The sequence below is a fragment of the Bradyrhizobium arachidis genome, assembly GCF_015291705.1.
GTDB classification, from domain to species: domain Bacteria; phylum Pseudomonadota; class Alphaproteobacteria; order Rhizobiales; family Xanthobacteraceae; genus Bradyrhizobium; species Bradyrhizobium arachidis.
This window is the reverse complement of the sequence record NZ_CP030050.1, coordinates 5,390,195-5,504,259: the sequence shown is the minus strand read 5'-3', so window position 1 is coordinate 5,504,259 and position 114,065 is coordinate 5,390,195. Positions and strand designations below refer to the sequence as shown.

General features: G+C 64.4%; 105 protein-coding genes, 2 tRNA genes and 1 pseudogene (1 of these 108 cut by a window edge). 59 read left to right on the top strand and 49 right to left on the bottom strand.

Features of this window, described 5'->3' with window-relative positions; genetic code table 11:
• Both WN72_RS25700 and WN72_RS25695 read left to right on the top strand, forming a co-directional pair.
• A protein-coding gene (locus tag WN72_RS25700; RefSeq protein WP_027559252.1) for an AI-2E family transporter crosses the window boundary here: on the top strand, positions 1-202 show its end. Its footprint begins 884 nt before the window's first position; the window shows 202 of its 1,086 coding nt (coding positions 885-1,086); the start codon falls outside the window, past its left edge; it ends in the stop codon at positions 200-202.
• A 109-nt stretch (positions 203-311) separates the two neighbouring features.
• A complete protein-coding gene (locus tag WN72_RS25695; protein WP_027559251.1) occupies positions 312-704 on the top strand; it encodes an NUDIX hydrolase in 393 nt (130 codons plus the stop codon).
• A gap of 52 nt (positions 705-756) precedes the next feature.
• Here the strand turns inward: WN72_RS25695 and WN72_RS25690 are convergent, their stop codons facing one another.
• Both WN72_RS25690 and WN72_RS25685 read right to left on the bottom strand, forming a co-directional pair.
• Complete coding sequence (locus tag WN72_RS25690) at positions 757-1,041, bottom strand: hypothetical protein (RefSeq protein WP_027559250.1); 285 nt, start codon at positions 1,039-1,041, stop codon at positions 757-759.
• Between the two features lie 166 nt (positions 1,042-1,207).
• Positions 1,208-1,447, bottom strand: a complete 240-nt coding sequence (locus tag WN72_RS25685; protein ID WP_092214213.1) for a hypothetical protein — start codon at positions 1,445-1,447, stop codon at positions 1,208-1,210.
• A 693-nt stretch (positions 1,448-2,140) separates the two neighbouring features.
• On the opposite strand from WN72_RS25685, the gene WN72_RS25680 reads away from it, so the two are divergent.
• The 3 genes from WN72_RS25680 (at position 2,141) to WN72_RS25670 (ending at position 7,172) form a co-directional block, all read left to right on the top strand.
• The gene (locus WN72_RS25680) at positions 2,141-5,248 is read left to right on the top strand and encodes a DEAD/DEAH box helicase (RefSeq protein WP_092214363.1); all 3,108 of its coding nucleotides are present in this window, start codon (positions 2,141-2,143) and stop codon (positions 5,246-5,248) included.
• A gap of 366 nt (positions 5,249-5,614) precedes the next feature.
• Entirely contained in the window at positions 5,615-6,325 is a 711-nt protein-coding gene (locus tag WN72_RS25675) for a hypothetical protein (protein WP_167380708.1), read from the top strand.
• 661 nt (positions 6,326-6,986) lie between these two features.
• Entirely contained in the window at positions 6,987-7,172 is a 186-nt protein-coding gene (locus WN72_RS25670; RefSeq protein ID WP_027559246.1) for a hypothetical protein, read from the top strand.
• 62 nt (positions 7,173-7,234) lie between these two features.
• Here the strand turns inward: WN72_RS25670 and WN72_RS25665 are convergent, their stop codons facing one another.
• Both WN72_RS25665 and WN72_RS25660 read right to left on the bottom strand, forming a co-directional pair.
• Positions 7,235-7,393 carry a hypothetical protein gene (locus WN72_RS25665; protein WP_156950857.1) on the bottom strand — a complete coding sequence of 53 codons (159 nt, stop codon included), beginning with the start codon at positions 7,391-7,393 and terminating at the stop codon, positions 7,235-7,237.
• A 98-nt stretch (positions 7,394-7,491) separates the two neighbouring features.
• Entirely contained in the window at positions 7,492-7,650 is a 159-nt protein-coding gene (locus WN72_RS25660) for a hypothetical protein (RefSeq protein WP_167336500.1), read from the bottom strand.
• Positions 7,651-7,885: 235 nt separating this feature from the next.
• Between WN72_RS25660 and WN72_RS25655 the strand changes: the two genes are divergently transcribed.
• Positions 7,886-8,119, top strand: coding sequence for a hypothetical protein (locus WN72_RS25655; protein ID WP_027559245.1), 234 nt, complete (start codon positions 7,886-7,888; stop codon positions 8,117-8,119).
• A gap of 174 nt (positions 8,120-8,293) precedes the next feature.
• Here the strand turns inward: WN72_RS25655 and WN72_RS25650 are convergent, their stop codons facing one another.
• On the bottom strand, positions 8,294-8,464 hold the full coding sequence (locus WN72_RS25650) for a hypothetical protein (protein ID WP_167336501.1): 171 nt from the start codon (positions 8,462-8,464) through the stop codon (positions 8,294-8,296).
• Between the two features lie 60 nt (positions 8,465-8,524).
• On the opposite strand from WN72_RS25650, the gene WN72_RS25645 reads away from it, so the two are divergent.
• Positions 8,525-8,728, top strand: a complete 204-nt coding sequence (locus WN72_RS25645) for a hypothetical protein (protein ID WP_143130562.1) — start codon at positions 8,525-8,527, stop codon at positions 8,726-8,728.
• A 344-nt stretch (positions 8,729-9,072) separates the two neighbouring features.
• A complete protein-coding gene (locus tag WN72_RS47025; RefSeq protein ID WP_035729724.1) occupies positions 9,073-9,270 on the top strand; it encodes a hypothetical protein in 198 nt (65 codons plus the stop codon).
• A gap of 295 nt (positions 9,271-9,565) precedes the next feature.
• Here WN72_RS47025 and WN72_RS25640 read toward each other — a convergent pair.
• From WN72_RS25640 to WN72_RS25630, 3 genes are all read right to left on the bottom strand, one after another.
• Positions 9,566-9,641, bottom strand: a tRNA-Lys gene (locus tag WN72_RS25640).
• Positions 9,642-9,966: 325 nt separating this feature from the next.
• Positions 9,967-12,636, bottom strand: coding sequence for a glycosyltransferase (locus WN72_RS25635; RefSeq protein ID WP_092214221.1), 2,670 nt, complete (start codon positions 12,634-12,636; stop codon positions 9,967-9,969).
• Positions 12,637-12,853: 217 nt separating this feature from the next.
• The gene (locus WN72_RS25630) at positions 12,854-13,450 is read right to left on the bottom strand and encodes a hypothetical protein (RefSeq protein WP_027559242.1); all 597 of its coding nucleotides are present in this window, start codon (positions 13,448-13,450) and stop codon (positions 12,854-12,856) included.
• Between the two features lie 231 nt (positions 13,451-13,681).
• On the opposite strand from WN72_RS25630, the gene WN72_RS25625 reads away from it, so the two are divergent.
• Positions 13,682-15,337 (top strand): glycoside hydrolase family 17 protein, encoded by a 1,656-nt coding sequence (locus WN72_RS25625; protein WP_092214223.1) that lies wholly within the window; start codon positions 13,682-13,684, stop codon positions 15,335-15,337.
• Here WN72_RS25625 and WN72_RS25620 read toward each other — a convergent pair.
• Positions 15,297-15,677, bottom strand: coding sequence for a hypothetical protein (locus WN72_RS25620; protein WP_027559240.1), 381 nt, complete (start codon positions 15,675-15,677; stop codon positions 15,297-15,299). The genes WN72_RS25625 and WN72_RS25620 overlap by 41 nt on opposite strands.
• Positions 15,678-15,780: 103 nt before the next feature.
• Positions 15,781-17,172 (bottom strand): hypothetical protein, encoded by a 1,392-nt coding sequence (locus tag WN72_RS25615; RefSeq protein WP_092214225.1) that lies wholly within the window; start codon positions 17,170-17,172, stop codon positions 15,781-15,783.
• Positions 17,173-17,340: 168 nt separating this feature from the next.
• Here WN72_RS25615 and glmU point away from each other — a divergent pair, with 168 nt between their 5' ends.
• Together glmU and WN72_RS25605 are read left to right on the top strand one after the other, a co-directional pair.
• Positions 17,341-18,696: a bifunctional UDP-N-acetylglucosamine diphosphorylase/glucosamine-1-phosphate N-acetyltransferase GlmU gene (gene glmU / locus WN72_RS25610; protein ID WP_092214227.1), complete on the top strand. Its 1,356-nt coding sequence runs from the start codon at positions 17,341-17,343 to the stop codon at positions 18,694-18,696.
• A 47-nt stretch (positions 18,697-18,743) separates the two neighbouring features.
• Entirely contained in the window at positions 18,744-18,926 is a 183-nt protein-coding gene (locus WN72_RS25605) for a hypothetical protein (protein ID WP_027559237.1), read from the top strand.
• A gap of 9 nt (positions 18,927-18,935) precedes the next feature.
• On the opposite strand, the gene WN72_RS25600 is transcribed toward WN72_RS25605, so the two are convergent.
• Complete coding sequence (locus WN72_RS25600; protein WP_027559236.1) at positions 18,936-19,154, bottom strand: hypothetical protein; 219 nt, start codon at positions 19,152-19,154, stop codon at positions 18,936-18,938.
• Positions 19,155-19,375: 221 nt separating this feature from the next.
• On the opposite strand from WN72_RS25600, the gene glmS reads away from it, so the two are divergent.
• The 3 genes from glmS to WN72_RS25585 all read left to right on the top strand — a co-directional run bounded on the left by glmS (position 19,376) and on the right by WN72_RS25585 (position 23,012).
• The gene (gene glmS, locus WN72_RS25595) at positions 19,376-21,202 is read left to right on the top strand and encodes a glutamine--fructose-6-phosphate transaminase (isomerizing) (protein WP_092214230.1); all 1,827 of its coding nucleotides are present in this window, start codon (positions 19,376-19,378) and stop codon (positions 21,200-21,202) included.
• A gap of 79 nt (positions 21,203-21,281) precedes the next feature.
• Positions 21,282-22,049 (top strand): DUF502 domain-containing protein, encoded by a 768-nt coding sequence (locus WN72_RS25590; RefSeq protein ID WP_027559234.1) that lies wholly within the window; start codon positions 21,282-21,284, stop codon positions 22,047-22,049.
• A gap of 105 nt (positions 22,050-22,154) precedes the next feature.
• On the top strand, positions 22,155-23,012 hold the full coding sequence (locus WN72_RS25585) for an NAD(P)-dependent oxidoreductase (RefSeq protein ID WP_092214232.1): 858 nt from the start codon (positions 22,155-22,157) through the stop codon (positions 23,010-23,012).
• A 10-nt stretch (positions 23,013-23,022) separates the two neighbouring features.
• On the opposite strand, the gene WN72_RS25580 is transcribed toward WN72_RS25585, so the two are convergent.
• A complete protein-coding gene (locus WN72_RS25580) occupies positions 23,023-23,460 on the bottom strand; it encodes a P-loop NTPase family protein (RefSeq protein WP_244553697.1) in 438 nt (145 codons plus the stop codon).
• Positions 23,461-23,680: 220 nt separating this feature from the next.
• On the opposite strand from WN72_RS25580, the gene WN72_RS25575 reads away from it, so the two are divergent.
• From WN72_RS25575 to panE, 3 genes are all read left to right on the top strand, one after another.
• On the top strand, positions 23,681-24,070 hold the full coding sequence (locus WN72_RS25575; protein ID WP_092214235.1) for a hypothetical protein: 390 nt from the start codon (positions 23,681-23,683) through the stop codon (positions 24,068-24,070).
• A gap of 100 nt (positions 24,071-24,170) precedes the next feature.
• On the top strand, positions 24,171-25,001 hold the full coding sequence (locus tag WN72_RS25570; RefSeq protein ID WP_027559230.1) for a helix-turn-helix domain-containing protein: 831 nt from the start codon (positions 24,171-24,173) through the stop codon (positions 24,999-25,001).
• Positions 25,002-25,089: 88 nt separating this feature from the next.
• A complete protein-coding gene (panE, locus tag WN72_RS25565) occupies positions 25,090-26,019 on the top strand; it encodes a 2-dehydropantoate 2-reductase (RefSeq protein ID WP_092214237.1) in 930 nt (309 codons plus the stop codon).
• Positions 26,020-26,064: 45 nt separating this feature from the next.
• On the opposite strand, the gene WN72_RS25560 is transcribed toward panE, so the two are convergent.
• Positions 26,065-27,768, bottom strand: a complete 1,704-nt coding sequence (locus WN72_RS25560) for a sensor histidine kinase (protein WP_244553698.1) — start codon at positions 27,766-27,768, stop codon at positions 26,065-26,067.
• A gap of 129 nt (positions 27,769-27,897) precedes the next feature.
• Complete coding sequence (recG, locus tag WN72_RS25555; RefSeq protein ID WP_092214242.1) at positions 27,898-30,006, bottom strand: ATP-dependent DNA helicase RecG; 2,109 nt, start codon at positions 30,004-30,006, stop codon at positions 27,898-27,900.
• Between the two features lie 257 nt (positions 30,007-30,263).
• Between recG and WN72_RS25550 the strand changes: the two genes are divergently transcribed.
• The 3 genes from WN72_RS25550 to WN72_RS25540 all read left to right on the top strand — a co-directional run bounded on the left by WN72_RS25550 (position 30,264) and on the right by WN72_RS25540 (position 35,521).
• Entirely contained in the window at positions 30,264-30,554 is a 291-nt protein-coding gene (locus tag WN72_RS25550) for an FAD assembly factor SdhE (protein ID WP_092214244.1), read from the top strand.
• A complete protein-coding gene (gene mfd / locus WN72_RS25545) occupies positions 30,551-34,069 on the top strand; it encodes a transcription-repair coupling factor (RefSeq protein WP_092214246.1) in 3,519 nt (1,172 codons plus the stop codon). The genes WN72_RS25550 and mfd overlap by 4 nt, the downstream gene beginning before the upstream one ends.
• Before the next feature lie 327 nt (positions 34,070-34,396).
• Entirely contained in the window at positions 34,397-35,521 is a 1,125-nt protein-coding gene (locus WN72_RS25540; protein ID WP_167380723.1) for an acyl-CoA desaturase, read from the top strand.
• A gap of 109 nt (positions 35,522-35,630) precedes the next feature.
• Here WN72_RS25540 and WN72_RS25535 read toward each other — a convergent pair whose 3' ends face one another.
• The 3 genes from WN72_RS25535 to WN72_RS25525 form a co-directional block, all read right to left on the bottom strand.
• The gene (locus WN72_RS25535; protein WP_092214248.1) at positions 35,631-36,854 is read right to left on the bottom strand and encodes a hypothetical protein; all 1,224 of its coding nucleotides are present in this window, start codon (positions 36,852-36,854) and stop codon (positions 35,631-35,633) included.
• A gap of 85 nt (positions 36,855-36,939) precedes the next feature.
• The gene (locus tag WN72_RS25530) at positions 36,940-38,442 is read right to left on the bottom strand and encodes a class I adenylate-forming enzyme family protein (protein ID WP_092214367.1); all 1,503 of its coding nucleotides are present in this window, start codon (positions 38,440-38,442) and stop codon (positions 36,940-36,942) included.
• 23 nt (positions 38,443-38,465) lie between these two features.
• On the bottom strand, positions 38,466-40,292 hold the full coding sequence (locus WN72_RS25525) for an extracellular solute-binding protein (protein ID WP_092214250.1): 1,827 nt from the start codon (positions 40,290-40,292) through the stop codon (positions 38,466-38,468).
• 272 nt (positions 40,293-40,564) lie between these two features.
• Here WN72_RS25525 and WN72_RS25520 point away from each other — a divergent pair, with 272 nt between their 5' ends.
• Positions 40,565-41,383: an invasion associated locus B family protein gene (locus WN72_RS25520; RefSeq protein ID WP_027559221.1), complete on the top strand. Its 819-nt coding sequence runs from the start codon at positions 40,565-40,567 to the stop codon at positions 41,381-41,383.
• Between the two features lie 76 nt (positions 41,384-41,459).
• On the opposite strand, the gene hspQ is transcribed toward WN72_RS25520, so the two are convergent.
• Positions 41,460-41,792, bottom strand: a complete 333-nt coding sequence (gene hspQ, locus WN72_RS25515) for a heat shock protein HspQ (protein ID WP_027559220.1) — start codon at positions 41,790-41,792, stop codon at positions 41,460-41,462.
• A 106-nt stretch (positions 41,793-41,898) separates the two neighbouring features.
• On the opposite strand from hspQ, the gene WN72_RS25510 reads away from it, so the two are divergent.
• Positions 41,899-42,852: an AEC family transporter gene (locus tag WN72_RS25510; protein ID WP_027559219.1), complete on the top strand. Its 954-nt coding sequence runs from the start codon at positions 41,899-41,901 to the stop codon at positions 42,850-42,852.
• Between the two features lie 21 nt (positions 42,853-42,873).
• Here the strand turns inward: WN72_RS25510 and WN72_RS25505 are convergent, their stop codons facing one another.
• On the bottom strand, positions 42,874-44,058 hold the full coding sequence (locus tag WN72_RS25505) for a UbiH/UbiF family hydroxylase (protein ID WP_092214252.1): 1,185 nt from the start codon (positions 44,056-44,058) through the stop codon (positions 42,874-42,876).
• Between the two features lie 87 nt (positions 44,059-44,145).
• Here WN72_RS25505 and pcsA point away from each other — a divergent pair, with 87 nt between their 5' ends.
• The 4 genes from pcsA to metG all read left to right on the top strand — a co-directional run bounded on the left by pcsA (position 44,146) and on the right by metG (position 48,634).
• Positions 44,146-44,913, top strand: coding sequence for a phosphatidylcholine synthase (gene pcsA, locus WN72_RS25500; protein ID WP_027559217.1), 768 nt, complete (start codon positions 44,146-44,148; stop codon positions 44,911-44,913).
• Positions 44,910-45,644 (top strand): TerC family protein, encoded by a 735-nt coding sequence (locus WN72_RS25495; protein ID WP_092214255.1) that lies wholly within the window; start codon positions 44,910-44,912, stop codon positions 45,642-45,644. The genes pcsA and WN72_RS25495 overlap by 4 nt, the downstream gene beginning before the upstream one ends.
• A gap of 75 nt (positions 45,645-45,719) precedes the next feature.
• On the top strand, positions 45,720-46,694 hold the full coding sequence (locus tag WN72_RS25490) for a quinone oxidoreductase family protein (RefSeq protein ID WP_027559215.1): 975 nt from the start codon (positions 45,720-45,722) through the stop codon (positions 46,692-46,694).
• Positions 46,695-46,951: 257 nt separating this feature from the next.
• A complete protein-coding gene (metG, locus tag WN72_RS25485; protein ID WP_092214258.1) occupies positions 46,952-48,634 on the top strand; it encodes a methionine--tRNA ligase in 1,683 nt (560 codons plus the stop codon).
• Between the two features lie 48 nt (positions 48,635-48,682).
• On the opposite strand, the gene WN72_RS25480 is transcribed toward metG, so the two are convergent.
• The 3 genes from WN72_RS25480 to WN72_RS25470 all read right to left on the bottom strand — a co-directional run bounded on the left by WN72_RS25480 (position 48,683) and on the right by WN72_RS25470 (position 52,042).
• Positions 48,683-49,873 (bottom strand): acetylornithine transaminase, encoded by a 1,191-nt coding sequence (locus WN72_RS25480; protein ID WP_092214260.1) that lies wholly within the window; start codon positions 49,871-49,873, stop codon positions 48,683-48,685.
• Between the two features lie 268 nt (positions 49,874-50,141).
• A complete protein-coding gene (locus WN72_RS25475; RefSeq protein WP_092214261.1) occupies positions 50,142-50,783 on the bottom strand; it encodes a DUF962 domain-containing protein in 642 nt (213 codons plus the stop codon).
• Between the two features lie 110 nt (positions 50,784-50,893).
• Positions 50,894-52,042: a tetratricopeptide repeat protein gene (locus WN72_RS25470; RefSeq protein ID WP_035731220.1), complete on the bottom strand. Its 1,149-nt coding sequence runs from the start codon at positions 52,040-52,042 to the stop codon at positions 50,894-50,896.
• Between the two features lie 125 nt (positions 52,043-52,167).
• On the opposite strand from WN72_RS25470, the gene WN72_RS25465 reads away from it, so the two are divergent.
• From WN72_RS25465 to WN72_RS25455, 3 genes are all read left to right on the top strand, one after another.
• The gene (locus WN72_RS25465; RefSeq protein WP_092214263.1) at positions 52,168-53,115 is read left to right on the top strand and encodes a hypothetical protein; all 948 of its coding nucleotides are present in this window, start codon (positions 52,168-52,170) and stop codon (positions 53,113-53,115) included.
• A gap of 157 nt (positions 53,116-53,272) precedes the next feature.
• Positions 53,273-53,704: a MerR family transcriptional regulator gene (locus tag WN72_RS25460; RefSeq protein WP_027559209.1), complete on the top strand. Its 432-nt coding sequence runs from the start codon at positions 53,273-53,275 to the stop codon at positions 53,702-53,704.
• Positions 53,637-54,056, top strand: a complete 420-nt coding sequence (locus tag WN72_RS25455; protein ID WP_092214265.1) for a carboxymuconolactone decarboxylase family protein — start codon at positions 53,637-53,639, stop codon at positions 54,054-54,056. Before WN72_RS25460 ends, WN72_RS25455 begins: the two co-directional genes overlap by 68 nt.
• Positions 54,057-54,177: 121 nt before the next feature.
• Here the strand turns inward: WN72_RS25455 and rimO are convergent, their stop codons facing one another.
• Positions 54,178-55,497 (bottom strand): 30S ribosomal protein S12 methylthiotransferase RimO, encoded by a 1,320-nt coding sequence (gene rimO, locus WN72_RS25450; RefSeq protein WP_027559207.1) that lies wholly within the window; start codon positions 55,495-55,497, stop codon positions 54,178-54,180.
• A gap of 209 nt (positions 55,498-55,706) precedes the next feature.
• Here rimO and WN72_RS25445 point away from each other — a divergent pair, with 209 nt between their 5' ends.
• From WN72_RS25445 to WN72_RS25415, 7 genes are all read left to right on the top strand, one after another.
• Positions 55,707-56,270, top strand: a complete 564-nt coding sequence (locus WN72_RS25445) for a hypothetical protein (RefSeq protein ID WP_027559206.1) — start codon at positions 55,707-55,709, stop codon at positions 56,268-56,270.
• 325 nt (positions 56,271-56,595) lie between these two features.
• Positions 56,596-56,853: a hypothetical protein gene (locus tag WN72_RS25440; RefSeq protein ID WP_028146280.1), complete on the top strand. Its 258-nt coding sequence runs from the start codon at positions 56,596-56,598 to the stop codon at positions 56,851-56,853.
• A gap of 378 nt (positions 56,854-57,231) precedes the next feature.
• Positions 57,232-57,822 carry an ANTAR domain-containing response regulator gene (locus tag WN72_RS25435; RefSeq protein ID WP_092214266.1) on the top strand — a complete coding sequence of 197 codons (591 nt, stop codon included), beginning with the start codon at positions 57,232-57,234 and terminating at the stop codon, positions 57,820-57,822.
• Positions 57,819-58,982, top strand: coding sequence for a CmpA/NrtA family ABC transporter substrate-binding protein (locus tag WN72_RS25430; RefSeq protein WP_092214269.1), 1,164 nt, complete (start codon positions 57,819-57,821; stop codon positions 58,980-58,982). The genes WN72_RS25435 and WN72_RS25430 overlap by 4 nt, the downstream gene beginning before the upstream one ends.
• A gap of 336 nt (positions 58,983-59,318) precedes the next feature.
• Positions 59,319-61,103 (top strand): NirA family protein, encoded by a 1,785-nt coding sequence (locus WN72_RS25425; RefSeq protein WP_167380709.1) that lies wholly within the window; start codon positions 59,319-59,321, stop codon positions 61,101-61,103.
• Positions 61,100-62,707 (top strand): sulfite reductase subunit alpha, encoded by a 1,608-nt coding sequence (locus WN72_RS25420; protein WP_092214273.1) that lies wholly within the window; start codon positions 61,100-61,102, stop codon positions 62,705-62,707. The genes WN72_RS25425 and WN72_RS25420 overlap by 4 nt, the downstream gene beginning before the upstream one ends.
• A 336-nt stretch (positions 62,708-63,043) precedes the next feature.
• Entirely contained in the window at positions 63,044-63,196 is a 153-nt protein-coding gene (locus tag WN72_RS25415) for a hypothetical protein (RefSeq protein WP_035729731.1), read from the top strand.
• 108 nt (positions 63,197-63,304) lie between these two features.
• On the opposite strand, the gene WN72_RS25410 is transcribed toward WN72_RS25415, so the two are convergent.
• Genes WN72_RS25410 through pxpB form a run of 3 tightly spaced genes read right to left on the bottom strand, consistent with a single transcriptional unit; the run spans position 63,305 to position 65,868 of the window.
• Complete coding sequence (locus tag WN72_RS25410) at positions 63,305-64,075, bottom strand: LamB/YcsF family protein (RefSeq protein WP_027559201.1); 771 nt, start codon at positions 64,073-64,075, stop codon at positions 63,305-63,307.
• 27 nt (positions 64,076-64,102) lie between these two features.
• Positions 64,103-65,140: a 5-oxoprolinase subunit C family protein gene (locus WN72_RS25405; RefSeq protein ID WP_092214279.1), complete on the bottom strand. Its 1,038-nt coding sequence runs from the start codon at positions 65,138-65,140 to the stop codon at positions 64,103-64,105.
• Entirely contained in the window at positions 65,137-65,868 is a 732-nt protein-coding gene (pxpB, locus tag WN72_RS25400) for a 5-oxoprolinase subunit PxpB (protein ID WP_092214281.1), read from the bottom strand. The genes WN72_RS25405 and pxpB overlap by 4 nt, the downstream gene beginning before the upstream one ends.
• Before the next feature lie 257 nt (positions 65,869-66,125).
• On the opposite strand from pxpB, the gene WN72_RS25395 reads away from it, so the two are divergent.
• A complete protein-coding gene (locus WN72_RS25395) occupies positions 66,126-66,824 on the top strand; it encodes a ribonuclease activity regulator RraA (RefSeq protein WP_027536148.1) in 699 nt (232 codons plus the stop codon).
• 23 nt (positions 66,825-66,847) lie between these two features.
• The gene (locus tag WN72_RS25390) at positions 66,848-67,252 is read left to right on the top strand and encodes a (R)-mandelonitrile lyase (RefSeq protein WP_027559198.1); all 405 of its coding nucleotides are present in this window, start codon (positions 66,848-66,850) and stop codon (positions 67,250-67,252) included.
• A 75-nt stretch (positions 67,253-67,327) separates the two neighbouring features.
• Here the strand turns inward: WN72_RS25390 and WN72_RS25385 are convergent, their stop codons facing one another.
• The 3 genes from WN72_RS25385 to WN72_RS25375 form a co-directional block, all read right to left on the bottom strand.
• Positions 67,328-67,684, bottom strand: coding sequence for a hypothetical protein (locus tag WN72_RS25385; protein WP_167380710.1), 357 nt, complete (start codon positions 67,682-67,684; stop codon positions 67,328-67,330).
• 176 nt (positions 67,685-67,860) lie between these two features.
• Positions 67,861-68,739, bottom strand: coding sequence for a DUF2147 domain-containing protein (locus tag WN72_RS25380; protein ID WP_167380711.1), 879 nt, complete (start codon positions 68,737-68,739; stop codon positions 67,861-67,863).
• 218 nt (positions 68,740-68,957) lie between these two features.
• On the bottom strand, positions 68,958-69,740 hold the full coding sequence (locus WN72_RS25375) for a transporter substrate-binding domain-containing protein (protein ID WP_027559195.1): 783 nt from the start codon (positions 69,738-69,740) through the stop codon (positions 68,958-68,960).
• Between the two features lie 114 nt (positions 69,741-69,854).
• Here WN72_RS25375 and WN72_RS25370 point away from each other — a divergent pair, with 114 nt between their 5' ends.
• A complete protein-coding gene (locus WN72_RS25370; protein WP_167380724.1) occupies positions 69,855-70,352 on the top strand; it encodes a DUF1993 domain-containing protein in 498 nt (165 codons plus the stop codon).
• A 69-nt stretch (positions 70,353-70,421) separates the two neighbouring features.
• Here WN72_RS25370 and WN72_RS25365 read toward each other — a convergent pair whose 3' ends face one another.
• From WN72_RS25365 to WN72_RS25340, 6 genes are all read right to left on the bottom strand, one after another.
• Entirely contained in the window at positions 70,422-70,919 is a 498-nt protein-coding gene (locus tag WN72_RS25365; RefSeq protein ID WP_027559193.1) for a hypothetical protein, read from the bottom strand.
• Between the two features lie 257 nt (positions 70,920-71,176).
• On the bottom strand, positions 71,177-72,166 hold the full coding sequence (locus WN72_RS25360) for a hydroxyacid dehydrogenase (protein ID WP_092214287.1): 990 nt from the start codon (positions 72,164-72,166) through the stop codon (positions 71,177-71,179).
• A gap of 34 nt (positions 72,167-72,200) precedes the next feature.
• Positions 72,201-73,301, bottom strand: a complete 1,101-nt coding sequence (locus WN72_RS25355) for an ABC transporter ATP-binding protein (protein WP_027559191.1) — start codon at positions 73,299-73,301, stop codon at positions 72,201-72,203.
• A 6-nt stretch (positions 73,302-73,307) separates the two neighbouring features.
• Entirely contained in the window at positions 73,308-74,219 is a 912-nt protein-coding gene (locus WN72_RS25350; protein ID WP_027559190.1) for a carbohydrate ABC transporter permease, read from the bottom strand.
• A complete protein-coding gene (locus tag WN72_RS25345) occupies positions 74,219-75,157 on the bottom strand; it encodes a carbohydrate ABC transporter permease (protein ID WP_027559189.1) in 939 nt (312 codons plus the stop codon). The genes WN72_RS25350 and WN72_RS25345 overlap by 1 nt, the downstream gene beginning before the upstream one ends.
• A gap of 137 nt (positions 75,158-75,294) precedes the next feature.
• Positions 75,295-76,635: an ABC transporter substrate-binding protein gene (locus WN72_RS25340; protein WP_027559188.1), complete on the bottom strand. Its 1,341-nt coding sequence runs from the start codon at positions 76,633-76,635 to the stop codon at positions 75,295-75,297.
• 505 nt (positions 76,636-77,140) lie between these two features.
• Between WN72_RS25340 and WN72_RS25335 the strand changes: the two genes are divergently transcribed.
• Positions 77,141-77,938, top strand: a complete 798-nt coding sequence (locus WN72_RS25335) for a Spy/CpxP family protein refolding chaperone (RefSeq protein WP_167380712.1) — start codon at positions 77,141-77,143, stop codon at positions 77,936-77,938.
• Positions 77,939-78,049: 111 nt separating this feature from the next.
• On the top strand, positions 78,050-78,427 hold the full coding sequence (locus WN72_RS25330) for a response regulator (protein WP_027559186.1): 378 nt from the start codon (positions 78,050-78,052) through the stop codon (positions 78,425-78,427).
• 120 nt (positions 78,428-78,547) lie between these two features.
• Here WN72_RS25330 and WN72_RS25325 read toward each other — a convergent pair whose 3' ends face one another.
• The 3 genes from WN72_RS25325 to glk all read right to left on the bottom strand — a co-directional run bounded on the left by WN72_RS25325 (position 78,548) and on the right by glk (position 80,167).
• Positions 78,548-78,703, bottom strand: a complete 156-nt coding sequence (locus WN72_RS25325) for a hypothetical protein (RefSeq protein ID WP_167380713.1) — start codon at positions 78,701-78,703, stop codon at positions 78,548-78,550.
• 145 nt (positions 78,704-78,848) lie between these two features.
• On the bottom strand, positions 78,849-79,052 hold the full coding sequence (locus WN72_RS25320) for a hypothetical protein (RefSeq protein ID WP_027559185.1): 204 nt from the start codon (positions 79,050-79,052) through the stop codon (positions 78,849-78,851).
• A gap of 134 nt (positions 79,053-79,186) precedes the next feature.
• Positions 79,187-80,167: a glucokinase gene (gene glk / locus WN72_RS25315; RefSeq protein ID WP_092214373.1), complete on the bottom strand. Its 981-nt coding sequence runs from the start codon at positions 80,165-80,167 to the stop codon at positions 79,187-79,189.
• A 254-nt stretch (positions 80,168-80,421) separates the two neighbouring features.
• Between glk and pncA the strand changes: the two genes are divergently transcribed.
• The 9 genes from pncA to WN72_RS25270 all read left to right on the top strand — a co-directional run bounded on the left by pncA (position 80,422) and on the right by WN72_RS25270 (position 91,095).
• Positions 80,422-81,066, top strand: a complete 645-nt coding sequence (gene pncA, locus WN72_RS25310) for a bifunctional nicotinamidase/pyrazinamidase (protein ID WP_027559183.1) — start codon at positions 80,422-80,424, stop codon at positions 81,064-81,066.
• Positions 81,067-81,082: 16 nt separating this feature from the next.
• Entirely contained in the window at positions 81,083-82,198 is a 1,116-nt protein-coding gene (locus WN72_RS25305) for an alpha/beta fold hydrolase (protein WP_092214290.1), read from the top strand.
• A gap of 139 nt (positions 82,199-82,337) precedes the next feature.
• Complete coding sequence (locus WN72_RS25300) at positions 82,338-84,371, top strand: NAD(+) synthase (RefSeq protein ID WP_092214292.1); 2,034 nt, start codon at positions 82,338-82,340, stop codon at positions 84,369-84,371.
• A 478-nt stretch (positions 84,372-84,849) separates the two neighbouring features.
• Entirely contained in the window at positions 84,850-85,665 is an 816-nt protein-coding gene (locus tag WN72_RS25295) for a sugar phosphate isomerase/epimerase family protein (RefSeq protein ID WP_092214294.1), read from the top strand.
• A 30-nt stretch (positions 85,666-85,695) separates the two neighbouring features.
• Entirely contained in the window at positions 85,696-87,333 is a 1,638-nt protein-coding gene (locus WN72_RS25290) for an ABC transporter substrate-binding protein (protein WP_092214296.1), read from the top strand.
• 3 nt (positions 87,334-87,336) lie between these two features.
• Positions 87,337-88,320 carry an ABC transporter ATP-binding protein gene (locus WN72_RS25285; RefSeq protein WP_092214298.1) on the top strand — a complete coding sequence of 328 codons (984 nt, stop codon included), beginning with the start codon at positions 87,337-87,339 and terminating at the stop codon, positions 88,318-88,320.
• On the top strand, positions 88,317-89,309 hold the full coding sequence (locus WN72_RS25280) for an ABC transporter ATP-binding protein (protein WP_092214300.1): 993 nt from the start codon (positions 88,317-88,319) through the stop codon (positions 89,307-89,309). The genes WN72_RS25285 and WN72_RS25280 overlap by 4 nt, the downstream gene beginning before the upstream one ends.
• Complete coding sequence (locus WN72_RS25275) at positions 89,309-90,238, top strand: ABC transporter permease (RefSeq protein ID WP_167380714.1); 930 nt, start codon at positions 89,309-89,311, stop codon at positions 90,236-90,238. The genes WN72_RS25280 and WN72_RS25275 overlap by 1 nt, the downstream gene beginning before the upstream one ends.
• Complete coding sequence (locus WN72_RS25270; protein ID WP_092214304.1) at positions 90,235-91,095, top strand: ABC transporter permease; 861 nt, start codon at positions 90,235-90,237, stop codon at positions 91,093-91,095. Before WN72_RS25275 ends, WN72_RS25270 begins: the two co-directional genes overlap by 4 nt.
• 31 nt (positions 91,096-91,126) lie before the next feature.
• Here the strand turns inward: WN72_RS25270 and WN72_RS25265 are convergent, their stop codons facing one another.
• On the bottom strand, positions 91,127-92,503 hold the full coding sequence (locus WN72_RS25265; protein ID WP_167380725.1) for a SagB/ThcOx family dehydrogenase: 1,377 nt from the start codon (positions 92,501-92,503) through the stop codon (positions 91,127-91,129).
• A gap of 94 nt (positions 92,504-92,597) precedes the next feature.
• Complete coding sequence (locus WN72_RS25260) at positions 92,598-94,844, bottom strand: TOMM precursor leader peptide-binding protein (RefSeq protein ID WP_092214308.1); 2,247 nt, start codon at positions 94,842-94,844, stop codon at positions 92,598-92,600.
• A 904-nt stretch (positions 94,845-95,748) separates the two neighbouring features.
• On the opposite strand from WN72_RS25260, the gene WN72_RS25255 reads away from it, so the two are divergent.
• From WN72_RS25255 to WN72_RS25235, 5 genes are all read left to right on the top strand, one after another.
• Complete coding sequence (locus WN72_RS25255; protein WP_231164030.1) at positions 95,749-96,618, top strand: VOC family protein; 870 nt, start codon at positions 95,749-95,751, stop codon at positions 96,616-96,618.
• 200 nt (positions 96,619-96,818) lie between these two features.
• Positions 96,819-98,669, top strand: a complete 1,851-nt coding sequence (ilvD, locus tag WN72_RS25250; RefSeq protein ID WP_092214312.1) for a dihydroxy-acid dehydratase — start codon at positions 96,819-96,821, stop codon at positions 98,667-98,669.
• A 222-nt stretch (positions 98,670-98,891) separates the two neighbouring features.
• Complete coding sequence (locus WN72_RS25245) at positions 98,892-99,215, top strand: hypothetical protein (RefSeq protein ID WP_167380715.1); 324 nt, start codon at positions 98,892-98,894, stop codon at positions 99,213-99,215.
• Between the two features lie 318 nt (positions 99,216-99,533).
• Positions 99,534-99,623, top strand: a tRNA-Ser gene (locus WN72_RS25240).
• 161 nt (positions 99,624-99,784) lie between these two features.
• Complete coding sequence (locus WN72_RS25235) at positions 99,785-101,014, top strand: tyrosine-type recombinase/integrase (RefSeq protein WP_092214316.1); 1,230 nt, start codon at positions 99,785-99,787, stop codon at positions 101,012-101,014.
• A 193-nt stretch (positions 101,015-101,207) separates the two neighbouring features.
• Here WN72_RS25235 and copD read toward each other — a convergent pair whose 3' ends face one another.
• The 4 genes from copD to WN72_RS25215 are packed head-to-tail and all read right to left on the bottom strand — an operon-like array spanning position 101,208 to position 103,961.
• Positions 101,208-102,164, bottom strand: coding sequence for a copper homeostasis membrane protein CopD (gene copD, locus WN72_RS25230; RefSeq protein ID WP_092214318.1), 957 nt, complete (start codon positions 102,162-102,164; stop codon positions 101,208-101,210).
• 16 nt (positions 102,165-102,180) lie between these two features.
• Entirely contained in the window at positions 102,181-102,537 is a 357-nt protein-coding gene (locus WN72_RS25225; RefSeq protein WP_092214320.1) for a copper resistance CopC family protein, read from the bottom strand.
• 6 nt (positions 102,538-102,543) lie between these two features.
• On the bottom strand, positions 102,544-103,542 hold the full coding sequence (locus tag WN72_RS25220) for a hypothetical protein (protein WP_092214322.1): 999 nt from the start codon (positions 103,540-103,542) through the stop codon (positions 102,544-102,546).
• Between the two features lie 53 nt (positions 103,543-103,595).
• Positions 103,596-103,961 (bottom strand): DUF2946 family protein, encoded by a 366-nt coding sequence (locus WN72_RS25215; RefSeq protein WP_143130564.1) that lies wholly within the window; start codon positions 103,959-103,961, stop codon positions 103,596-103,598.
• A 295-nt stretch (positions 103,962-104,256) separates the two neighbouring features.
• Here WN72_RS25215 and WN72_RS25210 point away from each other — a divergent pair, with 295 nt between their 5' ends.
• Complete coding sequence (locus WN72_RS25210) at positions 104,257-104,844, top strand: hypothetical protein (RefSeq protein WP_092214326.1); 588 nt, start codon at positions 104,257-104,259, stop codon at positions 104,842-104,844.
• A gap of 579 nt (positions 104,845-105,423) precedes the next feature.
• Here WN72_RS25210 and WN72_RS25205 read toward each other — a convergent pair.
• The 5 genes from WN72_RS25205 to WN72_RS25185 form a co-directional block, all read right to left on the bottom strand.
• Positions 105,424-106,455 (bottom strand): IS110 family RNA-guided transposase, encoded by a 1,032-nt coding sequence (locus tag WN72_RS25205; protein WP_092221157.1) that lies wholly within the window; start codon positions 106,453-106,455, stop codon positions 105,424-105,426.
• Positions 106,456-106,600: 145 nt separating this feature from the next.
• Positions 106,601-106,909, bottom strand: a complete 309-nt coding sequence (locus tag WN72_RS25200; RefSeq protein ID WP_092221024.1) for a DUF1330 domain-containing protein — start codon at positions 106,907-106,909, stop codon at positions 106,601-106,603.
• A gap of 415 nt (positions 106,910-107,324) precedes the next feature.
• Positions 107,325-107,861, bottom strand: coding sequence for a c-type cytochrome (locus tag WN72_RS25195; protein ID WP_092221027.1), 537 nt, complete (start codon positions 107,859-107,861; stop codon positions 107,325-107,327).
• Positions 107,848-109,134: a sulfite dehydrogenase gene (gene soxC / locus WN72_RS25190; RefSeq protein WP_092221030.1), complete on the bottom strand. Its 1,287-nt coding sequence runs from the start codon at positions 109,132-109,134 to the stop codon at positions 107,848-107,850. Before soxC ends, WN72_RS25195 begins: the two co-directional genes overlap by 14 nt.
• 330 nt (positions 109,135-109,464) lie before the next feature.
• Entirely contained in the window at positions 109,465-110,370 is a 906-nt protein-coding gene (locus WN72_RS25185; RefSeq protein ID WP_167381214.1) for a LysR family transcriptional regulator, read from the bottom strand.
• Between the two features lie 156 nt (positions 110,371-110,526).
• On the opposite strand from WN72_RS25185, the gene WN72_RS25180 reads away from it, so the two are divergent.
• The 3 genes and pseudogenes from WN72_RS25180 (at position 110,527) to WN72_RS25170 (ending at position 113,313) form a co-directional block, all read left to right on the top strand.
• Complete coding sequence (locus tag WN72_RS25180; protein ID WP_092221034.1) at positions 110,527-111,501, top strand: tripartite tricarboxylate transporter substrate-binding protein; 975 nt, start codon at positions 110,527-110,529, stop codon at positions 111,499-111,501.
• A 4-nt stretch (positions 111,502-111,505) separates the two neighbouring features.
• On the top strand, positions 111,506-112,075 hold the full coding sequence (locus WN72_RS25175; protein WP_092221035.1) for a dioxygenase family protein: 570 nt from the start codon (positions 111,506-111,508) through the stop codon (positions 112,073-112,075).
• Between the two features lie 175 nt (positions 112,076-112,250).
• Positions 112,251-113,313: pseudogene (locus tag WN72_RS25170) on the top strand (IS110 family RNA-guided transposase).
• Positions 113,314-114,065 lie beyond the last annotated feature (752 nt).

Genomic DNA, 114,065 nt, shown 5'->3' with positions numbered 1-114,065 from the left:
CATCGACACCATGCTGAAGCCGCTCGTCATGGGGCGCGGGCTGACCACGCCGACCATCGTGATCTTCGTCGGCGTGATCGGCGGCACGCTTGCCCACGGCATCGTCGGCCTGTTCATCGGTCCGATCATCCTGTCGGTCGCCTGGGAGATGATGATGGCCTGGATCAGGACCGAGGACCGGGCGGAGGCGGGCGAGGGCTGAGCGTCCCGCCAAGGCTGTGATCAATGTCCCCGCCGAACTTGTCTATCGAGCTAGACAAGTTACGATAGGCGAGATTCTGGTTGTGAGCCTGCAATAGTCTACGAAAGTAATGGCGAAGTCTTCCAAGCTGGTCGCCGCCAAGCGCGGCAAGGTTTTGTTGGTCAGACGGCGATCGGACGGCCTGTGGATGTTCCCGGGCGGCCGCAAGCGTGCGCGCGAGTCCGACAAGGACTGCCTCCGGCGGGAGATCAAGGAGGAGCTGCCCAAGCTCAAGCTCGGCAGGATCAGCCTCTGGAAGGAAGTGACGGCCAGGAACAAGCGGTCCGGCCGCAAGATGAGCGACGCGATCTTCATCGCCAAGAACGCCAAGGGCCGGCTTGCGATCGGCGACAAGAACGAGATCGATCGCGCCGCCTGGCAGAAGCCGCGCGGCATCCGCCTGACCGCGACCTCCCGCTACATCCGCGATCGCCTGTTTCCGAGGAAGCGGTCACGCCAGTAGCGTCGTTGCTGCGCTGTGCGGCTGCGACAAATCGCCTGCGCCAAGGCGGCTTCTAATCCGATCTGCCGGCCGACCGTTTGCGGCCTTCGAACGAGCGTGGCGGCGCCGCTTGCGTCTCTGGCGCGAGGAGCCTCGCCGCTTCGGCCTCGCGCAGCTCCTTGCGGACCTGGCGCGCGCTCCGCATCGCACGCTTGATGAACGGGTGCTGGGAGTCCTCGGCAAAGAACAGCACCACCTCGCAGCTCGGACATTGCCTGGAATAGCCGTCCTGCAACCGCCCGGCGCGATCGCGGAACACGCTCTTGCACCGCGTGCACTGAATCTGGACCGAACTCATGCGCGGACAACAATGACTGATGGAAATGGATCATCAGCTCATCCCAAATGTCTGAAGAAAGTTTGAACGCGCTCCAGGACTCATCGCGCGCGTCGCCTTCGCGGCGCGGCATGTGCTTGCGCCGCGAAAGCCCGCCACCTGCGGGCGCGCACGACATCATCGGCCGCTATTGCTTGGCCGCCATCATGTCCAGGCAATGATTGAGATAGGCGGTGCGATCCCTCGGCAGCACCTTCTCGAGATCCGCCTTGATGGCGCATTCGCGCTGTCGCAACTGTTCGGCGCGGCGCTTCTCGGCGGCTTCGCGGTATTCGGGAGCAACCTTGTTGGGATCGACCAGCGGCTGCGTCCGCGCAGGCGCCGCAAAAGACAGTGCAATGGCCGCAATGACAATGAGCTGTTTCAAATGAGCCTCCTTGAAAAGCGCGATCCTAGCGCGCGGCGCGCGAACGCTCAAACCGGCACGGTGCGGTACCCCGTTCCGCCAACATGGGCCGGCCCAAGCCCGGCGAACTTCCCGCACACCGGCATTGGAACGACTGTGCGCGCAAAACGTAGACTCCGGGCTCCCGGCCCATCCCCAAGCCCCCCAAGCCCCCGGGCCGTGAGAAAACCTTCCCACAAGGTTGGCGACCTCAGTAGCCCCCTGCACTGGGGTCGTTTGCTTTGCCGCGCCAAATGTGAACCAGTTCACAAGCGCGGGGCGAAATCGCTGCTATGAGTGCTTCATTACTTGACCAATTCATTTTGAACGAAACGCCCCAGCGTGGCTCCAAGCGCTGGGGTTTTTCGTGCTTGCCATGCGCGCCTTCGATCGCACTCTGAGCAAGAGGCAAGTTCCCGGCTGGGCTTGGTCAACAGCTAAATATTTAGCAGCGCGACGGCGGCCCGAACGTTGCCAGGAGGCGTGCGTTCGCAGGACAAATCCCATATGCAGGGCGGCGCGCCGCCGAATCGACATGCGGACCGCGCGCGTTCAGTTGACGACCAGAGACGGGTTCAAGTGAGGCTTGCCAAAAAAGCGCGGGTGACCAAGACATCGCCCAAGAAGAGCAAAGGATCGCAGCGCGCCACGATCTCGTCCTCGTCGCCTCTCGGTTTGCTGGCGCTGCATCTGCTTGCACAATGGAAGCAGTCCGGGCAGAGCGGCATCGTCTTTCTCGCCGAGAGCGAGACCAGGGCGGAGCGGCTCGGCAGCATCATTCACGCGCTCGACCCGGCCTGCGAGGTCCTGGTGTTTCCGCGTCTGAACACCTTGCCGTTCGATCAGCTGGAGCCGTCCCACGAGCTCGCAGGGCGCAGAGCCTCCGTGCTGAGGCGCCTCACCAAATCCAGGAATCCGGTATTTCTCATTGCGACGGCGGAAGCCGTGATGGAGCGCCTGCCGCCGCCTGCGAGCCTGTCGCGCCTCAGCGTGAGCCTGAAGGTGGGCGGCGCGTTTTCCGAGCCCGAGCTCGAGGCGCGCCTTCAGTCGCTCGGATATGATCTCGACGACGAACCGGACTATCCGGGCGGGGCGCTGTTTCACGGCCAGACGTTCGAGATATTCCCTGCGGGCGCGCTCGGCCCGTTCCGGATCGAGCATTCGGATCGCACCATCGACCGCATCGTGGCGTTCGACCCGAAGGAGCACGAGATCATCTTCGAGACCAAAGAGCTGCTCGTCGATCCCATGTCGGAGCGGCTCGCCTTTGCCGGCAAACGCGGCAAGCGCGCGAGCCTGTTCGACTATTGCGGACGGGCCAAATGGATCGCCGATGCAGGCGTGCCCACGCATGCCGACGGCTGGCTGAGCACGATCGAGGAGGCCGCGCCGCGCGCGGAGCGGGAGCGCGAATATCTCGGACAGCGCGACTGGAAGCAGCTTTCGAAGGGCATGAAGGTGCTGCCGCGGACGGCCGCCCTTCAGACCGTGCCGGACTTCTCCAAAGTCACGTCCGCGCGGAAGGTGCTGCGCGCCTTCGTCGAGGACGTGCAGCGGGCTGGCTCGCGGCTGATCTTCGTCGCGGCGCAGGAGGACGATCTGCGCGTGATGGAGCGGATGAGCGGCGTCAAGACGGAGCGCTGCGACGACTGGGACGAGGCCGCAAGCGGGCGGGGCGGCGAGGCCTCGCTTCTGGCCGATCTCGATGCGGGCTTCATCGTGCCCGGGAAAAAGCCGCTCGTGGTCGTGACCGCTTCCGACGTGCTCGGCAGCCGGGCGCATCATGCCCAGCCGATGGCGCGCGCCTGGAGCACGGCGTTCGATCATGCCGACGCTCCGGAGCAGGGCACCGTGGTCGTGCATCTCCAGCGCGGTCTTGCCGTGCTCGACGGCCTGCAGACCGTGAACACCGGCGGCGGCGCGCTGCGGGAGATGGTCAGGCTGTCCTTTGCCGGCGACAATGCGGTGCTGGTGCCGCCGCCGGATCTGGCATTGATGTGGCCTTATTCCACCGAACTCGGCAAGCTGGCGCTCGACAAGGCGGACGGCAGCACCTGGTGGGCCCGCCGCACCGAAGCCGAGCGCGAAATCCAGATCGCCGGCAAGGCCCTTGCCAAGCACATCAGCCAGCGCCGCCGGCGGCGCGGCGAGAAGCTGGTTCCGCCGGGATCGGCTTACGAGAAGTTCGTCGCGCGCTTCCCTTACTTCACGACCGTCGATCAGGCCAACGCGATCCGCGACGTGCTGGACGATCTCGCCTCAGGTCACCCGATGGACCGCGTGGTCTGCGGCGACGTCGGGTTCGGCAAGACCGAGGTGGCGCTGCGCGCGGCCGCCGCTGTGGTGCTCTCGGGCAAGCAGGTGGCGATCGCGGTGCCGACGACGGTGCTGGCACGGCAGCACACCGCAACGTTCCAGAAGCGCTTTGCTCCGTTCGACATCGAGGTCGGCAACCTGTCGCGCGCAACCTCGGGCGCGGAGCTGCGCGAGACCCGGGAGGGCCTGCGCAGCGGCCGCATCAAGGTCGTGATCGGCACGCAGGCGCTGACCGGCAAGGACGTGAGGTTCGACGATCTCGGCCTCGTCATCATCGACGAGGAGCAGCATTTCGGCGCGGCCGAGAAGGCGAAGCTCGCCGCGCTCGCCAAGAACGTCCATGTGCTGATGATGAGTGCGACGCCGATCCCGCGCACGCTCGCCGCGGGCCTTGCCGGCTTCCGCGACCTCAGCGTGATCGCCTCGCCCCCGGTGCACCGGCTTCCGGTCGCAACACGGATCGCGCCGCTGTCGGATGCGGCCATTGCCTCCGCGCTGCTGCGCGAGCAGCGCCGCCATGGACAGAGCTTCCTGATCTGCCCGCGCATCCAGGATCTCGAGCCCATGCTGGCGCGGGTGCAGGCGGTGGCGCCGGACCTGCGCATCGTCTGTCTGCACGGCAGATTGCCGGCCGAGGAGATCGACGACCGCATGATGAGCTTCGTCGAGGGCGAAGCCGACGTCCTGCTCGCCACCAACATCGTCGAGAGCGGCCTCGACATTCCCCGCGCCAATACCATCGTGGTGTGCTGGCCCGAAAAATTCGGTCTGGCCCAGCTGCACCAACTCCGCGGGCGTGTCGGCCGCAGCGGCATCCGCGCCTTCGCCCATCTCCTGACCGAGACGGCGTCCGGGCAGTCCGAGAAGCGGCTCGCCGTGCTCGAGGAGTTCAGCCGGCCCGGCGCGGGCTTTGCCATCAGCGAGCGGGATCTCGACCTGCGCGGCGCCGGCGACCTGTTCTCCGAGCAGCAGTCCGGCCATGTCCAGGTGTTCGGGCCTGTGCTCTACAGCCACCTCCTGAAAATGGCCTCGGAGAAGGTCGACGAGGAGCGCGCCGCGGTCTGGGTGCCCGACCTGAACCTTCCGGTCGGAGACATGCTGCCCGAGACCTATGTGCAGTCCGAGCCGGTGCGGCTCGAGCTCTATGCGCGCGCCGCACGATGCGGCAGCGAGGACGAGCTCGACGACCTCGAGGAGGAAACCTCCCGCCGCTTCGGTTCGCTGCCGAAGGCCGCGCGCGATTTCTTCGCCGCGGCCAAGCTCAGGATCGAGTGCAAGCGCAGGGGCATCGTTCGCCTCGACGTCGGCCCTGGAGCGGTCGCCGCAACGTTCCTGCCGGGGCGGCTGCGCAAGTCGCGCGGGAAGTCACTGCAACGCGACGGCGATCGCGTCGTGTATCACGCCAAGATGCAGGACGCGCCGTTCGAGCGGGTCGAGGAGTTGTTCGAGGTGCTGGACGAGGGGTAGGCGTCTCAAAACGCGAAAACAACCCCATGCACAGTAGCAAGTGCTGCCGGCACAATGACTTGTGCAATCCGGCGGAAAGATCGGTTTGACACGTCGGGCAAAACAGTGGCATTCTGGCAAAATTCGGAAAATCCGTTATAGCTGCCGCCGGGCCGCAGGCAGCGCATCGTCGGCGCAGCTTCATTCCATCGCATGGACCCCGTAATCGGCCGGGGTGGCGAGGCCCGTCAGACGGCTACGCCGCTAACGTGGAATTAATCAAAAAAGTCCACAATTTTAGGCAGTTGTGTAAGTGGGTGCTGCGTAAAGGACTCGTCGCGAGGACGTTCCAGCGTCGGCTTCCTTTTGCTCGCTCATTTGAGGTCAATGCCCGTGACCACGACATCTGAAGCGCAAGGCCTTGTCGAACAACTCGATCCCGTAGCGCTCGCGCTCGCCGCAGCGCCTGAACCCCTAGCCCCGGAAGCCGAACTGCCGATCAGGCCTTCCAGCCGGAAATCGGTGCTGGTCCTGGCCGTGTGTGCCCTGGCCATCAATGGCGCAGCGGCGATCTACACGCTGCCGTCTGATCTGCCGTCGCTGGATGTCGGTCGTCTGGCCGAACTGCTGCCGCGCCCGAAGGCTCCCGCACCGAAACCGGATCCGGTCGTCGCTGCGTTGAAGGACATTCAGTCGGCCCAGCAGCAACACACGGCTTCGCTGCAGGCGAACAACGATCTTGTGCAGCAGAATGCGGCTCTGCTCCAGCAGGACTCGATGGTGCTGCTGTCCCTGCGCCAGAGCATCACGGACGAGCGGGTCGATGTGAGGAAGATATCTTCGCAGCTGTCCACGCTGATCGCGAAAGTCGACTCGCTGCAAAACACGATGATGTCGGACGTCACGTCGTCCATTCGACGCGCGAATGCCCGCTATGGAATGTCCGCGGCGATGCGCAAGCGGCTGGTGCGGCAGTCGAAGCCAGTCGGACCTTCCGGACCTTCCGGACCAGTCGGGCCTGTTGGGCCTGTTGGGCCTGTTTCGGTCGGCGGGGCTCCGCTGAGCGTGCCGGCTGCGGCGTCGGCTCCGGAGAGCTGAAGGCAGATCGTTTGGCGCGATGTCCCGATCAAGCTGGCCATCGCCCCTGACCAGGGGCGGCCGGTTCGTGCTGTCGCGTTGCTTCTGAGATCAACCTTTCAGCTCTCCTCCGCTTCAGAGAGTATCCGGTAGGCTTCGTCTGCTTGTTCCCTGGTCAAGTTGGCTGCCCAGTCCGTTCCGATCAGTGCCGGCCCCTTGCGCTCTCGATCGTAGACCATCCAGCCGATGCCTCCCGTCCGAACCAAAAATCTGCCCTGCGCCAGCGCTCTGTCACTCACGGATAGCCTCCCACTTACTTGCCGCGACGGGCCAAGTAGGCCGCACCATTTTCTCGAATGCATTCGTGCATGTGAATCGATTCGGGAAAAACTGGCAATTTGCTGTCGTGCCGTGTTCCTGCCCGGAACACGTCTCGAATGTGCTGAAACGAACAGAGCGCCGCTTCGATCTCAGGGTAAGCTCGCAGCTGCTTGGGCCTTCCCCTAAGGCCGAGCACCTCCAGCGGCCCCGGCCTTACCCCCCCAAAAGCCCCACGGCCGGGGCCGTCTTGCGGCTCTGTCGAGATGCGTCAGGGCTTCCCAAGTCTTCCTCCGTGAGTCGGATTGACTCTGCTGTCTCCCTGTCGAAATATTCGGGAAAAGATGGCAGATGGGCGCGCGCCATGAAGGACTATCAGGCTCAGCTGGAGAAATTGCGCACGGACGCGGCCGAGTGCGCACTGATCCGTGATCTTGCGACCGACAAGGCCAAGCGCGAGCTATTCGATCGGCTGGCCAATCATCTGACCGTGCTCGCGCAACAGGTCGAGATGGCGATGCTGGAGCGGCGCAAAGACGCTGGACCGTAAGGCCGCCTCAGCTGCTGACGGCTCTACGATGCCCGGTGGCGGCGGAGCTCGAGCGCGAGGGGTTACCGGGTCGGAGGCGCCTTCCATCCATAGGTCTGACGCGCGATTTGGCCGGTGACCTCGAGCTCCTTCTCGTCAGAGAGGCGCCAGGCCGCCACTCCGAAGCAGACGGTCAGAACCACGGCGGCAACTAGCAGCAGCATCGATAGAAACTGGCTCACGCTTACATCCCTGAACGCGACCCATCAGTGGAGCGACCACAGAACGTCGATTCGGAAAATGCAGACGCGCTGACCCATCCCCGATTGTCCCCATCAAGTCACGTCGGGCCAAAAGCGCTCACGAGTCCGATCGTGATTGGGACCAGCGCCACGACGGTCCACAGGGCGGGCGAGCTGGAGGAAAGGCCAACAACCAGTATCCAGGCACCGAAGCCCACGAGGAGCGCTGAGATGGCATAGGCCAGGGCTTTTTCCATCGTTCGATCTACGCGCAACACAGGATCGATTTGCGCCTGTAAGATTCCCCACGCGTGGAAACGTTCCTATCTGCGAACGTCGGCTCCAGAGAGCTGAGGGCGTATCAAGGCGAACGCTAGACCGCTCCGCATCAAGTGCAATGTCCATCGCCAAGCCGTGATGCCGCCTCATGTTGCGGTGGGATCGGCGGCACATCACATCAGCCCCGGCGGTAGCCCGATAGGAGCTGATACGATGCGCTCTGTCCTCGCCAACGGGCTGTTGATGGGCCTGTTGATTGTCCTGTGCACCGCTGCGAACGCTGCGCCCGCGCATCGCTCCCGCGCACATCACCCGCGCGATCCCGCGGTCGATCGTTTTGGTCCGGACGTGAATCCTCGGGCGCGCTTCGCAGTTCCCGGCTGGAGCGACGAAGCAACGCAGCGCTGGCTGAACAATGCCTCGTCCAATGTCGGCCGAGGGGGATAACGATCGATTGCATCGCCAGCCCGCGCCGGCGATCCGATGGGGGACTAATCTCTGGATGGCGAAGGCGGAGCGGCTAAAGCATGACCCGGAAAAGTGCGAAGCGGTTTTCCGAAAAGATCATGCTCAAACAACAACCTAAAGCGCGATGACGATTCATCCCAATCTCATCGCGCTTTAGGCGGCTTGCTCTTCAAACGAGGTGTAGATGCGGCCGGTTGGATCAACGATCTGAACGTCCCAGCACCCGTCCTGGACGAGCTCTCTGGCCTTCTTGAGGGCCGCCGCGAGTGACAGCCGCTTGAGGCTAACGACGCCTGCCGTGTCGAAGCCCTTGATTTCAAACATGCCGCTCCCTCCTGATTTTCTTGAATCCTACACCTTTCCGGCGCGGTGTCTCGCGGCTTTTTGGATCAGGCTGTTGGAACGGACGAGGTTGAGGGCGCGGTCAACTTAATCCCGACCGACCCAAAGGCGTTGGTCGACCTGCGGCTCTACATCGAGAAGAACTCCCTTACGCTGCCTCAGGAGGTGGTCGGGCTCGCGCTCGAGCCGATACACACCGTGCGGCTATCGCTCCGCAAGATCGCGAGCTACGGCGAGGGTAAGTAAAGCGCCACCGCCAATGCGTCGGGGCCACGATGACGAAGGCCGCAGCGAACTGATCGCTGCGGCCCGCGACACGGTCAAATGAACCGGGTGAAACGATTTAGGTGAACTATTCGCCAGCCCCGGTTTGCCGAATCTTCCCGGCGCATTCGGTTCCCGCCACAACAATTGTGAATCTGCCGTTCTCGCTCTTGGGGGGCTCTGTCACAAAACCTTGACGGACGTGTGCCAGCGTCTGCCGGCTGGGATTTCAGAGCCCAGACTGGAATGCATTTTGCCAACGCTGCCAAGCGAACATACTCCGCGCGAGCAGTGTGCAACTCGGTCTCTTATTTTGAGGTTGGTGCATGTTCAGTGCGGAAACGACTGCGCTCCTTAGAGCCGTCCTTGAAGAAGTCTGCGAAAACATCCCCGTCAGCGAAGTCGGCGCCCGAACGCATGTTGCGTCGAAGATCCTTGAGGCCGCGGCACAGGGACATCTTTCGACCGACGCATTGAGAACGGTGGGCCGCAAGGCCCTGAATCCACCTACGATATGGCGTTGATCTAGGGGCTGCAGGTTCACGCTGCTGCCCCCCAAATCGCCGAGCGAGAGGAGGCCACAGTGAGCGAAAGGGCACCGCCAGCGAGCAGGTTCCTCATTCGGATGGGAGGTGTTGGTTGGATGGTTTATGATCGAGTACGCCGGGGTCCAGCGTTAATTGAGACCGATTGGGCAGCCAACTTGACGAAAGAGCAGGCGGACCAGGCATACCGCACCCTCTCGGGCTCTTCAGAAGAAGCTGAGAGCCCGGCGAGCTGATATGGACCCGAGCACACATGCTGGCGGCTTGATTCAATTGGTGAGCGCGCTGGGGCTCGAACCCAGGACCCCGTGATTAAAAGTCACGTGCTCTACCGGCTGAGCTACGCGCTCCCATGGCCGCGGATGGCTTGCAAGAAATCGCCATCGCCTTCGGACATTTGAGAAGCATGTCTTGCCGCGACGTCTGACTTTGGCGTTGCGGGGAAAACCGGCTGTTTCCGGATCATGCTTTCGGCCCGCGCTGTGTAGGGGCAGTGGCTGCGGAGGTCAATAGTGCGGGTGGTTGCCGAAACTAGCGCCAGGGGCGGGGATTTGCTCGCGGCGTCCGTGGCTTAAGGCGGATTTTTCAACCCGATTGGCGGCCCGTCATCCACGCCGAACTGCCACTTGCGGCTTCGGCGCGGAGCTTTTGTTCGCGCCGCAAGGCACGCGCCCCTCAGTTCGCCTCCCGCCGGACCTCGCTCGGCACCGGCTGCGGCGTGCCGGCGGGGGTCGGCAGGGCGACGGGGCGGAGGCCAATCAGCTCGGCGGTGCGGATCGCGCTGTCGCGCCAGAACTGGAACGAGTTGATGCGGCTGAGCTCGAGGATGGCGATTGCGACCGCCGCCAGGAACGGCAGGCTCTGCAGCACCAGCACGCCGGCGAAGATGTAGATCTCGGTGATCTGGCGGAAGCTGTTGGAGGCGACCAGCACGCCGGCGCCGACCAGCAACAGGATGCCGATCACGGCCTCCCAGAACGCCTGGAACTCGATCGACATGCGCGACAAGCCGCCCTTGGAGGTGCGCGCGAAGGCAATGTGCTCGGTGATGAGGCCCTGCGCCACCGCGCGCGACACCGTCCATTGCACGCTCATCGCGGCGATCATGGCGCCCAGCATCTGGCCGGGTTTGATCGCGACGCGGGCGCGGTACATCGACAGGAAGTGCACCAGCGAGACGATGAAGGCGCCGATGATCGGCAGCGTCAGGATCTTGTCGGGGATGGCGATGTCGGCAAAGGCGACGATCGGCACCCAGACGAGGTTGAGCAGCGCCACGACCACGCCGAGGCTTTCGGCACCGAGCCAGTTCAGCCACCCGAGGCCGTATTCGCGCTTCTGGTCGGGCGTCAGCCGGCTCTTGCCCGGCAGGAAGTGGCGCCAGTGCTTCTTGACGATCTGGAGGCCGCCATAGGCCCAGCGGTGACGCTGCTTCTTGAAGGCCTCGTAGGTGTCGGGAAGCAGGCCGCGGCCATAGCGATGGCTGGTGTAATGCGAGACCCAGCCGAGCTCCTGGATCGCAAGGCCGAGATCCGAGTCTTCGCAGATCGTGTCGGACGACCAGCCGCCGGCCATATCCATCGCGGCGCGGCGGATCAGGCACATCGTGCCGTGCACGATGACGGCGTTGACCTCGTTGCGCTGGACCATGCCGATGTCGAAGAAGCCGGCATATTCGCCGTTCATGATGTAGTGCATGATCGACAGGTCGCCGTCGCGATGCTCCTGCGGCGCCTGCACGAGGCCGACGCGCGGGTCGGCGAAAGCCGGCACGAGATCCGTCAGCCAGTCGGGGTCGACCACATAGTCGGCATCGATGATGCCGATGATCTCGGCATCGACGGCGGTGCGGTCCATCGCGATGCGCAGCGCACCGGCCTTGAAGCCCTGCACCTTCTCGGCGTTGATGAACTTGAAGCGTTCACCGAGCGCGCGGCAATGGTCCTGGATCGGCTGCCAGAAGGCGGGATCAGGCGTGTTGTTGATGATGACCACGCATTCGTAGTTCGGATAGTTCAGCCGCGACAGCGCATCGAGCGTCTGCTTCATCATCTCGACCGGCTCGTAATAGGCCGGGATGTGGATCGAGACCTTCGGGTAGTAATTCTCCGGCACGTTCTCGACCGGCTTGCCCTTGGTGAGCAACCGTTGCGGCGGCCGGCCGAAGGCGACGGCCGCGATCTCGTCGATGCGCGCCATCGCAATGAGGACGAGCGGAACAAGGAGGATCATGCCGAGCGTCAGCGCGAAGGCCGAGCCGAAGATGAAATAGTGGCTGTTCCAGAACGCGAACACGGTCGCGGTCCAGGCACCGACGCCGTTGGCCGTGGCCGACAGCAGGAAGGCCTGCTTCGCGGTCGGCTTTTCAAGCCGCAGGATCGGCAGCGAGAGCAGGATGCCGACCAGCAGCGCGATTCCCATCAGCTTCCAGTAATCGGGATTCTCGACCGGGCCGGTCCAGGCGAATTTCGGCTCGCGGCTGGCGTTGAGGATGCCCCAGTATGGACCGACGCCGCCTTCGAAGTATTTCCAGGGCTGATCGATCGCTTCGACGATGTTGTATTCCATGCCGATGGCTTCGGCGCGGCTGACGAAGTTGCGCAAGGTCAGCGCCTGCTGGAACGGACCGGGGTCTGCGGTACGCAAATTGTAGCCCTGGCTCGGCCAGCCGAACTCGGCGATCACGATGCGCTTGCCCGGGAACAGGTTGCGCAAGAGGTTGTAGCGATCGACGGCCTGGTCGACCGCCTGGTCCGATCGGAAGTTTTCCCAATAGGGCAGCACGTGGGCGGCGATGAAGTCGACGTTGGAGGCAAGGTCGGGATTGTCGCGCCAGATGTTCCAGATCTCGCCCGTGGTGACGGGCACGCGGACCGCGCCCTTCACCTTCTTTATCATGTCGATGAGGTCTTCGACTTTCTGCTCGCCGCGGTAAATCACCTCGTTGCCGACCACGACGCCGACGACGTTGCTGTTCTTGCGGGCGAGCTCGATGGCGGCCTTGATCTCGCGCTCGTTGCGGTCCTTGTCCTTGTCGATCCAGGCGCCGACGGTGACCTTGAGGCCGAACTCGGCCGCGATCGGCGGCACCAGTTCGACGCCACCGGTGGACGAATAGAGACGGATCGCGCGCGTCATGGTCGACAGCGTCTTAAGGTCGGCGCGGATTTTCTCGATGGTCGGGATGTTGTCGATATCGGGGTGGGCCGAACCCTCGAACGGCGCGTAGGACACGCTCGGCAACAGGCCCTTGAAGTCAGGCGCGGGCTCCCTGTCGCGCAAGACTCCCCACAGACCCGCGTGAAGCACGGACACAAGCAACAGAACGGCGGCGACAACGCGCATCGCGGCTAAACCAAAAGGGGCTGAGGTGGCAGGGAAGCGGATCCGACCCCGAGATCCGACCGAGTCCGCGGCAAATGGAGCATACCTCCGCCGCGCGGTTTCACAACTGTCATGGCCTCATGTCCTTATGAGGGCATGGCCTTTTCAGGAAATGCGCGGCAGTGCCAACCGTCTCTTTGGAGGATCGTTCCTGAACGGCGGGTGAAAGTGCCTGCGACTATTTCGACGGCGCCGGCGTCGGGCTTGCCGCAGGCGAGGGGCTCGCGGCCGGCTGCGGAGCCGGCGAATTGCCTGGCGCCGCCGCCGCGGGCTGGGAGGCCGCGGCCGCCGCCTGCTGCGGCTGGGACGCCGGATTGATCCAGCAGGCGTGCACGCGGCTGTCCAGGGTCTCGGCGACCTTGGGATCGATCTGGCCGCCGAACCGGGTCAGGCAGCGGAAGGCGGCCTGGATGTGGCCGCCGGGGCAGCCGAAGCGGTCGTAGAGGTCGAGATGACGGAACGCGGTATCGAGGTCATCCCGCCACATCAATCGGACAACGCGCCGGCCGAGCCAGACGCATTCGGGGTTACCGGCCGGACCGTTGATGACCTGGGCGGCTTCGGCGAACTCGTCGGTGCGGCGCTGGTTCTGGGCGGCGTCCTTGGCGGCGGCATCGGCGGGCTGGGCGGCGGCCTTGCCCTGGTCCGGGGCCGGCGTGCCGCTCTGGGCGAACGCGCCACCGAAACCGACCATGACCACCAGGGAGGAAACGGCCAAGGTGGCGGCGAACTGCCGCAGGACCGCATTTCGTAACTGACGCACCCGTTGCCGCATGAATTCCCCAACTTCTCCGCTGACCGCCCGCGTCAGGATCCCGCGGACGCGACGGTGATGGCGTCCAAATGGGTCTCCAATGCGGCGGAAAATTCCCGCCGAGTCCCATGACCTGTATTTGGAATTTTGTCCAGCAAAGTCACGATCCTAGGCCCCTGTCGAACGGCCGCAGGTAAATTCCTCGGGGGAGCGATGGATCCACGCCGGGTGCCCCCTTGGCAGACGGCGTGGATGCGGGTAATCGACGGCCCTTCGCGGAGGACGGAACCGATTTCTCTTCGTACGCCACTGGCGCTTCTGCTCGTCTCACTTGGGGTGATCGCTGCCGTGTGGTGGTGGCTTGCCACGCCGATCACGCTCGCGCGCGCCCCGATCGATCCCACCGAGAAGGTTCAATGCGTCTCCTACGCGCCGTTCCGCGGCGAGCAGTCGCCGCTGAACGCCTGGACTCACATTGAGGCCGATCAGATCGAGCAGGACCTGCGCCAGCTCAAGGAAATCACCGACTGCGTCCGCACCTATTCGATGGAGAACGGGCTCGACCAGGTGCCGGCGATCGCCGCCAAGGTCGGCGGCATCAAGGTGCTCCAGGGCATCTGGCTGTCCAGCAACCGCACCAAGAATTTCGAGCAGGCATCGCTCGCCGTCCGCCTCACCAAGCAATTCCCTGAGGTCATCACCGCGGTCATCGTCGGCAACGAGGTGCTGCTGCGCGGCGAGATGACGACGGCGGACCTCGTCTCGATCATCCGCTCGGTGAAGTCGCAGGTCAGCGTGCCCGTGACCTATGCCGACGTCTGGGAGTTCTGGCTGAAGAACCGCGAGATCTATGACGCGGTCGATTTCGTCACGATCCACATCCTGCCCTATTGGGAGGATTTCCCGGTGAAGGCGAAGTTCGCAGCCGCCCACGTCGAGACGATCCGCGAGCGCATGGCGGTGGCGTTTCCGGGCAAGGAAATCCTGATCGGCGAGACCGGCTGGCCGAGCGCAGGCCGCATGCGCGACGGCGCGCTGCCCTCGCGCACCAACCAGGCGCGCGTCGTCTCGGAAATCCTCAGCCTCGCAAAAGCGCAGAAATTCCGCGTCAATCTGATCGAGTCCTACGACCAGCCCTGGAAGCGCAAGCTGGAAGGCACCGTCGGCGGCTATTGGGGTCTCTATGACTCGGTGCGCAGGAACTTGAAATATCCGCCGGGCCAGCCGATCAGCAATTTCCCGTACTGGAAATGGTACATGGGCGCCGGCATGGGCCTTTGCGTGCTGGTGTTCGCGGTCGCGGGCCTCACGCTGCGGCGGCGGCCCTGGACGCCGCGCTTCCCGGCCTGGCTCGGCGTCGCCATCTCGGCGACCTCAGCGGGCATCCTGCTCGGGATCGGCGCCGACAAGATGTACTATGAGAGCTACGGCATCGGCGGCTGGGTGCATTGGGGCGCACTGCTGCTCGCCGGCATCCTGTCGCCGATCTTCTGCGCGCAGGCGATGGTGATCGGCCGGAGCCTGCCGACCTTCCTCGATCTGCTCGGCCCGCGCGAGGGACGCAAATGGTCGAAGCTGACGGCGGTGCTGGGTCTCACGCTGGCGCTGACTGCCGTGATCGCGGCGCAGACCGCGCTCGCCTTCGTGTTCGACCCCCGCTACCACGACTTCCCCTACGCTTCGCTGACGATGGCGGTGGTGCCGTTCGCGCTGTTGATGCTGAACCGGCCGCAGATCGGCCAGCGCCCGATCGCGGAAGCGGTGTTCGCAGGCGTGCTCGCGCTGTCGGCGGTCTATGTGCTGTTCAACGAGGGCCGCGAGAACTGGCAGTCGCTGTGGACCTGCGCGATCTATTTCTTGTTCGCGCTCACGCTGTGGCGGGCGCGGGCCGAGCAAATCCAAGAATGAGCAGGCCGATCGCAAGGCCCGACAGCACGACATTGTAGAGCACGATGCCGAGCCCGGCGGCGATGATGCCGACGGTGAGCAGCACGATCGAGGGCCGCATCAGGTTCAGCGTCGCCGCCACCAGCGCGACGATCCCGAACACCGAATTCTTGAACAGCACGGTCGAAACCGAGCGCGCCTTGCAGATCAGCGTCTGCAGGCCGGCGTCGCAGGCAAGCCCGACCGTCGACAGCTCGATCCCGAGATAGCGCAAGTAAAGCGCATAGCCGACCGATGCGAAGCCGACGACGATCAGGAACTGGACCTGGTAGGGCGTGAGGCGGAAGGGCTTTTTTGTCATGGCCGCAATATGGTCGGGATGGCGCAAGGGAGCAACAGGGGAGAGCCGGGTTTCCTGCGAATTGACGCAAGGGATGTCCGGCCAAATCAAGTGATCGGGATGACTACCGCCTGAAGAACGACGACAGCGTCGATCCAGCCGATGCCGTTTCCGGCTTCGGCGCCTGTGCGGCCGGCTGCTGGGGCGCCGCGGGGGCAGGCGCGGGCTCTTCGCGCTTCGATGAACGCTTTGAGGAGTAGCTGCGGCGGTGCTTCTCCGGCTTGGCGGCCGGTGCGGGAGCAGGGGCGGTCTCGGCTTGAGGAACGCTGTCCTGGTTCTTCTCGGAGTTCTTCTCCTGAACCCGGTCCTGCGACTTTTCTTGAGCTTTTTCCTGGCTCTTTTCCTGGCCCTTGTCCGAGCCGCCGCGCATCGACAGCCGCTGGCCGTCGAACACGGTGGTCTCGCAATGGCGGTCGTTTTCGGTGAGGCCCGCGCAGATCTTTGCGGCGGCGGCGGCGTTGATCAGCGGGCCGGCTCCGAGGCGAAGCTGCATGCCGAGGCCGCTGCCGCCTTCCTTGATCATGATGATTGGCCGCAGGCCCGCAACCTCCGGGTTGGTCTTGGTCACGCCGCGCCAGAGCGCACGCAGGCCGTCGATCGAATTGGCGCCGCCGAGGTCGATCGCAAAGCGCGTCTGCTGGACCGCGATCGCCGGCGCCTCGCTCTCGGTGGCTTCCGGCGGCTTGGCTGACGCGGCCGCGACCTCGGTCGGGGCAGGCACCGGCTCGGTCTTCTTCTCGGCGGCCTTCTCGGTCGCCTCAGCCTGCATCAATTTCGATGCGGCCGGATCGGGCGGGGCCATGATCGACTTGGACGGCACCAGCGCAATGACGGGCAGCGCCGAGGTCGTTGCCGGCGCCTGCGGCACCAGCGAGGCGGCGGCCGCGGTCTGCAGCGGCGGGCTTGCCGGCTCCTTTGCAGTGTCCTTCTGCGCGTCCTTCGCGGTGTCTCTGGACGCCTCGCTGCGCGGCTTGTCGCCGCCGGGGGCCGGCGTCGAGGCGACCGGCGCGACGCTGGGGGCCGCGGGCGCGGCGTCCTGGGGCTTTGCCGCCTGCGGCGTCGCAGCGGTCTGTTTTGCGATGGCGCCGGTGACGGAATCGAGCCCTTGCTCCAGCACGGTAACGCGCGAATAGAGCCGGTCGCGATCGGTGTTCAGCGTCTCGATGGCGGCAGCGAGCCGGCGCGCCTCGTTCTGGCTCTCCTTGGTCAGCAGCTGGAGCCGGTCGGCCTGGCGCACGAGATCGGCAGAGGCGACCTGGTCGCGCCGCCAGCCGAGTTGGGCCTGATTGGCCATCACCGCCACCACGACGGCGCCGACGGCCGCCACGCCCCACGTGCCCAGCCGCCACATCATGCGGCGGTCGAACGCACTTTCCTCGGCCAAAAGTCCGGAGAACAGCCCGCCGGTCTCCTTGGTGCCGAAGGCGTCCGCCAGTGGGTCGGAATCCTTTGCCATGAACGTTAAGTGCCCAGCCCCATCGGGCGTCCCCGAATCAATAGGGAACATTAACAGGAAAACCCACTCGCACTTGAATTCCGGGCGTTTGCGGAGGTAGCAAGGCGTCCATGAGGGCGGCTCGCCACCCGTCACGCAATTGATTCGGCCATATCTGACAGGATTCCGATGACCGCCCGCTCAAGCCTCACGATCGTGCTCGCCGCCGGCGAGGGCACGCGCATGCGATCAAGCCTGCCGAAGGTGCTGCATCCGGTCGCGCATCAGACGTTGCTCGCCCATGTGCTCGCCGCCGCGCCCAAGGGAACCGGCACCTCGCTCGCCGTGGTGATCGGCCCCGACCATCAGGCGGTCGCGGACGAGGCGAGGCGCATCAGGCCCGACGCGCTCACCTTCGTGCAGGCCGAGCGGCTCGGCACCGCGCATGCGGTGCTGGCGGCGCGCGAGGCGATCGCGCCGGGCGTCGACGATCTCCTGATCGCGTTCGGCGACACGCCGCTGATCTCGGCCGAGACCTTTGCGCGGCTGCGCGCGCCGCTGGCCAAGGGCGCTGCAATCGCCGCCCTCGGTTTCCGCGCCACCGATCCCACTGGCTATGGCCGCTTCATCGTCGAGGGCGACCGCCTGGTCGCGATCCGCGAGCAGGCCGATGCCAGCGAGGAAGAGCGCAAGATCGACCTGTGCAACGCCGGCGTGATGGCGATCGATGGACGCCGCGCGCTCGACATCCTCGGGCAGATCGGCAATGCCAATTCGAAGGGCGAATATTATCTCACCGACGCGGTCGGCATCGTCCGCAAGCAGGGATGGGAGTCCGTGGTGATCGAGACCAGCGAAGACGAAGTGCGCGGCATCAACACCAAGGCGCAGCTCGCCGAGGCCGAAGCCGTCATGCAGACACGCCTGCGCAAGGCCGCGATGGAGGCCGGCGTGACACTGATCGCGCCCGAGACCGTTTATCTCTCGGCCGACACGGTGTTCGGCAAGGACGTGACCATCGAGCCGTTCGTGGTGATCGGGCCGGGCGTGTCGATCGCCGACGGCACGGTGATCCACTCGTTCTCGCACATCGTCGAGACCACGCTCGGCAAGAAGGTCTCGATCGGCCCCTATGCGCGGCTTCGTCCCGGCACCTCGCTCGGCGACGGCGCGCGGATCGGCAATTTCGTGGAGACCAAGGCGGCAACGCTGGAGGCCGGCGTCAAGGTCAATCACCTCTCCTACATTGGCGATGCCACCGTCGGTGCCAACTCCAACATCGGGGCCGGCACCATCACCTGCAACTATGACGGCTTCAAGAAGCACAAGACGGTCATCGGGCAGGGCGCCTTCGTCGGCACCAATTCCTCGCTGGTCGCCCCCGTCAAGATCGGCAATGGCGCCTATATCGGCTCGGGCTCGGTGATCACGCGCGATGTGCCTGATGACGCCATGGCGCTGGAGCGCAACCAGCAGACCGTCCGGGAAGGCGGCGCGACGCGCTATCGCGAGATGAAGACGGGCGGCAAGAAGCCGGAGAAGTGACTGGCGGAGTGCTAGGCTCTTCTGAGCGTCGCTAGGACTGCACGCTTATGGTCGAGTTCATCGGCAGCCTGATCGCTTTTCTCGTGGAGATATTCATTACGGCGACGGGACGAGGTGTGCTGAAGCTGTTCGGCGTGCGGCGCCCGCAGGAGATCGCCTCGCTGTTCGCAGGAATGGTGTTCTGGGGGCTCCTCGCCATCCTCGTGTTTGCCGCGGTCCTGAGGTGGTGAGGCGCGCCGCTATTCGTCGTCCGCGAATTCGGAGAAGATCGCGCGGGTCAGGCGCCAGCCACGCGGCTTGGCGCGCTTGGCCGGCTCGCCTTGCACATGCTTGACGAAGACCGGCTTGCTTTCCTTACCGCGCATCGGGGGCGGCCAATGCGCAAGGTGCGTGCCCGAGGTCTCGCTGGCACGCAGATACATCGACGACAGACCCTTGCGGTCGGATGAGCCTTTCATGGCCTTGTTCTCCTGACCGGAATCGTTGGCCAAACTTGTTGACAAGGCGTTAACGCGCGCGGTTAAAGGCCGGCCACATCGACGCAGACGGACGACGCGCCGTCATCGGCTGCTGTCGTAATCCGTCATAATTATTGAGTATCTGGTTCCTTAGGAACTTCGCTAAAAACCGAGCGCGTCGTTTAGGCGATTTTTCGACGATTTGGGGGATAGTGATCCGCATGTGCGGGATTGTCGGCATTCTCGGGCGCGAGCCGGTTGCAGAGCAATTGGTGGATTCGCTCAAACGTCTCGAATATCGCGGTTATGACTCCGCGGGGGTCGCCACGCTCGAAGGCAAGCATCTCGAGCGTCGCCGCGCCGAGGGCAAGCTGAAAAATCTGGAGAAGCGGCTGGAAGCCGAGCCGCTGAAGGGCACGACCGGCATCGGCCACACCCGCTGGGCCACCCACGGCAAGCCGACCGTCAACAACGCCCACCCGCATGCGACCGAGCGCGTCGCCGTGGTCCACAACGGCATCATCGAGAATTTCCGCGAGCTGCGCGAGGAGCTCGAGGCCAAGGGCACGGTGTTCCACACCGAAACCGACACCGAGATCGTGCTGCATCTCGTCGACGATTTGCTGACCCGCGGCAACAAGCCGGTCGAGGCGGTGAAGCTGACGCTGGCGCGCCTGCGCGGCGCCTTCGCGCTCGGCTTCATCTTCGCCGGCGATGACGATCTCATGATCGGCGCCCGCAACGGCCCGCCGCTCGCGATCGGCTATGGCGACGGCGAGATGTATCTCGGCTCCGACGCCATCGCGCTCGGCCCGTTCACCGACACGATCAGCTATCTCGAGGACGGCGACTGGGTCGTGCTGACCCGCAAGAGCGCCACCATCTTCGACAAGGACGGAAACGCCGTCCAGCGCGAGAAGATCAAGCACGCCGCCTCGACCTCGCTGGTCGACAAGGCCAATTACCGCCACTTCATGGCGAAGGAGATCCACGAGCAGCCGGAAGTGGTCGGCCATACGCTCGCGCGCTATGTCGACATGGCGACCGAGCGCGTCTCGCTGCCGGTCAAGCTGCCGTTCGATTTCAAGACCATCGAGCGCATCAATATCACGGCGTGCGGCACGGCGAGCTATGCCGGCTTCGTCGCAAAATACTGGTTCGAGCGGTTTGCGCGCGTGCCGGTCGAGGTCGATGTCGCCTCCGAATTCCGCTACCGCGAGGCGCCGCTGCGCAAGGGCGATCTCGCCATCTTCATCTCGCAATCGGGCGAGACCGCCGACACGCTGGCGGCGCTGCGCTACGCCAAGGCCGCGGGCGTGCACACGGTGGCTGTCGTCAACGTGCCGACCTCGACCATCGCGCGCGAGAGCGAAACCGTGCTGCAAACGCTCGCGGGACCTGAGATCGGCGTCGCCTCGACCAAAGCATTCACCTGCCAGCTCATGGTGCTGGCAAACCTTGCGATTGCCGCCGGCAAGGCTAGAGGCGAGCTGTCTGAGGAGGATGAGGTCAAGCTCGTCCATGGCCTCGTCGAGATCCCGCGCCTGATGGCGGACGCGCTCACCACCGAGCTTCAGATCGAGAAGCTGGCGCACAGGATCGCAAAATCCCGCGACGTGCTCTATCTCGGCCGCGGCACCAGCTTCCCGCTCGCGCTGGAAGGCGCGCTGAAGCTGAAGGAGATCTCCTACATCCACGCCGAGGGCTACGCTGCCGGCGAGCTCAAGCACGGGCCGATCGCGCTGATCGACGAGACCATGCCCGTTGTCGTCATCGCACCCTATGACCGCGTGTTCGAGAAGACCGTCTCCAACATGCAGGAGGTCGCCGCCCGCGGCGGCAACATCATCCTGATGACGGACGCCAAGGGCGCGGAGGAGGCGACGGTGGATTCGCTCGTCACCATCGTCATGCCGGATATGGCCGCGGCGTTCACGCCGATGGTCTATTCCGTTCCCGTGCAGCTGCTCGCCTACCATACGGCGGTGGTGATGGGGACCGATGTCGACCAGCCGCGCAACCTCGCGAAATCGGTGACGGTGGAATAGGCAGAAGGGATCAGGCCGCACTCTTCCAAAACCTGCTAGAAGCCCCTAGCTTGTGTGCTGCGACCGACCTGGAACCCGAATGACCACCCGCGACGACGCGCCTGCGCCACTTGATCCCCTGCCGGAACCGCATACCGGCCTGATGGGCCGCTTCCGCAACTATTTCCTGACCGGCCTCGTGGTGACGGGGCCGATCGCGATCACGCTCTACCTGGTCTGGTGGTTCGTCACCTGGGTTGACGGCGTGGTGCGGCCGTTCGTCCCGCTGGCCTATCGCCCTGAAACCTATCTGCCCTACGGTGTGCCCGGCTGGGGACTGATTGTCGCATTCTTCACGCTGACGCTGGTCGGCTTCCTCGCGGCCAACCTGATCGGCCGGACGCTGGTCGATGTCGGCGAGACCTTCCTCGGCCGGATCCCGGCGGTGCGCGCCATCTATCGCGGCCTGAAGCAGGTGTTCGAGACGCTGTTCTCAGGCAAGGGGTCGAGCTTCCGGAAAGTGGGCCTGGTCGAGTTTCCCTCGCCGGGCATGTGGTCGATCGTGCTGATCTCGCAATCGCCGAACGAGGACATTTCGCGCAGCCTGCCGGGGCAGGAGGAGCATGTCTCGGTGTTTCTGCCGTGCTCGCCGAACCCGACCACCGGGTTCTTCTTCTATGTGCCCAAGAGCAAGATCATCGAGGTCGATCTCACCGCCGAAGACGCCGCGACGCTGATCATGTCGGCCGGCGTGGTGCAGCCGGGCTCGGCGCCCGACCCGAAGAAGGCTGCCGCGCTCGCGGGCATGGCGAATGCGGCGCGCATTGCCAACGCCTCGCTCCAGCCGGAGCCTGCGAAGGCGGAGTAGGGCCATTCCCGCGCGGGATGGCCGCCTTCACGCGGGCATTCGCATCCTCTGTTATGCTCCGATTGAACTGAGCGCCTTGCTCGGGAATTCGATTTGGAGTGCACGATGTCCAAAACCATTGCGATCCTCGCGCCCGGTGCCATGGGCAGCGCCGTGGCCCGCCGCCTCAGCGAGAACGGCGCGCGTGTGCTGACGTCGCTGAAGGGGCGCAGCGATGCGACGCTGAAGCGCGCGGCGGACGCCGGCATGATCGGTGCCGAGGACGATGCGATCGCGGACGCCGACATCATCCTGTCGATCGTGCCGCCGGGCGAAGCGGTGGCGCTGGCAGAACGGCTGGCCGCGCTGATCGTGCGGCGTGAGAAGAAGCCGGTCGTGGTCGACTGCAACGCCGTCAACGTCGATACCGTGCAACGGATCGAGGAGATCATCGGCTCGGCGCAGGCGCCGTTCGTGGACGGCGGCATCATCGGCTTCCCGCCGCAGCCCGGCGGCAAGAGCCCGGCCTTCTACATGTCCGGCGAGTACGCCGGCGAATTGGCTGTGCTGAAGGACCTCGGCCTCGACGTGCGGATCGTCGAAGGCCCGGTCGGCGCGGCTTCGGCGCTGAAGATGTCCTATGCCGGCATCGTCAAGGGCCTTGCCGGCATCGGTTCGGCCATGGTGGTTGCGGCAACGAAAGCGGGCGCTGCCGATGCGCTGCGCGACGAGCTTGCGCTGAGCCAGCCCGCGGTCCTGGCCCGGCTCGAAGTCGCATTGCCGGACATGATCCCGAAGGCCTATCGCTGGGTCGCGGAGATGCGGGAGATTTCCGGCTTCCTAGGAGCCGATCATCCGGCGAGCCAGATCTACGAGGGCTTTGCGCGCTGGTTCGAGCATCTTGCCGCAGACGCGAATGGCGAGGCGGTGGATGCGGAGTTGCTGAAGGCGTTTGCCGCGCGGGCCACGCAGAAGAAATCCTGATCGGCCGGCCTCACTCGCCGTGCACTGAGACGGACTCCAGAAAGCCCTGGATGTCCCGGTCGCGCCTCAGCCGCACGACCGGGACATCAGGGCCATATTGCATGCGCTCAGCCTCGATGACCGGCACGCGCTCGACGTCGTAGCGCCACGCTTCCTTCATCAATTTCCAGTCGAACTGCTCCGGGCACCCTTCCGGCAAGTCGGGCCGCGTTGTGTCGCGATGGAAAGCGGAGCGCCAGAGAATGCGCCACTGGCAGACCAAGCGCGGGCGGTCGATGACGACGAGAACGTCCGCGCGAGCGATCGTGAGATCGAACGCCAGCCCCGAGAAGCTTCCATCAATCACCCATGCCTCGCCCGCGATCGCATTCGCGACGCGCGTGCGAAAGCTGGTTTTGTCTGATGGCTTCCAGCCCGGCCGCCAGTAGAGCACGTCGAGATGCACCACCGGCAGCTCAAGCTTTCGCCCGAGCTTCACCGCGAGGCGCGTCTTTCCACTTCCCTGGGAGCCAACCACGATGATCCGGCGCATGAAGCGAAGGTTTCACGAAATCGGCTTCGGGGAAAGACCACGCGGTCCAAGGACCGCTTTATTACCTCGGATGTAATTGAGCCAATTCGTGCCCCGACTAGTCTTTCGGCCATCGTCACCGCGAGAGGAGAGAGACATGCAAGTCGTGTTCACGAAGAAGGAGCCGCCGCAATGGCTGCTCGACATGTGGAAGGAGATCGATGACAAGACGTTTGGACGAGGTTTCGACTGCTTCGCCGAGGATGCCGTCTGCAATCTCGGCGTCGCCGACTGGAAGGGTCGGGAAGCGATCCGCGCCAATTTGAAGGCCTTCATCGACACCGGCTTCACGGCGCTGCATCACGTCACCGAATATTGGGACGCCGGCTCGTTGAAGGTGTTTCGCGGTGTCGTGGACATGACCCCTGACGACCGCTCGATCAAGTCGGTGCATCCGACGATGACGCACTTCTTCTACATGGACGAGCGGGACGAGACCAAGGTTCGGCACTGGGTGGGTGCCGTGGGGCCCGTCGCGTTCGGTTGATTGTCCGCCATCGGCGACCCACATGGTGCCTCGGGTGATCGGGGGCGCCATGATTCGCGCGTTGGCGGCTCGGCATCATCGACAGGAGGATCGTTCGACAATGAAAGCGACTGCCGCCGCCCTCAGGGCCCGCGCGACATCCGCAGGCGCGCTGCTGCGCCAATGGCGGGACATTCGCGGCAAGACGCAGCTCGACCTGTCCTTCGATGCCGGTGTCTCGCAGAAGCATATCAGCTTCGTCGAGAGCGGTCGCAGCGTCCCGAGCCGGCAGATGCTGCTCGATCTCGCCCAGGCCCTCGACGTGCCCTTGCGCGAGAGAAACGAGCTGCTGCTGGCCGCAGGCTACGCGCCGTCCTATTCCGATCCCGCGCTCGAGGCGCCCGCCATGACCAGCATCAACCGCGCGCTTGGCCGCATGCTGCGTCAGCACGAGCCGTTTCCGGCCATGGTCATGGACCGGTATTGGAACGTGCTGATGACCAACGAGGCTGCGCCGCGTCTGTTCAACTGCTTCATTGACCTGTCGGCACGCCCCGTCCCAAGGAACCTGCTGCATCTGATGTTCGATCCCGACGGCATGCGCCCCTTCATCGCGAACTGGCCGCAGACCGCCAGCGGCCTGCTGGCCCGCGTCCATCGCGAGGCGGTCGGGCATGTCGTCGACGTCAGGACCAGGGCGCTGCTGGAGGAGCTGTCGCGCTATCCGGGCGTGAAGCCGGAATGGCGCGCGCCCTCGGCCTCCGATGCGATGCCGATGATACCGCTCAGCTTCGTCAAGGACGGCGTGAGGCTCGACTATTTCTCCCTGATCACGACCGTCGGAACGCCGCAGACCGTGACGGCCGAAGAGCTGCGGCTCGAATGCATGTTCCCCGCCAATGATGCGACCGAAGCCGAGCACGGCAGGTTCTTGCGCGCATATGCCGGGTGAGGGGCACTGCCCTCGCAATGACGATGAGGAGACGTCGCAAGCTCCATCTGCTACTCTCTTGCTGAAGCAGATGCATGCGGGAGTTCGAATGAGAGTGCTGGTGATCGGCGCGGGCGCGCTTAGCGGCTATTACGGAGCTTGCCTGGTCCGAGCGGGCGGCGACGTGACCTTTCTGGTTCGCGAGAAGCGGGCCGAGCAATTACGACGGAATGGATTGCAGGTCGTGAGCCCACACGGCGACTTCGCCGTGCAGCCGAAGCTTCTTGCGGCCAGCGATCTCAAGCACCCGTTCGACGTCGTGCTCGTCGGCGTGAAAGCCTACTCGCTCGATGATGCGATGAGCCAGTTTGCGCCCGCCGTCGGCCCCAACACGATGATTCTGCCGATCCTCAACGGGTTGAAACATATCGATGCCCTGAGCGCCAGGTTCGGCGGTGCTTGCGTTCTCGGCGGGCTCGCGAACGTCAGCGCCGGGCTCGATGCGGATGGTCGCGTCGTCCAGTTCATGGCCAATCAGACGATTGTCTTCGGTGAGATCGAGGGCGCGCTCAGTGAGCGTGTGTCCGCGCTGGAGACACTGCTGCAGGTCCCCGGTATCGACGTGCGCGCCAGCGAAGCGATCATGCAGGACATGTGGGAGAAATTCGTCCAGCTGAGCACGCTCGCCGGCATTACCTGCCTGATGCGCGCGAGTATCGGAGACATCCTGGCCGTGCCGAACGGAGAGCAATCGATCTTCCGCCTGTTCGCGGAATGCTGCGCTGTTGCGACGGCTTCGGGTTTCGAGCCGCGCGCGCCGTTCATTGAGTTTGACCGAAAGCTGTTCACGACGCTGGATTCGCCGCTGAAGGCCTCGATGCTGCGCGACATCGAGCGCGGCTCGATCACCGAGGCGGAGCATATCCTCGGCGATATGGCCAATCGCGCCCGTGCGCTCGGCATCGACACCCCGCTGCTCGACCTGGCCAGAGCGCATGTGGCGGCCTACGAGGTCGGTCGACGGCGGGCAGGGGGGTGAGCGCGCCCGATCAGCGGGACAAGCCGATGCCTGGCAAAGCGAGGCCTAGCTCGCTTCCATCAGCGTGACATCGTCCTCAGTCCTGTCGCGGGACGCGAACTGCATCACGCAGCGAAGCCCTGCTGGATTGAAGTCCAGGTTCACGGACCAGCCCGCCTCGCCCGTGAACATGCCGGTGATCATCTTCGTCCCGAAACCGCGGCGCGTGGGCTTGTGAACCAGCGGGCCTTCTCGTTCGGTCCAGGACAAGCGAACGAGGCCGGTCTCGTCCACCGTCCAGGATATCTGTAGCTTGCCCGATGCGACCGAGAACGCGCCATATTTGGCCGCGTTCGTGCTGAGTTCCTGGAGTGCGGCCGAAATTGCCAGGGTGAGCTTGGGCGGCAGCAGGATATCGGGGCCGTCAATTTCGAGACGTGCAGGCCCCGCGTAGGGGGCCAGCGTCTGCTTGACGATGGATACCAGGCTGACGCCGACCCAGTTGTTCTCGGTGAGGAGATTGTAGGCCTGCGACAGCGCCAGCAGCCGGCCCTCGAAGGCGGCGGCGTATTCGTTGAGGTCGCTTGAGCTCGCGCGCGACAGGCGCGCGATCGACTGGACCGTGCCGAGCGTGTTCTTCACCCGGTGATTGATCTCGTCCAGAAGCGCCTTCTGCTGCTTCAGCGCGCCAGCGAGCTCGCTTCCGACCTGATGCAGCACCTTCTTCATCCGGTTGACTTCGCTGATCGTGCCGAGCTTTGGCGCCGTTGCGCCCGACCGCAAACCCGCGACGTATCGCTCGAGGTCGGCGAATTCCGCCAGGAAGCGGCGGGACAGCATTCGCGCGAGGCCCAATCCCAGCAGGAGCGTGAAAACCGTCAGCGCGGCGATCGATTCAGCCGTCCGGTGCAGCGGACCGTCGATGACGTCGCGCGGAACGGCAAGGTTGATCGACCAGCTGCTCTGATTGGATCGCAGCAGCGACGTGTAGGTGGGAACGCCCGTCCGCGAGACGGCCTCGATCCACCAGGCCGACGGCTGACCGAGATGGGCCATGACCGCGGGGATGGTCGTCTGTCCCACCAGATCGTCGCCATCGAGCAATGGCCGCCTTGCCAGCAGCAGTCCCTTCGCATCGACGATGCTGCCCACCATTCCGGCGGAGACGTATTCGTCCATCATCGATGCAAGATACTTTGTCGACAGTCCGATATTGAGCGCGTAGCGGATCTCGCCGCGGATGCGGACCGGCACGGCGATCGTGACGATCGTCTGCCCGTCGACCACGGCGCGCTGCAGCCCAGAGACCTGAGGCCGGCCGGTCTCAATCGCCCGGCGCTCGACGTCGAATTCGGTGCGCTTGGGCAAGGGGGCGTCGAGCGGGAGGCGCGTATTCGCGATCTGCTGGCCGTCGGGAGCATAAAGCACGATCGCCACGCCGCCGATCAGCTTGACCGCCTGGACGGCATGCTCCCTGAACTCCGCAAACCGCTCCTGCGACAGCGAGGGCGAGAGCGCGAGGACTTGCAGATCGTCGATGATGTTGGCGATCCGCAGATCGGCCGCGTTGCGCATGAGGCGCAGCCTGTCCTCGTACTCCGCCCGAGTGAGCTGGGAGGATTCGGCGACGAAATGGTAGGCGATGAAGGCCGCACACGCCGTGACCGGAACGGCGGTGGTGAGGGCCAGCAGCAGCAGATACGCGGAAACAGGCCAGGTCTGAAGCGACCGCCTGAACCAGACTCCCCATCGACGCCCCAAAGCACGCACCTGTCACCCACCCCTCGGCGAGGCTTATTCTCGCAAGCTGATTCCTCTCAAGGTACCGGCTTGGCTCCGGTGAGCAACATGCGATGTGTTGGAACCAACCGGCGGAACTTTTGTTCCGGCCGCGCCCTCTCAACCAGCTCCAATGAGCGGGATCGCCTCGTCGCGCTCGTAGAGATACAGCAGGCAGCGTAGCGCTTCGCCGCGCTCGCCCTTCAGCTTGGGATCGTCCTTGAGGATGCGCAGCGCCTCGTCTCTCGCCTGGGTGATGAGCTGGCCGTGCACCTCCGAGCGCGCGATGCGGTAGCCGGGCAGGCCGCTCTGGCGCACGCCCAGCACGTCGCCTTCGCCGCGCAGCTTCAGATCCTCCTCGGCGATGCGAAAGCCGTCCGTGGTCTCGCGGATCACCTTGAGCCGTGCCTTGGACATCTCGCCGAGCGGCTCGCCATAGAGCAGGATACAGGTCGAGGCTTCCGAGCCGCGCCCGATGCGGCCGCGCAGCTGGTGCAGCTGGGCAAGGCCGAAGCGCTCGGCGTTCTCGATCACCATGATGGTCGCCGCGGGCACGTCGACGCCGACCTCGACCACGGTGGTCGCGACCAGAAGGCCGATCTCGTGGGCGGCGAACTGGGCCATCACGCGGTCCTTCTCGATGCCTTTCATCTGGCCGTGGACGAGGCCGACACGGTCGCCGAAGCGCTTTTGCAGGCTCTCGAAGCGCTTGGTCGCATTCGTCAGGTGCTCGGTGCCCTCGGCCTCGGATTCCTCGACCAGGGGACAGATCCAGTAGACCAGCTTGCCGGATTCGAGCGCGCGGCCGACACCTTCCATGACTTCGCTGATCCGGTTCATCGGCACCGCGCGGGTGTCGATCGGCTGGCGGCCGGCGGGCTTTTCGCGCAGCTCGGAGATGTCCATGTCGCCGAAATAGGTCAGCACCAGTGTGCGCGGGATCGGGGTGGCGCTCAGCACCAGCACGTCGACGGCTTCGCCCTTGGATGTCAGCGCGAGCCGCTCGCGCACGCCAAAGCGGTGCTGCTCGTCGACGATGGCAAGAGCGAGGTCTTTGAAGATGACGTCGTCCTGGATCAGCGCGTGGGTGCCGACGAGCAGGTCGATCTCGCCCTCGGCAAGCTGGGCGATGATCTCGCGCCGCTCCTTGCCCTTTTCCCGGCCGCTGAGGATGGCGACCCGCATCCCGGCGCGCTCGGCGAGCGGCGCGATGGTCTTGATGTGCTGGCGTGCCAGGATTTCCGTCGGGGCCATCAGCGCGGCCTGCTTGCCGACCTCGGCCACGGCCGCGGCCGCCAGCAGGGCGACCACGGTCTTGCCCGAGCCGACGTCGCCCTGGAGCAGGCGCAGCATGCGCACCGGCTGCTTCAGGTCCTCGGCAATCGCCGCCGCGGCGCTGCGCTGGGAGGGCGTCAGCGCGTAAGGAAGGGCGTCGATGATCTTGTTGCGCAGATGGCCATCGCCGGCGTTGCGCACGCCGGCGGGCCGTCGCAGTTGCGCCCGGATCAGCGCAAGCGCGAGCTGGCCGGCAAGCAGCTCGTCGAAGGCGAGGCGGGACCAGAAGCGCTGATCCGGCAAGATGTCCGTCAGCTCGACCGGCTGATGCACGCGATTGAGCGCTTCTGTAACAGGCGGAAAATTGCAGCGGCGCATCACCTCCGGGCTGATCCATTCCGGCAGGGCCGGCAGCTTCTGCAGCGCCTGCGCGATCGCGCGGCGGAGCGAGCCGAGCGCGAGACCCTCGGTCAGCGGATAGACCGGATCGATCCCTGAGAGCTTCGAGATCGCCTCCTCGTCGAGCACGCGATCGGGATGCACGATCTGCGGGATGCCGTCATACATCTGCAGCGTGCCGGAGACGTAGCGCTTCTCGCCCATCGGCAGCAGCTTCTCGACATAGCCGGGCTTGGCGCGGAAGAAGGTCAGCACGACGTCGCCGGTGTCGTCGCTGGCATAGACCAGATACGGCGCGCGCGAATTGCGGGGCGGGGGCGGGCGGTGGCGGTCGACGGTGACCTCCAGCGTCACCATGGTTCCGACGGCCGCATCGCGGATCTTTGGCCGTGCCCGGCGATCGATCACCTGGCTCGGCAGATGCAGCAGCAGATCGACCAGCCGCGGCGTCTCGCTCCGGCTGAGCAGATATTGCAGCAGCTTGTCCTGCTTCGGACCGACGCCGGGCAGGCTGGTCACAGGAGCAAACAGCGGATTGAGCAGGCTGGGGCGCATTCGTGGAATCTAAGATTGTTCCTCGCCGTCATGCCCGGCTTTATGCCGGGCATCCACGTCTTTTTTGCAGCCCGACGTGGATGGCCGGGCCTTCGCCGTCGCCGAAGCGGCTTCGGCCGCGCAGGCGGGACGAGCCCCGCCATGACGGACCGGATGGGCGGCCCCGTCGCAACAAAGGGCTGACATGGGCACCTCGAGTGGCTATATCACCCCCGCCCGGCACGTCCGGGCTTTCTGCGTTTCACTGGATTTGAGACATGACGGGAACGACACGATCGAGCAACGGGCTGGACGACCGCCGCAAGCGGCTTCTGTTCCGCTGCTGGCACCGCGGCACGCGCGAGATGGACCTGATCCTCGGCCGCTTCGCGGACGCCGAGATCGGCAACCTGTCCGAGGCCGAGCTCACCGAGCTCGAGACCCTGCTCGAGGTCAACGATCCCGATCTCTATGCCGCCATCACGGGTGACAAGGTGCTGCCAGCTGATGTCACCGGCGCGCTGTTTGCCCGCATCAAGGCATTTCCGATTACGGACGGCGATCTATGAAAACGGGCATGAAATCTCCGGCCGAGCTGCTCACGCCCGGCCGCGCGGTGACGCTTGCCAATGTCGCCGAGGGCGCCGAAGGCCTGATCGTCTCCGACCTGGCGCGGGCCATCGCGGCGCGGCCGAAGAAGCCGGCCGTCAGCCTTGCCGTGGTCTGCCGCGACGGCGGACGCATGCAGCAGCTCGAACGCGCGCTGAGATTCTTCGCGCCCGATCTGCCGGTGCTGATCTTTCCCGCCTGGGACTGCCAGCCCTATGACCGCGTCTCGCCGCATGGCGGCATCCTGGCGCAGCGTCTGACCACGCTGGCGCGGCTCGCCTCGCTCACCGGCAGCGACAAGCCGCTGATCGTGCTGACCACCGTGAACGCGGTGGTGCAGCGCGTACCGGCGCGCGAGCTGGTCGCAGCGCAGGCGCTGTCGGTTGCGCCCGGCAACGTCGTGCCGATGGACACCATCGTCGCCTGGCTCGAGCATAACGGTTACAATCGCTCCTCGACCGTGCGCGAGCCCGGCGAATATGCGGTGCGCGGCGGCATCCTCGATCTCTTTCCGGCCGGCCTCGAGCAGCCGGTGCGGTTCGACTTCTTCGGCGACAGTCTGGAATCGATCCGCAGCTTCGATGCCGAGACCCAGCGCACGCTGCTCGACATGCGTTCGCTCGACCTCGTGCCGATCTCGGAATTCCAGCTCGTCACTGACACGATCCGCCGCTTCCGCATGGGCTATGTCGCCGAATTCGGCGCGCCCGAGCGCGACGATGCACTGTACGAGGCGGTCAGCGAAGGCCGCCGCCATCCCGGCATGGAGCACTGGCTGCCGCTGTTCCAGGACCGGATGGACACGCTGTTCGATTATCTGCAAGGGGCAGCCGTCGCGATCGAGCCGCAGGCCGAGGACGCGGTGCGCGAGCGCTTCAAGCAGATCCTCGACTATTACGAGGCCCGCCGCGAGGCGATGGAGCATCCCGGCGGCGGCGCGATCTACAAGCCGCTGCCGCCCGACCGGCTCTACCTGACCGAGGAGGAGTGGGGCAAACGCCTCGGCGACATCCCGCTGGCGCGGCTGACGGCGTTCTCGGTGCCGACCGACGGCACCTCGGTCGTCGACGCCGGCGCGCGCAAGGGCCGCGATTTCGCGCCGGAGCGCAACGACACCACGGTCAACGTGTTCGAGTCCGTCGTCAGCCACGTGATGGCGCTGCAGGCGCAACGCAAGAAGGTGGTGATCGCGCTGTGGACCGAAGGCTCGCGTGACCGCATGACGTCGATGCTGCGCGACCACAAGCTCGCCCACACCACCAGCGTCAACTCCTGGCGCACGGTGCAGGCGACCCCGCGCAACGAGACCATGCTGGCCGTGCTCGGCCTGGAAAGCGGTTTCGAGACCGACGAGATCGCTGTCATCAGCGAGCAGGACATTCTGGGCGACCGCCTGGTGCGGCCGCGCAAGGCAAGCCGCAAGCTCGACAATTTCATCTCGGAGGTGACGAGTCTCACCGCGGGCGACATCGTCGTGCACGTCGACCACGGCATCGGTCGCTTCATCGGCCTGCAGACCCTCGACGTCGCCGGCGCGCCGCATGACTGTCTCGAGCTGCATTATGCCGCCGAGACCAAGCTGTTCTTGCCGGTCGAGAACATCGAGCTGTTGTCGCGCTACGGCTCCGACCAGACCACGGTCGAGCTGGATCGACTGGGTGGCTCCGGCTGGCAGACCCGCAAGGCCAAGCTGAAGAACCGCATCCGCGAGATCGCGGGCGAGCTGATCAAGATCGCGGCCGCGCGCCATTTGCACGAGGCGCCAAAGCTGCCGGTGCAGCAGGGCCTCTATGACGAGTTCTGCGCGCGATTCCCCTATGACGAGACCGAGGACCAGTTAGGGGCCATCGAATCCACTCTGAAAGACCTCGAGCTCGGTCGTCCCATGGACCGGCTGATTTGCGGGGACGTCGGCTTCGGCAAGACTGAGGTTGCGCTTCGTGCGGCGTTTGCCGTTGCGCTCGAAGGCAAGCAGGTCGCGGTCGTGGTACCGACCACGCTGCTCGCGCGCCAGCACGCCAAGACCTTCACCGAGCGCTTCAAGGGCTTTCCGGTGAACGTGGCGCAGGCCTCGCGCCTGATCGCGACCAAGGAGCTGAACCAGATCAAGAAGGGCATTGCTGACGGTTCAGTCGACATCGTCGTCGGCACCCACGCGCTGCTCGGCAAGGCCATCAAGTTCCGCGATCTCGGCCTCGTCATCGTCGACGAGGAACAGCATTTCGGCGTCACCCACAAGGAGCGGCTGAAGGCGCTGCGTTCCGAGGTGCACGTGCTGACGCTGTCGGCAACGCCGATCCCGCGCACGCTTCAGCTCGCGCTCACGGGTGTCCGCGAGCTCTCGATCATCGCCTCGCCCCCGGTCGATCGCCTCGCGGTGCGCACCTTCGTGGCCCCGCACGATCCCCTGATGATCCGCGAGGCGCTCTTGCGCGAGCGCTATCGCGGCGGCCAGGCGTTCTATGTCGTGCCGCGCATCGACGACCTCGCCGAGGTCAAGGACTTCCTCGACAAGAACGTGCCGGAGATGAAGGTCGCGGTCGCGCACGGCCAGATGCCGCCCGCCGTGATCGAGGACATCATGACCGCGTTCTACGACGGCAAGTTCGACATCCTGTTGTCGACCACGATCGTGGAATCCGGCCTCGACATTCCCAACGCCAACACGCTGATCGTGCACCGCGCCGACATGTTCGGCCTTGCCCAGCTCTACCAGCTCCGCGGCCGCGTCGGCCGCTCCAAGCTGCGGGCGTACGCGCTGTTCACGCTGCCGGCACAGCAGAAGATCACCGCGCAGGCCGAGCGCCGGCTCACGGTGCTGCAATCGCTGGAGACGCTGGGCGCGGGCTTCCAGCTCGCCTCGCACGACCTCGACATCCGCGGCGCCGGCAATCTCTTGGGCGAGGAGCAGTCCGGCCACATCAAGGAGGTCGGCTTCGAGCTCTATCAATCGATGCTGGAGGAGGCGATCGTCAATCTCAAGGCCGGCGTCGCCGAGCCCGCGGCCGACCGCTGGTCGCCGCAGATCACCATCGGCATGCCCGTGCTCATTCCCGAGGATTACGTCGGCGATCTCTCGGTGCGGCTGTCGCTGTACCGGCGCCTCGCCGATCTCGACACCGAGGAGGAGATCGAGAACTTCGGCGCCGAGATGCGCGACCGCTTCGGCGTGCTGCCGGACGAGGTGCGGTATCTGTTCAAGGTCGCCGCGATCAAGGCGTTCTGCCGCAGGGCCAATGTCGAGAAGATCGACGCCGGCCCGAAGGGCGCCGTCATCGTCTTCCGCGACAATTCCTTCGCCTATCCTGATCGCCTCGTGACCTTCATCCGCAGCTACGGCCAGGCCGCCAAGGTGCGGCCCGACATGAAGGTGGTGTTCCTGCAGGACTGGGAGACGCCGGAAGAACGCCTCGCCGGCACCACGGAGATCATGCGGCAGCTGGCGCAGCTCGCGGAGGCTAAGAAGGCGGCGTGAGGGCCGTAGTATTCCGGGGGCGGCGCAACGCGACACAGTGCGGCGCCCCCTGGTCCGAAAACAGCGACATCTGGACACTTGCGGAACGACGGAACAACGGCCATGTACGGTTTGTCGAGTTTCGGCTGAACGGCCTCGCCGCTAAAGTGGCGCCTGACGGACCCTCGTTCCAGATATCAAAGGCGCTGATTGATCCCCTGAGTGCAGTATCCACACCCCGCGACCGGTTTTCCGGCCGCGGTTTTTTATATCGAAACAGCTGAGGTCGCACGCGTGTCTTTCAATACCGATTCAGGCCCGGACTCCGAGCCGGATCACGACGATGTCATGTATCCGCAGGTCCTGCCGTTCGTATTGATCCACGCCGGATGCTTCGCGGCGATCTGGTCCGGCGTCTCGTGGCAGGCCGTTACAATTTGCGTCGCTCTCTATTGGCTGCGCATGTTCGGGATCACTGCCGGATATCATCGCTACTTCTCGCATCGGTCTTACGCGACAAGCCGGGTGTTTCAATTCGTCCTGGCTTTCCTTGCCCAGAGCAGTGCGCAGAAAAGCGTGCTTTGGTGGGCGGCCAAACACCGCCATCATCACCTTCACTCGGATACCGTGCACGACGTGCATTCACCGCGGCACAAGGGCTTCGTCTACAGCCATGTCGGCTGGATATTCTATCGGCAGCACGATGCGACTGATCTGGTGAAAGTATCGGATCTGGCCGCGTATCCCGAGCTGATGTGGCTCCACAGGCTGGAGCTTTTGCCGGCGGTCGTGCTCGCGGGCCTGTGCTTCCTTCTTGCCGGGTGGTCAGGCCTCGTGGTCGGATTCCTCTGGAGCACCGTGCTCCTGTATCACGCAACGTTCTGCATCAACTCTCTCGCACATGTTCACGGACGCAAGCGGTACGTGACCGGTGATGACTCCCGCAACAACTGGCTGCTTGCTTTGCTGACTATGGGCGAGGGGTGGCACAACAACCATCATGCCTACCAGGCCAGCGCGCGGCAGGGCTTCCGCTGGTATGAGATCGATTTGAGCTACTATGCCCTGGTGGCCTTGTCATGGTTCGGCATTGTCCGGGATCTGAAGATGCCGCCCAAGCAGGTTCTACGCAACGAGCATCGGCTGGGATCGCGCGTGGTCAAGCAAGCGGCTGAGCAGCTGGCCGCCCGCTTTAATCCCGAGCACATCGCGCTTGCGATCAGGGCGTCGATCCATGAAACCGAATTGACGATGCGGGACACGATCAGTCACTTGCAGCACCGCGCCGATTTACGCCTGTCCAGCATGCCGACGCGAGAGCAGTTGCTGGCTGAAGCGCAGCGGATGTTCGCCAAGACCATATCGCTGGACGACATCGTCGATCGCGCCTACGAGCTTCTGAATGACTCTGTGGGCTTTCTGCTTGCCGCTCCCGCTCTGCAAACCAACGCGAAGACGAATCATCGCGTCTAAAGCGCGATGAGATTTGGATGAATCGTCATCGCGCTCTAGGTTGTTGTTTACGCATGATCTTTCCGGAAAACCGCTTCGCACTTTTCCGGATCATGCTTTAGCGCGAGAATTACGACGCCGCCCTTGATGCGTCGGCCGACAGCCGGGCCAGCAGCGACCTTGCCGTATCCGACGGCGACAGCGAGTCCACGCTGACGACGGGATCGCTGCGCATCTCGTGCTTGCCGTTCGACGTATGCCGCATCACCGCCGACAGGCGGCGGGCGATCATGTGCGCGGTGCGGAAGTCGGTCTCCGCGAACACCACGATCACCGAGCCGTCCTTCTGTGCGGCGCCAAAATCCATCTGCCGCATCAGGCGGCTGAGAATGCGCGCAGCGTCGAGCTGCGCGCGGGAATTGCCGGGATCGAAGGCGAAGCGCGCCACGGAAAGGCCGCCGCCGCGGGCCAGCGTCTGCTCGACCGCCTTGGCAAAATCGCGGGCAAAGGCTTCCACCGTGAGCAGGCCGCTGCGCGGATCGAGCCAGCCGCCGGCGTCGATCGAGCGCAGCGTGCGGCTCGCTTGCGCCTCCATCGCGTGCTGGCGGATCAGGGGCAACGCGTTGGCGGCGATCTTGGCCGGCTCGCCCGGGATCAGCTCGAGATTGGGCAGGTCGTAACTCTGCGTCAGCTGGTGCGCGGTGACGATCACGGGCAGGCTGCGGAAGCGGGTGTCCTCGGCGAGCACCGTGAGGAAGGCATCCGTCACGCGCGCCGTAAAGCCTTCGGCCAGCACGACGCCGTCGAGGTCGCGGGTGTTGAGATGCTTGGCGGCAGCCTCGATCGAGAGCGCGCCGACGACGCCGACGCGTTCGCCGAGCGCAACGGAGAGCGCCGGGTAAGCCGCGCCGCGGCCGATCAGCAGCACGGTGGCATCGCGTGTGGGATCGCCGTCCGGCAGCGACACCTTGGCTTCTGGCAGCCGGCGCAGCATCGTGGCGTGAAGGGTGCGCACGCGCAGCGCCGCGCGCAGCCGCGCGATCAGGCGATCGGAATTGCCGCCGCGCGAGCCGAAGGGCAGGGCATTGTGCGGCAATGTGCCCGCCGCATCGAGCGCCACGAAGGGCAGGTAGGGCAATTGCTCGGAGATCTTCCTAGCGAGCGGCGCCAGATACGGCTCGTGTCCGGCATGCATCGCCGCGAGCACCGCGGCCGGCTGCACCTGCTCGACCGCGCGCGCCGCGCTGGCCCAGTCGGTGTCGATCACGGGAAACAGCCGGGCCTCGTCCAGCGCCGCAATGAAGGGCGGCCGCTCGGCATTGGACACAAACAGGATCGGGCCCGCCTGGGACATCAAAAGACTCTGATCACGCGACAGATGCCGCGCAATCTAGTCCGGCCGCCTTAATGCAGCGTCAATGGTTCGGTCGAAACTGTGCTCAAGTCGGCCCGGAGCGGTCGCGAAAAGCCTCGACCATCAGGGGGTTAAGCCCGAGCTGGCTCAGCGCCTCGCGGGCCCTCGCATTGTCCTGGGCTCTCCCTGCCAGCCGGTGGCCGGAGAGGCGGTCGGGCAGCGCGGTGAGCAGGGCGCCCTGGCCGAGCCGGCGCGCCCATTCCTGGAGGTCGTTGGAGAGGAAGCGGTAGCCGCCGACCGCCATGATGCCCGAGGGCGGGGCGGTGATGCAGATCGCGCCGCTCGGACGGTCGAGCCGCGCCGCAAAGCCGGTGTCGACATAGTCGCGCGGCGGCTGCGCGGTCAGCGTCTCGCCGACCGGCTGCGGCGGGGCGTAGGCCGCGATCGGCACCATCGGCCCGCGCAGGCCAAGCGTGCCCTTCGGCGTGAGCAGGATCTCGCCGGCGATGGAGGAGCCGGACTGCTCGCGCGGCGCGCCGTGCGGCCCGGGCATGACCGGCACCGGCATGCCGTCCTCGCCGCGGCGGGCGCCGAACAGCCCGGCCTCGCCGAACAGATAGACGTCCGTGAGCGGCGCATGCGGCGCGATCCAGGCGTCGCTCGCCGCCACCTGCTCGGGCGCGCGCCACAGGCCGATGACGTTGCGCAAGGATGGCATCCGCGCCGCCAGATCGGAATCGCCGAGCCGCAACGCGAGCTGCGCCGGTGCGATCAGCACCTCGCATTCGTGCTCGTTGATCTGCTGCTCCAGCACGTCGTTCTCGAACGGATGATGCAGCGCCAGCGTGCCGCCCGAGAGCAGCCACACCGCGAGCGAGGAGGCGAGGCCCGCGAACGACATCGGCGCGAACGCCGCCATCACGGTTGCGCCCTGCTTGACGTCCGCCTCCAGCGACATCGCAAGGCCGCCGGCGATCAGGCTGAAATGCGGCCGCGGCACGGGGCGGAAACCTTCCGCGGTGACGTCGAACGAGATCATCGCCGCCTTGCGGCCGTCCTGGATCACGGCGCGCGTCATGCCGGGCGGGCGGGCCAGCACGTCGTCGAGCGAGGCCATGCCTTCGGGCAGGTCGGTACCGAAGCCGCAGACGTGACGGATCGAAAACGCTTCAGCCGCGGCATGCATCGCGAAGTCGGCATAGCTGACGCCGTCGACCTTGCTCATGGTGACGATGGCGCGCGCAGCGGTGCGGTTCAGCGCGGCGGTCAGTTCCGCATGCCGCCACAGCAGCGGCAGCACGGCGACGACCAGCCCGGCGCGATGAGCCGCGAGCACGGTGAGCACGAACTCGACCGTATTGGGCAGCTGGACCGCGATGACGGAATTGGCCGGCAGGCCCGATTCGACGAAATGCGCCGACAGCGCCTCGATCGCGGTGTCGGCCTCGGCATAGGTCATCCGCCGCGGCTGGTGGCCGGTGACGCGGGCCTTGTTGAGGGGGTCGAGCAGAGCGAGCATGTGCGGCTGCCGCATCAGCGTGCGCTGAAACAGCGTATCGAGCGTCGGCGATGCGGCTGGCTGGTTCACGGCGTCACTTTGCTTGACTGGCTCTAAGGCGGCCCCTTCGACCACCAGGTCTCCGGCAGATAGCCGGACAACGCGGTGGCCTTGGGCCGTTCTATCCGATTCCAGCGCGCGATCCATTGCTCGGATACGTTAAACAGGGGGATTGTGTAGAAGCCCGCGATCAGGGCGCGGTCGAGCGCCCGCACCGCCGCGACGAATTCCGTATGATCGCGGGCCTCCAGCAGCGCGGCGATCATGGCGTCGACGGCGGGATCCCTGGCGCCCATGTAGTTGCGGGTCCCCGGATTGTCGGCTGCAGTGCTGCCCCAATAGAAATACTGCTCGTTGCCGGGCGAGAGCGACTGGTCCCAGCGGTTCTGGATCATGTCGAACTCGTAAGCGAGCCGGCGCTGGTCGAACTGCACCGGATCGACCGTGCGCACGCTTCCCGCGATGCCGGCGCGCTTGAGGTCGCGCTGGAAGGCGAGCGCGATGCGCTCCTGATCGCGGGTCGTCACCAGCATCTCGAAGGTGAAGGGCGCCTTTGTTCCGCGGTTGCGCAGCACGGTGCCGTCGAGATCCCAGCCGGCCTCCGACAACAGTCTTAGCGCGGCGCGCAGCGTGTTCCGGTCGCGGCCCGAACCGTCGGTGACAGGCAGGCGGTAGCTGCCGTCCATGATGTCAGGCGGGATCTGCGCGGCAAACGGTTTGAGCAGCTCGCGCTCGCGCGCATCCGCAGGCCGGCCATAGGCGGAGAGGTCGGAGCCCGCGAAATAGCCGGCGACGCGCGAATAGAGGTTGAAGAAATAGTTGCGGTTGACGAGCTCGAAATCGAACAAAAGCGCCAGCGCCTGGCGCACGCGGATGTCGGCGAAGATCGGCCGCCGCGTGTTGAACACCAGAAATTCGGACGGCTGCGGCACGCCCGGCTTGATGGTGTCGCGGATCACCTCGCCGCTTCTGGCGGCCGGAAAGTCGTAGCCGTCATGCCAGCGCAGTGGCTCGTGCTCGATGCGGAAATCGTAGAGGCCGCGCTTGAAGGCTTCGAACTGGCCGTTGGCCTCGCGAAAATAGTCGAGCCTGATCTCGTCGAAATTGTAGAGCCCGCGATTGATGGGGAGATCGCGGCCCCAATAGTCGGGATTGCGCGTCAGCGTGACGCTGGCGCCGGGCTTCACGGCCGTGACGCGGTATGGGCCCGAGGCGATCGGCCCCGATAGTGTCGTCTCCTCGAAGGTCGCGACGTCCACTGCATGCTTCGGCAGGATCGGCATCAGGCCGAGGATCAGCGGCAGCTCGCGGTCATTGGCCCCTGTGAGGTCGAAGCGGACGGTGAGGGGATCGGATGCCTCGGCCCTGGCGACCTTGGCGTAATACTGCCGGAGGTTCGGACGGCCATGGTCGCGCAGCAGCTGCCAGGAGAACAGCACGTCCTCGGCCTGCACCGGCTTGCCGTCGGAGAAGCGGGCGCGGGGATCGAGACGGAACGTGACGTAGCTGCGCTCGTCGTCGGTCTCGACCGTTTTGGCGAGCAGGCCGTACAGCGTGAACGGCTCGTTTTGGCCGCGCGCCAGCAGGCTCTCGACCACGTAGGCGCGGATCGGCTGCACGGCCAATCCCTTCACGATGAACGGATTGAGGCTGTCGAAGGTGCCGAGAATGCCCCAGGTCAGACGGCCGCCTTTGGGGGCATCCGGGTTGACGTAGGGCATGTGGGTGAAATCAGCCGCCATCGCCGGCTTGCCGTGCATGGCGATGGCATGGGCTTCCTCGGCGCGCCCGCCGCTTGCCGACAGGCTGACGATGAGCGCGAAGGCGAGGCTGCAAAGGCGGACACCGGGGCCCTCGAGCAGGCGCTGGAACATGAACATTCGGACACGTTGATTCGAGGACCGGTAGCCTCGAATCCTATCACAGGGATTTTCCCCCGGCGCAGGCCAAGGCGGGGTTCTCAATGCGGTCAAAGACGCTTGTCGGCATTGATCTTTTCGTCGGCCACGTTAAGAAGGCACGCAATCGCGCAAGAGCGTCGAGCCCGTCACTTATCCGCCTCAATTGACGGGGAGAGAGCCGCGCCCAAGGCGGCTAGGTTCGGCGCTTCGGAGCGGTTCGGGCACTTCCCGTTCAGAAAGGGTTTTCCGCAATGAATTTCCGTTACTTGGCCGCGTGCATCCGGCCGCGCGGGCGGCTCCTCGCCCTGTTGACGGCGACGGCATTGGTCGTTCCGTTTGCCGCCGAGGCCCAGGCTCCTGCGCCGGCCCCGGGCGCGCCTGCGCCCAAGGCGGCGCCGAAAGCCGCTCCGAAAGCTGCCCCCAAGGCTCCGGCGCCGGCGGCCCAGGCCCCCGCGCAGCAGGCGCCCGCCCAGGGCGCTCCGGCGCAGCAGGGCGCTGCCCAGCCTGCGGACCAGCAGATCCAGCTGATCTACGCCCCCTGGACCAAGTTCTGCCTCAAGGGCCAGGACGCCAACGCCAAGCAGGTCTGCTTCACCGGCAAGGACGGCCGCATCGAATCGGGCCAGCCGGTGATCGCGGCCGTGATCATCGAGCCGGAAGGCGAGCCCAAGAAGATCCTGCGCGTGACGCTGCCGCTCGGCATGCAGCTCGTCCACGGCACCCGCATCATCGTCGACAGCAACGCGCCGTTGCAGCAGCCGTATGTGATCTGCTTCCAGAACGGCTGCATGTCCGACTACGAGGCCACGCCCGAGCTCATCAACAGCATGAAGAAGGGCCAGAATCTCGTTGTCCAGGCGATCAATGCCAACGGCGCGCCGCTGACCCTGCCGCTGCCGCTCGCCGGCGAATTCCAGAAGGCCTATGACGGTCCGCCGACCGATCCGAAGGTGTTCGAGGAAAACCAGAAGAAACTCCAGGAAGAGCTTCAGAAGAAGGCTGACGAGCAGCGCAAGAAGCTCGAGCAGAACGGTGGTGTCCCCGGCGCCGCGCCGAACGCTCAGAAGTAATCGGGAGCAAATCCCGGATACGAAAAAGGCGCTCAATCGAGCGCCTTTTTTGTTGGCCGGTTACTGGCGGCGAAACTCAGTTCAGCGACGGATTGCGCGGGCGATAGCCGCCGTCCTTGCTCTTGATGAAGATCTCGGCGACCTGGGAATGCCGGATCGGCTCGCCGGAATCGTCCGGCAACAGGTTCTGCTCGGAGACATAGGCGACGTACTCGGACTCCGCGTTCTCCGCGAGCAGGTGATAGAACGGCTGGTCCTTGTGGGGCCGCACCTCCTCGGGGATCGACAGCCACCATTCCTCGGTGTTGTTGAATTCCGGATCGATGTCGAAGATCACGCCCCGGAACGAGAAGATCCGGTGGCGCACGACCTGTCCGATCTGGAATTTGGCGGTCCTCGCTTTAATCATCCCCCGTCGATAGACCAGGATTGTGGCCGATGCTAGTGCCCTGATCCGGAATTAACCTCCGCTTGCTGGGCGGATAGCCCCCAGGTCTTCAGAAAACACTTCATCAATGGTCGATATCCTCAATCTGGCACTTCCTTATTTCGGCTTGATCTTCGTTGGATTTGCCTGCGGCAAGGTCAAATCCCTGCCGGAATCAGGCCTCGCCTGGATGAACTTCTTCCTGCTCTACGTGTCGCTGCCGGCGCTGCTGTTCGCGATCATGTCGAAGACGCCATTCGCGGAGCTGAACAACCCGCCGTTCCTGGTGGCGACGACGCTGTCGACAGTGGTGGCCTTCACGCTGGCGCTCATCGTCGGCAAGGTCTTGGGTCGCCTGACGCTGCGCGAGGCGACGCTCGCAGGGCTCTCGGGCGGCTACGGCAATATCGGTTACATGGGACCGGGACTCGCGCTCGCGGTGCTCGGGACCAAGGCGGCGGCGCCGACTGCGCTGATCTTCTGCTGCGACAGCATCTTCCTGTTCACGATCGTGCCGCTGTTGATCGAGCTCTCCGATCGTGACCATCCCTCGATCGTGCATGCCTTCGGCGTCGTGCTGAAGCAGATCGTGCTCAACCCGCTGATCATGTCGGCCTGCTTCGGCGCGGCGGTGGCGGCGCTGCATATCGAGCTGCCGGTCGCGCTCGACCGCACCATCACCTTCCTCCAGAACGCAGCCGCGCCGACCGCGCTGTTCGTGCTCGGCGTGACGGTGGCGCTGCGCCCGTTCGACCGGGTCCCGTGGGAGGTGCCCGGCGTGATCGCGGTCAAACTCCTGATCCATCCGCTTGCAGCGTTCGGGCTGATGCTGGCGTTCGGCCCGTTCGCGCAGCCCTGGGCCGCGACCGCCGTGCTGATGGCTTCGCTGCCGCCGGCGCTGAACGTGTTCGTGATCGCCCGCCAGAACGACGCCTGGATCGAATCCGCATCCGTCGCGGTGCTGCTCGGGACGTTTGCGTCGGTGGTCACGCTGACCAGCGTGATGTGGTTGCTCCAGACGGGACGGCTGGCGTTTCCTTAAGCCGCAGCTACCGCCGCCAATCTACCTGCGCCACGTCGGCGTCAGCCCCTCGCGCATCGCAAAGCGCCGGAGCGGGCCGATGGCACCTAACAGGTGCATGCCGACGGCGCGGACCGGCTGGAGCGGCAGGAAGTCGTTGAGCAAAGACCGGTTGGCGATGTCGATCGCGAACGTCCGGCTCAAAATGTCCGGGCGCCGGGCCCGGTCGTAGCGCTTGAGCACCTCGTCCGCGCCGGGATCCTCGCCCGACGCGATGGCTTCACCCGCGAGCCGCGCAATGTCGGCAGCATCGCGCAGGCCAAGGTTGAGACCCTGGGCGCCGATCGGTGGAACCACATGGGCGGCTTCGCCGACCAGCGCGATGCGGTCGCGCCCGAACGATTTAGGACGCTCGATCGCCAGCGGGAATACGTTGCGGCCGGGCTCCACCGTCATGCGCCCCAGAATGGAATGCGACTGCTTCTCGATCGCGGCGGACAGCTCGTCATCGCTGAGGCCGCGCAGCCGCTCGGCGTCCGCAGGTGCCGAGACCCAGACGATGCTGGAGCGGTTGCCGGGCAGGGGCACGAACACGCAGGGCCCGTGCGGCGTGTGGAACTCGGTCGAGACGTTGTGGTGAGGGCGGGCATGGCCGACGTTGAAGGTCAGCGCGGTCTGGTTCAGCTCGCGCCTTGTCACCTCGATGCCGGCGGCTTCGCGGCACAGCGAATGCCGGCCATCCGCGCCGACCACGAGCCGGGTGGAGAGGAATTGCGCGGAGGCGGTGCGGATCGCGACGTCATCGGCTTCGATGACGACGCTCTCGGCCTCGTCGTCGAAGCGGACGAGATTGGGCAATTCGGCCGCACGCGCTTCCAGCGCCAGCATCAGCGAGCGGTTGTCGATGTTGTAGCCGAAGGCATCCAGTCCGATCTCATGACAGGAGAAACGCACCTCCGGCGCGCGGAACAGCCGGCCGGTGTCGTCGACGAGACGCATCACTTCGAGGCCAGCCGCCTTGTCCTTGCAGCGCGGCCAGACGTCGAGCGTCTCCAGAAGCTCGATGGAGGCACCCAGCAGCGCCGTGGTGCGGTTGTCGGCATAGGGCACGCGCCGCGCCACCAGCGCGGTCCGCGCGCCCGCCTGCGCCAATGCGATTGCCGCCGCGAGCCCGGCCGGTCCGCCGCCGATCACGGCTGCGTCAAACAGTGTCGATACGTCTGTCATGGACTGACAATTGACACGCCCGGCGGCAAATTCAAGCCCACCTATTTTTCCCTCATTTTATGGCGAATTGCGCGGCCGAACGCCGCAATGGCTTATGTGCAAATCGGTCCCATTCTGATAGCAGAAGCCATGGATACCCAGCAGGATTCCCTGAAGCCGAGACCGGCGATGCGCGCCGCGGCCTTCTCGGTGCACATCTTCACCGCCTTCGGCGCGGCGATCGCGCTGCTGGCGATGCTCGAGGCCGTGCGCGAGCACTGGGCGGCGATGTTTCAATGGCTGGGCGTCGCCCTCGTCATCGACGCGATCGACGGTCCGATCGCGCGCCGGCTCGACGTCAAGAACGTGCAGCCGAACTGGTCGGGCGACGTGCTCGATCTCGTGGTCGACTTCGTCACCTATGTCTTCGTGCCGGCCTATGCGATCGTCGCCAGCGGGCTGCTGCTGCCGGTCGCGGCGCCCTTGCTCGGCGTCGCCATCATCGTCACCAGCGCCTTATATTTCGCCGATCTGCGCATGAAGGCCGATGACAATCATTTCCGCGGCTTTCCGGCGCTGTGGAATGCCGCGGCGTTCTACCTGTTCCTGCTGCACTGGTCGCCGCTGTGGTCGACGCTGCTGGTCGCGGCCCTGGTGGTACTGACCTTCGTGCCGTTCCACGTGCTGCATCCGGTCCGCGTCGTGCGGCTGCGCTGGCTGACGATGTCGCTGATCGCGATCTGGGCCGTGCTCGGCCTCTACGTGCTGGAGATGGACTTTCGCGTCGGCACCGGCGTGACGGTCGCGATGTGCGCGATCGCGCTCTGGATCAGCTTCAGCGACGCCATGATCCGCCTGGTCAGATCCTTCGCATGATGCACCTCATCACCAGCCCCGAAGCCTGGGCCGCGCTGCTGACCCTGACAGCGCTCGAGATTGTGCTCGGCATCGACAACGTCATCTTCCTGTCGGTGATCGTCTCGCGCATTCCCGAGCCGCAGGCGCTCCGCGCCCGCCAGATCGGCCTCGCGCTGGCGCTGATCTTCCGCATCATCCTGCTCAGCGTGCTGGTCTGGCTGATCGGCCTGACTGCACCAGTGTTCTCGGCTGCAGGTTACGACTTCTCCTGGCGCGACCTCATCCTGATCGGCGGCGGCCTGTTCCTGATCGCCAAGGCGACGCACGAGATCCACGCCGAGGTCGAAGCCGATGACGGCGAGGGCGATCAGAAATCCGCCGGCAGCGCCTTCTTCTGGGTGATCGTCCAGATCATCGTCATCGACATCGTGTTCTCGCTGGACTCGATCATCACCGCGATCGGCATGGCGCAGGACATCGAGATCATGATCGCGGCCGTCGTGATCGCCTGCCTGATCATGTACATTTCGTCGGGGCCGGTGTCGCGATTCGTCGCGGAGCATCCGACCACCAAGATGCTGGCGCTGGCGTTCCTGGTGCTGATCGGCGTCGCGCTGGTCGCGGATGGATTCCATTTCCACATTCCGCGCGGCTACATCTATTTCGCAATTGCGTTCTCGGCGGCGGTGGAATTCTTCAACGTGCTGGCGAAGCGCAATCGCAGGAAATTCGGCAAGCCATCCGCCTAGCCGGCTGGGCGAGCGTCGAGTTGACAACGCGGGCGCGATGTCTTTCGCTGAGCCGAAAGTAGAGGAGGTCAGGTGATGACCAAAGCCGTCCGTGTGCACAAGGTCGGAGGCCCCGAAGCCCTGGTCTATGAGAGCATCGACGTGCCGGCGCCCGGACCCGGCGAGGTGCGCATCCGCCAGCACGCGGTCGGCCTCAACTTCATCGACGTCTATTACCGCACCGGCCTCTACAAGGCGCCGGGACTGCCCTTCATCGCCGGCAACGAGGCCTCGGGCGAGGTCGTCGCGGTCGGGCCAGGCGTGACGCATTTCCATCCCGGCGACCGCGTCGCCTATTACCACAATCTCGGTGCCTATACCGGCGAGCGCAACATCCCCTGGGAGAAGCTGGTCAAGCTGCCCGATCACATCACCCACGAGCAGGGCGCCGTGCTGATGCTGAAGGGGCTGACGGTCTGGTACCTGCTGCACAAGACTTTTCGGGTCGAGCCGCATCATCGCGTGCTGATCCACGCCGCCGCAGGCGGCATCGGCCTGCTCGCGTGCCAATGGGCGAGGGCGCTCGGCGCCCACGTCATCGGCACCGTCGGCTCGCGCGAGAAGGCCGAGCTTGCGGAGGCCAATGGCTGCGATCACGTCATCCTCTACAACGAGGAAGATTTCGTCGCGCGCGTGAAGCAGATCAGCCGCAACGAGGGCTGCGACGTCGTCTATGACGGCGTCGGCAAGGCGACCTTCCCCGGCTCGCTGTCCTGCCTGAAACCGCGCGGCATGTTTGTCTCGTTCGGCAATGCCTCGGGTCCGGTGCCGCCGTTCTCGATCGCCGAGCTCAACAATCACGGCTCGCTGTTTGCGACCCGGCCGAAGCTCAACGACTACATCGGCACGCGCAAGGAGTTGCTGGAGGGCGCCGACACGCTGTTTGCCGCCGTCATCAACGGCAAGCTGCACGTGCCGATCAACCACGCCTACGCACTCAAGGACGCCGCGAAGGCGCATATCGATCTCGAAAGCCGCAAGACCACCGGCGCGTCGATCTTGAAACCGTAGCAAGCTACCTCTGGGCGCCGCTTGATTGTCGCGCTCAAACGATGCTACTTTCAGCGGCAGAGGTATCCGCAGTGAAGTTTGCCAACGCACGAGTTTTGAATCGAATGCCCCGGCCCGACCGCAAGGAGGTTTGCCGGAGGGGATAGCGCGCGCTTGGCGCGTCGAATGTGAGCTGAATCCAGCCCTTCCGGTCCATGCGGGAGGGCTTTTTCGTTTCATCGGATTCAGCGCCACCTCAACGCGAAAGAGCGCTTCCCATGACCAAGATTCTCATCACCAGTGCGTTGCCTTACGTTAACGGCGTCAAACATCTCGGTAATCTCATCGGCTCACTGCTTCCTGCCGACGTGCATGCGCGGTTCAGACGGCAAATCGGCGACGAGGTTCTCTTCATCTGTGCGACCGACGAGCACGGGACGCCGGCCGAGCTGGCCGCGCTCAAAGCAGGTGAGGAGGTCGGCGAATTCTGCGCCCGGCAGCACGCCACCCAGGCCGATATCTATCGCCGCTTCGGCCTGTCGTTCGATCATTTCGGTCGGACCTCATCGCCAGAAAATGCGGCGCTGACCCAGCACTTCTATCGCCGGCTCGACGCGGCCGGGCTGATCGACGAACGCGAATTGCGCCAGGTCTGGTCGCCGGTCGATCAGCGATTTCTTGCCGACCGCTATGTGGTGGGGACCTGTCCGCATTGCGCGTACCGCGAGGCGAGGGGCGACCAGTGCGACGGCTGCGGCGCGCTGCTCGATCCCGACGAATTGGTCGCGCCGCGCTCGGCGCTGTCTGGCGATACGGCGCTCGAGATCCGTCCGACGCGACATCTGTTCCTGCGTCAGTCTCGTCTGGTCGAAACGCTGCGGACCTGGATCGACCAACGCTCCGGCTGGCCGCCCTTCGTGGTATCGACGGCCAGAAGCTGGCTGACGGCGGAGCTCAGGGATCGCTGCATCACCCGCGATCTGACCTGGGGCATTCCGGTTCCGCGCGCGGGCTTCGAGACCAAGGTGTTTTACGTCTGGTTCGATGCGCCGATCGGCTACATCGCCGCCACGCAGGAATGGGCGGCCGCCGCGCCCGGCCGTGATTGGCAGCGTTGGTGGTGGCAGGCCGATGATGTCCGATACATCCAGTTTCTCGGCAAGGACAACGTGCCATTCCATGCCGTCAGCTTTCCCGCGACGCTGCTCGGTTCAGGCGAGCCCTGGAAGACCGTCGATGTCATCAAGGGCTTTCACTGGCTCACCTACGAAGGCGGGAAATTCTCGACCAGCGCACAGCGTGGCGTTTTCACCGACGCAGCTTTGGAAGAGCTGCCGGCCGACCTCTGGAGATGGTGGCTGATCGCCAACGCGCCGGAGAGCGCAGACACCGATTTTTCCGTGCGGCGCTTCGTTGCCGACGTCAATAAGGACCTCGCCGACGTCTTCGGCAATCTCGCCAACCGGATCATCAGCTTTGCGCATGCGGCCTTCGAGGGCCGTATTCCCGAGGGCGGCGAGCCCTCGGATCTGGAGCTTGAGCTGGCGGCCGAGCTCGACAAGCGCATCGTCTCGCTGCGTCGCCATCACGAAGACCTGGAATTTCGTGCTGCCGCTGCAGAAACGCGCGCAATATGGAGCGCGGCAAATGCCTATCTCCAGCAGGCAGCGCCGTGGACTGCAATCAAGTCCGACCGTGTCAGGGCCGCGGTTGCAACACGCACCGGCCTGAACCTCGTGCGTCTGTCGGCGGTGCTTGCATGGAGCATTATTCCAGAGCTGTCGGAGCGGGTCCTGAGCGCCTTCGGCGGCGATGACGTCGTCCCGGATTGGCCGCTACAGCCGTGCCGTGAGTTGTTCGATCGTGATGCCGGCAGTCCGGTCAAGAAGCTTGCCCCGATCGTCGCAAAGATTGACCCCGACAAGGCCGCGCATCTCGCGAAGCGTTTTGGCACCGCGTGAACCGTGGCGGCATGGCGGAGGGAAGTTCCGCCATGCCGATCGCGAAGCCTACGCCACGCGCCGTGCCGCGCCGGCCTTGGTCAAAATCCCGTCGAGACAATCGATCATCTCGGCGATCTCACCTCGCGTGACGTTCAGCGCCGGCATGAAGCGCAAGCTGTCGACCTGCGGCGCGTTCAGGAGCACGCCTTGTTCGAACGCCTGCGCGACGATCCCGGGCGCGATCGGTAGCTTGAGGTCGAGCGCGAGCAGCAGCCCGCGTCCCCGCACGCCGCCGAGGCCATGCCGGGCGGAGATCTTTTGCAACTCGCTTTCGAGCAGCAGGCCGGTCTCGGTGACCGTCTTGAGGAAGTCCGGCTTGGAGACCTCCTCGAGCACGGCGAGCCCGGCCGCGCACATGATCGGGTTGCCGTTGAACGTGCCGCCCTGATCGCCGTGCTCGAAGCAGGAGGCGCGTTCGGTCGCCAGCAGCGCTGCGAGCGGCACGCCGCCGCCGATGCCCTTGCCGAGCGTCATGATGTCGGGCGCAATGCCGGTGTGCTCATAGTGGAAGAGCTTTCCGGTCCGGCCCATGCCGGTCTGGATCTCGTCGAAAATGAGCAGCAGCCCATGCGCCTCGGTCAGCGCGCGCAGCTCCTGCAGGAACTGATCGCTCGCCGGCCACACACCGGATTCACCCTGGATCGGCTCGAGCATGACCGCGACAGTGTTGGCGCAGATCAGCTTCTCAACCGAGGCGATGTCGTTCAGCTTCGCCTTCTTGAAGCCTGATACCTTCGGCTCGAACAGCGGCTCGAACGCTTTCTTGCCCGAGGCCGACATCGTCGCCAGCGTGCGGCCGTGAAAGCCGCCCCCGAAGCTGATGATCTCGAACGCGCCGCCTCTGTGGAGGCTGCCATATTTGCGCGCGAGCTTGATCGCGCCCTCATTGGCTTCCGCCCCCGAATTGGCAAAGAACACCTGGTCGAACGCGCTGTTTTCGACCAGCGCGTCGGCGAGCTTCAGGCTCGGCTCGTTGTAGAAAGCCGGGCTCGGCGTGAGCAGCCGTTTCGCCTGCGACGCGAGCGCGTCGGCGACCCCGGGCGGGGAGTGGCCGAGGCAGTTCACGGCCCAGCCCTGCACGAAATCGAGATAGCGCTTGCGGCTGTCGTCCCAGAGGTAGGAGCCCGCGCCGCGGACGAACACTGCCTTCGGCCGTGCGGTGATGTCCATCAGCGCGTCGTAGGGATGCGTCGTCATATCGAACTCCTCTGGAGGCGGGTGAAAAAGGGGCGCAAAAAGCAGAAAGGCCGCACCTTGCGGGTGCGGCCTTCGAAAACTCGGCTGAATTTTAGTGGTTCAGCGGCGTCGTCGGACAAGGCGCACCCTCTCATCGTCGCGGAAGCGACGACGGAGCATTTCGGTGCGCTGATGGGTCCGAGCGTTGATCATGGGGCGCGTCCGTACAGCCGAATGGCAGGGCTTGTCAAGCGGCTCGTTTGCGCGATGCTCACCGAGCGTGCATCGATCAGGCCGAATGCGCAGCTTCCTCGGTGTCCTCGTCGTCCCAGTCCGCATCCGCAATCGAGGTGTCGATCAGCTCGCCGCGCATCAGCTTGAGCGGCGATGACCAGTACAGCGCGATGTTGTGGAAGGGATCGGTCAGCACCTTGAACACCCAGACCAGCCCGGTCGCGACGTTGCGCGTCGCGAACAGCTGGAGCATGCGGGCAAGTCCGCCACTGATGCCGATCGCAAGCCAGAGCGCGCCGACATGGCGGATGAAGTCGAGCCGGCCGGCGGGAAGATCGAACAGCCCGAACAGCGTCGGATAGAAATGCAGCACAACCGGCGCGCTGCCCCAGACGAGGAGCAAGATGATCTTGCGGGTCTGGTTGTAGCCGACCTTGACCGCTTCCTTGTATTCGTTGCTGACGTCGTTGACGGCGTCATAGCCGTTCGGCTCGAAGAAGAAATGCCCGATCTGCCGCGTCAGCATCGCGAGCCAGCCGACCAGTCCTGCGAGCGCGGGATCCCTGAACAGCAGCGCATAGCAGCCGAGAAAGATGATTGCACTGACGAGATGCAGCGTCTGGTTGACGGTGCTCTGGTGGTAGAAGCGATAATCGTCGAAGCGCTGCGTGCGCAGCATGTGTGAGAGACGGCTCATCAAAGATCCTCGCTCGCGTTGAAGGCGCGGGCAGAGTTAGGACGAGTCCGTGACCCCTGCGTGAATGCATTATAGTATCACATTGCTCCCGCGCGTACGACACGAGAGAATTACTCGACACCGTAATGCGCGAACGCATCGGCGATGCCGGCATTGATCGCTTTCGCTGCCGCGATGTCGCGCTCGCCGCCTTCGTTGTCGCCCTTCTTACGCTTCGCAAGCCCGCGGCCATAGAGTGAACTGTCGAACTGCGGCTTTGCGTTCAGCGCTGCGTCATAGTCGGCAATCGCCGCGTCGAGATTGCCGAGCTTGAGATGGGTGAGGGCGCGGCTGTCGAGCGTGTCAGGGTCGTTGGGCTCCATCCGCAGCGACTGCTCGCAATCGGCAAGCGCCTCCTGCAAACGTCCGACGATCGCGCGCGTCATGCAGCGCGAATTGAACACGCCGGAATAGCTCGGATTGGCCTTGATCGCGCGGTCGTAGTCCTCCAGCGCCAGCGCGTAATCATGCGTATCGAAATACATGCTCGCGCGCGCATAGTAGTCGAGGTCGTTGTTCGGAGAGAGCCGCAGCGACCTGTCGAAATCGGCCAGCGCGCGGGCGCGGTCGCCCTTGTCGCGGAAGACGCGCGCACGGTTGCCATAGGCCGGGCCATAAGTCGGATCGAGCTTGATCGACCTGTCGAAATCGGCGAGGGCACGATCGGCCTCGCCGTGGTCACGCAGAGCGGTACCGCGGTTGAAATAGGCGAGGGCGAATTTCGGATCGAGCTTGATCGCCTGATTGTAGTCGGCGAGTGCATGCTCGTAGTCGTCCTTGCCGCTGTAGGAATTGCCGCGGTTGTTGTAATAGAGGGCGTCACTGGGATCGAGCCGGATCGCGCTGGTATAGTCGGCGATGGCATGGTCGCGATCGCCGAGATCGTCATAGGCGATGCCGCGATTGTACCAGGCGATGGCGTCCTTTGGATCGAGATCGATGGCGCGATTGAGGTCGGCCAATGCCCGCTCGGCCTCGCCCTTGCGGCGGAACGTCTCGCCGCGGTTGGCCAGCGCCCGTGCATGGGAAGGGTTGGTCTTGAGCACGGCCGAGCAGCCGGCGAGGCGCTGGTCGTCGCTGACCTCGTCGGTGCCGAAGCACCATTGCCGGGCCTGCGCCGGCGATGGGGATTGTGCGGCGGCCGGAAGCGCAAGCAGGATCAATGCGGTGCCGATCGTCCACAGCGCGGTCAGGGTAGCGGTCTTGCGATTGCATGTCATTTGATTGCCGAGCAGAAACAAACGGGCCTCTAGCGCGTTTGTGATCGAGGGACGCGAATTGGTTCGAACCGGACGTGCGACGGAACCGACCAAGAGGGGCGGGACCAACCAGACAGTTTTCAGCCTTGTCCGACACGCCTTACCCGATCGACCTCGAGAGCATTCGCGGCGCGTTCCCGCCGGGCATCGACGCGTTGCCGCTGCTGGTCGAATTCGCGGGCTGGCTGCAGGGGCGTCCCTGGGGCAGCGTCGGCTGCTTCTCCCTGCAAGGCCAGTTCTCCGATCATGCGCCGATCATCGACGGCAGTCCCTTGCGCGACAGGTTCTCGCTGTTCATGCGGCTGCCGGACGGCTCGGCCGTCGGCGGCTGGTATGGCGCGGGCCTCGATCGGGACAACCCGCCGATCGTGGGGCTGGGATCGGAGGGCGATTACGAGCTGCTGGCGCCGAGCCTCGATGCGCTGCTGGCAAAGCTGACGTCGCAGCAGTTCGACAAGGCCTGGAGCGACCTGTTGCCGCGCAACGAGGTCGAGCCCCAGACGGTCGAGCTTGCGCGCTGGCTCGCCGAGCGGCCGGCTGGCGAGCCTGTAGCGGCTGATGATGGGCCTTCCGAATTGCCTGATTTCCGCGGCTTTGTCGAAAAATGGAGCCGCGACCGCGAGGACTATTGGGCCAATCACCGTCTGATGGCCGAGCTCGGCTGGCGGCTCGCCGCGCATCTGCCCAAGGGCAAGAACCCCTGGGACAAGACCCATTTCGAGGTCGCGATCGTCGGCAAGCAATACGAGGCGCGCGTCCTGTCGCGCGGGCCGCAGCCGTTCGAGGAGGCCGCCTCGATCGAATCCCTGCTGCGGGATCTGCGCGAAGAGATGCGTCGCGCCCAGCCCGAGCTCGGGCTGTGGTACGCGATGAAATTCGGCCTCTATGCCGACGGCCGTGTCATGCCGAATTTCGAATACGACGTGCGGCCGACAATAGACGGCGAGCCCGCGAAGCTGTCCGAAGCCCAGGCCGATCTCGTCCGCGCACCGCGCCCGGAGCGCTGGGTGCCGAAATGGCTGGCGGCATCCTGAAGCTCGGCATCCCGCGATGCTGCCGCTCGGCCAGCCCGCCGAAATCTTCTGCTGTCGTGCCATCTTGACCTCGCGGGAACGGCACCTTCGATCCCCCTTGACTTAGAGCGCGCTCGAAGGGGTATCTGTACGTGCGTCAGTACGAGAACGGGCACACATGAAGATCGGCGACCTCGCAAAACGAACCGGCTTGTCGACCCACACGCTGCGTTATTATGAGCGCATCGGGCTGCTGCCATACGCAGACCGGGATCGTTCCGGCCAGCGTGACTTTGACGCATCGATCCTGACATGGATCACATTCATCGGTCGGCTCAAGACCACGGGAATGCCGATCCGGGACATGTTGCGTTATGCGGCGCTTCGTGATGAAGGCGAAGCTACCGGGCAAGCCCGGCGGCAGATGCTGGAAATCCACCGGGAACAGGTTCGCACGCAGATTGCCGAACTCCAGGAATGCCTGCTCGTCCTTGATACCAAGATCGCCGGCTATGCCGGCGACGAACAGAGGACGAAGGAAAATGACGCACGCCCAATCACCAGCCGAAAGCCGCTTCGATCGCGGCCAGCGGGCCCTGTCACGCATTGACGGCAGAGCCGGCGAAAAAGTCGTCGCCTCACTCGCCGACATCGCTCCGGATTTCGCACGATACGTGATCGAGTTTCCCTTCGGCGACATTTACAGCCGCCCGGACCTCGGCCTGCGCGATCGGGAGATCGCGACGATCGCCGCGCTGACGGCGCTCGGAAATGCCGCGCCTCAGCTCAAAGTGCATATCGAGGCGGGTCTGAACGTCGGGCTCTCTCGCGACGAGATCGTGGAGATCATCATGCAGATGGCCGTCTATGCGGGCTTCCCGGCGGCGGTGAACGGGCTGTTCGCAGCGAAGGAGGCGTTTTCGGCTCACGACGGACGGCAGGTGTCGGGAGAAGCGACATGACCCGATTCCAGGTCGTCATGCCCGGGCTTGTCCCGGGCATCCACGTTCTCCGTACCGTGCGTCAAGGCGTGGATGGCCGGGACAAGCCCCGCCATGACGCTGTGGGAGCGTCAGTGCGCCGTCAGAACCCCGCGACGCTGCCGTGCAGATCGTATTGGTCGGCGCGCTCGATCTTCGCCGTGACGATCTCGCCGACGCGCAACGGGCGGCGGCTCGACAGGTACACCGCGCCGTCGATCTCCGGCGCATCGGCTTTCGAGCGGCCCTTCGCAACCGTCGGGCCGACCTCGTCGATGATGATCTGCTGGCGCGTGCCGACCTTGCGCTTGAGCCTGCGCGCCGAGATCTTCTGCTGGCGGGCCATCAGCGCGTTGTAGCGCTCCTGCTTGACCTCTTCCGGCACCGGGTTTTCGATCGCGTTCGACGTCGCGCCCGCGACCGGCTCGTATTTGAAGCAGCCGACGCGGTCGATCTCGGCTTCATCGAGCCAGTCGAGCAGGTAGGCGAAGTCGGCATCGGTCTCGCCGGGGAAGCCGACGATGAAGGTCGAACGCAACGCGAGATCGGGGCATTCCTCGCGCCAGCGCTTGATGCGCGCCAGCGTCTTGTCCTGCGCCGCCGGGCGCTTCATCGCCTTCAGCACCTCGGGGCTCGCATGCTGGAACGGGATGTCGAGATAGGGCAGCACCTTGCCCTCGTTCATCAGCGCGATGACCTCGTCGACATGCGGGTAGGGGTAGACATATTGCAGCCGGACCCAGGCGCCGAGCTCGCCGAGCTCGCGCGCGAGGTCGAGGAATTTGGCGCGGACCTGGCGATCCTTCCACGGGCTCTCGGCATATTTGAGATCGACACCATAGGCCGAGGTGTCCTGCGAGATCACCAGGAGCTCCTTGACGCCGGCGCCGACCAGGCGCTCGGCCTCGCGCAGCACGTCATTGGCCGGGCGCGAGACGAGGTCGCCGCGCAGCTTCGGGATGATGCAGAAGGTGCAGCGGTTGTTGCAGCCCTCGGAGATCTTCAAATAGGCGTAGTGCCGCGGTGTCAGCTTGATGCCCTGCGGCGGCACCAGGTCGAGATGCGGATTGTGAGCCGGCGGCAGCGCGCGGTGCACGGCATCGAGCACGCTCTCATATTGCTGCGGGCCGGTGATGGAGAGCACGCCGGGATAGGCCTGCTCGATCGCTTCCGGCTCGGCGCCCATGCAACCTGTTACGATCACTTTGCCGTTCTCGGCCATGGCCTCGCCGATCGCCGAGAGCGATTCCTGCTTGGCGCTATCGAGGAAGCCACAAGTGTTGACGATGACGATGTCGGCCCCGTCATGCTTGCGGGCGAGCTCGTATCCCTCCGCGCGCAGACGCGTGATGATGCGCTCGGAATCCACCAGTGCCTTGGGACACCCGAGTGACGTGAATGAAATGCGGGGCGCTCTGTCCATGGTATCGCCTGGAGCCTAGATCTGAATTGTCCGGATTTAGCGATCCAACTAATTGAACCGATGGCGAAATTCAATAACTAACCTATGCGGCGCGATGCTAAAGCAGCCGGTTCCGATCGCGTGAGTGGAGGAGCCGAGATGAATTGCTCCAACGTGCACGTTTTAGTTGTTATTTTCTTTCTTGCTTGATTCCACGGAGCTAAACTGCGATGCGCCGTTTCATCTTCGGCATGGCTTTCGTTACCGCTGCCTGCGGCGCGATGTTTCCGGTACGGGCTGAAGTCGACAAGATCATCCATGTCTGCGATCGGCAAGAACGAGTGTGTCCGGAATTCAGGCCACGCGTGAAGGCACCCGACGGGTGGACGAGGGACGAGGCCGCGAGTCTCAAGTACGGCGCCTCGATGTTCGTGCCCAACGGGAAGACGTTCGGCAAAGCCGAAGTGATCATCTATGCCGAAGGCCGCTACAACAAGGATCGGACCGAATTGGTTCAATGGGTCGCAACAAGCGACAGGGATTGGGCGACGACATCCGGCGAGAATGCCAAGATCACCACGCTTCCCTCGGTGAGCCCCAAGATCGTTATCAACCGGTATGACAATCCGTCCCTGAAGGACCAGCCGATCGAAGTGATCGCGCATTACGCCGATCTCGACAAGGACGGCAATTCCTACATCGTGCGGCTAGCGGTCTCCGGCCTCAACGAGACGGCGGTGATGGCTGCCGTGCCACTTCTCGACAAGATGATCGTTGGCGCCAAGATTCCGTGATACGCGGCGCTCCGTCCATGTGGTCGCCCGGAGCCTGCATCTGAATTGTTCGGATATGCGAACTAACTAATTGCTCCGATGCCGAAATTCAATGACTAACGCGCGCATTGCGATACTCAAGTCATGCTCGCGCATAGAGAAATGCGGCAATCAGTGGACGGACTGAAGGTTCCCGATTGGGAGAAGCTTCGATCACTTCGTTGGCGCGCCGATCGCCGAAGCGTGATTGCGCCACCCCTGCGCGAGGGGAGTGCCAACGCATAGCTGTCGGTCATGTCAATGGACAGCGCGCGCATGGGTTGCGCACCAATAACAAGAGGAAAGCATGACCAGCTTCAAAGTTTTGGGCGCCACGCTCGTTCTTTCCGCGCTCCTTGCGACGCCCGCCTCGGCATGGCAGTCGGCCTCGGAGCCCGCCGCGGCCGCAGCCGCGGACCCGACCTTCTCCATCTATTCGAACGATAACCGCGGATATTCTGCGTACGGGATGGTCTCGCCGGCGCCGCTCGGCGACGCGACGGGACTGCATAGGTTGGTACGGCCGCATCCCCGAAATCACACGGCCCGCGTCAGGCGCTACTGAACACCGACTTCGAATCGCCAGCCTTCCTGATTGAGGGCCAAGGCACGACGTGCATCGGCCGATGCCTCGTCGTGATCTCCGACGAATACGAGCGATCGACTGCGTAGAGACTTTGACTGGGATTGATCGCCAGGACCGAGAGACGTCGACAGCCGTCTTCGCGCGGAATTTTTCTTTTCGTGGCGAGCCGCTCGAAAAGCTTACATTTGTTGTCTCAGGGGCACCAGAGCGACACGAAGCTGGCCTTGGGCGCAGCCGTCTAATCCATATCTGATCTGCCTGATTGACAGGCCTCGGCTAGTCCCAATTGCCCATAATTACAACCCTTTGCATGGGCGTCCGGCATGCTATGGATGAATCGCCTGCCGTGAGTGAGCCATGAGCGCCGAACAGTCGCCTAAAATCGTGATTGTCGACGAAAGCCCGATCCGGGCTGCGATCCTCGAGGAAGGGTTGCGGGAGGCCGGATTCACGCAAGTGGTCCATATCCGCGAGATGCAGAGCCTGCTGGCCCGTATTTATGCGGTGGACCCCGAAATCATCCTGATCGATCTGGAAAACCCCAGCCGCGACGTGCTGGAGGCGATGTTCCAGGTCAGCCGCGCCGTGAAGCGGCCGATCGCGATGTTCGTGGACCAGAGCGATTCAGCCTCGATCCAGGCCTCGGTCGAGGCGGGGGTTTCCGCCTACATCGTCGACGGGCTCAAGAAGGAGCGCATCAAGCCGATCCTCGACCTCTGCGTGTCCCGCTTCAACGCCTTCGCAAAACTCCAGGAGGAGCTGGAGCGCACCAAGTCGCAGCTCGAGGACCGCAAGATCATCGAGAAGGCCAAGGGCATCCTGATGAAGGTGAAGGGGCTCACCGAGGACGAGGCCTATGTGCTGCTGCGCTCCACCGCGATGCGTGAGAAGAAGAAAATCGGCGAGATCGCCCAGTCGATCATCACCGCGTCGGAGATGCTGAAATGACCGCTCCCCTCCGCATCGGGTTCATCCCGCTGGTCGATGCCGCAGCCCTGATCGTCGCCGTCGATAAGGGCTTTGCCGCCGCCGAGGGCCTCGAGGTCGAGCTCGTGCGCGAGGTGTCCTGGTCCAACGTCCGCGACAAGCTCAATATCGGCTTGTTCGACGCCGCGCATCTGCTCGCGCCGGTGGCGATCGCGTCCTCGCTCGGGCTCGGCCACGTCAAGGTGCCGATCGCCGCGCCCTTCAATCTCGGCGTCAACGGCAATGCGATCACGGTCTCGCCGACGCTCCACGCCGCGCTGATGGAGGAGATCGACGGCGACCGCTTCGATCCGCTCGCAACCGCCAAGGCGCTGGCGAAGGTCGTCACCAAGCGGCGCAAGGCAGGGGCCGATCCGCTGACCTTCGGCATGACCTTCCCGTTCTCGACCCACAATTACCAGCTGCGGTTCTGGATGGCCGCTGCCGGCGTCGATCCCGATGAGGACGTGCGCCTGGTCGTGCTGCCGCCGCCCTTCATGGTCGACAGCCTCAGGAATGGCCATGTCGATGCGTTCTGCGTCGGCGCGCCCTGGAATTCGATCGCGGTCGATCTCGGCATCGGCCACATCCTGCATTTCTCCTCCGACATCCTCGCGCGCGCTGCGGAGAAGGTGCTGGCGCTTCGGCAGGTCTGGGCCGACAAGCATCCGGACGTGGTGGCAGCACTTGTCCGCGCGGCGGTGAAGGCGGCCGCGTTCATCGAGGAGCCGGCGAACCTGACTGAGGCGGCGCAGATCCTGGCACAGCCCGAACGGATCGGCGTCGATGTCGAGGTGATCCGGCGAACCCTGGTGGGACGCCTGAAGATTTCACCCGACGGCACCTTCCGCGAGAGCGGCCGCTACCTGCTGGTCGGACGTGAAGGGGCAGGGCGCCCGGATCCGGTCCAGGCCGCCTGGCTCTATGCGCAGATGGTGCGCTGGGGGCAGACGGCGCTGACACCGGATGGCGTCAAGACGGCGATGGCGGTGTTCAGGCCCGACCTGTACGATGCCGCCGTCGGGCGCCGGCCGCCCGATGAAGCCCCCGCAGGGCTCGGTGCCTTCGCCGGCCCGGTGTTCGATCCCGGCAACATTCTGGGGCACCTGAAGGCCTTCGACGTGGGTCGTTGGAAGGCCTGATTCGACGCTGCCTATCTTTTGGGCAATTGTTCTCATCGACCAAATTTTAGGCCGACTGCTCGAATTTCGTGAGAGGTTCGAGGCCGGTACCTTTGCGGACGCTTCCGTAATTCTTTGAAATCGCGCGAGTTTCCAATTCATTGAAGCTGGCACGCAACTTGTATGTTGCAGTGCGGCCAGCTTGTCACAGGTGCCTGCTGAGCCGAGTCCCGCAGCAACGAAGCTGATCGGACCGTTGGGCAGCAAAGCCGGCTCCAGGGCCAGCCGCGTGCCTCGCGGGTCGCGCCAATGTCCGTCGATGCCACCGAGGTGGCCGCAGGAGCTTCGTACCCGATCATGAAACTCGATACCGTCTCAGTCGACTTCACCGACGAGCAGAAGCGCTATCTCGAAGGTTTTACGACCGGCCTCCAGATCAGCCGCGTCGGTCGCGGTCTAGGTGGTGGCGGCGCCGGCAAGGCGAACGCCGAGCCTGTCGGCCCCGATGCCGTGCACATCAAGGCGCAGGACAAGGTGATCGCGTCGGGCAAGAAGCTCGCCGATCAGGAGAAGTTCAAGCGCGACGAGCATCCCTTCGATGCCTATCCGCGGCTGCGCCAACAGGCGCTCGACAATACCCCGCCGAGCCCGGCGGATAATTTCCGCTGGCGCTATTACGGCATCTTCTATGTCGCGCCGACGCAGGACTCCTACATGAGCCGCCTGCGCATCCCGAACGGCATCATGAAGCATTGGCAGCTGTCAGGCCTTGCCGATCTCGCCGATGAGCTCTGCGGGCCCTACAGCCACGTCACGACGCGCGCCAATCTCCAGCTTCGCGAGATTCCGCCGAAGCACGCGATCAAGCTGATCGAGGGCGTCCAGGACCTCGGCCTGTGCTCGCGCGGCTCCGGCGCCGACAACATCCGCAACGTGACGGGAACGCCGACCGCCGGCATCGATCCGCATGAAATCATCGACACGCGGCCCTATGCGCGCGAGTGGCACTATCACATCCTGAACGATCGCTCGCTCTATGGCCTGCCGCGCAAGTTCAACGTCGCCTTCGACGGCGCCGGCAGGATCGCGGTGCTGGAAGAGACCAACGACATCGCCTTCACCGCCTATGAGGTGAAGGACGGTTTTGGCGTCGAGCCCGGCGTCTGGTTTCGTCTGGGCCTCGGCGGCATCACCGGCCACAAGGATTTTGCGAAGTACTCAGGCATCATCGTCAAGCCGGAGCAGGCGACCGCGGTCGCGGATGCCATCGTGCGCGTCTTCATCGACCATGGTGATCGCACCAACCGCAACAAGGCGCGGCTGAAATACGTGCTCGACGCCATGGGCCATGACGGCTTCCTCAAGCTGGTCGAGGAGCGGCTGAAGACGCCTTTCGCGCGGGTGCCGGAGGAGGCATTTGCGCCGCGACCTGCCGCGGACCGCATGGCCCATGTCGGCGTGCACAAGCAGAAGCAGGATGGCCTCAACTGGATCGGCGTGTCGCTGACGCTGGGCAAGCTCAGCTGCGACCAGATGCGGGGCCTCGCAAAAGTTTCGCGGGATCTCGGCGACGGCGAGATCCGCCTGACGGTCTGGCAGAACCTCTTGATCTCGGGCGTGCGCGACGAGAATGTCGATCTCGCCATCGCCGCGATCAAGCAGATCGGGCTCGCGGTCGAGGCCTCGCATATCAAGGCCGGCCTGATCGCCTGCACTGGCAATGCCGGCTGCCGCTTCGCGGCGTCCAACACCAAGCGCAATGCCGCCGAGATCGGCGACTGGTGCGAACCTCGCGTCGCGATGGACAAGCCGGTCAACATCCACGTCACCGGTTGCCACCATTCCTGCGCGCAGCATTATATCAGCGACATTGGCCTGATCGGGGCGCGCGTGCCTGTGAATGAGGAGGACACGGTCGAGGGCTATCACCTCTTCACCGGCGGCGGGTTCGGTCCCGATGCCGATGTCGGGCAGGAGGTCTATCACGACCTCAAGGCCGAGGACGCGCCGAAGACGGTCGAGGGGCTACTCAAGGCCTATCTTGCCCATCGCTCTTCCCCTGATGAAACCTTCCTCTCCTTCGCGCGCCGCCATGACGGCGAGACGCTGCGCAAGCTTGCCGATGCACAGGTGTCCGCATGAACCAGATCACGCCTCCGCCGAAACTCGACATCATCCCGGCCAGCGCGCCGTTCTCCGACGCGCAGCGCTCCTGGCTGAACGGCTTCTTTGCCGGGCTGCTGTCGCCTGACGTCGCAACCCCGCTGTCGGCGGAGCAGGGTGCGGCCGTCATGCAAAGCGGTGACGGCGACGACGGCGAAGCGCCATGGCATGACCAGACCATGCCGATCGGCGATCGCATGAAGCTCGCCGAGGGCCGTCCCGTGCGTCGCAAGATGATGGCGGCGATGGCGCAGCAGGATTGCGGCCAGTGCGGCTACAATTGCCACGACTATTCGGAAGCGATCGCGAGCCGCAGCGAAGCGCGGCTCAATCTCTGCGTCCCCGGCGGCAAGGAAACCGCACGGATGCTGAAGTCGCTGTACGAGGAGCTGGACAAGGTCCCCGCGGCGAAAGCGCCCGAGAAGGCGGACACGGTGGCCGCGCCCGCCGTGACCGTGACCATCGCCGAGCCCGGCCGCTCGCGCGACAATCCGACCGAAGCGACCTTCCTGTCGCGCCGCCTCCTCAACAAGGGGAAGTCGGAGAAGGAGACCTATCACGTCGAGTTCGATCTCTCCGCGAGCAAGCTCGACTACGTGGTCGGTGACAGCTTCGGCGTGTTCGCGCGCAACGATGTCGGCCTCGTCGACCAGATCATCGCGCTGCTCGGCGCCTCCCACACCACCAAGGTCAACGGCAAGACGCTGCGTGAAGTGCTGATCGACGACGTCTCGCTGTCGCCGGCGCCGGACTCGCTGTTCGAGCTGATCTCCTTCATCACCGGCGGCGCCCAGCGCGAGAAGGCGCGGGCGCTGGCGCAGGGCGAGGACCCCGATGGCGATGCCGCGACGCTCGACGTCATGGCGGCGCTGCAAAAATTCTCCGGCACGAGGCCGCATCCGGAGGCCTTCATCGAGGCGCTGGAGCCGCTCCAGCCGCGGCTCTATTCGATCTCGTCCTCGCACAATGCGACGCCGGGAAAACTGTCGCTAACGGTCGATTCCGTGCGCTACGTCATCGGCAAGCGCAAGCGCGTCGGCGTGGCCTCGACCTTCCTCGGCGAGCGCATCACCGACGGCGAGAAGCTCAAGGTCTATGTGCAGAAGGCGCATGCCTTCGGCCTGCCGCAGGATCCGAAGACACCCGTGATCATGATCGGCCCGGGTACCGGCATCGCGCCGTTCCGCGCCTTCCTGCTCGATCGCAAGGCGACCGGCGCTCCCGGCAAGAACTGGTTGTTCTTCGGCCATCAGCGCAGCGATTGCGATTTCTTCTACCAGGAAGAGCTCAACGCGATGAAGACCTCGGGGCTGCTGACGCGCATGTCGCTGGCCTGGTCGCGCGACGGCGAGAAGAAGTTCTACGTGCAGGATCGCATGCGCGAGGTCGGCCGCGAGCTGTGGACCTGGCTTGCCGAAGGCGCGCACCTCTACATCTGCGGCGATGCCAAGCGCATGGCCAAGGACGTCGAGCGCGCGCTGGTCGATATCGTCGCCCAGTTCGGCGCACGTTCGACCGATGAGGCCGTCAGTTTCGTCGCCGAGCTCAAGAAGACCGGCCGCTTCCAGGCTGACGTGTACTAGATACAGCTCGGTCAAGACGAGGAAACTCGTTTCGATTTTGCTCGGTGCTGTAGGGGTGGGCAAAGGCGCGCCCTTCGCGCGTCGTGCCCACCATCCCTAAGTGGTGGGCACGCTTCGCTTTGCCCACCCTACGAGAGCTGTCATCCCAGCGTCATCCAGCGGGTTCCAACTGGCTTGGATCTTAACGAATAAGATTCTCGGAACCCGCAGCTCAAAAGAATTTGCGCCTGCGATAGGGCGCTTTCAGAGAAGGCGCATCGCTATTTCCGCCGCCGTCTTGCCTCCCGCCAGGGTTGATCCTTCATACTCTCACAAATGGGGCGTTGGAGATCGACCATGCGCGAACTATCGGCGGAAGCCAGGCTGCACTTCTACGCGCGCTCGCTCTCGCGTCGGAGCGGTGCGAGCATGCATCATGTTGCGCTCTACAGCGCGTTTGCCGTCATCGCCGCGATCGTGTTCGGCACGCTGTCGGTGCATCCGTTCTAGATTGTCATTCCGGGGCGGCGAAGCCGAACCCGGAATCTCGAGATTCTCGGGTGCGCAATTGCGCACCGTCGTCTGATGCTTCGCATCATCCCGGAATGACGACGACCCTCACGCCCCGCGTTTGAACGGCGCGACCTCGATCCCCGCTTCCTTCAACGCCTGACGAAGCCCGCGCGCGATGTCGACGGCGCCATGCGTATCGCCGTGGATGCAGACCGTGTCCGTCCGCATCTTGATGACCTTGCCCGTCACCGACACCACCGCGCCGTCCTGCACCATGCGCACCACGCGGTCGGCGATCAGTTTCGCATCGTGCAGCACGGCGCCGGGCTTCTTGCGCGAGACGAGGTTGCCGTCGTCCTCATAGGCGCGGTCGGCGAACACCTCGTGCACCAGCGGCAAATTGGCGTCCTCGCCGGCCTTCACCAGTTTCGAATTGGCGAGCACGACGAAGATCAGACTGGGGTCGACCGCCCTGATGCCGGCGGCAATCGCCTTGGCTGTCATGTCGTCCTCGCAGGCGACGTTGGAGAGCGCGCCGTGCGCCTTCACATGCGTGACCTTGTGGCCGGCCGCGGTCGCGATCGCCTGCAGCGCACCGATCTGATAGGCGACGAGGTTCTCGATCTCGGAGGCCTTCAGGCCCGCGATCGGATGCCGGCCAAAGCCGTGCAGATCGCGATATCCAGGATGCGCACCGACCGAAACACCGCGCGCCTTCGCCAGCTCAACCGTTCGCCGCATGATGTCGGGGTCGCCGGCATGGAAACCGCAGGCGACGTTGACCGAGCTCGCGAGGTCGATCATGGCGGCGTCGTTGCCCATCTCCCACGCGCCAAAACCTTCGCCGAGGTCGCAATTGAGATCGATCGTCTTCATGGGGTGCTCCTCTGGTCTTCTTGTCGTTTACGGCTCGGCCGTGACCTGCCAAGTCCCGGCATCCACGGCGCTTACCGCGTAGCCCGCGACATTAGCATCGCTGAGCGCCTCGATGTTGAGCGCGATGGTGTCGGAGGAGCGCAGCCGATCCGGAAGGTTGCGGATCAATTGCGCAAACTTGCGCGCCTCGTCCTGCGCCTCGGCCATGGTGACCTCACGGAAGCGGAACGCGGTTCCAGCGGAGGTCTGCGCGAGGCGGCCGACATCGGCCGTGATCACGGTTGCGATCTTCGGATAGCCGCCCGACGTGCCCCGATCCATCATCAGCGCGATCGGCGCGCCGTTGCCGGGCACCTGGATGCTGCCGTTGACGGTGCCGTCGGAGACGATGTTGTGACCGTGCAGATGTTTGATGGCGGGACCTTCGAGCCGGTAGCCCATGCGGTCCGAGGTCGCCGAGATCTTCCACTCGCTATCCAGAAACAACGCCTTGTTGGCGTCGTCGAACTCGTCGTCCTGCGGGCCCAGCAGGACGCGGATCGGACCTCTCGCAGGCTTCGGCAACTCGATGCGCAATTCGGGCGCGCCACTCGCGGCATCGACCGTGAACTCGTCGCCGGCCTGGAGCGGGCGCGGGTAGGGGCTGCCGAGCCCGGCGCGGGCATTCACCGCAAGGCTGCCGAACACCTGCTCGCCTTTGATCGCGCCTTCGATCGCGAGGTAGGTGAACGCGCCGCCGCGGGCAAAGCCGAGCGTCAGCGTCTCGCCGTCCTTCAGCGTCACCGACGTATCCATCGCGACCGGCTTCCCGCCGATGTCGGCATTGCGCGGCGCGCCTGATATGGCGACGCGCACGGCGCCGTCCTTGGCGGTGAACGTGGCGCCGAACGGGCCGATCTCGACGGCGGCTGCAAACGGATCATTGCCGACCAGGGTGTTCGCCGCTGCCAGCGACAGACGGTCCATGGCGCCGCTGACCGTCAGGCCATAGCGCTGCGCGCCGTGGCGGCCGCCGTCCTGGACGGAGCTTGCGGGACCGATACTGGCGACGACGAGCCGGCTCATGCGTCCACCCGCTCGGCGACGATCTCGCCGGCCTCGGCGGCGCGGTCCAGCTCCTCGAACGTCTTGTGGTCGATGGCGAAAAACGTCACGCGATCACCGGGTTCGGTCAGGAAGGTCGGATTCCGGTGGAGCTGATAGGTTCGCACAGGCGTGCGGCCGAGCAGGTGCCAGCCGCTGGGCGCGGCCAGGCACTGGATGCCGGCCTGGATGCCGCCGATCGAGATCGTGCCGGCCGGCGTCAGCACCCGCGGCGACTGCCGTCGCGACATGTGCAGGGATTTGTCGAGGCCGCTGAGATAGGACCAGCCTGGCGTGAAGCCGATCATCGCAACCTTGTAGTCGCCGCCGGCGTGCCGGGCGACGATGTCGTCGGGCGTGGTGTTCAGCGCTTTCGCGACATCCTCGAGGTCGATGCCATGCTCGCCGCCATAGGCGACCGGAATGCGCCAGCGCCGCGCCTTGGTGGCGGGCGGCAGCGGCTGGGTGGCGATCGGCAGGATCTTTTCGCCGAGTGCGTCGAAGCCGATCTTGCCGGGATCGTAATGCACCAGCAGCGAGCGATAGGTCGGCACGGTCTCGGTGATGCCGTCGATGGGGCTTGCTGCGAGCGCCTTGTCGAGCGCCAGCACGCGCTGGTTGGCGTCGTCGTCGATGGTGCGGCTGAACTCGACCGTGACGGCGCTGTCGCCACTGGGCAGAAGGCGGGGCGGGGGAAGCGTCGCGGCCATGAGCTGTCGAAGAGCTGTCGAAATCGGGCTTCTGAGAGAACGCGGGCTCGCCCTTGAGTTCCGCGTCTCCCTGCTTCGCGTAAATGCGCCCGCAAGTCCAATAAATTAATGCAAGGGGAGGCGATAAAGCCTTGTTATCGCATCGCATAACGGCCCTGCCGCCCTGCATTCTTGTGGGTCTTTTGGCCCTTGACGGAAACCGCGCACCTCGCAAGATGCGCGCGTTCTTTCCCGCACCTCGGAGCTCGTTCTCGTCCATGTCGCTGTCCCCCGAAGCCCGCAAGACCCTCGCCGGCATCACCACTGCCACCATCACCACGGTCCTGCTGAAGAAGGGCCTGCGCAATGTGTGGATGCGCGGCGCGCGTCCGCTGCGCCCGGGCCTGCCGCGCCTGGTCGGACCGGCCTTCACGCTGCGCTTCGTGCCGGCGCGCGAGGATCTGGCGACGCCGGAATCCTGGTCCTCGCCGATCTCGACCCGCACCGCGATCGAGGCGATGCCCGAGGGCTGCATCGCCGTGGTCGACGCCATGGGCATCACCGATGCCGGCATCTTCGGCGACATCCTCTGCGCCCGCATGATGAAGCGTGGCGTCACCGCGCTCGTCACCGACGGCGTCGTACGTGACGTCGAGGGCGTGCTCGGCACCAATTTGCCGGTGTGGTGCGACGGCTATGCCGCGCCGCCGTCGGTTGCGGGCCTGACCTTCGTCGGCTGGGGCGAGCCGATCGGCTGCGGCGGCGTCGCCGTGTTCCCGAACGACATCGTGGTCGCCGACCAGGACGGCTGCGTGCTGATCCCGCAGGCGATGCTCGAGCATGTGCTCAACGAGGGCGTCGAGCAGGAACGGATGGAAGCCTGGATCGTCAACGAGGTGAACAACGGCGCCGTGCTGCCAGGCCTCTACCCCATGAACGCCGAAACCAAGGCGCGCTACGCCGCCAGCAAAAAGTAACGGATTAGGAAACGAGGTACCCCATGGAGATTCACGTCGCAGGCACGCGGCCAACCCGCCGCGCGCCCAAGGAAAACTTCACCGGCACCGTGTGGCAGGACCCTGTGATCATGACGCCGGAGCCGGCGCACCTGAACTGCTCGCGCGTCTCGTTCGAGCCCGGCGCGCGCACCAACTGGCATCACCATCCGCTCGGGCAGACGCTCTACGTGATCTCCGGCGTTGGCCGCATCCAAGCCAAGGGCGGCCCGATCCGCGAGATCCGCCCCGGTGACACCATCTGGATCCCGCCCGGTGAGCTGCACTGGCACGGCGCGTCGCCGACCAACGGCATGTGCCACATCGCCATGCAGGAAGCGCTCGACGGCAAGTTCTCGACCTGGCTTCATCCGGTGACGGACGAGGAATACGGCGCGCCGCTCGGCTAGCTCTCCGCTTTCTGCAAAATTCTGTGTCCCGGATCAGCGGTGCAGCGTTGCCGCATCGCGTCCGGGACACACGACCTACATCCGCTCGGCAGTCCATGTTCCGGTGCACATGGCGCCGCGCCAGGTGCCGGAGCCGGACGTGCCGTTGAGGCGGCCGAAGCCGACCGCGCGCTTGATGCCGGTGCTCAAGGTGACATTGATGCTGCCGGCTTCCGCCACGCGGCCCGAGGCCGTCACCGCCGCGCTGCTCGAGGCGATCTGGCCGTTGCTGATGCCGATCGCGACCGTCGCGCCGTTGCCGCAGGTCTCGCTCGAGGACGAGATACGGACATTCCACGTGCCGTCGAAGGTGGAGCCGGCCGCATCGGCCTGCGCGAGCGGGAACGCGATGGCGACAATGCTGACGAAGAGACCTCTGCGAAATCCGTTCATGACACGCCCCTTGGGGTTGACCATGCGCCGACCGTCGCATGGCGGCGCAACCGGCGATGTGAGGGCTGTCACGTGTGCGAGATGCTGTGTGAGCTGCCGCACTTCGCAGTGATGCGGCGGAAAAAGCAAAGGGCCCTTGCGGGCCCTTTGTCTCCGTCAGAACGTCTGGCTCGAATTCAGTTCACCCGCGTCCAGGTCTGGCCGCCGCAGAACATGCCGCCGAAGGCGCAGCCCTGCACGCGCAGGCGGTCGGTGCCCTTCATTGCGATCGTTGAATCGTAGGTCGAGCCGGAGTTGGGATCGAGGATTCGCCCGGACCATTTCTGGTCCTTGCCGGGCTTCATGTTGATCAGGACCTGCTCGCCGTTCTGGTTCGATTTTGAATCGACCGAGTAGCCGCAGAGATTGTTGCCGCATTGCTCGATGCGGACCTTACCTTCCTTCTCCTCGGTGAGCCAGACGCCGAGCGGCGAATTGAGATCGCGCGCGGGCGCTGCTGCGGGAGCCGGCGGGGCGACGGCGGCCGACTGAGTGGGGGCGGGCGCTGGAGCTGGCGGCGGAGGCGGCGCCGGAGGTGCAGCAGCCACGGTCGGGGCCGGCGGCGATGCCGCGGCCGGAGCGGCCTGCTGCTCGACCGGTGCGCGTGCCGGAGGCGGGGCGGGCGGCGGCAGCACAGCCGTCTCGGCCGGGGCATTGCTGGCGGTCGCTGCCGGAGGGGGAGCAGGTGGGGGCGGCGCGGGCGGCGGTGCTGCGGCCGCCGGCGCAGGTGCTTGCTCTGCGGCGGGCGGCGCTGCGACTGGAGCGGCGGGAGCCGGCGCGGCTGGCGGTTGCGGATCGACCTTGGCCTGCTGCGGCGGCTGCTTGTCTGCGGGCGTCTCGTTCTTCTTGGCCTTCTTGGCCTTGCCCTGGCCGGTATTGTCGTACACGCCGGGGATCTGCACCGTGCCGCGGTCCGGATCGATGCGGATGGTGCGCCCGCCATATTCGAAGGTGTACTGCGCTTGCGCAGTGGTGCTCGCCAAAAGGAATGCGGCCGTGGCCAACAGCTTCCTCATTTCCATCTCCCGAACAGGTGGTCCCGCACCAACGCTTACGCGCCGGCTTCATTCCAAAACGTGATCTAGATCACTGTCTCGGTATGAGTCGTCGTCCCGCTGTTCCGGGTTCAATAGGCCTGGGGCCGGTCCAAAGTTTGGCAGAGGCAGGCGACAGGAGGACGCGGCCTGGAGCGCCGTTCCGCTGGAATCGGAACGGGACTCGAGATCGAAACGCTCTAGTCGAACCAGGCGGCGTAGATCTTCTTGTAGCTGCCGTCTTCCATGGAAATGTGCAGCCACTGGTCGACGAACGCCTTCAGCGCCATGTCGCGCTGGAGCCAGTAGGCCTTCTCGGAGAAGTCGAACGGCTTGTCCGGATGCACCGCGCAAAGCACGCCCGAATGCTGCTTCTGCTGGTAGCGCGTCTCGGATGCGTCCGTCATCATCAGGTCGGCATTGCCCTTGGCGATCTCGTCGAAGATCACGGTGTTGTCGGGGAAGACCGTGATCTCGGCATCCCGAACGTTGGCACGCGCGAAACGCTCATTGGTGCCGCCGGGATTGACGATGACGCGGGTGCCCTTCTTGTCGATGTCGGCAAGCGTCTGGTACTTGCCGACGTCGGCGCAGCGGGTGATCGGCGTCTTGCCCTCGCGCATGATCGGCGTCGAGAAGAAGCCCTTCCTCTGCCGGTCGAGCGTCACCGACACGCCGCCCATGGCGATGTCGAACTGGTCGGCCTCGAAATCCTTCATCAGCTTCGGCCAGGCGGTCGGCACGAACTCGACCTTGACGCCGAGCGCCTTGCCGAGCGCCTCCGCCATGTCGACGTCGAAGCCGGAGAACTGCTGCGTAGCCTTGTCGAGGTAGGTGAACGGCTTGTAGTCGCCGGTCATGCCGACGCGCAACGTGCCGCGCTTGACGATCTCGTCGAGGCGCGAGGGGGCCGCCTGCTGTGCGTGCGCCGAAAGACTTGCCAGCAGGACCACGGCCAGAGCCGTCACTATACGAACGATCATCTCTTTTCCACCCATGCCCGAGCTGTCATTGTGCAGCCCTCGACGTGTGGATTTAGACCAGATGCCAGTTGCTGGCGAGACGGAATTGAAGGGAATCTTGTCGTGACGATCTCGATGTACGAGGCCTCGGTCGGCCTCTTCGTGCCGTATTTGCGCAACCTGTCGGTCCTGCTCGACAAGGGCGTTGCCTATGCCGAGGCGCGCAAGTTCAATCCGGCGGTGCTGCTCGGCATGCGCATGGCGCCGAACATGTACGACCTGGCCCAGCAGGTCGGCGAGGCCTGCCGTCACGCGGTGGTTGCGCCAGCGCTGCTGGCACAGTGCGAGCCGGTGGCGCTGCCGCCGCTCGAGCACGACATGGCCGGCCTTCAGGCCCGCATCGCCACCTCAATCGAATTCATTGAAAGCCTGCCGCGCGCCGAGATCGACGCGGCGGCGGAGCTGAAGGTCTTCTTCCGGCTGAAGAACGGGACCGAGCTGCCCTTCACGGGGCGGACGCTGCTGCTCACCAACAGCGTCCCGCAATTCTTCTTTCACGTCACGACGGCCTACGACCTGCTGCGGCACGCCGGCGTCGAACTCGTGAAGAAGGATTTTTTGGGAAGGAAGTAGCGCCAGGCTCGATGTACACCTCTCCCCGGTCGGGAGAGGTGTGCGGAGGCGTGCGGCCAGAGATGGGCCTTAGGCGTCGCCCTTGCGCTCGAGCTCGGCGAGCGAGCTGCGGCCGGCGATCTCGCTGCGCAGCAGCTCGAAGCGACGGTGCGCCTCGTCCTCGTGCTCGTCGACGAAGCGCACGGCGGCCTCGCTGGTCATCGGGCCGCTGACCACGGGCGCGGACTGTTCGCCGATGGTCTCGTGGACATAGTACTGGCCGTCGTCGCCGCGATGGACCGTCCATTTCAGGCGGATCGCCACCATCGGTCCGGGACCGACCTTGCTGTAGCCGTCGGCATCGGTGTGATCAGGCACCAAGGGCTGCTCGTCGACCACCGGATGCTCGTCGACCGCATGATGTTCGTCAGCATGTTCTTCATGTTCTTCGGCGGCCGGCTGCTCACCGACGACGACCTCGGTCTCGCGGATGATCTCGATTTCGCGGACGATGACGCCCGGTTCGGGGTCCTCCAAGATGCTCGCGATGGTCGCCAGCGCGTGGTCGGTCGGGTCGATCTCTGACAAGGGTCCATCCTCCAGCTCGACGCGGCTGGCAAGTCTGTCCCACTGCCGCCGCGGCCGGATATATTACGCGGGTTCGATTAAGGCTGAGTTGGGGCCCGATCTGCACCAAAATGGGACGCATTCTGGCCTTCCGAAGGCGGGCGGACCATGCATGATCCGGAAAGTGTGCAGCGGTTTCCGAAAAGATCATGCTCAAACAATGAACTAAAGCGCGATGATGATTTATCACGCTTTAGCTGCCCGCCTTCGGATTTGGCTCAGCCCAGCACGTCCTGATTGATGACGTTCTGCCTGATGGGGTCGCCGTCCAGTACGCTCAGGATGTTGCGCGCGGTCTGCTCGCTCATGCGCTGGACCGCCTCGACCGTGACGCCGGCGACATGCGGGGCCATGATGACGTTGGGCAGCGCGAACAGCGCATTGCTGACCGGCGGCGGCTCCACCTCGAACACGTCGATGCCGGCACCGGCGATCTTGCCCGAGACGAGCGCATCATACAGCGCCGCCTCCTTCACGATGCCGCCGCGCGCGGTGTTGATGAGGTAGGATTTCGGCTTCATCCGGCGGATACGCGCCGCATCGAACAGGCCGACGGTCTCGGGCGTCTTCGGGCAGTGGATGCTGACGAAATCGGCGCTCGGCAGCGCGGCGTCGAGGTCGGTGACCGGCTCGCAGCCGGCGGCCTTGATGTCGGCTGCAGGCTTGTAGGGATCGTAGACCTGAACCTTCATTTCCATCGCCAGGCAGCGCTTGGCGGTGCGGCTGCCGATGCGGCCGAAGCCGATGATCAGCACGGTCTTGCCGTAAAGGTCGAACGGCAGCATGCCGAGTCGATCGGCCCATTTGCCGTCCTTGACGCAGGCGTGCATCTCATTGGCGCGCTTGGCCAGCGTCAGCATCATGAACAGCGCCTGTTCGGCGACCGAGGGCGAGTTCGCGCTACCCGCGACCATCAACGGCACCTTGCGGCGGGAGAGGGCGGGCACGTCGACGGCGTCGTAGCCGACGCCGATGCGGGTCACCACCTTCATGTCCCTGGACGCCTCGAGCTCGGTCTCGCCGAAGGCGGTCGCCCCCAGCGCCACGCCATGGACCGGCGCATGGCTCTTCAGCAGGGCCTCGAAATCCTTGGCCGAGATCAGGTTCGAAAACTCGACGAGCTCGATATCGTCCCGCTGGGTGAGAAGGGCACGTGCTCCTTGCGACAAAGTTTGTGTAACGAAAATCTTCTTCTTGTTGGTCGCCATTGCTCCCCGCCTGCTCGCGTTTCTTGAGCCGGCCTCACAACACGACGCCGGTCTCCTCGTTTAGCAGGTGCATATTGTTGAGGTCCATCGCCAAACGCATGGGAGCCCCGTCCGTAGCGCCGGCATTGGGATCGACGCGGCCGCACACGGGCGTGCCGTCGAGGCCGAAATAGACCAGGGTCTCCATGCCCATCGGCTCGGTGACGTCGAGCACGGTGTCGAAGGTCTCGACGCCCGGCCCGAGATGCGCATGCGACTCGGTGAGATGCTCGGGCCGGATGCCGAGCAGCAGCTTGTCGGTGCGCGGCAGCGCGTTGTAGCGCGCGGCGCGGGCCGGCGGCAGCGCGAAGGCAATGCGGTCGGTCAGGCGGAGCTGGAGCGTCCCGCCGGAATCCTCGAGTCGGCACGGGATGAAGTTCATCGCGGGCGAGCCGATGAAGCCGGCGACGAAGCGCGTTGCCGGCTTGTGATAGAGTTCGTTCGGCGTTCCGATCTGCTCGATGCGGCCCTTGTTCATGACCACGACGCGGTCGGCCAAGGTCATCGCCTCGACCTGGTCGTGGGTGACGTAGACCGTCGTCGTGCGCACCTTCTGGTGCACCTTCTTGATCTCGATCCGCATCTGCACGCGCAGCTTCGCATCGAGATTGGACAGCGGCTCGTCGAACAGGAACACCTTCGGATTGCGCACGATGGCGCGGCCCATTGCGACGCGCTGGCGCTGGCCGCCGGAGAGCTGCTTCGGCTTGCGGTCGATCAGATCGGTGATGTCGAGCAGGCGGGCGGCCTCCGTCACCCGAGCCTTGATCTCGGCCTTGGGATAGTGCTTCAGGCGCAGTCCGAACGACATGTTTTCTGCGACCGTCATGTGCGGGTAGAGCGCGTAGTTCTGGAACACCATCGCGATGTCGCGGTCCTTGGGCGGCACGTCGTTGACGACGTCGCCGCCGATCATGATGTCGCCGTCGCTGATGTCCTCGAGCCCTGCGATCATGCGCAGCGTGGTCGACTTGCCGCAGCCGGAGGGGCCGACCAGCACGATGAACTCGTGGTCGGCGATATCAAGGTCGATGCCGCGCACGGCTTCGACGTCGTCGTAACGCTTAACTACTTTCCGCAAAGCAACGTCAGCCATGAGTCATCAACCCTTTGTCGCACCGGCGGTCAGGCCGGCAATGTAGTAGTCCATCAGGAAGGCGTAGATGATCAGCGGCGGCGCGGCGCCCAGCAGCGCACCGGTCATGATCTGTCCCCAGTTGAACACGTCGCCCTTGATCAGCGTCGTGGTGATGCCGACCGGCAGCACGAGCTGATCCACTGAGGTCGTGAACACCAGCGGATAGAGGAACTGCGCCCAGGACACCGTGAAGGCGAAGATGGTCGCCGCGATCAGCCCGGGCAGCGCGACCGGGATGAAGATCCGCGTCAGGGTCTGAAGCCAGGAGGCGCCGTCGATGAGGGCGGCCTCATCGAGCTCCTTCGGGATCGAGGCGAAATAGCCGATCATGATCCAGGTGCAGAACGGCACCGTCAGGGTCGGATAGATGAACAGCAGCACGTACCATCGGTTGAGCAGCGTGATGCCGGTCAGGTCCTGGATCACCCCGAGCATCTTGAACAGCGGAATGAACAGAAGGCTGTCCGGGATCAGGTAGGTGAGGAAGACGCCGGTGGCCAGAGTCGCCGAGCCCCAGAACTTCATCCGCGCCAACGCGAAGGCCGCGGGGATGCTGATCAGCATCGTGATGATCACGACCGTGATCGAGATGATCGACGAGTTCCAGAAGAACCGCAAAAACTGGTTCGAGGTCAGGAGCTCGACATAGTTCGACAGCGTCGGGTGGAACACCCACCACGGGTTGGTTGCCGCCGATATTTCCGCGCTGCTCTTGAGCGAAGTGATCAGCATGTAGATCGGCGGCGTCAGGAAGAAGATCGCGAACAGCACCAGGAAGAAATAGGACCAGCGCAGCGCCCAGGCGCGGTCGCGGCTCATGCTGCCATACTTGACCTTTCGGGAAGGCCCGGCCTTGTCGATTGTGAGCGTGCTCATCAGGCTTCGTTCCCCCGCTTGGTGACATCACGCAGGATGAAGACCGCTGCGACGGCGAGGATCGGCACCATGAACAACGACACGCAGGCGCCGAGCGGAATGTCGCTGCTCTGGATGCCGACCTGGAACGCCCAGGTGGCGAACAGATGCGTCGTATCGAGCGGGCCGCCGGAGGTCAGGATGCGCACGATGTCGAAATTGGCGAAGGTGACGATCAGCGAGAACAGGGTGGTGATGGCGATGATGTTGCGCATCATCGGCAGCGTGACGTACCAGATCCGCTGCCACCAATTGGCGCCGTCGATCGCCGCCGCTTCGTAGAGCTGGTCGGGCACGGATTTCAGCGCCGCCAGATACATGATCAGGAAGAACGGCGCGCCGTACCAGACGTTGACAAGGATGACCGAGAAGCGCGCCCAGAAAGTGTCGCCGAGCCATGGGATCGGCCCGACACCGAAGAATGAGAGCGTGTAGTTGAAGGCGCTGTAGGAGGGGTCGAACAGCCACAGCCAGGCGAGCGTGCTCATCGCCGGCGGGATCACCCAGGGCACCAGCAGCATGCCGCGCCATTTGCGCTGCTTCTTGCCGGGAATGTTGTGGACGAAATGCGCGACGATGAAGCCGATCAGCGCCTTGAAGATCACGGCGGTGATCGCGAAGATGCAGGACTGCTTCACCACCATCCAGAACGTCTCGCGCTTGAACAGGAAGGTGAAGTTGCTAAGGCCGACGAATTTCGTCATCGCCTTGTTCAGCGTCGCCAGATAGAGCGAATAGAAGGCGGGATAGAGCACGAGCAGCGCGATCAGGAGGATCAGCGGCAGCGTCAGGAAGAACGCGACCGTGGATTTTCGGCCCAGCGCGTTGCGCAGGCCCGATCCCTTGCGCGCGCCCGCCGCACGGGCGAGGCGACCTTGCTCAACGACGACATCGGCCATGGCAGAGTCCTTGGGTCAGCTTTTCGTAAACTGTCGAGCCACGAGGCCGGCCATACCGGTCGGCTCCACGGTCATGCGGATGAGGATGCCGAGGCGATACACGCGCGCGGCGTCAATCGCCTCGGCGGAGTCCCGGCCTAGCTCCGCATGAAGCCTTCGCACTCGCCTTCGGCCCAGGCGAGCGCCTGATCCAGCGTTTCGCCCCGCGCATATCGCAGCGCCATCTTGGTCAGCGTCGCCTGGAAGTAGATCTGCTGCGCGATCTTGGGCGGCGCGGGCGACGCTGCGATCGACAGCGTCTGATGCTTGTAGGGGTCCGGATAGTGGAAGAGCGTGCCCTTCGGCGGGCCTTCCTCCTCCCATGTCTTGAACTTGGTCATGTTGGCGTAGGCCGGCAGGTCGTAGCCGCCGCTCACCGCAACGAATTTCTCGATCGACGTTGGCGAGGACAGGTGAACGAGCAGGCTCTTGGCCGCCTCCTTGTTCTTGCCGAAGCTCCAGACGCCCCAGAAATAGGGCAGGTACGGCGCAAACCGTCCCTTCGGACCGGACGGGAAGCCGTGCGTCCAGCACTGCTCGGCGACCTGCGGCGCGTCGCGCTTGGCGACGGCCCAGGCGCTCGGCGGATTGAGGATCATCGCGCCGCGGCCGGAAATCAGCCATTTGTTGTTCGAGGCGTCGTCCCAGGACGGCGCGTCGGGCGGCAGGAACGCGATGAGCTTCTTGTAGAACTCCATGGCCTGGCGAACCTGATCGGTCTTCACCGTGATGTCGCCCTTGGCATTGACGAGCTCGGCACCGAAGGACTGGAAGATCGCGCCGGCGGTGTCCACGCTGTCGGTGGTCTCGCCAAGACCGATGCCGAATGCAAAGCCTGCCTTGTGGCAAGCCTCGGCCGCCTTCAGGAAGGTCTCCATAGTCCAGTTCTCGACCTTGGGCGGGCCGCCGGCCGGATACATCTCCTGCACGTCGATGCCGGCATGCTTTTTCATCAGATCGATACGGGAGCAGGGGCCCTTGATCTGGCTGCCGGGTGTCGCGGGTGTCGCGAGCCACTTGCCGCCCGACTGTCCGAGATATTTGACGGTGCCGTTCACCTCGCCGTTCTGCTTGATGAGCGGCTCCATGATGTCGTTGAGCGGCTCGAGATTCTCGGCATAGGCCTGCGGCCACCAGCTCGGCATCTGAAGGATGTCGTGGCCGGACTTGGCTTGTGCCTCGGCGGCGGCGGTCAGCTCGATCTTCTTGTTGTTGCTGGTGATGTAGTCGATGGAGACTTCGACCTTCTCCTTCGCGGCCCATTCATTGACGAGATCGGTCGAGGCCTTGTTGGCGCCCGGCACCCAATGGTCCCAGAAGCCGATCGAGAGTTTGCCGGCGGCGTAGGCGCCCCGGACATAGGGCGCGGTGATCAGCGCCGCGGAGGACATTGCAGTGGCAGCCACAAATTGACGTCGCGTCAGTTTCTTGCGTGACATCTCGTTTCCTCGCTTGGGTGTTTTATTGTTCTGGTGTTTCCTCTGGCATTCCCGAGTTTTGTTTTTGATTTTCTTCTTGGCGTTTCTTCTTGGAATTCTCGTTGACCGTTTCTTGTTGCTGCCGCCAGCGTCCATGGCAAATCAGGCGGGAGGCGGCAAATTGGTAGCGCGATCAGATCATGATTGATCGCGTCTGTCGAGAAAACCGAATGGCGACCGTCTAGAACTAACGTTGTGCCTGAAGCCGCGACGGTATCGCGCGGCCAACGTCAACCGTGCGCGCTCCTTTTGCGACGCACACTTCGCACAAGCCCGCCCGGAACACGCCGTGCGCAATTACGCCGCAGTTTCGAATAAGCCTGCATAACCGCTTCGCGCGAAAGACTTTTCGGGCGTGGACAGCGATCGGCTGCGTCTGGACCTCGAAGCGGTGAAAACGATAGAGTTGCAACCGGCGGGTGGCTCCCACCCCGACAGGCCAATCAGATCGACGATGGAGACGAGAATGATCAACCCGGCGCCGCCCGCGCGGCTTCACTTGCGGCGATGGTTCGCGCTGGGGTCCGTGCTCGCGCTGCTGCTCGGCGCCGCCGCGGTGGCGAATGCTCAAGGCTTGGTCAAGGGTGTTCAGGACGGCGCGGCGGCCGGGAACAAGGCAGCGGGTCCCGTCGGTGGCGTGCTCGGCGGCGCGATCGGCGGCGTGGTCGGCGTCTTCACCGGCGTGCTCGGCGTCGGCAACAACGGCAATCAGGCGCCGGCCGCCAATAAGGATGCCAGCAAGGACGCCAAGCAGCAGGGCGCGGGCAGGGACAAGGATGCCAAGAGCGACGCCAAGAACGCCAAGGCAGGCAAGGGCGCCAAGGCGACCAAGGAAGCCAGGAATGCGCCGCAGGACGGCAAGGACAACAAGGATGTCACGGTTCTCACGCAGACCGGGGCGCCGCAGCTGACCGCCGATCAGATCGTCGCCAACAGCGATTCCTATATCGAGCGGATCAAGACCGAGCTGAATCTCACGCCCGACCAGGAGAAGCACTGGTACGGCTTCTCCAGCGCCATGCACTACCTCGGGCATAATGGTGCGGAGCGGCTCAACCTGCGGGTTGCGCGGGCCAAGCGGGATCCGCCTGACGACATCATCGAGCAGATGCGCAACGAGGCCCAATTCCTGATCGACCGCGCCGCCGACCAGCGCAATGTCGCCGACGCCGCCGAGCCGCTCTATTCGAGCCTCGACGACAAGCAGAAGCAGGTCTTCATCCAGGAGATGGTGCGCCTCAGCCACGAGCGCGGACTGGATTGATCAAGTTGAATCGGATCGGGCGCGCCTGAATTAACGGCACCCGCCACGAATTCGTGTATCCTCTCCGCAATTCGGTTATGATTAGCTTCGCAAGCTGACTGCGGGGTTGATATGGCGGACGGACTCTCCGTTTTCCTGGTCGAAGACGAGGCGTTGATCCGGATGATGATCGCCGACATGGTGGAGGAGCTCGGCCACCACGTCGTCGCGGAAGCGGACAATGTCCGCGACGCCAGCGCCTTTGCCATGACCGCGCAGTACGATCTGGCCATCCTCGACATCAACCTCATGGGCGTCTACGTCGATCCCGTCGCCGATCTGATCGAGCGCCGCGGAAAGCCGTTCCTGTTCGCCACCGGTTACGGGCCGGAGTTGCTGCCGTCCTTGCTCCGGCGCAGGCCGATCCTGCGCAAGCCGATTTCGATCGATCAGCTCAAGGCGATGATCGATTCGATGTTTCCGGAAGCAACGGCGAAGGCGCCGCACTGAGCGAAGACGCCGCGTTGGCGACGGCGAAGACGCCGCGCCGAGAGTGTCAACGAAAATGGCCGCCCGTTAGGGGCGGCCATTCGCGGCGCAATAATCTAATTCCAACAGTCTAATTCAATGTCACATCAGGCCGGCGCTGAGGTCGATGCCGCGCGCCATCAGGCAGAACGAGGCCACGAGGCCCATGCAGCAGAACAGCACGACGGTCTTGAAGGCAGAATCGGCAATACGCGTTTCGACAGCAGCCGGCATCGCGGCGAGCGAAATCATGCTCATGTTCATTCCCCCCTTTGTGTTGACCCTGAATTGCATCAGGTGAGGGCACTCTTAGAGCAAAAAGTTTGACGCGAGCTTTCGAGGGATCGTTAACGGAATCGCAATCCGATCGCGGATTCGCGCGCCGCCACGGGACCGCCGATTCTCAGCCGCGGCCGTTCTTCAGCACGGTGGCAATGGTGTGAGCCGTCATGGCGGCCCGGTCCGAGGCACGCTGCGCCGCCAGCCGGTCGCGGGCCTTTTCCTCGATCAGGAGCTCGATCAGGGCGAGCCGCTTGTCCTCGTCGTCCGCCTCGGTCAGCAGGCGGTGATAGCGGTGATAGTCGAAGCCTAGGTCCTGCTTGCGCATGTCACGCCCCCGCAACTACGCTACACACTGCGCGAATTGTTTCTCATCGGAAACGAAGGGGCAAGCACGATCCTGCGTGGAACCGTGTGTGGACTGCAATCAGCTGTGAATTACCGGAGCCGAACGCGCGTATCTCAATCCGGATTGTGATCGGCGAACATCTTGAGGCCCAGGAAGCTTGCATCGGGCTTGGTGACCAGCCGCGTCGGGATGTTGCGCAAGTAATCCTGGAAGCGGCCCTTGGCCTCGAAGCGCGCCCGGAAGGCGGAGGCTGCGAGGAACTCCGGAAAGCGCGGTGCGATTCCGCCGGCGATATAGACGCCGCCGCGGGCGCCGAAGGTCACCGCGAGATTGCCCGCGACCGAGCCGAGAATGGCGCAGAACATTTCCAAGGTCGCGCGGCTGACGGGACAGCTGCCCTCGAGCGCCGCCTTGGTGATGGCTGCGGCATCGCGATGCGGCACCTGGGCGCCGTCGACCTCGGCCAGCGCCTGGTAGAGGCTTTGCAGGCCGGAGCCGGACAGCGCGCCGCGCTCGATGGAGACGTGGCCGAGGCGTCGGCGCAGGCACGCGATCACGCGCTCCTCGCGCTCGTTCTCAGCCGGCAGGGTGGCGTGTCCGGCCTCGGTCACGACGGCCAGCCGTGCGCCATGGCGCTCGACCAGGCAGGATACGCCGAAGCCGGTTCCAGGCCCGACCACCAGCAACGGCTCTCCGGGCAGGCCGTCCTGTCCGCCGAGCGGGATCAGGTCGGCCGGCTCCAGGGCGGGCAGGGACCAGGCCACCACCTCGAAATCATTGAGCACGTGCACAGTGTCAAAGCCGAGGGCGGGCTGGAGCTCGTTGCCGTCGATGACCCAGGGGCTGTTGGTCATGACGCAGCGATTGTTGGTGACGGGACCCGCCACGGCCAGCACGGCGCGCTGGGGCGGTGCGCCGCCGGTCCTGCGCGCGAGAACATCGACAATGGCTTCCCGGACGGTCGGGAAATCGGCGACCTTCACATAGTCGATCGGTCCGGCCTCCTGGCTTCCGCCATCCTGGCTCAGCGCGAAGCGCGCATTGGTACCGCCGATATCGGCGAGAAGAATCTGTCCTGTCCTGCCGATCGTCATGACCATATGGCTTCCGCAGCTTGGTGGCTGCGGGAAACCTTTTCCTCCGCTCTATCGACGCAAATCCGCCTGCTGCGGATATCAGAGAATCCGCCCTTGGGTGCGGCTAGTCAACACGGACGCGGGCAAACCGTTTCATTTCGGGCACGATCCGCGACCAATTTGAACAGATCGCGCAACGCTTCGTTGGTTGCGAAGCCGTACGGGAAGATCGACATTGGCAAAGAGCGTTCGGCGCCCGTCGCGCCGGGCGGATGGAACGGGACCCTGCGATGAAGATTTCAGACCGCGACGTGCTGCTGGTGATCGACGTGCAGAACGATTTCTGCACCGGCGGGGCGCTCGCCGTTCCCGGCGGCGAGAAGGTTGTCCCGGCCGTCAACCGGATTGCCCAAAAGTTCGCCAATGTGGTGCTGACCCAGGACTGGCATCCGGCCGACCATGTCTCCTTCGCGCCGAACCATGCGGGCAAGCAGCCGTTCCAGACCGTCGAGCTCGACTACGGGACGCAGGTGCTCTGGCCGACGCATTGCGTGCAGGGCACGGCCGGCGCCGCATTTCATCGCGACCTCGAGGTCACCTGCGCGAGCCTCGTCGTGCGCAAGGGCTTTCGCCGCGGCATCGATTCCTATTCGGCACTGTTCGAGAACGACCATCGCACGCCGACCGGCCTGCTCGGCTATTTGCGCGAACGCGAACTGAAGACCGTGTTCGTCGCAGGTCTCGCGCTCGACTTCTGTGTACGCTTCTCAGCGGAGGACGCCCGCAAGGCCGGCTTCGAGGTCGCCGTGGTCGAGGACGCCTGCCGCGGCATCGATCTCGGCGGCTCGGTGGCCGCAACGCATCAGAGTTTTCGCGACCTCGGCATTTCGGTCGTCAACCTCGAGGCGTTCCTGTGAGGATCGTGAGATAGCCATGGTGGAGACGACAGGCAAACAGAAGGGCGGGCCGCGACCGGTCCCGGACGAGGCGCTGCTGTGGCCGCTCGCGGCGGCACGGCTCGCGATGGACGCCTGCTTCTGGTGGGTGGAGCGGCCTTCGCCGGAGCAGAACGACAGCAGCCTGCCGTGGACGACACCCAACTCCGTCGCGCTGGAGCTTACGACCATGCGCCTGCGCGATTGCTCGCGAACGCGCTCCGGCCAGCCGGCTCTGGTCTGCGCGCCATACGCGCTGCATCGCGCCCTGATCGCCGACTTCGCGGCCGGCCATAGCGTGGCGCAGTCCCTGCAAAGCGGCGGCATCGACCGCGTCTATCTCACCGACTGGCGCTCGGCCTCGCCCGAGATGCGCTATCTCTCGATCGACAGCTATCTGTCCGATCTCAACGTCGCCATCGACGAGATCGGCGTGCCGGTCGATCTGATCGGCCTGTGCCAGGGCGGCTGGCTGTCGCTGCTGTATGCGGCGCGCTTTCCGGCCAAGGTGCGGCGGCTGGTGCTGGCAGGCGCGCCGGTCGATCTTGCGATCGAGTCCGAGCTCTCCCAGCTCGTTCGCAGCACGCCTGTGGCGGTCTACGATCAACTCGTCGCGCGCGGCGGCGGCAATGTCAGCGGTGAAGAGATGCTGCGTTTCTGGTCCAAGGCGCCGACCCGCGAGGATATCGCGGCCGCGTTGCAGAGGGACCTCACCGACGAGGAGGGCGCCGCGCTGCTCGCGCGCTTCGACCACTGGAATAGCGAGACGCTCAACCTGCCCGGCGGGTATTATCTCGAGGTCGTCAACTGGATATTCCGCGAAAACCGGATTGCCGCCGGCAGTTCCACCGCTCTCGGCCGTGCGGTCGATCTGAAAAATGTCAGGGCGCCGCTCTTCCTGCTGGCCGGGCTCGACGACGATGTGGTGCCGGCATCACAGGCGCTCGCCACCGCCAACCTCGTCGGCACGCCGCCGGCCTTCATCGCGGCGGCCTCCGAGCCCAGCACTCATCTGGGCCTGTTCATGGGTGAGCGGACCCACGCCCATGCCTGGCCGCGGATCGCCGAGTGGCTGCTTGACGACCTCTCGGGTGTGCTGGCCCGCAGCGCCTGACCGCGGCAGGTGCCGGGCAGGCCGCCCTCGCAAATCCGTTATGCATGATGGCGGATGGCCTGCACGGGGCGGGGTCGATGGGTTACATAGAGATTAAGGAGCCGTCGGCACCGGCCGCGATGAGATTTAAGGGTACGCGATGACTTTCCATTCGATCTACGCCCACGGATTTGCGCGCGTGGCGGCCTGCGTCACCACGTCCCATGTCGCCGATCCCTCGGCCAACGCGAAGGCCGTGCTGGAGGCGGCAAATGCCTGCCACGAGCAGTCGGTGGCCGTCGCCGTGTTTCCCGAGCTGTGCCTGTCCGGCTACGCGATCGAGGATTTGGTCAAGCAGGATCCGCTGCTCGATGCGGTCGAGCACGGGCTCGCCGCGATCGTCGAGGCCTCCTCGGCGCTGATGACTGTCCTGATCGTCGGCGCACCGCTGCGGTTCGGCAATCGCATCTACAATTGCGCCGTGGTCATTCACCGCGGCAACGTCCTCGGCGTCGTGCCGAAGAGCTATTTGCCGACCTATCGCGAATTCTACGAGGGACGGCATTTCGCCTCCGGTACCGGCATCGCCGGCGAGACGATCGCCTTCGGCGGGCTGCATGCCCCGTTCGGTACCGACCTGTTGTTTGCGGCCGAGGACGTGCCGGGCCTGACCATTGGCGTCGAGATCTGCGAGGACATGTGGATCCCGGTGACGCCGGCCTCGGAGCTCGCGCTCGCCGGCGCAAGCGTGCTGATCAATCTGTCGGGCAGCCCGATCACGATCGGCCGGGCGCGCTCGCGCGCGCTGCTGTGCCAGTCGACCTCGGCGCGCTGCCTCGCGGCCTACGTCTATGCGGCGGCCGGAGCAGGGGAATCCACCACGGATCTGGCCTGGGACGGCCAGACCTCGATCTACGAGAACGGCGTGCTGCTGGCCGAGGGGGAGCGGTTCCGCCAGGGCGGGCAGATCACCACGGCGGACGTCGATCTCGACCTGCTCAGGCAGGAACGCGCGCTGATGGGCACGTTCGACGACAACCGCCGCCAGCGCGAAGGTTTTTATCGCAGGATCACCTTCGCCCTGAAGCCGCCGGCGGCCGACATCGGCTTCCGGCGCAGCATCGAGCGCTTTCCGTTCGTGCCGAGCGATGAGAGCCTGCTCGAGCAGGATTGCTACGAGGCCTACAACATCCAGGTCGCCGGCCTCGTGCAGCGCATGCGCGCGACCGGCACCAAGCACGTCGTGATCGGCGTGTCTGGCGGCCTCGATTCCACCCATGCCCTGATCGTCGCCGCCAAGGCCGTCGATCTGCTCGGCCTGCCGCGTGAGAACATCCTCGCCTACACCATGCCGGGCTTTGCCACCGGCAGCGAGAGCAAGACCAATGCGCTGGCGCTGATGAAGGCGTTGCAGACGAGCTGGCAGGAGCTCGACATCCGCACCACGGCGACGCAGATGCTGAAGGACATCGGCCACCCCTTCGGCAAGGGCGAGAAGGTCTACGACATCACCTTCGAGAACGTGCAGGCGGGCCTGCGCACCGACTATCTGTTCCGGCTTGCCAATCATCACGGCGGCATCGTCATCGGAACCGGCGATCTCTCCGAGCTCGCGCTCGGCTGGTGCACCTATGGCGTCGGCGACCAGATGGCGCATTATAATGTCAACGCCGGGGTGCCGAAGACGCTGATCCAGCATCTGATCCGCTGGGTGATCGCCTCCAAGCAGTTCTCCGGCGACGTCAACAAGACGCTGGCCTCGATCCTGTCGGCGGAGATCTCGCCGGAGCTGGTTCCGGTCAAGCCGGGCGAGACGCCGCAGAGCACGGAAGCGTCCGTCGGCCCCTACGAGCTGCAGGACTTCAACCTGTTCTACACGCTGCGGTTCGGCATGCGGCCGTCCAAGATCGCCTTCATGGCGCAGCACGCCTGGAAGGATGTCGCCAAGGGCGAATGGCCGCCAGCTTTCCCGACCGACAAGCGCAGGGCCTACGATCTTGCCGAGATCCGGCGCTGGCTGGAGGTGTTTCTGCGCCGCTTCTTCGCCTTCAGCCAGTTCAAGCGCTCGGCGATGCCGAATGGACCGAAGGTCTCGGCCGGCGGCTCACTGTCGCCGCGCGGCGACTGGCGCGCGCCGTCGGATTCGAGTGCGACGGCCTGGCTCGAGGATCTCGAGCGGAACGTGCCGAAATGATCTGATCGGGCAAAACTGATCGGGAAGGATGCCCAAAACGATTTCGCGCCGTGCGGCTGATCAAGCCGGCGGCGCGAAATTGCATTCGATGCTGAAAGTGCCGAGGTCCGGAGTGCCTAGGAGTCCGGACCTCGTTCACCTTGCCCCAGCCTTCAATCCCCCGCCCCATGTGGTCCCCCAACCCCATGTAGCGCGATCAGAGGGTGATGCCCTTGGAACTGGCCGCCGATCGATGTCCCGCGATGTACGCGACATCGAAATAGGATTCCATTCCGGATCACTACGGACACGATTCAACTTGCTTCTGCGGCAAGTTGCACGGGCCTGCATCGACGCCAGCGCCGCTGCACAACATCGAGGCTGGCGATGCGCGGGATGTCCACATCTGCTCGACGCTGCGGAATCTCGGTTTCACGGGGCTGTCATTGAACTGGTCTAGCGCTGCTCCCGTCGTCGCTGACGGTCAAGGGAGCAACCCATGTCGAAGCCAGTGCTGGGCGCCGCGCTGTCCATCAAATCGATCCCCGCCCATCGCGACTGGCTCCTGGAACGTCAGCGCGATCTCGAAATCCAGGATTTCTTCCGCGCCGACCTGCTCGACAGCGATTGGCGCAGCACCGCGGCCGAGATCAAGCAGATGCTGTCGGGCCACACCGGCCGGCTCGGCATTCATGGGCCGTTCTGGGGTTTCAAGATCGACAGCCACGATCCGATGATCCGCCAGGCCGTCACCAAGCGCCTGCTTCAGGGCCTCGACGCCGCCGAGTTCCTCGGCGCGACGCAGATGGTGATCCATTCGCCGTTCACGACCTGGGATCACAACAATCTCGATCTCTATCCCGACAGCCGCAGCAACCTCATCGAACGCGTCAAGGCGACGCTCGCCGAGGTGATCGCGCGCGCCGAGACGACCGGCTGCGAGATCGTGATCGAGAACATCGAGGACAAGGATCCGCGCGACCGCGTGCGCCTCGCCAAGGCGCTCGAAAGTGCCAAGGTCCGCGTCTCGCTCGACACCGGCCACGCCAACTATGCCCACATCTCCACCGGCGCGCCGCCGGTCGACTACTACGTCGAGACCGCCGGTGACATGTTGACGCATGTGCACCTGCAGGACACCGACGGCTTTGCCGACCGCCACTGGGCGCCGGGCGAGGGCAACATCCCCTGGGTCGCCGTGTTCCGCGCACTTGGCCGGCTGACATCCAATCCGCGGCTGATCCTCGAGCTGCGCAACCACGACCACGTTCGCGCCGGCGCCGCACATCTCGCCGCGCTCGGTCTCGCGGAATAGCCGATCCAACGAAGGGCAGGGGTTATCGTCATGACAAAGTTTTCCCGTCGCACCATCCTGAAATCCGGCGGCGCGGCTGCCAGCACGCTGCTGCTGCCGCGCTTTGCGATCGCGCAGGGCGACAACCGTCCCTCGGTCACGATCGCCGTGCAGAAGGTGACGAACGCCAACGTGCTCGACGTGCTGCGCGAGCAGTCCAATGTCGGCGAGCGCGTGTTCTTCTCCTCGATCTGGGAAGGCCTGATCTCGAAGAACTGGCGCGGCAACCTCGAGGCCGTGCCCGGCCTCGCCACCGAATGGCGCCGCATCGACGACCAGACCGTCGAGCTGAAGCTGCGCCAGGGCGTCAAGTTCCATAACGGCGACGAGCTGACCGCCGAAGACGTCGTCTTCACCTTCAGCCGCGAACGCATGTTCGGCGAGACCGAGGCCAAGAGCCGCACCACCATCCAGGCCTTCGAGAAGATCCCGACGCCGCGCCCGGGCAAGGAATTGCCGCCGGACGTGCCCGCCGTCGCCCGCCGCATCTGGCCGGACCTCGTGCGCGTCGATGCCGTCGATAAGTACACCGTGCGCTTCTACAACGCGACGCCCGACGTCACGATCGAGGGCCGGCTGCAGCGCTACGGCTCAGACATCATGAACCGCCGCGCCTGGGAGGAATCCGCAAGCTATCTCGACTGGGCGCGCAAGCCGATCACGACTGGTCCGTACAAGGTGGTCGAGCTTAGGCCCGACGTCTCGCTGACGCTGGAAGCCCACGACGAATATTGGGGCGGCCGGCCGCCGCTCAAGCGCATTCGCTTCCTCGAAGTGCCTGAGGTCGCGAGCCGCATCAACGGCCTGCTCTCGGGCGAATACCAGTTCGCCTGCGACATCCCGCCGGACCAGATCGCCGGCATCGAGAAGAATGCTGCGTTCGAAGTGCAGGGCGGCACCATCCTCAATCACCGCCTGACCGTGTTTGACAAGAACCACGCCGTGCTCGCCAACCCGCTCGTGCGCCGCGCCTTCACCCATGCCATCGACCGCCAGGCGATCGTCGACAGCCTGTGGGCCGGCCGCACCCGCGTGCCGAAAGGTTTGCAGTGGGAATTCTACGGCGACATGTTCAACGCCGACTGGAGCGTGCCGGCCTACGATCCCAAGCTCGCGCAGGATCTGCTCAAGCAGGCCAATTACAAGGGCGACCCAATCCCGTATCGCCTGCTCAACAATTACTACACCAACCAGGTCGCGACCGCGCAGATCCTGGTCGAGATGTGGAAGTCGGTCGGCCTCAACGTCCAGATCGAGACCAAGGAGAACTGGTCGCAGATCATGGAGCGCGCGCCGACCCGCGCCGTGCGCGACTGGTCGAACTCGGCCGCCTTCAACGATCCAGTCTCCTCGCTGGTCGCCCAGCATGGACCGAACGGCCAGCAGCAGCAGATCGGCGAATGGACCAATGTCGAGCTGAACAAGCTGTCCGAATTCCTGGAAACCTCGACCGATCGTGAGGCGCGCAAGAAGGCGTTCCGCCGCATGCTGGAGATCGCCGAGCGCGAGGATCCCGCCTACACGGTGCTGCACCAGAACGCGACATTCACGGCCAAGCCGAAATCGATCAAGTGGAAGGCGGCGCCGGCATTCGCGATGGATTTCCGCGCCGGCAATTTCGAGGCGTAAGCGGTGTCGCCGCTGGTCAGCATCCGCGACCTCGGCGTCGCCTTCAACGGTGTCGCGGTGTTGCGCGGCGTCGATCTCACCCTGCAGAAGGGCGAGGCCCTCGGTCTCGTCGGCGAGTCCGGTTCGGGCAAGTCGGTGACATGGCTTGCCGCGCTCGGCTTGTTGCCGCGGCACGCGAAGGTCTCGGGCTCGGTGCGGCTCGACGGGCGCGAGATCCTCGGCGCGCCGGCCTCCGAGCTCGATCAGGTCAGGGGCGGGCGGGTTGCCATGATCTTCCAGGATCCGGCAAGCGCGCTCAATCCGGTGCTGACCATCCGCAAGCAGCTCTGCGAGGCGCTGGCGCTGCATCGCGATCTCTCGGGTGATGCCGTAAGAGCGGATGCGCTGCGGCTGCTTAATCTGGTCGGCATCCCCGATGCGGCGCGGCGTCTGTCCGCCTATCCGCACGAATTCTCCGGCGGCCAGGTCCAGCGTATCATGATCGCGATGGCGCTCGCCGGAAATCCCGACCTCTTGATTGCGGACGAACCGACCACGGCGCTGGATGCCACCATCCAGGCGCAGATTCTGGAACTGCTCTCCACCATCCGTCGCGAGATGGGCATGGCGATGGTGCTGATCAGCCACGACCTCGGCGTCGTCGCGGAAAACTGCGACCGCGTCGCGGTGATGTATGCCGGCCGTATCGTCGAGCACGCACCGAGCAACCAGCTCTTTGCCGATCCCGTGCACCCCTATGCGCAGGGCTTGATCGGCGCGCTGCCGCCGCTCGACGGGCCGCGCCGCCGTCTCACCGCCATTCCCGGCACCGTGCCCGATCCCGCGCATATGCCTGACGGCTGTGCCTTCGCGCCGCGCTGTGCGCTGGCAGCCGAGGCGTGTGGTCTTGCGGCGCCGACCCTCGCGCCAATCGCAGAGGATCGCGCGGTTGCCTGCATCCGCGCCGAAGCCTCTCGCCGCGCGCTGCTCGGGATCGCCGCCGAATGAGCGCGCCGCTCGTCGAGGTATCCTCGATCTCGCGCAGCTATTCGATGCGCTCCGGAATGTTCGGCCGAGCGACCGCCGTGCATGCCGTCGACGGCGTGTCGCTGACGATCCCCAAGGGCGAGACGCTCGGCCTCGTCGGCGAGTCCGGCTCGGGCAAATCGACCACCGGCCGCATCGTGCTCGGCCTCGAGCCGCCCGATCGCGGCGAGGTGCGGTTTGGCGGTAAGTCGATGGCAGCGCCCGGTACGCCTGCGTGGCGCGCGCAACGGGCGCGCATGCAGATGATCTTCCAGGATCCGCTGGGCGCGCTGGACCGGCGCCTGGCCGTCGCCACGCAAATCCGCGAACCCCTGGACATCCACAGCCTCGGCACGCCGGCCGAGCGCGAGGAGCGCGTGCGCGAATTGCTGCGCGCCGTCGAGCTGACACCCGCGCACGGCGCGCGCTATCCGGGCGCGCTCTCCGGCGGGCAGCGCCAGCGCATCGTGCTGGCGCGGGCGCTGGCGACGAAGCCGGATTTCCTTGTCTGCGATGAGCCCGTCAGCGCGCTCGACGTCTCGATCCAGGCGCAGGTGGTCAATCTGCTGTGCGATCTCCAGGCGCAGCTTGGGCTCACGCTGCTGTTCATCAGCCACGATCTGCGCGTCGTCAGGCAGATCAGCAATGTCGTGGCCGTGATGTATCTCGGCCGCATTGTCGAGATCGGCAGCGCCGACGATCTCTTTGCCCGGCCGGAGCATCCCTACACACAGGCACTGGTCTCGGCGTCGCCCGCACCGGGCCGCCGCAGCGCGGGCCGCATCGTGCTGTCAGGCGATCCACCAAACCCGGCGGCGCGGCCCCAAGGCTGCGCCTTCCACCCGCGCTGCCCGCGCGCTATTGCGCGCTGCGCAAGCGAGGTGCCTGCACTCTCAGCCGTCGGCGGTGAGCGGCAGGTCGCCTGCCATCTCGTCACGGGCCCACAGGCCGAAACGCAGGACGCGGCGTGATGGGACGCTACTTCGCCATCCGCATCGGACGCGCGGCCCTGACGATCGTGCTCGTCGTCACCTTCGCCTTCGTCGTGCTGCGGCTGTCAGGCGATCCCGCGCTGATGATCTTGGGACCGGAGGCGCCGCCGGAAGTCCTTGCCGCCTTCCGCAAGGCCTGGGGCCTCGATGATCCCATCTGGTTCCAGTATCTCGATTACTTCGGCGCCATCGCCAAGGGCGAACTCGGCCGCTCCATGCGCGACGGACGGCCCGCAATCGAGCTCGTGCTGGAGCGCATCCCGGCGACGCTGGCGCTGACGTTGCCGGCCTTCGTGTTCAAGGTCGCGCTCGGCATTCCCGCCGGCATCTACGCCGCGCTGCACCGGGGCTCCGCCATTGACCGCACCGTGATGATCACGGCAGTGGCGGGTTTCACCGTGCCGAGCTTCGTGCTGGCGCTGCTGCTGGTGCTCGTCTTCGCCGTGCAGCTCGGCTGGCTGCCTTCGGGCGGACAGGACAGCTGGCGGCACGCCATCTTGCCGATCACGACGCTCAGCCTCGGCGGCGCCGCGGTGCTGGCGCGCTTCACCCGCAGCGCCATGCTGGAAGTGCTGGGCCAGCCCTATATCCGCACCGCATCGGCCAAGGGCGTGCCGTGGCGCAAGGTGGTGACCTCGCACGCGCTGCCGAACGCGGCGATCCCGACCGTGACCATTCTGGGCTTCATGGTGGGCACGCTGATCGCGGGCGCGGTCGTGGTCGAGAGCGTGTTTGCCTGGCCGGGCGTAGGGCGTCTGCTCGTGGTTGCCGTCGCCAACCGCGACCTCGCCGTCGTGCAATGCATCCTGCTGCTGGTCGCGATGACCATGGTGACGTCCAACCTGATCGTCGACTTCCTCTACGGTTTCCTCGATCCGCGGCTGCGCGCCAAAGGGGCGCACGCATGACCGACGCCACGCTGAAGGACACGGCCGTCCGCCGCCGCATCAGCCTGCCGGCGATCCCGGTCTCGGTCGCGCTCGCGATCACCTGGATCGTCGCCATGCTGGTGATCGCGGCCTTCGCCGAGAAGATCGCGCCTTACGGCTTCACCCAGCTCGATTTGCGCAACCGGCTGTCACCGCCCGGCAATGTCGCGCACTGGCTCGGCACCGACGAGCTCGGCCGTGACGTGCTGTCGCGCCTCCTCGTCTCGATCCGCATCTCGCTGCTGATCGCGTTCGGCGCGACCGCGATCTCGGCGATCGTCGGGACCACGCTCGGTTTCCTCGCCGCGCATTTCCGGGGGGCCGTCGAGCAGCTCGTGCTGATGCTGACAGACTTCCAGGCCAGCATGCCGTTCCTGATCATGGCGCTCGCCGTACTCGCCTTCTTCGGCAATTCGCTGCCGCTGCTGATCGGCCTGATGGGCCTGTTCGGCTGGGAGCGCTACGCCCGCATCGCCCGCGGCCTTGCCATCTCGGCCAATGCGCAGGGCTACGCGGCCGCGGTCCGCCAGCTCGGGGCCACGCCGTCGCGGATTTACCTCCGGCACATCCTGCCGAACATCGCCTCCACCCTGATCGTCTCGACCACGCTGGTCTTCCCCGAGGTGATCCTGATGGAGTCGGGCCTGTCCTTCCTCGGCCTCGGCGTGCAGCCGCCGATGACCAGCCTCGGCAACATGGTCGGCTATGGCCGCGAGTACCTCACCCGGGCGCCCTGGATCATGCTGGCGCCGGCGACCACCATCGTGGTCACGACGCTGGCCGTCTCCGTGATCGGCGACTGGCTGCGCGACCGGCTCGATCCGACCCTGCAATAGGGCGACCGGCCTGCGGCGTGTGCCGATTTGCCTAGCCTTGGACTTCCGGCGTCCTGCCGCGGCCGAGCGCGAATTGACCGACCGGGCCCTCGATATGCAATTCCAACTCCGTCATTTTCGCGAACAGATCGATGTTGGTGCTGCCGATGGCGCAACCGCCGAGGCCCATATCGGTCGCCGCCAGGTAAAGCGTCTGAATCAGGCTGCCGACATCCTTCAGGATCAACGAATATGCGATTGAGCTGTATTTCCAGGAGACCCGCCCAAAACGCGCCGCGATCGTGATGAGGATTTGCGGCTGAGCGGGCGCGTCCATGGCGAACTGGGCAGCCGCCAGTTGCGCCTGGAGTTGTTGGGGGGAAGCGCTGATCGCGACCAGCGCGTGGCTCCCTGCATCGTAGTGGTAGAGTCCGGGCGCAAGCCCGTCGCAGTTCGCGACGGTAAGGTACAATTCCAGCTCGTACGCGCTCCCCGCCGACGGATAAGGCCTCGTGCTGTAAGGGACCTCGGGACCGCCCTCGAAATACGGCCCGCTCTTCCATTCGGACACGACGCGCGCGGTGGTGTCGAGAAACTGCGCGAGTTCGCCGAGCGTGACCGGATTCTTGTCGTCGAAATCCCGCGTTGAATGGCGTTCGCGCAACAGCTTCGGGAAGTGGGAGTTCGGCTCCGGCCAGGAGAGTTTGCGCAGGTCAATCTTGCTGCCGGCCCAGGGTGGCCGCACCGCGGGCGACGGCGGAACGACCCCGGCATAGGTGAAGGCGGCGCCGACCGGATTGGCTTGCCGACCCTCCGTGCTCCGCGTGTGAAACACCAGATCGTGGAAATCCCAGAGCACGAGGTTGCCGTCGCCTTCGTTCACCCGCAGGCCTTCTCCGTCTTTCGCACCGAGCTTGAGCAGGATCTGGCTGTCGAGCAACAGTTCGAGGAGAGGGACAGTGGAGGAAGCTATCTTCTGGTTGAGCTTGCCGATCTTCCGAGGCTGCGACAGCGCAGCAAGGGTGGCGGCGATGGCGGGATCGCCAATCCGGAACAGCGCGCCGGCGCGTGGCGATTCCAGCACCATCTCATTGCCGCGCCGGCGCAGATAGGCAAAGCGCGACAACACGACGGTGTCACGGCTGCCCAGCTTCGCGCGCCGCGGCCAGTAGTCGGGGACTTGGGGCTCGATGACCACGAAGCCCTGGGTGTTATGCGACGAGGAGAGGCGGTATTCCAAAAGCCCCTGCCGCGCCAAGCGATGTACCAGGGCGTCGATTTCCCTGGCGACGACACTCTTGCCTGCAAACGATGCGAGCGGAAGACCGGTACTTAGATGTCGGGCGCGGTCCATCGCGGCCGCGCTGAATTGTCCGAGGTTGACGGAATAGTCGCCCAGAAAGGCGGCGATGTTTCCGTCCGGCTGCATCTGGAGGGAGAAGCGATGGCCCAATCGGGCGGCAATGTCTGGCGCGATCTTCCTGGTCGGCTTTTTCCTGGGAGCGCGCACGAAAGAGCAGCCTTCAGGTGTGTGGCAGGAATGAAGTCAGATCGTTTTCGGGTCGCGGCCGGTCCAACAATCCGAGCTTCACCGGCACATCGTAGAGCCGGCCCGGTGCGAAGCGGCGATAGAAATGACGCAGGCCGGGAACGAGCACTCTGACGACCGGAACCTCGACGTCGGGACGTGTCTGGTCGAGGACGAGGAAATCGTAGCCTGCACGGGCGGCGATCTCGACGCAGGCAATGACCTGGTCTCGCGTATTGTCGTGAAGCTTGAGGCTCGGCGCCGGGGGGATGATAGGGCGATCGCTCGGTGTCAGGAACGGGTAGTCTTCCAGACGCAGCGGTGTGACACCGTCGAGGGTCGGCTTCTCGCCGCTCGCGCCGCCCATCATGCCGACCGACATGAATTGGGTCAACTCGGTGAGGGAGCGCAGCAGGGCTATGCGGCGGTCGAAATGCGCGCCGGAGCCGAACTCGATATTCTCGTGTCCATTCTGCATCCAGTGCATGATCGCCACGTAAGTCGGAATGCCGAGATCGGTGGTGATGTCGAGCACCCACAGCTTGCGCCCGGCTTCCGCAAATTGAGTTTGGAGATCCCGGACGTAGAAGTCGTCGAACTGCTCGAGGTCGACTTCGGCGCGCTGCACCCGGTTGTACCACCAGATCGCGTAGGCATCGCGCTCTATCAGCTCGAGGAAGCCCTGGACAATCGCTTCGTCGCGGGTGTTGCCGGCCGCGCAGCCGTTGGAATCCGTGTGAAAGCCGCCATAAAAGAAATACAGGAGACCCGTCGGCAGATATCTGAAGCGTTTGTCGCGCAGCGATGAGACCGGCGACCACTCGGTCCTCGTCGCGGGATCGAACGGCTCGGGCACCGGATGGGGATCGTCCGGTCGCTGGAGAAACCTGTTCTTGAACTGCGTTTCGCTGAAGAGCTGGACATCGTTGGGAAGAAGCGCGTCGCCAGGAGCGAAATCGTCAAATCGACGCGTCGTCCTGATCTCATCGCCCTGGAAAATGCCCGAATAGCGTTCGATCGATTCCATCAGCGCGCTGGCTTCGCCCTGCTCGGCGGTCGAGCCCTTGCCAAAGCTGCCGCCGCTCAATCCGGACCTGAGCTGGTCGATGCTGTGGGCCGGCGCGGAGAAATTATGCTGGGCGAAATAGTTGGTGTTCATCGGCAGATCGACGTCGATCCGCTCGAGCCTGGACACCACGCCTGTCAGTGGGCTCACATGCTTGCGGAAGCGCGACACCGTCGAGCGCGATGTCACGGTGCGGTATCCACCGCTGGTCATGACGAGCCTCTTGCCCTCGGCAATCTCGACCAGGGCCGGAGATCGGCGCGGGTTGTTCAGCTTCCTGCTGCCGCAGGTCGGACATTGCGGGCGTCGCGTCACGTAGTGCTTGGCGATGGCGGCGCCGGTCAGGTCGAAGCTTGCGATGTGATCGCGCAAATCGGTGCGAAAGCCCGAGGCAATCGCCTTGGCGATCTCGACGGCCGCAAAATGGATTCCCGCTTGGCCGACGCTTTCCCTGACGAGCGGCGATGTGGCAACCGCATGCGCCGGTCCCCGGTCGAGAAATCCCTTGATCTCCCGATTGCGGATCATGCGATCGAACAGGCAGGTCCAGCAGGCGCTCTCGCCCGGTTTGAACACGGGCCCGACCAACGGAAACGGACCGGATGGCTGGACCAGCAACCAGGGCGTCTTGGCGGCCACGCGTTCTTGGTTCAGTTCAGCAAGTCGCCGGTCGAGATAGTCGTTCGCCAGCGTGATCGTGAACTTCGGCGCTCGCTTGGCGATTTGAACCCCGAGCTTGCTCAACACCGCGGTCAGCTCCTTGGCGCCTTTGACGTCAATCGACTCGACCTGCACCGGGCAATTGCGAAGATTCTGCTCCGCGATCTCCAGGGGCATGCCTAGGCTTGCCAGGAAACCAGCGACGGCACCGTCAAACGCTTTCGAGGTCGCTGCAACGACATATCGGCGATCGAGGAGCCGCTTGATCGCTTCCTCGATCTTGTCGGCCGGAAAGTGCTTCGAAAGCTGGCGAATGATCTCCGACCAAGCCTTGCCATGTTTTCCGATCGCGGTGGCCAAGGCACAGTAGAGCTCGCCATGCAGGAAGAACTTGCGATCCTCGGAATAGAGGCAAACCGCATCGGGAGGCAGTACGTAAGCGGTGAAGTTCGGTGCAAATCGGAGAACGTCTTTGCGGGTCTGCCGCGCAACGCGGGTCTTGCGAGTTGCAGTCATTGAGTCAGCACGCTGATCCTGTTGCCGTCACGCTGGATCCCCGGTGCAAGACGGATCGTCGCGACCGCAGGCCGGCATTTTCCCGGAGAATTGAAACGAATTCAGCTGCCGCCCGCAAGCTGCCGATGCAAGCATCGGAGCGAAATCAAGCAATTGGCCGGCCCCTTTCTTGAGGCCGGCCAATGACCTATCAACCCGTGAATTTGACATTCGGAGCGCGCCGAGGCCTAGCACCAGCGGCAGCGGCCCCACGATGCGCAGCAACCCGCGCATGATACGGCGCATCCCACCACACCGACAGCACAGCCAACTGCGCAACCTGCACATCGGCAACCGACGCCGCATCGGCAACCACGGCAACCCCGACAGCCTCCGCAGCCGCGGCAACCGCCGCATCCACGCCACGCCAGCTGCACGCGGCTGCCGGCGTTTTCCTTGTCGAAGAGATGGAAGGTGGCGAGGCTGACGTCAGCCATTTCCTCTTCATCGAGCGTGATTGCCTGACCCGTTCCAAGGTGCGGCAATTGCTGCACGTCGGGTGTCGGCACGGCGGACGCCGATGCGCCTCCCGCCAGCGAGAACGTCAACCCTGCGGCTCCGAACGCCGGCACGGCGACTTTGGTTACCCGCTTCTTCCGTTTAGAAGTCTGCTTCGCCTGCCGCATGGTCCAACCTCCGAGCATTGCTAGAAGCATCCCAGCCGCGGTAAGTCTACGCTCAGGAAATAACACGAGCAAGAATTACGCGCACAAAAGCGCGGCGCTGCGCGTTCAGAATGTATTCATCTTCATGAACGGCATCGGCACGGGCAGTTGACGCAGGGCATCAACGATCGGCGCTGTTGGTGCGCGTGCAGCTTGGTGCAGTGCCGCAAGCGCATCGAATCTTGAACGGAGAGGTCCGCGTGGCAGATCAATCAGGGCGTTTCGCTTGGTATGAACTCCTGACCACGGATGTCGCGGCGGCCGGCGCATTTTATCGCAAGGCCGTCGGCTGGGGCGTGAGGGATGAATCGACCCCCGAACTGCCCTACATGGTGTTTCGTAGCGGCGGCGCTCCGCTGGGCGGACTTATGGATATCCCGGAAGAGGGGCGGAGATTGGGGGCGACGCCGAGATGGATGGGATACGTCGCCGTCGACGACCTGGACGCAACCGCCGTGCAGATCAGGCGCCTCGGAGGCAGGATCCTTGTGCCGCCGACCGACACCAATATTGGCCGCATAGCAGTCGTTGCCGATCCGCAGGAGGCGACGTTCGGGCTGATCAAAGAACCAACCTATGGCCGACGGAAACCGGGCCGGCTGGACGAGCAGGGGCGCGTAGGCTGGCATGAGTTGCTGGCCGCCGACCGGACCGTGATCTTCGATTTCTACAGAGAACTATTCGGTTGGCAGAAAGCGGACGCTCAAGGCGAACCAGCGGCCTGGTATCAATTGTTTTCGGCGGGTGGGCAGACGGTCGGCGGCATGCTCACGAAACTTCCGAGCGTGACGCAGCCGAGCTGGTTGCATTACTTCAACGTCGACGACATCGGTGCTGCCACGAAACATGTGAATGCTGGCGGAGGCCGGATCCTCCAGGGTCCGATCGAGTTGCCCGATGGCTGCTGGATCGCACGATGTGTCGATCCCCAGGGTGCCCTGTTTGCATTGCAGGGCGCCCGAGGTCAGACAAGCATTGAGCCATCCTCGGCTTCGGAAATCGGCTGGTCCGCCAAGTGGGGTGGCATTGCCTCCCAGGGGAGAATTGTGCTGCCCAAGCCGGAGCGCTAGCCACAGCGTCTCTCCGGCGCTGACCCGAGCTTGCAATAGCCCGCGCCGGGAGCAGGGGAGGCCTGCGAAAGGCCGATCCGGCCCTGTCCGGCCCAAGTTCCCGTTGCACCTGATCACCCCGTGCGCTATCCGGCCGGAAAGGCCTGAGGCGGCTCCATATTTTCCCGCTCAGGCACCCAAACCCGAGGACGGAAACCGCCATGCCAGCCTATCGCTCCCGCACCACCACCCACGGCCGCAACATGGCGGGCGCCCGCGGCCTCTGGCGCGCGACGGGCATGAAGGACGCAGATTTCGGCAAGCCGATCATCGCGGTCGTCAACTCTTTCACCCAGTTCGTGCCCGGCCATGTCCACCTCAAGGACCTCGGCCAGCTGGTCGCCCGCGAGATCGAGCAGGCCGGCGGCGTCGCCAAGGAGTTCAACACCATCGCCGTCGACGACGGCATCGCCATGGGCCATGACGGCATGCTCTACAGCCTGCCGTCGCGCGAGCTGATCGCCGACAGCGTCGAGTACATGGCCAACGCGCACTGCGCCGACGGCCTCGTCTGCATCTCCAACTGCGACAAGATCACGCCCGGCATGCTGATGGCCGCGCTGCGGCTCAACATCCCCGCCGTGTTCGTGTCGGGCGGCCCGATGGAGGCTGGCAAGGTCAAGCTGCAGGGCAAGACCAAGGCCGTCGATCTCATCGACGCCATGGTCGCCGCGGCCGACTCCAAGGTCAGCGACGAGGACGTCAAGGTGATCGAGCGCTCGGCGTGCCCGACCTGCGGCTCCTGCTCGGGCATGTTCACCGCCAACTCCATGAACTGCCTGACCGAGGCGTTGGGCCTGGCGCTCCCCGGCAACGGCTCGGTGGTCGCAACCCACGCCGACCGCAAGCGCCTGTTCGTCGAGGCCGGCCACACCATCGTCGACCTCGTCCGCCGCTATTACGAGCAGGACGACGCCTCCGTGCTGCCCCGCAACATCGCGAACTTCAAGGCGTTCGAGAACGCGATGACGCTCGACATCGCGATGGGCGGCTCGACCAACACCGTGCTGCATCTGCTCGCCGCCGCTCATGAAGGGCAGGTGGCCTTCACGATGCAGGACATCGACCGGCTGTCGCGCCGCGTGCCCGTGCTGTGCAAGGTCGCGCCGTCGGTCGCCGACGTGCATGTCGAGGACGTGCATCGCGCCGGCGGCATCATGGGCATTCTCGGCGAACTCGACCGTGCCGGCCTGATCGACACCTCGGTCTCGACCGTGCACGCGCCGACCATGAACGATGCGCTGGAGCGCTGGGACATCAAGCGCTCCAAGAGCGAGGCGGTGCGCACTTTCTATCGTGCCTCGCCCGGCGGCATCCCGACCCAAGTCGCCTTCAGCCAGGAACGCCGCTACGACGAGCTCGATGCCGACCGCGAGAAGGGCGTGGTGCGCGATCTCGAGCATGCCTTCAGCAAGGACGGTGGTCTCGCCGTGCTCTACGGCAATCTCGCGCAGGACGGCTGCATCGTGAAGACCGCCGGCGTCGATGCCTCGATCCTGAAGTTCTCTGGCCCCGCGCGCGTGTTCGAAAGCCAGGACGCGGCCGTCGAAGGCATCCTTGGCGGCAAGGTCGTCGCCGGCGAGGTCGTGGTCATCATCTACGAAGGCCCGCGCGGCGGCCCCGGCATGCAGGAGATGCTGTATCCGACCAGCTATTTGAAATCGATGGGCCTCGGAAAGGCTTGCGCGCTCGTCACCGACGGCCGCTTCTCCGGCGGCTCGTCCGGCCTGTCGATCGGCCATCTGTCGCCGGAGGCGGCGGAAGGCGGCAACATCGGTCTGGTGCGCACCGGCGACGTCATCGCCATCGACATTCCGAACCGCAGCATCACGCTTGAGGTCTCCGACGAGGAGCTGGCCAGCCGCCGCGCAGCGGAAGAGGCGAAGGGCGATGCCGCCTGGCAGGCGACGGGCCGCAAGCGCAACGTCTCCACCGCGCTCCAGGCTTACGCTGCGCTCACCACCAGCGCCGCGCGCGGCGCGGTGCGCGAGGTGAAGCGTCGCTCAAACTGAGCATCGCGCCGTTCGCACGGCGTGCGCATAGTCAACAAGTCCTGAACGGCCGGCGAAAGCCGGCCGTTCGCGTTAAGGATGCTCCAACGAACTTCGGCAGCCCAGGAGTTTGCGGCGTATATTGCGCGCGACCTTCGCAAATCCATTTCGGGCAACTGGGGCACCACCGCAATGTCTCGTACTCTCGCTGTTGTTTTCTCTACGGCCGTCGCCGCGATTTCGATGACGGGCGCAGCCTCCGCCGGCTGCTACAATTGCTACACGCCGCCGCCGTGCCAGACCTGCTACCAGCAGCAATACGTCGCCCCGCAATACCGCACCATCGACGAGACCGTGATGGTGTCGGCGGGCTCCGTGGTTGCCCACCGCACGCCGGCGCAGTACCGCACCGTGATGGTGCCGCAGACCGTGATGGTCGCGCCGCCTGGCGTGCAGTACGAGCGCATCCCGCCGCAATATGCGACGCGCCAGCGCGTCGAGATGGTCTCGCCCGGCTATTCCTATTACGCCCCGGTGCAGATGGGCTGCGCTTCCTGCGGCTACTGAACCGAAGCAGCAGCGAGGAATTCCAAGCGGCGCTCCCTCGGGGGCGCCGCATTGCTTTTGGCGGCAGCAAACGAGGCCCGGAAACGGAGGCGAATCCAAACCGGGCCTCGCAACCAGCGACGCCCTGGGAGATGTCGCTGGTGTCCGGGATTGCTGAGCGGCCGGGCCGTATCGGTGGCCGACGCGTTGCGTGAAGCTAGAGGAACAGCCTGACGCTCGCCTGACAGCGGACTGGGTGTGGAGGCGCTTGAGGCGAGGGCGCCAACTTCGCGTTGCCTTGCGGCACCGACTGCGTTAAGCGACAGCCATTCCGGGCTTGGAAGGGTGGCCGAGTGGTTTAAGGCACCGGTCTTGAAAACCGGCGTGCCCGCAAGGGTACCGTGGGTTCGAATCCCACCCCTTCCGCCAGTATATTGTTCTCCTCTGTTCGCAGTCGTTCGAACTCCACAGCGAAATCAGTGACTTGCGCCGAAAAGCTGTACTTCGCAGTTCTCCGGTGTTCTCCCTAATCGGGACGCTGACCGTAGCTTTAGACCGTGGGTTCGGAGGACGGTTTTCCTGGAGGAACAATGGCTGGAAGGCTTAAACCACTCGACGTCGATCGCCAAACCAAGCCCGGCAAATACGCCGACGGCGGTGGGCTTTATTTGATCGTCACAGGACCAACTTCGAAAAGCTGGTCGTACCGATTCTGGAAGGACGGCAAGGAGCGTTGGCACGGCCTCGGCTCCTTGAAGGATGTGTCGCTAAAGGACGCGCGACTGGCACGCGATGCTGCGCGGCTGCGCGTGAAGGGCGATCGCAGCACCGCCGGCGTGGACATTGTGCTGGAACGGCGACAGGCGCGCGAAGAGGCGAAAGCCGTAGAGACCAAGGTCGTCATGCCAACGTTCGAGGAGTGCGCGGAAGCTTACATCCGGGTGAACTGGTCGACCTGGAGCGAGAAGCATCGCGATCAGTGGCCATCCTCCCTCAAGCGCTACGCCTATTCCACCATCGGCAAGCTGACGATCCGGGAGATCAAGCCGAGCCACATCCACGATCTGCTGAAGCCAATCTGGGTGGAAAAGCGGGAGACCGCGAACCGTGTTCGCGGCCGGATCGAAACGATCATCGCGAAGAACGTCGATATCGACGATCCGGACTTCCGCAATCCGGCTGAATTGACAAGGCAGCTGCGTGAAAAGTTGCCAAAGCGCCCCAAACGGGTGGTCCGCCATCATCCTGCCTTGCCTTACAGCGAGGCGCCGGCCTTCATGCAGCTCCTTGCCGGTGCGCCCGGGACGGCTGCCGCCATGCTGCGTTTCCTGATCTTCACAGCTTGCCGCACGAACGAGGCCGTCGACGGGCAGTGGTGTGAAATCGATCGTCCGGCCGCCACCTGGAAAATCCCCGGCGAGCGGATGAAGATGGACCAAGACCACCACGTTCCCTTGACAGATCCCGCGCTGGCGGTGCTCGACGAGATGGGCGATGGCAGCCAAGGTGAACTGATCTTTATTAATCCCGATGGCGGAGCATTCTCCGAAAATGCGATGCTCGCGGTACTTGATCGTCTCGGCTACGGACACGTCACGGTCCATGGCTTCCGGTCTACCTTTGCAACCTGGGCCGAGGAATGCACCGACTATCCTGATGGAGTCCGCGAGGCTGCGCTTGCCCATAAATACAAGAGCGAGACCACTGCGGCCTATCAACGTGGCCAGAAGCTGGAAAAGCGACGAGCGCTGATGAAAGATTGGGCCGCATTCTTGACTGGTGCCAAGGTGGTCTCATTGGACGATCGGAGGGTAGGATAGCCTTCGAGCTGAGCCAACCATAGGCGAAGGAACTACAAGATGATTCGATGAGACGATCCAATGTCCGCTAGTCTTCAGAATGCGAAGAACTCAGAGCGAGCAATCCAGTCCGCTTAGCCGCAAGCAGCGGGCCTCCGCCAGATGAGCGCAACTTCGCTGATGGGCCAAAACCCGACATGTTCTATAGAAATGGTTAGGTCGAGACCAGATGGACGGCGGGATGCATCATGCCGAGCATTCCGACAATGGCGAGGATCGTCAGTCCGAGCGCGATCTCGATAACGCTGTTGCGCGTGAGTTGCCGGAGTGAGTCCGACTGCACTCCGGTGGCGGATGGCAGGGCGAGCCGCGGCATCAGGTAGAATCGGTTAATCGCGGCAACTGCGAGCATGGCGGCGAATATGCCGAGCTTGAGCATCAACACAAGGCCGTATTCGGTTGTAAACAGCCCACGAAACGAGCCGACCAGGATCCAGACGTTGACAATGCCGGTGACGAAAAGCGTGGCCACGCTGACCATGCCCAAGATCGAAAAGCGTTCGGCCGCATCGCTCGCAACGGGTGCCCAGGCGGTCGCCTGATTCCGGCCCGCAGCGAAGAAAAGAACCAGCGACACGAGACCACCGATCCAGGCCGCGGCGGCGATCAAATGCAGTGCATCTGCAGCGAGATGCACGTCGCCCGTTGCCCCAAGGGTCGAGCCGGCATGGCCGGTCCAGGCAAGGCTTGCGGCGAGGCCGAGCCCCGCCGCGAGCGCAAGCCACTCCGCGAGTGCCGCGCGATCAAACGCGAGGCAGGCCGCCAGAGCGACTGCCAGGCCAGCGCGGACCTCCATGAGTTGCCCGAATTGGGTTTCGTTCACTACCGTCGACAGGACGTCCGCGCTTACCGCCTCGCCGAATGGCAGACCGCTCATCGAGACTGCTTGCAGCAATAGCCAGACGAGCCCGGAGATCACCCCGACGGCAAGACAAGCCCACAGCAGGTGCAGCGTTTGTGTCCAGAACGGAATTGCGACGTTTTCTTCCTCGCGCAATGCCACCTTCGCGATGTTGGTCCGAAAGACCAGGGTTCCGACTATCACCGCAGTCGCGGCGAAGTGGATCGCACGCGCCGCGACCATTGCTACGCCTGTCGCGGACCAGTCCATCGGCAGCGCCGATCTCCTATTGGCCGACCTGGAAGGTAAAGCTGCCATCGGTCGTATGTGTGTCAACCGACAGCACGCGCCAGTTCACATGATACGTTCCGGTGCCACTCGGCTTCAACGAGACCGACATCTGCTCGCCGCTGACACGAGCCTTGCCAGTATCGACCCGCTGGCCACCCGGCCCGGTGACGGTGACGCTGCTGAAAGCGGGCTCCAGCTTTTGAGTGAACCAGAGCGTCACCTGACGCGGCGGCGTCGCGACCTTATTGCCGACGCGCGGCTCGGCGTGGTCGAGAAACGCATGTGCTCTGACTTCAACGGCCGTGACCAGGAGCAGCAGCGAGGCGACCGGAATCAGACGTGAGGGTTGCATGGATTGTTACCTTGCAAAGGGGCTCGCCGGCTGCACCGGCCCGCCAAAGATCGGCTTGCCAATACCGCGCGGATCGATGTCGTCGAGGTAGAGGTGCAATTGAGCAATCACGCCGACGTTGGTCCCGCTTTGTCGGTTGATCGGGATCAGCGCCTCGATACCCATCTGAAACTTGTTGCCGACCCAGAGCACGCCGGGGTTGATTGTACCCGTCGTTGTCGTGCCCGAGGTGAGCGTGTTCGCCACCGGGGTCTGCAAATTTACTTCGATGAGCGGGATCAGGTGATTGATGAACTCCGGCAAGCCGAGATCCACGACCGAGGATTTGAGATAGGGCATGCTGTATTGGATCGTTCCGCCCCAGTTCAGCACTCGCGGGTGGAATTCGGTATCGGCAGTAAGCTCGCCGGTATCGGCGTCGATCCCAAACGTCGTCGTGAAGTTCCTGGCCGGAATCGCGTAGCCGACCTGGCCGGTGACAGCCACCGGGCGCAGCCATGAAAACGTGTCCGGCAGGTCGCCGAAGCCTTTGCCAAACCACAGCATCGGCGTGTAGGTGTTGAACGGATCGGCCCCGACGTTCTGAGAGCCGGTGCCGCCCCATTCGATGCTGAGGCCGACCGACATTACGAACTCATGCCCAGGATCCCTGAACACGCGGTATTTGAACGTGGTCTCCAGGTTTTGAAATCCGTTGGCGCCGGGAATGGTCGGATCTGTTGGACTGAGAAAAGTGTAGGTCGAGCCAAGTGCGATCGCGAAGTCCTCGGTGATTCGTTTGGAAAACTCGCCGGACACATCCCGTTGTCGAACTGGCGGAACGTCGCCGGTCTTGAAACTATCGACCGTGGGAATCGACAGTTCATCGTTCACGCCGGGATCATCGATGCTGAGGGTTGCCGGGAAGAAGCGGTTGCCCACAATCTCGTGGGCCAGGCTTCCGGAAAGGGGAACAAGCGCGATTGCGGCACCCCAAAGGCCCGCTTGCGCACGAAAGTTGGACATGAAAGGTCTCCACAGGTGTCGACGTGCAGATTCAGCAGTGCAGGCCGCCATGCTCACGCCAACGCCGGAGGCCCACGCGCTTGAATGTTCGAGGCGATCCGGGCCCATGCGGGCGCCGCCTGTGCTTGCCATTGAACAATCAGGACCTGCTCTGGATGAGCCGCGACGGTGTGCGCTCTTGGCGCATCGACGGCTCCTCCTGCATGCGACACGCACACCGCGCAAAGTCCATCGTGCGCAAAACTTCCGCGGTCCTGGTCGCCCGAACGGTTGCCGGCGCTGCCGTGGCAAATGCTGGCGCTTTGCAGCGGATCGACTATCGCGACGGTGGTAGCCCAGCACGCCGCAATTGGCGCCAGGATCTGCATCACCAGCGCGAGCACGACGATGGGAAGAAATTGTTCCAGTCCTCGACGCATCGCACCACCATGCGCCACAGGCTAGCCCAAGGTGGGGCCGTGGTCGAGGCAACTGACAATGCCGGGGCGCAGGGACGAGGGCTTTAGCGATTTAGTTACCGCGTGTTGTGCGCCGGCAACGGCGCCCGCACTCGCTCACCGTGGTTCTCCATTAGGCCAACGGTAGCCCGTTCCTCCCGCCTTGGCGGCGGCGGCACCTCGCCGAGGATGTCCGCCTGAGATGCCTTTTAGAGGATGCACCCACTTGCTTCTGGGGTACAATTTCATGCTGGTCGACCACTATAGGAGGTAAGCCATGAACAGGCTCTACGCTCTCGCTTCGGCTGGGTTCTGCGTAGCTTCGGCAGCCCTCATCACGTCCGCATCGGCATTTCCAAGCGAGGAAGTCCCGAAGAGCGAACCAGAGTACATCGCCAAGGCGAAGACCGCCGCCCCGGCGTCGGTCGTGAACAACGCGACGATCACCATGCCGCAGCCGGATGGATCATCTAAGACCGTCCAAGCCGGATCGAACGGTTTCACGTGTTTTATCGGCAAGGACGGAACGCCCGAATGCGATGACCAGAACGCCATGGAATGGCGCAAAGCTCTGCAGGCCAATCAAGCCCCGCCAAACAAGATTGGCTTCATCTTCATGCTGGCCGGGGATACTGGCACGAGCAATCATGATTCCACCGAACGGCACACCCACCAGCATTGGGTCCAGACCGGGCCACACGTGATGATCGTCGGCGGCGCAGCACACGAGATGCTCAGTCCCTATCCGCGCGATGTGGATGTCAAAGACGCGACGCAGCCCTTCGTCATGTACCCCGGCAAACCCAACGAGCACCTGATGATCCCGGTGCACTCGCAAGAGATTACGACGGGCAGCACGCGGTGACGCGCGGGAATTCCGCCGGCGGCACGGCGGCTGGTTCAAAAGGCGGAACAGGTTTCCGCAGCGCTCCCCGTCGGAATAGCGCCGGGTTCGCTGGAAGTATGCTCAGCAGGTAGGATTGTCGGTTGCCGCGTGATCGCTGTCTGGAGCGTCAGCTCGGAGGCTTCATTCGGCGAAGTCGAGTTAGTCGGCTGCACGACGACGCAGGTCGCCGTGTCGGAGTTGGGGCAAAATGCGAAGACCTCAGAGTGGGCAAATGCAGTCCGCTCCGCTCTACAAGCGGACCCTAGTGACTTGTGCCGCGACTTCGCTGATGGGCCATGTGTGGACGGCTCCGGGTTGGCAAGAAGAATCTTCACTTTGCAGCGTGGTCGGAGCAGCCATGTGTTCGGCCTGTTTGTGCGGTACTCATGACCGCTGGCCATAATGCCCTCCGCGGATCAGGTCCCGGTCAATACCTCGCATTCGATGATGCTGTGGCCCATGTGGGTTGTCCTGATCGCCGGATCGACCGGCACTTCATTACGTGCTGTTCGCCTTCCCAACCGTTACGTCACGCCGGGTTTTCCCGTGTGATCTCATTCACGCCGCGAGAGCGGCGGGTTCCTTGTAACGTTCGTTCCTGGCCATCATCGCCCAAGCCATCCGGGCGAGTTTGTTGGCCAGTGCGATAGCGGCAACCTTGGTGGGGCGCCGGGCCAACAATCGAGTGAGCCAGGGCCGATGATCGGTGCCATGGATCTTGGCATAGCGGATCACGGCGAGCGCGCCAGCCGTGAACAGGCTGCGCAAATAGCGATCGCCTTGCTTGCTGATACTGCCAAGCTTGTCCTTGCCCCCGCTCGAGTTCTGCTTCGGCACGAGCCCCACCCAGGCCGAGAAGTCCCGTCCCGATCGGAAAGCCTTGGGATCCGCAATGCTGGCGACCAAGGCTGTTGCCAACGCCGGCCCGACGCCGGGGATCGCGTCCAGCCGTTTGCTCGTCGCGCTTGATCGATGCCAGGCGATGATGCGTCGGTCGAACTCCAGGATTTGAGCCTTCAGTGCCCGCAACTGACTGCCGAGAGCAGCAAGACACGCACGGGCCACCTCGGGGAGCCGGTGGTCGGCTGGATCGGCGACGACTTCCAGCAATTGCTCGACACCCCTGCGTCCGACAGGGGCGATGATCCCGAACTCGGCAAGATAGGCGCGGATTGAATTGATCACGGCAGTCTGCTGGCGGATGAAGAGATGGCGCGCCCGGTGAAGCATCAAACAGCTCTGTTGCTCGACCGTCTTGGTCGGCACGAACCGCATGTTGGGTCTCGTGACTGCCTCGCAAATCGCCTCCGCGTCGGTGCTGTCGTTCTTCTGCCGCTTGACGTAGGGCTTCACATAGGCCGGAGGCATCAATCGCACCGTATGCCCTAACGCCTGCAGCTCGCGGGACCAATGGTGCGATGATGCGCACGCCTCGATCCCCACCAGGCATGGCGGCAGCTTCTGGAAAAAAGCCAGGACGTGCCGGCGCCTCAACTGGCGGCGTATCACCACCTGGCCGGCTGTATCAACGCCGTGCACTTGGAAGACCGACTTCGCGATGTCCAGACCGATCGTCGAAATTGACTGCATAGGCTGCTCCTCCGAATCGTGGGAGCTTTAAACGGCGCCCACTCCTTGGCACTCTCGTGCCCGTGGAGGAGCCGTCCACAGCATCACTACCAGACAAGCGGCGGTGCGAACGACCTACGAGGCAAAACTCAGCTGCGTGGTGGGCTCAATCCGTGGGCTGCGGCCCGTCGTAGCCTTCGATCACGATGATATCGATGTCCACGGCGCCCGCGCGCAGTGCCTTCGCCTTGGTGTATTCAGGTGAGCGGTAGCAGGCGAGCGCGGTTTCGTAGTCCTTGAACTCGATCACGATGTTGCGGTCGCGCGCCTTGCCCTCCACCGCCTCGAAGGTGCCGCCGCGCACCAGGAATTTCGCGTCGTATTTGCGGAGCACCGCCGCGAGGGCGGGGCCGTAGGCTTTGGTGTATTCGGGTTTGATCACATCGATGCGCCCGATCCAATACCCGTACGGCATGTTGTCCTCCTCATCTTTGCATTCTCAAATCAAGAGGGGCCGCCGGGGGTTAAATTGCTCTGCGGTGCATCATGGTTCCGTCGGGTTGACGACACCGTTGGGCTTGAGGTTAGTGGCGCCGCGGGGCCAGGCCAATCGAGCGTCGAGGTCCGTTCACAAGCTGCGTTTTGACCGGCGGTCGGGCGCTTCCACTTTACCCCCGACTCCGGACAACTCACCGGTACGCCGTAATGGAAGCGATGGCACACAAACGGACTCATGCGCCGCAGCAAAAGAAGCACGCGGGCTGCAATGCCTCACGCGATCACCTCGGCTGCGGCAGCGAGAACCGCGCGCAGAATCCCACGACATCAAAGGCGGCATACGTCCTCATGGTGGACCGCCGCAGGTGCATTGAAGGAACTACTGCGATCACCTACTTCGGCTTTGCCGGGACGAATGTCACAAAGCCATCCCGATTCGGCATACGTACCCTCGGCAGCGTCTGGGCATTCATCGTCTCGTTCTCCCCGATGATGCCGTTGAGCTGCAGGATATAGGCGGCCACTGCGTAGAGTTCGTCATTGGTCAGCGTTTTCGATTCGTTGTAGGGCATTGCTCGCCGAACGTAATCGAAAATTGTTGTGGCATAGGGCCAGAAGCTTCCGACCGTCTTCATGGCAGGTTTGTCTCCGACAAGCGACCCGATCCCGCCCACCAGTGCATCGTTCGGTTTGCCCGCTCCCTTTTCGCCGTGACAGGCGAGGCATTTCGACGCGTACACGGCCTCACCCTGCTTTGGTGTCCCGCTGCCGGGCGGCAGACCGGCGCCGTCAGGACTTATGCTGATGTCCCACGAGGCGACTTGCTCGGGAGTTATGACCTTGCCGAGGTTCGGGCTGTCGGCCAGCGCCGCAGATGAAAGTAAGCCAAGTGCGCAAGCGGCAGCCAGGGCAGAGTTATGCGTAGACATGCTTCACCTCTCCGTTCTCGGACACGCCCCACGTCGTGACCGCATTGGAGTGGTAGATCGTCCTGCTTCCACGATCAGCGATCATTTTCTCGCGCGTCGGCTGGACGTAGCCTATGTCGTCGGTCGCGCGGCTTTGCAGGACAGCGGGGCCGCCGTTCCAGCGCCACGCCATGCGGAAACGCGTCAACGCCTTCGACAGCACCGGCTCCTGCAGAGCTGCGGGAGCCCAACTCTTGCCGCCATCGGCCGAAATTTCGACCTTGGCGATCTTGCCGTAGCCCGACCAGGCGAGCCCTGTAATCTCGTAGAAGCCCGGTTCCTTCATCGTGAGTCCCGGCGACGGACGCGTGATCACCGACTTGCCTTCCTGCGCAAAAACGAATTGAAGCGATTTGCCGTCAGGCATCGTGATCGTGTATTTCGACGTCTCGTCCTTGGTCATTGTTGGGCCTTCGGTCAGCTTTATGCGCCGAAGCCATTTCACGTTCATGTTGCCTTCGAATCCCGGGAGCAGCAGCCGGATGGGATAGCCATTCGCCGGCCGCACGCGCTCGCCGTTCTGGTATAACGCAATCAATGCATCCTGCATGATCTCTGCGAGCGGCAGGCTGCGGCTCATGCCGGCGGCGTCGGCACCTTCCGCCAGAATCCACTTCGCTTTCGGGTCTACGCCAGCTTCCTGCAGCAGGGCCGCCAGCTTGACACCCGTCCACTCGGCGCAAGAGACTTGACCCTGCATCTGCTGAACTCCGACTTGCGCGGGCTCCTTCTGATAAAGCAGTTGGCCGTTGCCGCCGCATTCGATGAAGGCGATCCGTGACTCCATTGGATAACGCGTGAGCTCATCGAGCGTGAAGACAAGTGAGCGCTTGACTAGGCCGTGGATGACCAATCTGTGGGCATCGGGGTTGATGTCGGGAATTCCGCTGTGGTGGCGTTCGAAATGCAAGCCGTTCGGCGTGATCATCCCATCGAGCAGATGATGAGGTGTTCGCGAGGCGCCGGTGCCGGTGGTGCCCGGGGCCGTCGTGAAGGTTCGCGCGACCTTATTTTCGTATTCAGACGGTTGCCCATAGGGGACGAATGGCGCGCCCGGCGTCTTCATCCAAGATTCAACCGGCAACGGATCGCCCGCTGCCGTGTCCGGGAACGTAATGCCTCCGGTTGCTGCCGACATGGCGGCGCCGCTCAGGAAAACGCGTCGGTCAAGCAATCCGTTTCCGGCGACCACGTCGGCGTCAATCGTCACGCCCTTGGATTTGCGATGTCCCATGATGCTCTCCTCCCAGTGGAGCCAAACGTCCACGGACGAAGCGCGATGTTATCCACTCACTGCGGGCCGGTATTTTATATCAAATTGGCGAGCCGTCAGGGAGGGGAAAAATCCACGGCAGCGGCCGATGGCCAACACAGGGCATTTTTGCAATGGGTCAAAGGCTGCCCTCTGCAGCCAGCCTACCCGTGGTCGGGTCATCTCTCGGAAGCCGACATCGCCGCGCTCTGGGCTGCGGTCAGCCACGGGCCAATACCCGAAGTCCCGATCTTACATGAAGCGTCACTCTCCAGGTGCGCTAAGCGATAAATGATCCGACCAACAGAACCTTTACTGGCGCCGCGAAGCCTCGACAACGTTCCGCACGCAGTTGACGAACGACTCCACGGCGGGGCCGAGCGTCCGGTTTTTCACGACGAGGATCGCTGCGGAAATTCGCGGGCCGACCGACTTGACGGGCAGCACCCGCAATGCGGTCTGGCCAGCCTTCAGACGCGCGACGGATATCGGGAGAATGCCGACGAATTCGCCGCTCGCCACCAACTGCGCTGTCAGCTCGATCGAGATTGTCTTGACGACTGCCACGGGAGACTGAAAGCCTGCGGCCCTGAAGACGCCCTCAATCAGTGCGCCGGGCGAGCTGTCGGGCGGCGGCAAGATCCATTTGTGGCCGATGATGTCGCCCAGCGTCACCCGGCGCTTGCGCGCAAACTCGCTTTCTGCGCCGACGACAAAGACAAAGGGCTCGTCGAACAGCAGTTCGGAATGCATATCGTCCGCGACGGACTGGTCCGTCGCGCGGGTGATCAGGAGATCGACTCTCCGCTCCCTCAATTCGCGAAGCTGATGTTCGCCCGGATTGGCGAGCTTCACATCGACCTGAACGCCAGGATATTTCGCCGAGAAGTGCCGCAAGACCATCGGGGCCAGGCTGTGCAGGATGATGTCTGTGCAGCCCAGCCTGACCTCTCCTGAGTTCGGATCGGAGAGATGTTCGAGTGAACGGTACCCCTGCCGTAGCTCGTCGAAGATGTTGATGCCGCAGCGCAGCAGCACCTTGCCGGAGGCCGTCAGCTCGGCGCCTTGCGGCGAACGATCGAGCAGGCGTGCCCCGAGAGCGCCTTCCAGTTCGGAGATCGTCTTGGAAACGGCCGGATGGGAAATCCTCAGCGTGGCCGCTGCCTTGGCCATGCTGCCGGTATCGGCAACCGCCATCAGAACGCGCAGATCGCGCAAGTTGATGCGGCGGCCAAGGCGGTCCGATCCATCCATGAGCCTTAACCCAGAGGTTACGGGGATGCCACGATTCTCGATCTACCAGATAATAGCCACTCCGACCAGAGTGAGGGCATTCCGAACGGACGCGGGTATGCATGAACACCGGAGCCCCACATGATCACTAAACGGCTACTACTGTCGCTGGCCCGCGCGGGCGGTCTCGCATCGGTCATGCCAAAGGGCGCCCGCGCGCAGCATGGCGCGCCCCCTACGCATTTGATGGTGGGCGTTGGTCCTGGTGGCGTCGTCGATGTCGTTGCACGAATGCTGGCTGAGGAGTTGAAAGACAACTCGTCCTTCATTATCGAAAACCGGCCCGGCGCGGGCGGCCGGCTGGTCCTTGGTACGCTGAAGAATGGTCCGGCAGACGGGTCGATGGTGCTGACCCCTGCATCGCCGCTGGTCGTGTTTCCGCACGTCTACAAGAGGCTCGGCTATGACGTTCTCGCGGATTTCGCCCCGGTCACACGGGTTTGCTCGTATTCGCTCTTGATCAGCGTCGGACCGATGGTTCCGCGCAGCGTCACTACGCTTGCCGATTTCGTAAAGTGGTGCATCGCCAATCCGAAACAGGCGGCCTATGGCACGCCGGCCGCCGGATCGATGCTACATTTCACCGGCACGATTCTGGCCAGGGAAGGCGGATTTGAGTTCACGCATGTGCCCTATGGCGGCCCCAACGGCATACAGGATCTGATCGGCGGCCGGATCGCAGCGGCGATCTACCCCGTCGGCACTACGCTTCCCTATGTGCAGTCCGGAAATATCCGCGCGCTGGCCGTTACGAGCGCCCAACGGTACCGGCAACTCCCGGAGGTCGCGACCGTCGGCGAAGCCGGATTTCCCGCACTGGAAGTCGAGGAGTGGTTGGGCATCGTTGTTTCGGCGAAGACACCTCCGGAAACCGTCGAGCGTCTCAACGCAGCGATTCGCGCGGTCGTGAGCGGCGATCGTTTCGCAAGAGGAATAGCCAAGCTTGCGATCGAGCCTGCGGCCGACTCGCCCGGGCAATTCGCGCGGTTGATCAAATCGGACTTTGATCGGTGGGGGCCGATCGTCCGAACCTCCGGCTTTTCGTCTGAGGACTGAGCGCATGCATGGCAAGGAAAACCGGCATCGGACGCCGGATCAAAGCCTCGGTCCGTTCTTCCCGACCCGCCTTCGCGCCGCCGCGAGTACCGACCTGACGACGATCGATGGTGCCAACGCCCCGCCACAAGGAGAAGTAATCGAGGTGACCGGGCGCATCCTCAATCTCGATGGCGAGCCGGTCCGCGGGGCACGGCTCAACATCTGGCAGGCCAATAGCCTTGGCCGATACCGCCACGACAATGATCGTAATAGAGCGCCGCTCGATCCAAACTTCAATGGCTACGCCCGGATCCGATCGAATGACGACGGCAGCTATGCGATCAAGACGATCAAGCCGGGAGCCTATCCGGTGGGGCCGAAATGGATGCGTCCACCGCACATTCATTTCGAGGTGCAGGGACGGTACGAGCGGCTGGTGACCCAGATGTACTTCCCAGGTGAGGCCCTCAACGAGCGCGACAGGTTGCTGGCGGCCGCGCTGCGGCCGGAACTGCTTGTGGCAGCAGAAGTCACCTCGCAGCAATCGCTGCGGCGCGTTTTGAGCTTTGATATCGTGCTCGTGCGAGGATAAGGCTGTCGTCACTAAGCTTCGCATATGAGGGAGAACGGGTAGAGCGAAGCCAGTTAGCGTTGGCTACAGCAACACATCATCTGCTCGAAATGTCCGCTAATGGGATGGTCCGGCCGTGCTCCGGCCCTGCCAGCACGAGAAGCTGGCAAGGGGCGCTCAAGACAAGGAGCACGCCATGTCTCAGAAACTCAACGCGGCGATCGCCGTGATCGGCATCGACATCGGCAAAAACTCGTTCCACATCGTGGGTCAGGATCACCGCGGTGCCATCGTGCTGCGGCAGAAGTGGTCGCGGCCAGGTGGAAACGCGGCTCGCCAACCTGCCGCCGTGCTTGATCGGTATGGAGGCCTGCGTAGGCGCCCATCATCTCAGCCGCAAACTCCAAGTACTTGGCCACGACGCCCGCCTGATGCCAGCGAAATACGTGCGCCCGTATTCGAAGGGACAGAAGAATGACTTCCGAGATGCGGAAGCCATCGCCGAGGCTGTCCAACGCCCGACCATGAAGTTCGTCGCGACCAAGACCGCCGATCAGCTCGACCTTCAGGCACTGCACCGCGTCCGCGATCGATTGGTCGGTCAGCGTACCGGCGCGATCAATCAGATCCGTGCGTTCCTGCTGGAACGGGGCATCGCCGTGCGGCAAGGCCCGCATTCCCTGCGGTTCGAGTTGCCAGGTATCTTGGCAACACGCACTGATGTGCTCTCGCCTCGCATGTTGCCCATCATCGAGGGTCTGGCGGAAGACTGGCGCCGGCTGGATGAGCGTATCGAGGGTCTATCTGGCGAGATCGAAACACTAGCCCGTCAAGATAGGGCCTGCCAGCGACTGATGACGGTGCCTGGCATTGGCCCAATCATCTCGAGCGCAATGGTGGCTGCGATCGGCACCGGAGACGTGTTCTCGAAAGGCCGCGACTTCGGCGCCTGGCTTGGACTTGTTCCGAAGCAGATATCGACCGGCGACCGCACGATCCTCGGCAGTATATCAAGGCGCGGTAATCGCTACCTGCGCGCGCTGTTCGTGCAAGCCGCGTGGGTTGTTCTGGTAAAGGTCAAGTGCTGGGAGCGCTATGGCCTCAACTCTTGGATCGAAGCCGCCAAGAAGCGATTGCACCACAACGTGCTGGCGATTGCGCTCGCCAACAAGCTCGCCCGGATCGCCTGGGCGGTCCTCAACAAGGGACGCGCCTTCGCGTGCGTCAAGATGGAGGAGACGGTGTCCCGACCTGCTTGATCCTCGCGCCGTGCGCGGGGCCGTCAAGGCGCAGCCTGGCAGCAGGAGAGCAAGACGTCAGGACAGCACGACGGCCGGCTTTGACGGCCCCTTGCGCGCGGCGCGTCTGCGCGCGCAGGCCGGGACGAAGGAACGGCCGCCAGGCACGAACGAAGGAACAGCGCGAAGTGAGGAGCTATCGATGACGTAACAACCCTTACCCGCCGAGGTCTGCGAGAGGATGAGACGACGATGGAGAATCGGTCTTCCCGGCACATGTGAACCCTGGTGACCCAAATGGCCCGGTCGAGGCCTGTCCGCTAACCAGATCACATGCGCGCTGATATCCATGATGGCCCGGAGCACTGCGCTCCAAACAGAGGCCGGATACATTGATGCAAGACCGCATCTACCGGATCGTCGAAATCTTCTTGCACCCCACGGCCGGACCATACATTCGGGTCAAAATGCGAAGAACTCAGGTTGAGCAAATCTGGTCCGCTCTGGCGCCATGAGCGGACCTCCATCAGGCGCGGCGCAACTTCGCCGATGGGTCAAAAGCAGTAAAGTTCAACTTGAGCAGATGCTTTCCGCTTCTACATCACAGCTGACCTCGCCTTTATGAGTACACACCCTAGTTTGATGCGTTGCGTGAAATGGTGTCTTGCTGCGGTGCCTCTACGCTTCCGCTCCGCAAGATCGGTATGCGATCACCATTTTGCATGAAGCGAACGCGTGTTGCGGAACGCGGCCTCACGAGCTTGCATTGTCGG

Bases quoted from the DNA above. Each gene is read 5' to 3' on its own strand.
- WN72_RS25695 (WP_027559251.1), top strand. From the start codon at position 312: ATGGCGAAGTCTTCCAAGCTGGTCGCCGCCAAGCGCGGCAAGGTTTTG.
- WN72_RS25690 (WP_027559250.1), bottom strand. From the start codon at position 1,041: ATGAGTTCGGTCCAGATTCAGTGCACGCGGTGCAAGAGCGTGTTCCGC.
- WN72_RS25675 (WP_167380708.1), top strand. From the start codon at position 5,615: ATGCCCGTGACCACGACATCTGAAGCGCAAGGCCTTGTCGAACAACTC.
- WN72_RS25670 (WP_027559246.1), top strand. From the start codon at position 6,987: ATGAAGGACTATCAGGCTCAGCTGGAGAAATTGCGCACGGACGCGGCC.
- WN72_RS25660 (WP_167336500.1), bottom strand. From the start codon at position 7,650: ATGGAAAAAGCCCTGGCCTATGCCATCTCAGCGCTCCTCGTGGGCTTC.
- WN72_RS25655 (WP_027559245.1), top strand. From the start codon at position 7,886: ATGCGCTCTGTCCTCGCCAACGGGCTGTTGATGGGCCTGTTGATTGTC.
- WN72_RS25650 (WP_167336501.1), bottom strand. From the start codon at position 8,464: ATGTTTGAAATCAAGGGCTTCGACACGGCAGGCGTCGTTAGCCTCAAG.
- WN72_RS47025 (WP_035729724.1), top strand. From the start codon at position 9,073: ATGTTCAGTGCGGAAACGACTGCGCTCCTTAGAGCCGTCCTTGAAGAA.
- WN72_RS25635 (WP_092214221.1), bottom strand. From the start codon at position 12,636: ATGCGCGTTGTCGCCGCCGTTCTGTTGCTTGTGTCCGTGCTTCACGCG.
- WN72_RS25630 (WP_027559242.1), bottom strand. From the start codon at position 13,450: ATGCGGCAACGGGTGCGTCAGTTACGAAATGCGGTCCTGCGGCAGTTC.
- WN72_RS25625 (WP_092214223.1), top strand. From the start codon at position 13,682: ATGCGGGTAATCGACGGCCCTTCGCGGAGGACGGAACCGATTTCTCTT.
- WN72_RS25620 (WP_027559240.1), bottom strand. From the start codon at position 15,677: ATGACAAAAAAGCCCTTCCGCCTCACGCCCTACCAGGTCCAGTTCCTG.
- WN72_RS25615 (WP_092214225.1), bottom strand. From the start codon at position 17,172: ATGGCAAAGGATTCCGACCCACTGGCGGACGCCTTCGGCACCAAGGAG.
- glmU (WP_092214227.1), top strand. From the start codon at position 17,341: ATGACCGCCCGCTCAAGCCTCACGATCGTGCTCGCCGCCGGCGAGGGC.
- WN72_RS25605 (WP_027559237.1), top strand. From the start codon at position 18,744: ATGGTCGAGTTCATCGGCAGCCTGATCGCTTTTCTCGTGGAGATATTC.
- WN72_RS25600 (WP_027559236.1), bottom strand. From the start codon at position 19,154: ATGAAAGGCTCATCCGACCGCAAGGGTCTGTCGTCGATGTATCTGCGT.
- glmS (WP_092214230.1), top strand. From the start codon at position 19,376: ATGTGCGGGATTGTCGGCATTCTCGGGCGCGAGCCGGTTGCAGAGCAA.
- WN72_RS25590 (WP_027559234.1), top strand. From the start codon at position 21,282: ATGACCACCCGCGACGACGCGCCTGCGCCACTTGATCCCCTGCCGGAA.
- WN72_RS25585 (WP_092214232.1), top strand. From the start codon at position 22,155: ATGTCCAAAACCATTGCGATCCTCGCGCCCGGTGCCATGGGCAGCGCC.
- WN72_RS25575 (WP_092214235.1), top strand. From the start codon at position 23,681: ATGCAAGTCGTGTTCACGAAGAAGGAGCCGCCGCAATGGCTGCTCGAC.
- WN72_RS25570 (WP_027559230.1), top strand. From the start codon at position 24,171: ATGAAAGCGACTGCCGCCGCCCTCAGGGCCCGCGCGACATCCGCAGGC.
- panE (WP_092214237.1), top strand. From the start codon at position 25,090: ATGAGAGTGCTGGTGATCGGCGCGGGCGCGCTTAGCGGCTATTACGGA.
- recG (WP_092214242.1), bottom strand. From the start codon at position 30,006: ATGCGCCCCAGCCTGCTCAATCCGCTGTTTGCTCCTGTGACCAGCCTG.
- WN72_RS25550 (WP_092214244.1), top strand. From the start codon at position 30,264: ATGACGGGAACGACACGATCGAGCAACGGGCTGGACGACCGCCGCAAG.
- mfd (WP_092214246.1), top strand. From the start codon at position 30,551: ATGAAAACGGGCATGAAATCTCCGGCCGAGCTGCTCACGCCCGGCCGC.
- WN72_RS25540 (WP_167380723.1), top strand. From the start codon at position 34,397: ATGTATCCGCAGGTCCTGCCGTTCGTATTGATCCACGCCGGATGCTTC.
- WN72_RS25535 (WP_092214248.1), bottom strand. From the start codon at position 36,854: ATGTCCCAGGCGGGCCCGATCCTGTTTGTGTCCAATGCCGAGCGGCCG.
- WN72_RS25525 (WP_092214250.1), bottom strand. From the start codon at position 40,292: ATGTTCATGTTCCAGCGCCTGCTCGAGGGCCCCGGTGTCCGCCTTTGC.
- WN72_RS25520 (WP_027559221.1), top strand. From the start codon at position 40,565: ATGAATTTCCGTTACTTGGCCGCGTGCATCCGGCCGCGCGGGCGGCTC.
- hspQ (WP_027559220.1), bottom strand. From the start codon at position 41,792: ATGATTAAAGCGAGGACCGCCAAATTCCAGATCGGACAGGTCGTGCGC.
- WN72_RS25510 (WP_027559219.1), top strand. From the start codon at position 41,899: ATGGTCGATATCCTCAATCTGGCACTTCCTTATTTCGGCTTGATCTTC.
- WN72_RS25505 (WP_092214252.1), bottom strand. From the start codon at position 44,058: ATGACAGACGTATCGACACTGTTTGACGCAGCCGTGATCGGCGGCGGA.
- pcsA (WP_027559217.1), top strand. From the start codon at position 44,146: ATGGCTTATGTGCAAATCGGTCCCATTCTGATAGCAGAAGCCATGGAT.
- WN72_RS25495 (WP_092214255.1), top strand. From the start codon at position 44,910: ATGATGCACCTCATCACCAGCCCCGAAGCCTGGGCCGCGCTGCTGACC.
- WN72_RS25490 (WP_027559215.1), top strand. From the start codon at position 45,720: ATGACCAAAGCCGTCCGTGTGCACAAGGTCGGAGGCCCCGAAGCCCTG.
- metG (WP_092214258.1), top strand. From the start codon at position 46,952: ATGACCAAGATTCTCATCACCAGTGCGTTGCCTTACGTTAACGGCGTC.
- WN72_RS25480 (WP_092214260.1), bottom strand. From the start codon at position 49,873: ATGACGACGCATCCCTACGACGCGCTGATGGACATCACCGCACGGCCG.
- WN72_RS25475 (WP_092214261.1), bottom strand. From the start codon at position 50,783: ATGAGCCGTCTCTCACACATGCTGCGCACGCAGCGCTTCGACGATTAT.
- WN72_RS25470 (WP_035731220.1), bottom strand. From the start codon at position 52,042: ATGACATGCAATCGCAAGACCGCTACCCTGACCGCGCTGTGGACGATC.
- WN72_RS25460 (WP_027559209.1), top strand. From the start codon at position 53,273: ATGAAGATCGGCGACCTCGCAAAACGAACCGGCTTGTCGACCCACACG.
- WN72_RS25455 (WP_092214265.1), top strand. From the start codon at position 53,637: ATGACGCACGCCCAATCACCAGCCGAAAGCCGCTTCGATCGCGGCCAG.
- rimO (WP_027559207.1), bottom strand. From the start codon at position 55,497: ATGGACAGAGCGCCCCGCATTTCATTCACGTCACTCGGGTGTCCCAAG.
- WN72_RS25445 (WP_027559206.1), top strand. From the start codon at position 55,707: ATGCGCCGTTTCATCTTCGGCATGGCTTTCGTTACCGCTGCCTGCGGC.
- WN72_RS25440 (WP_028146280.1), top strand. From the start codon at position 56,596: ATGACCAGCTTCAAAGTTTTGGGCGCCACGCTCGTTCTTTCCGCGCTC.
- WN72_RS25435 (WP_092214266.1), top strand. From the start codon at position 57,232: ATGAGCGCCGAACAGTCGCCTAAAATCGTGATTGTCGACGAAAGCCCG.
- WN72_RS25430 (WP_092214269.1), top strand. From the start codon at position 57,819: ATGACCGCTCCCCTCCGCATCGGGTTCATCCCGCTGGTCGATGCCGCA.
- WN72_RS25425 (WP_167380709.1), top strand. From the start codon at position 59,319: ATGAAACTCGATACCGTCTCAGTCGACTTCACCGACGAGCAGAAGCGC.
- WN72_RS25420 (WP_092214273.1), top strand. From the start codon at position 61,100: ATGAACCAGATCACGCCTCCGCCGAAACTCGACATCATCCCGGCCAGC.
- WN72_RS25415 (WP_035729731.1), top strand. From the start codon at position 63,044: ATGCGCGAACTATCGGCGGAAGCCAGGCTGCACTTCTACGCGCGCTCG.
- WN72_RS25410 (WP_027559201.1), bottom strand. From the start codon at position 64,075: ATGAAGACGATCGATCTCAATTGCGACCTCGGCGAAGGTTTTGGCGCG.
- WN72_RS25405 (WP_092214279.1), bottom strand. From the start codon at position 65,140: ATGAGCCGGCTCGTCGTCGCCAGTATCGGTCCCGCAAGCTCCGTCCAG.
- pxpB (WP_092214281.1), bottom strand. From the start codon at position 65,868: ATGGCCGCGACGCTTCCCCCGCCCCGCCTTCTGCCCAGTGGCGACAGC.
- WN72_RS25395 (WP_027536148.1), top strand. From the start codon at position 66,126: ATGTCGCTGTCCCCCGAAGCCCGCAAGACCCTCGCCGGCATCACCACT.
- WN72_RS25390 (WP_027559198.1), top strand. From the start codon at position 66,848: ATGGAGATTCACGTCGCAGGCACGCGGCCAACCCGCCGCGCGCCCAAG.
- WN72_RS25385 (WP_167380710.1), bottom strand. From the start codon at position 67,684: ATGAACGGATTTCGCAGAGGTCTCTTCGTCAGCATTGTCGCCATCGCG.
- WN72_RS25380 (WP_167380711.1), bottom strand. From the start codon at position 68,739: ATGAGGAAGCTGTTGGCCACGGCCGCATTCCTTTTGGCGAGCACCACT.
- WN72_RS25375 (WP_027559195.1), bottom strand. From the start codon at position 69,740: ATGATCGTTCGTATAGTGACGGCTCTGGCCGTGGTCCTGCTGGCAAGT.
- WN72_RS25370 (WP_167380724.1), top strand. From the start codon at position 69,855: ATGTACGAGGCCTCGGTCGGCCTCTTCGTGCCGTATTTGCGCAACCTG.
- WN72_RS25360 (WP_092214287.1), bottom strand. From the start codon at position 72,166: ATGGCGACCAACAAGAAGAAGATTTTCGTTACACAAACTTTGTCGCAA.
- WN72_RS25355 (WP_027559191.1), bottom strand. From the start codon at position 73,301: ATGGCTGACGTTGCTTTGCGGAAAGTAGTTAAGCGTTACGACGACGTC.
- WN72_RS25350 (WP_027559190.1), bottom strand. From the start codon at position 74,219: ATGAGCACGCTCACAATCGACAAGGCCGGGCCTTCCCGAAAGGTCAAG.
- WN72_RS25345 (WP_027559189.1), bottom strand. From the start codon at position 75,157: ATGGCCGATGTCGTCGTTGAGCAAGGTCGCCTCGCCCGTGCGGCGGGC.
- WN72_RS25340 (WP_027559188.1), bottom strand. From the start codon at position 76,635: ATGTCACGCAAGAAACTGACGCGACGTCAATTTGTGGCTGCCACTGCA.
- WN72_RS25335 (WP_167380712.1), top strand. From the start codon at position 77,141: ATGATCAACCCGGCGCCGCCCGCGCGGCTTCACTTGCGGCGATGGTTC.
- WN72_RS25330 (WP_027559186.1), top strand. From the start codon at position 78,050: ATGGCGGACGGACTCTCCGTTTTCCTGGTCGAAGACGAGGCGTTGATC.
- WN72_RS25325 (WP_167380713.1), bottom strand. From the start codon at position 78,703: ATGAGCATGATTTCGCTCGCCGCGATGCCGGCTGCTGTCGAAACGCGT.
- WN72_RS25320 (WP_027559185.1), bottom strand. From the start codon at position 79,052: ATGCGCAAGCAGGACCTAGGCTTCGACTATCACCGCTATCACCGCCTG.
- glk (WP_092214373.1), bottom strand. From the start codon at position 80,167: ATGACGATCGGCAGGACAGGACAGATTCTTCTCGCCGATATCGGCGGT.
- pncA (WP_027559183.1), top strand. From the start codon at position 80,422: ATGGAACGGGACCCTGCGATGAAGATTTCAGACCGCGACGTGCTGCTG.
- WN72_RS25305 (WP_092214290.1), top strand. From the start codon at position 81,083: ATGGTGGAGACGACAGGCAAACAGAAGGGCGGGCCGCGACCGGTCCCG.
- WN72_RS25300 (WP_092214292.1), top strand. From the start codon at position 82,338: ATGACTTTCCATTCGATCTACGCCCACGGATTTGCGCGCGTGGCGGCC.
- WN72_RS25295 (WP_092214294.1), top strand. From the start codon at position 84,850: ATGTCGAAGCCAGTGCTGGGCGCCGCGCTGTCCATCAAATCGATCCCC.
- WN72_RS25290 (WP_092214296.1), top strand. From the start codon at position 85,696: ATGACAAAGTTTTCCCGTCGCACCATCCTGAAATCCGGCGGCGCGGCT.
- WN72_RS25280 (WP_092214300.1), top strand. From the start codon at position 88,317: ATGAGCGCGCCGCTCGTCGAGGTATCCTCGATCTCGCGCAGCTATTCG.
- WN72_RS25275 (WP_167380714.1), top strand. From the start codon at position 89,309: ATGGGACGCTACTTCGCCATCCGCATCGGACGCGCGGCCCTGACGATC.
- WN72_RS25270 (WP_092214304.1), top strand. From the start codon at position 90,235: ATGACCGACGCCACGCTGAAGGACACGGCCGTCCGCCGCCGCATCAGC.
- WN72_RS25265 (WP_167380725.1), bottom strand. From the start codon at position 92,503: ATGCAGCCGGACGGAAACATCGCCGCCTTTCTGGGCGACTATTCCGTC.
- WN72_RS25260 (WP_092214308.1), bottom strand. From the start codon at position 94,844: ATGACTGCAACTCGCAAGACCCGCGTTGCGCGGCAGACCCGCAAAGAC.
- ilvD (WP_092214312.1), top strand. From the start codon at position 96,819: ATGCCAGCCTATCGCTCCCGCACCACCACCCACGGCCGCAACATGGCG.
- WN72_RS25245 (WP_167380715.1), top strand. From the start codon at position 98,892: ATGACGGGCGCAGCCTCCGCCGGCTGCTACAATTGCTACACGCCGCCG.
- WN72_RS25235 (WP_092214316.1), top strand. From the start codon at position 99,785: ATGGCTGGAAGGCTTAAACCACTCGACGTCGATCGCCAAACCAAGCCC.
- copD (WP_092214318.1), bottom strand. From the start codon at position 102,164: ATGGACTGGTCCGCGACAGGCGTAGCAATGGTCGCGGCGCGTGCGATC.
- WN72_RS25225 (WP_092214320.1), bottom strand. From the start codon at position 102,537: ATGCAACCCTCACGTCTGATTCCGGTCGCCTCGCTGCTGCTCCTGGTC.
- WN72_RS25220 (WP_092214322.1), bottom strand. From the start codon at position 103,542: ATGTCCAACTTTCGTGCGCAAGCGGGCCTTTGGGGTGCCGCAATCGCG.
- WN72_RS25215 (WP_143130564.1), bottom strand. From the start codon at position 103,961: ATGCGTCGAGGACTGGAACAATTTCTTCCCATCGTCGTGCTCGCGCTG.
- WN72_RS25210 (WP_092214326.1), top strand. From the start codon at position 104,257: ATGAACAGGCTCTACGCTCTCGCTTCGGCTGGGTTCTGCGTAGCTTCG.
- WN72_RS25205 (WP_092221157.1), bottom strand. From the start codon at position 106,455: ATGCAGTCAATTTCGACGATCGGTCTGGACATCGCGAAGTCGGTCTTC.
- WN72_RS25200 (WP_092221024.1), bottom strand. From the start codon at position 106,909: ATGCCGTACGGGTATTGGATCGGGCGCATCGATGTGATCAAACCCGAA.
- WN72_RS25195 (WP_092221027.1), bottom strand. From the start codon at position 107,861: ATGTCTACGCATAACTCTGCCCTGGCTGCCGCTTGCGCACTTGGCTTA.
- soxC (WP_092221030.1), bottom strand. From the start codon at position 109,134: ATGGGACATCGCAAATCCAAGGGCGTGACGATTGACGCCGACGTGGTC.
- WN72_RS25180 (WP_092221034.1), top strand. From the start codon at position 110,527: ATGATCACTAAACGGCTACTACTGTCGCTGGCCCGCGCGGGCGGTCTC.
- WN72_RS25175 (WP_092221035.1), top strand. From the start codon at position 111,506: ATGCATGGCAAGGAAAACCGGCATCGGACGCCGGATCAAAGCCTCGGT.